Annotated in this window: 108 protein-coding genes, 4 tRNA genes and 1 pseudogene (1 of these 113 cut by a window edge); 57 read left to right on the top strand and 56 right to left on the bottom strand. The window is 55.7% G+C overall.

Annotated features, from left to right (window positions below):
* Positions 1-1,030: 1,030 nt before the first annotated feature.
* On the top strand, positions 1,031-3,661 hold the full coding sequence (locus tag ABEA08_RS21225) for a glycoside hydrolase family 3 C-terminal domain-containing protein (RefSeq protein WP_345337455.1): 2,631 nt from the start codon (positions 1,031-1,033) through the stop codon (positions 3,659-3,661).
* Positions 3,662-3,872: 211 nt separating this feature from the next.
* Here the strand turns inward: ABEA08_RS21225 and ABEA08_RS21230 are convergent, their stop codons facing one another.
* The 10 genes from ABEA08_RS21230 to ABEA08_RS21275 form a co-directional block, all read right to left on the bottom strand.
* Positions 3,873-5,552, bottom strand: a complete 1,680-nt coding sequence (locus ABEA08_RS21230; RefSeq protein WP_345337456.1) for a Na(+)/H(+) antiporter subunit D — start codon at positions 5,550-5,552, stop codon at positions 3,873-3,875.
* The gene (locus ABEA08_RS21235; protein ID WP_345337457.1) at positions 5,545-5,826 is read right to left on the bottom strand and encodes a hypothetical protein; all 282 of its coding nucleotides are present in this window, start codon (positions 5,824-5,826) and stop codon (positions 5,545-5,547) included. Before ABEA08_RS21235 ends, ABEA08_RS21230 begins: the two co-directional genes overlap by 8 nt.
* A 9-nt stretch (positions 5,827-5,835) precedes the next feature.
* On the bottom strand, positions 5,836-7,305 hold the full coding sequence (locus ABEA08_RS21240) for a monovalent cation/H+ antiporter subunit D family protein (RefSeq protein WP_345337458.1): 1,470 nt from the start codon (positions 7,303-7,305) through the stop codon (positions 5,836-5,838).
* Positions 7,302-8,777, bottom strand: a complete 1,476-nt coding sequence (locus ABEA08_RS21245) for a monovalent cation/H+ antiporter subunit D family protein (RefSeq protein ID WP_345337459.1) — start codon at positions 8,775-8,777, stop codon at positions 7,302-7,304. The genes ABEA08_RS21240 and ABEA08_RS21245 overlap by 4 nt, the downstream gene beginning before the upstream one ends.
* 3 nt (positions 8,778-8,780) lie before the next feature.
* On the bottom strand, positions 8,781-9,221 hold the full coding sequence (locus ABEA08_RS21250) for a cation:proton antiporter subunit C (protein WP_345337460.1): 441 nt from the start codon (positions 9,219-9,221) through the stop codon (positions 8,781-8,783).
* Positions 9,218-10,219, bottom strand: coding sequence for a DUF4040 domain-containing protein (locus ABEA08_RS21255; RefSeq protein ID WP_345337461.1), 1,002 nt, complete (start codon positions 10,217-10,219; stop codon positions 9,218-9,220). The genes ABEA08_RS21250 and ABEA08_RS21255 overlap by 4 nt, the downstream gene beginning before the upstream one ends.
* Positions 10,216-10,578 (bottom strand): monovalent cation/H(+) antiporter subunit G, encoded by a 363-nt coding sequence (mnhG, locus tag ABEA08_RS21260; RefSeq protein WP_345337462.1) that lies wholly within the window; start codon positions 10,576-10,578, stop codon positions 10,216-10,218. Before mnhG ends, ABEA08_RS21255 begins: the two co-directional genes overlap by 4 nt.
* Positions 10,578-10,853, bottom strand: a complete 276-nt coding sequence (locus tag ABEA08_RS21265; protein ID WP_345337463.1) for an MrpF/PhaF family protein — start codon at positions 10,851-10,853, stop codon at positions 10,578-10,580. Before ABEA08_RS21265 ends, mnhG begins: the two co-directional genes overlap by 1 nt.
* Positions 10,850-11,320: a Na+/H+ antiporter subunit E gene (locus ABEA08_RS21270; protein ID WP_345337464.1), complete on the bottom strand. Its 471-nt coding sequence runs from the start codon at positions 11,318-11,320 to the stop codon at positions 10,850-10,852. Before ABEA08_RS21270 ends, ABEA08_RS21265 begins: the two co-directional genes overlap by 4 nt.
* A 450-nt stretch (positions 11,321-11,770) precedes the next feature.
* Positions 11,771-13,459 carry an NAD-dependent malic enzyme gene (locus ABEA08_RS21275; RefSeq protein WP_345337465.1) on the bottom strand — a complete coding sequence of 563 codons (1,689 nt, stop codon included), beginning with the start codon at positions 13,457-13,459 and terminating at the stop codon, positions 11,771-11,773.
* Between the two features lie 174 nt (positions 13,460-13,633).
* On the opposite strand from ABEA08_RS21275, the gene ABEA08_RS21280 reads away from it, so the two are divergent.
* The gene (locus tag ABEA08_RS21280) at positions 13,634-13,882 is read left to right on the top strand and encodes a GlsB/YeaQ/YmgE family stress response membrane protein (RefSeq protein ID WP_345337466.1); all 249 of its coding nucleotides are present in this window, start codon (positions 13,634-13,636) and stop codon (positions 13,880-13,882) included.
* Between the two features lie 71 nt (positions 13,883-13,953).
* On the opposite strand, the gene ABEA08_RS21285 is transcribed toward ABEA08_RS21280, so the two are convergent.
* Complete coding sequence (locus ABEA08_RS21285) at positions 13,954-14,574, bottom strand: hypothetical protein (RefSeq protein WP_345337467.1); 621 nt, start codon at positions 14,572-14,574, stop codon at positions 13,954-13,956.
* A 257-nt stretch (positions 14,575-14,831) separates the two neighbouring features.
* Here ABEA08_RS21285 and ABEA08_RS21290 point away from each other — a divergent pair, with 257 nt between their 5' ends.
* From ABEA08_RS21290 to ABEA08_RS21310, 5 genes are all read left to right on the top strand, one after another.
* A complete protein-coding gene (locus ABEA08_RS21290; RefSeq protein ID WP_345337468.1) occupies positions 14,832-16,160 on the top strand; it encodes an MFS transporter in 1,329 nt (442 codons plus the stop codon).
* A gap of 85 nt (positions 16,161-16,245) precedes the next feature.
* Positions 16,246-17,382, top strand: coding sequence for an efflux RND transporter periplasmic adaptor subunit (locus ABEA08_RS21295; RefSeq protein WP_345337470.1), 1,137 nt, complete (start codon positions 16,246-16,248; stop codon positions 17,380-17,382).
* Positions 17,383-17,388: 6 nt separating this feature from the next.
* Complete coding sequence (locus tag ABEA08_RS21300; protein WP_345337471.1) at positions 17,389-20,514, top strand: efflux RND transporter permease subunit; 3,126 nt, start codon at positions 17,389-17,391, stop codon at positions 20,512-20,514.
* Positions 20,511-21,920, top strand: a complete 1,410-nt coding sequence (locus ABEA08_RS21305; protein WP_345337472.1) for an efflux transporter outer membrane subunit — start codon at positions 20,511-20,513, stop codon at positions 21,918-21,920. Before ABEA08_RS21300 ends, ABEA08_RS21305 begins: the two co-directional genes overlap by 4 nt.
* A gap of 68 nt (positions 21,921-21,988) precedes the next feature.
* Positions 21,989-22,201: an acetyltransferase gene (locus tag ABEA08_RS21310; protein WP_345337473.1), complete on the top strand. Its 213-nt coding sequence runs from the start codon at positions 21,989-21,991 to the stop codon at positions 22,199-22,201.
* Between the two features lie 135 nt (positions 22,202-22,336).
* Here ABEA08_RS21310 and ABEA08_RS21315 read toward each other — a convergent pair whose 3' ends face one another.
* Together ABEA08_RS21315 and ABEA08_RS21320 are read right to left on the bottom strand one after the other, a co-directional pair.
* Positions 22,337-22,954: a hypothetical protein gene (locus ABEA08_RS21315; protein WP_345337475.1), complete on the bottom strand. Its 618-nt coding sequence runs from the start codon at positions 22,952-22,954 to the stop codon at positions 22,337-22,339.
* On the bottom strand, positions 22,951-23,796 hold the full coding sequence (locus ABEA08_RS21320; protein ID WP_345337476.1) for a VOC family protein: 846 nt from the start codon (positions 23,794-23,796) through the stop codon (positions 22,951-22,953). The genes ABEA08_RS21315 and ABEA08_RS21320 overlap by 4 nt, the downstream gene beginning before the upstream one ends.
* Positions 23,797-24,021: 225 nt before the next feature.
* Between ABEA08_RS21320 and ABEA08_RS21325 the strand changes: the two genes are divergently transcribed.
* The 4 genes from ABEA08_RS21325 to ABEA08_RS21340 all read left to right on the top strand — a co-directional run bounded on the left by ABEA08_RS21325 (position 24,022) and on the right by ABEA08_RS21340 (position 30,335).
* Positions 24,022-25,533, top strand: coding sequence for a fumarate hydratase (locus ABEA08_RS21325; protein ID WP_345337477.1), 1,512 nt, complete (start codon positions 24,022-24,024; stop codon positions 25,531-25,533).
* A 203-nt stretch (positions 25,534-25,736) separates the two neighbouring features.
* Positions 25,737-25,907 carry a hypothetical protein gene (locus ABEA08_RS21330; protein ID WP_345337478.1) on the top strand — a complete coding sequence of 57 codons (171 nt, stop codon included), beginning with the start codon at positions 25,737-25,739 and terminating at the stop codon, positions 25,905-25,907.
* A gap of 310 nt (positions 25,908-26,217) precedes the next feature.
* Positions 26,218-28,260: a S9 family peptidase gene (locus ABEA08_RS21335; RefSeq protein WP_345337480.1), complete on the top strand. Its 2,043-nt coding sequence runs from the start codon at positions 26,218-26,220 to the stop codon at positions 28,258-28,260.
* A gap of 512 nt (positions 28,261-28,772) precedes the next feature.
* Positions 28,773-30,335, top strand: a complete 1,563-nt coding sequence (locus ABEA08_RS21340) for a BCCT family transporter (protein ID WP_345337481.1) — start codon at positions 28,773-28,775, stop codon at positions 30,333-30,335.
* A gap of 67 nt (positions 30,336-30,402) precedes the next feature.
* Here ABEA08_RS21340 and ABEA08_RS21345 read toward each other — a convergent pair whose 3' ends face one another.
* A complete protein-coding gene (locus ABEA08_RS21345) occupies positions 30,403-31,458 on the bottom strand; it encodes a helix-turn-helix transcriptional regulator (protein ID WP_345337482.1) in 1,056 nt (351 codons plus the stop codon).
* 198 nt (positions 31,459-31,656) lie between these two features.
* Between ABEA08_RS21345 and ABEA08_RS21350 the strand changes: the two are divergent.
* The 5 genes and pseudogenes from ABEA08_RS21350 to ABEA08_RS21370 all read left to right on the top strand — a co-directional run.
* A pseudogene (locus ABEA08_RS21350) lies at positions 31,657-32,066 on the top strand (FtsZ/tubulin family protein); the annotation flags it as partial.
* Positions 32,067-32,261: 195 nt separating this feature from the next.
* Positions 32,262-32,765, top strand: a complete 504-nt coding sequence (locus ABEA08_RS21355; RefSeq protein WP_345337597.1) for a hypothetical protein — start codon at positions 32,262-32,264, stop codon at positions 32,763-32,765.
* Positions 32,766-33,120: 355 nt separating this feature from the next.
* Complete coding sequence (locus ABEA08_RS21360) at positions 33,121-33,255, top strand: hypothetical protein (RefSeq protein WP_345337483.1); 135 nt, start codon at positions 33,121-33,123, stop codon at positions 33,253-33,255.
* Between the two features lie 83 nt (positions 33,256-33,338).
* Positions 33,339-34,271, top strand: a complete 933-nt coding sequence (locus ABEA08_RS21365; RefSeq protein ID WP_345337484.1) for a lipid A deacylase LpxR family protein — start codon at positions 33,339-33,341, stop codon at positions 34,269-34,271.
* 93 nt (positions 34,272-34,364) lie between these two features.
* Positions 34,365-34,892 (top strand): DUF4240 domain-containing protein, encoded by a 528-nt coding sequence (locus ABEA08_RS21370; RefSeq protein ID WP_345337485.1) that lies wholly within the window; start codon positions 34,365-34,367, stop codon positions 34,890-34,892.
* Between the two features lie 51 nt (positions 34,893-34,943).
* On the opposite strand, the gene ABEA08_RS21375 is transcribed toward ABEA08_RS21370, so the two are convergent.
* Complete coding sequence (locus ABEA08_RS21375; protein ID WP_345337486.1) at positions 34,944-35,459, bottom strand: hypothetical protein; 516 nt, start codon at positions 35,457-35,459, stop codon at positions 34,944-34,946.
* Positions 35,460-35,601: 142 nt separating this feature from the next.
* Between ABEA08_RS21375 and ABEA08_RS21380 the strand changes: the two genes are divergently transcribed.
* A complete protein-coding gene (locus ABEA08_RS21380; RefSeq protein WP_345337487.1) occupies positions 35,602-36,147 on the top strand; it encodes a YgjP-like metallopeptidase domain-containing protein in 546 nt (181 codons plus the stop codon).
* A gap of 281 nt (positions 36,148-36,428) precedes the next feature.
* On the top strand, positions 36,429-36,794 hold the full coding sequence (locus ABEA08_RS21385; RefSeq protein WP_345337488.1) for a hypothetical protein: 366 nt from the start codon (positions 36,429-36,431) through the stop codon (positions 36,792-36,794).
* Between the two features lie 40 nt (positions 36,795-36,834).
* On the opposite strand, the gene ABEA08_RS21390 is transcribed toward ABEA08_RS21385, so the two are convergent.
* Positions 36,835-37,998, bottom strand: a complete 1,164-nt coding sequence (locus ABEA08_RS21390) for an iron-containing alcohol dehydrogenase (protein WP_345337489.1) — start codon at positions 37,996-37,998, stop codon at positions 36,835-36,837.
* A 614-nt stretch (positions 37,999-38,612) separates the two neighbouring features.
* Between ABEA08_RS21390 and ABEA08_RS21395 the strand changes: the two genes are divergently transcribed.
* From ABEA08_RS21395 to ABEA08_RS21415, 5 genes are all read left to right on the top strand, one after another.
* A complete protein-coding gene (locus ABEA08_RS21395; RefSeq protein ID WP_345337490.1) occupies positions 38,613-38,780 on the top strand; it encodes a hypothetical protein in 168 nt (55 codons plus the stop codon).
* Positions 38,781-38,999: 219 nt separating this feature from the next.
* The gene (gene folE, locus ABEA08_RS21400; RefSeq protein ID WP_345337598.1) at positions 39,000-39,641 is read left to right on the top strand and encodes a GTP cyclohydrolase I FolE; all 642 of its coding nucleotides are present in this window, start codon (positions 39,000-39,002) and stop codon (positions 39,639-39,641) included.
* A 199-nt stretch (positions 39,642-39,840) separates the two neighbouring features.
* The gene (locus ABEA08_RS21405) at positions 39,841-40,206 is read left to right on the top strand and encodes a hypothetical protein (RefSeq protein ID WP_345337491.1); all 366 of its coding nucleotides are present in this window, start codon (positions 39,841-39,843) and stop codon (positions 40,204-40,206) included.
* A 273-nt stretch (positions 40,207-40,479) separates the two neighbouring features.
* The gene (locus tag ABEA08_RS21410; protein WP_345337493.1) at positions 40,480-41,019 is read left to right on the top strand and encodes a carboxymuconolactone decarboxylase family protein; all 540 of its coding nucleotides are present in this window, start codon (positions 40,480-40,482) and stop codon (positions 41,017-41,019) included.
* Positions 41,020-41,028: 9 nt separating this feature from the next.
* On the top strand, positions 41,029-41,328 hold the full coding sequence (locus tag ABEA08_RS21415) for a hypothetical protein (RefSeq protein WP_345337494.1): 300 nt from the start codon (positions 41,029-41,031) through the stop codon (positions 41,326-41,328).
* 255 nt (positions 41,329-41,583) lie between these two features.
* Here the strand turns inward: ABEA08_RS21415 and ABEA08_RS21420 are convergent, their stop codons facing one another.
* Positions 41,584-41,793: a hypothetical protein gene (locus ABEA08_RS21420; RefSeq protein ID WP_345337495.1), complete on the bottom strand. Its 210-nt coding sequence runs from the start codon at positions 41,791-41,793 to the stop codon at positions 41,584-41,586.
* Positions 41,794-41,913: 120 nt separating this feature from the next.
* Between ABEA08_RS21420 and ABEA08_RS21425 the strand changes: the two genes are divergently transcribed.
* Positions 41,914-42,582, top strand: coding sequence for an endonuclease III domain-containing protein (locus ABEA08_RS21425; protein ID WP_345337496.1), 669 nt, complete (start codon positions 41,914-41,916; stop codon positions 42,580-42,582).
* Positions 42,583-42,599: 17 nt separating this feature from the next.
* Here ABEA08_RS21425 and ilvY read toward each other — a convergent pair whose 3' ends face one another.
* Entirely contained in the window at positions 42,600-43,502 is a 903-nt protein-coding gene (ilvY, locus tag ABEA08_RS21430; RefSeq protein ID WP_345337497.1) for an HTH-type transcriptional activator IlvY, read from the bottom strand.
* Between the two features lie 244 nt (positions 43,503-43,746).
* Between ilvY and ilvC the strand changes: the two genes are divergently transcribed.
* The 8 genes from ilvC (at position 43,747) to ABEA08_RS21470 (ending at position 50,090) form a co-directional block, all read left to right on the top strand.
* Positions 43,747-45,228, top strand: a complete 1,482-nt coding sequence (gene ilvC, locus ABEA08_RS21435) for a ketol-acid reductoisomerase (protein ID WP_345337498.1) — start codon at positions 43,747-43,749, stop codon at positions 45,226-45,228.
* Between the two features lie 397 nt (positions 45,229-45,625).
* Positions 45,626-45,796 carry a hypothetical protein gene (locus ABEA08_RS21440; protein ID WP_345337499.1) on the top strand — a complete coding sequence of 57 codons (171 nt, stop codon included), beginning with the start codon at positions 45,626-45,628 and terminating at the stop codon, positions 45,794-45,796.
* Positions 45,793-46,074 carry a hypothetical protein gene (locus ABEA08_RS21445; RefSeq protein WP_345337500.1) on the top strand — a complete coding sequence of 94 codons (282 nt, stop codon included), beginning with the start codon at positions 45,793-45,795 and terminating at the stop codon, positions 46,072-46,074. Before ABEA08_RS21440 ends, ABEA08_RS21445 begins: the two co-directional genes overlap by 4 nt.
* On the top strand, positions 46,067-46,456 hold the full coding sequence (locus ABEA08_RS21450) for a GFA family protein (protein ID WP_345337501.1): 390 nt from the start codon (positions 46,067-46,069) through the stop codon (positions 46,454-46,456). The genes ABEA08_RS21445 and ABEA08_RS21450 overlap by 8 nt, the downstream gene beginning before the upstream one ends.
* A 264-nt stretch (positions 46,457-46,720) precedes the next feature.
* Positions 46,721-47,791 carry a DUF2804 domain-containing protein gene (locus ABEA08_RS21455; protein WP_345337502.1) on the top strand — a complete coding sequence of 357 codons (1,071 nt, stop codon included), beginning with the start codon at positions 46,721-46,723 and terminating at the stop codon, positions 47,789-47,791.
* 43 nt (positions 47,792-47,834) lie between these two features.
* Entirely contained in the window at positions 47,835-48,695 is an 861-nt protein-coding gene (locus ABEA08_RS21460; RefSeq protein WP_345337503.1) for a sterol desaturase family protein, read from the top strand.
* Positions 48,692-49,135 (top strand): hypothetical protein, encoded by a 444-nt coding sequence (locus tag ABEA08_RS21465; RefSeq protein ID WP_345337504.1) that lies wholly within the window; start codon positions 48,692-48,694, stop codon positions 49,133-49,135. Before ABEA08_RS21460 ends, ABEA08_RS21465 begins: the two co-directional genes overlap by 4 nt.
* A 52-nt stretch (positions 49,136-49,187) precedes the next feature.
* Complete coding sequence (locus tag ABEA08_RS21470; protein ID WP_345337505.1) at positions 49,188-50,090, top strand: hypothetical protein; 903 nt, start codon at positions 49,188-49,190, stop codon at positions 50,088-50,090.
* A 37-nt stretch (positions 50,091-50,127) separates the two neighbouring features.
* Here the strand turns inward: ABEA08_RS21470 and ABEA08_RS21475 are convergent, their stop codons facing one another.
* Positions 50,128-50,811: a CAP domain-containing protein gene (locus tag ABEA08_RS21475; protein WP_345337506.1), complete on the bottom strand. Its 684-nt coding sequence runs from the start codon at positions 50,809-50,811 to the stop codon at positions 50,128-50,130.
* 178 nt (positions 50,812-50,989) lie between these two features.
* Here ABEA08_RS21475 and hrpA point away from each other — a divergent pair, with 178 nt between their 5' ends.
* The 4 genes from hrpA to ABEA08_RS21495 all read left to right on the top strand — a co-directional run bounded on the left by hrpA (position 50,990) and on the right by ABEA08_RS21495 (position 58,182).
* The gene (gene hrpA, locus ABEA08_RS21480) at positions 50,990-54,865 is read left to right on the top strand and encodes an ATP-dependent RNA helicase HrpA (RefSeq protein ID WP_345337507.1); all 3,876 of its coding nucleotides are present in this window, start codon (positions 50,990-50,992) and stop codon (positions 54,863-54,865) included.
* 262 nt (positions 54,866-55,127) lie between these two features.
* Positions 55,128-56,606 (top strand): FAD-dependent oxidoreductase, encoded by a 1,479-nt coding sequence (locus ABEA08_RS21485; protein WP_345337508.1) that lies wholly within the window; start codon positions 55,128-55,130, stop codon positions 56,604-56,606.
* Positions 56,607-56,707: 101 nt separating this feature from the next.
* The gene (locus ABEA08_RS21490; RefSeq protein WP_345337509.1) at positions 56,708-57,184 is read left to right on the top strand and encodes an Hsp20/alpha crystallin family protein; all 477 of its coding nucleotides are present in this window, start codon (positions 56,708-56,710) and stop codon (positions 57,182-57,184) included.
* 110 nt (positions 57,185-57,294) lie between these two features.
* Positions 57,295-58,182: a L,D-transpeptidase family protein gene (locus ABEA08_RS21495; protein WP_345337510.1), complete on the top strand. Its 888-nt coding sequence runs from the start codon at positions 57,295-57,297 to the stop codon at positions 58,180-58,182.
* Between the two features lie 55 nt (positions 58,183-58,237).
* On the opposite strand, the gene ABEA08_RS21500 is transcribed toward ABEA08_RS21495, so the two are convergent.
* The 3 genes from ABEA08_RS21500 to ABEA08_RS21510 form a co-directional block, all read right to left on the bottom strand.
* Positions 58,238-58,501, bottom strand: coding sequence for an Lpp/OprI family alanine-zipper lipoprotein (locus tag ABEA08_RS21500; RefSeq protein ID WP_345337511.1), 264 nt, complete (start codon positions 58,499-58,501; stop codon positions 58,238-58,240).
* 236 nt (positions 58,502-58,737) lie between these two features.
* Entirely contained in the window at positions 58,738-59,385 is a 648-nt protein-coding gene (gene trhA / locus ABEA08_RS21505) for a PAQR family membrane homeostasis protein TrhA (protein ID WP_345337512.1), read from the bottom strand.
* A 222-nt stretch (positions 59,386-59,607) separates the two neighbouring features.
* The gene (locus tag ABEA08_RS21510; RefSeq protein ID WP_345337513.1) at positions 59,608-60,321 is read right to left on the bottom strand and encodes a metallophosphoesterase; all 714 of its coding nucleotides are present in this window, start codon (positions 60,319-60,321) and stop codon (positions 59,608-59,610) included.
* A 228-nt stretch (positions 60,322-60,549) separates the two neighbouring features.
* On the opposite strand from ABEA08_RS21510, the gene ABEA08_RS21515 reads away from it, so the two are divergent.
* Positions 60,550-61,875: an alkaline phosphatase gene (locus ABEA08_RS21515; RefSeq protein WP_345337514.1), complete on the top strand. Its 1,326-nt coding sequence runs from the start codon at positions 60,550-60,552 to the stop codon at positions 61,873-61,875.
* A 64-nt stretch (positions 61,876-61,939) separates the two neighbouring features.
* Here ABEA08_RS21515 and ABEA08_RS21520 read toward each other — a convergent pair whose 3' ends face one another.
* The 5 genes from ABEA08_RS21520 to ABEA08_RS21540 form a co-directional block, all read right to left on the bottom strand.
* Positions 61,940-62,251: a hypothetical protein gene (locus tag ABEA08_RS21520; protein WP_345337515.1), complete on the bottom strand. Its 312-nt coding sequence runs from the start codon at positions 62,249-62,251 to the stop codon at positions 61,940-61,942.
* Positions 62,252-62,308: 57 nt separating this feature from the next.
* Positions 62,309-62,965 (bottom strand): hypothetical protein, encoded by a 657-nt coding sequence (locus ABEA08_RS21525; RefSeq protein ID WP_345337516.1) that lies wholly within the window; start codon positions 62,963-62,965, stop codon positions 62,309-62,311.
* A 3-nt stretch (positions 62,966-62,968) separates the two neighbouring features.
* Positions 62,969-63,823: a hypothetical protein gene (locus ABEA08_RS21530; protein ID WP_345337517.1), complete on the bottom strand. Its 855-nt coding sequence runs from the start codon at positions 63,821-63,823 to the stop codon at positions 62,969-62,971.
* Between the two features lie 68 nt (positions 63,824-63,891).
* Positions 63,892-64,668, bottom strand: a complete 777-nt coding sequence (locus ABEA08_RS21535) for a DUF2589 domain-containing protein (RefSeq protein ID WP_345337518.1) — start codon at positions 64,666-64,668, stop codon at positions 63,892-63,894.
* A 279-nt stretch (positions 64,669-64,947) separates the two neighbouring features.
* A complete protein-coding gene (locus ABEA08_RS21540) occupies positions 64,948-65,730 on the bottom strand; it encodes a M90 family metallopeptidase (RefSeq protein ID WP_345337519.1) in 783 nt (260 codons plus the stop codon).
* A 333-nt stretch (positions 65,731-66,063) separates the two neighbouring features.
* Here ABEA08_RS21540 and nrdD point away from each other — a divergent pair, with 333 nt between their 5' ends.
* The 3 genes from nrdD to ABEA08_RS21555 all read left to right on the top strand — a co-directional run bounded on the left by nrdD (position 66,064) and on the right by ABEA08_RS21555 (position 69,508).
* Complete coding sequence (gene nrdD / locus ABEA08_RS21545; protein ID WP_345337599.1) at positions 66,064-68,190, top strand: anaerobic ribonucleoside-triphosphate reductase; 2,127 nt, start codon at positions 66,064-66,066, stop codon at positions 68,188-68,190.
* A 74-nt stretch (positions 68,191-68,264) separates the two neighbouring features.
* Positions 68,265-68,735, top strand: a complete 471-nt coding sequence (gene nrdG, locus ABEA08_RS21550) for an anaerobic ribonucleoside-triphosphate reductase-activating protein (RefSeq protein ID WP_345337520.1) — start codon at positions 68,265-68,267, stop codon at positions 68,733-68,735.
* An 86-nt stretch (positions 68,736-68,821) separates the two neighbouring features.
* Positions 68,822-69,508: an NAD-dependent epimerase/dehydratase family protein gene (locus tag ABEA08_RS21555; RefSeq protein WP_345337521.1), complete on the top strand. Its 687-nt coding sequence runs from the start codon at positions 68,822-68,824 to the stop codon at positions 69,506-69,508.
* Positions 69,509-69,645: 137 nt separating this feature from the next.
* Here the strand turns inward: ABEA08_RS21555 and ABEA08_RS21560 are convergent, their stop codons facing one another.
* The 8 genes from ABEA08_RS21560 to ABEA08_RS21595 all read right to left on the bottom strand — a co-directional run bounded on the left by ABEA08_RS21560 (position 69,646) and on the right by ABEA08_RS21595 (position 75,109).
* Positions 69,646-70,110 (bottom strand): nitrate reductase cytochrome c-type subunit, encoded by a 465-nt coding sequence (locus ABEA08_RS21560; RefSeq protein ID WP_345337522.1) that lies wholly within the window; start codon positions 70,108-70,110, stop codon positions 69,646-69,648.
* The gene (gene napA / locus ABEA08_RS21565; protein WP_345337523.1) at positions 70,107-72,587 is read right to left on the bottom strand and encodes a nitrate reductase catalytic subunit NapA; all 2,481 of its coding nucleotides are present in this window, start codon (positions 72,585-72,587) and stop codon (positions 70,107-70,109) included. The genes ABEA08_RS21560 and napA overlap by 4 nt, the downstream gene beginning before the upstream one ends.
* Before the next feature lie 11 nt (positions 72,588-72,598).
* On the bottom strand, positions 72,599-72,835 hold the full coding sequence (locus ABEA08_RS21570; RefSeq protein ID WP_345337524.1) for a chaperone NapD: 237 nt from the start codon (positions 72,833-72,835) through the stop codon (positions 72,599-72,601).
* A 185-nt stretch (positions 72,836-73,020) separates the two neighbouring features.
* A complete protein-coding gene (locus ABEA08_RS21575; RefSeq protein WP_345337525.1) occupies positions 73,021-73,347 on the bottom strand; it encodes a TusE/DsrC/DsvC family sulfur relay protein in 327 nt (108 codons plus the stop codon).
* Between the two features lie 4 nt (positions 73,348-73,351).
* Positions 73,352-73,639, bottom strand: coding sequence for a sulfurtransferase complex subunit TusB (gene tusB, locus ABEA08_RS21580; protein ID WP_345337526.1), 288 nt, complete (start codon positions 73,637-73,639; stop codon positions 73,352-73,354).
* Positions 73,636-73,992 (bottom strand): sulfurtransferase complex subunit TusC, encoded by a 357-nt coding sequence (tusC, locus tag ABEA08_RS21585; RefSeq protein WP_345337527.1) that lies wholly within the window; start codon positions 73,990-73,992, stop codon positions 73,636-73,638. Before tusC ends, tusB begins: the two co-directional genes overlap by 4 nt.
* Positions 73,993-73,996: 4 nt before the next feature.
* On the bottom strand, positions 73,997-74,386 hold the full coding sequence (tusD, locus tag ABEA08_RS21590) for a sulfurtransferase complex subunit TusD (RefSeq protein WP_345337528.1): 390 nt from the start codon (positions 74,384-74,386) through the stop codon (positions 73,997-73,999).
* A 66-nt stretch (positions 74,387-74,452) separates the two neighbouring features.
* On the bottom strand, positions 74,453-75,109 hold the full coding sequence (locus ABEA08_RS21595) for a Bax inhibitor-1/YccA family protein (protein ID WP_345337529.1): 657 nt from the start codon (positions 75,107-75,109) through the stop codon (positions 74,453-74,455).
* Positions 75,110-75,314: 205 nt separating this feature from the next.
* On the opposite strand from ABEA08_RS21595, the gene ABEA08_RS21600 reads away from it, so the two are divergent.
* The 4 genes from ABEA08_RS21600 to ABEA08_RS21615 all read left to right on the top strand — a co-directional run bounded on the left by ABEA08_RS21600 (position 75,315) and on the right by ABEA08_RS21615 (position 77,002).
* Positions 75,315-75,405: transfer RNA gene (locus ABEA08_RS21600), tRNA-Ser, on the top strand.
* Positions 75,406-75,862: 457 nt separating this feature from the next.
* Positions 75,863-75,953: transfer RNA gene (locus ABEA08_RS21605), tRNA-Ser, on the top strand.
* Positions 75,954-76,536: 583 nt separating this feature from the next.
* Positions 76,537-76,627, top strand: a tRNA-Ser gene (locus tag ABEA08_RS21610).
* A 284-nt stretch (positions 76,628-76,911) separates the two neighbouring features.
* Positions 76,912-77,002: transfer RNA gene (locus ABEA08_RS21615), tRNA-Ser, on the top strand.
* A gap of 430 nt (positions 77,003-77,432) precedes the next feature.
* Here the strand turns inward: ABEA08_RS21615 and ABEA08_RS21620 are convergent.
* Entirely contained in the window at positions 77,433-79,232 is a 1,800-nt protein-coding gene (locus ABEA08_RS21620) for an SLC13 family permease (RefSeq protein WP_345337530.1), read from the bottom strand.
* A gap of 181 nt (positions 79,233-79,413) precedes the next feature.
* On the opposite strand from ABEA08_RS21620, the gene ABEA08_RS21625 reads away from it, so the two are divergent.
* The gene (locus ABEA08_RS21625) at positions 79,414-81,234 is read left to right on the top strand and encodes an ABCB family ABC transporter ATP-binding protein/permease (RefSeq protein ID WP_345337531.1); all 1,821 of its coding nucleotides are present in this window, start codon (positions 79,414-79,416) and stop codon (positions 81,232-81,234) included.
* Here the strand turns inward: ABEA08_RS21625 and ABEA08_RS21630 are convergent.
* On the bottom strand, positions 81,196-82,089 hold the full coding sequence (locus ABEA08_RS21630) for a DNA replication terminus site-binding protein (protein WP_345337532.1): 894 nt from the start codon (positions 82,087-82,089) through the stop codon (positions 81,196-81,198). The genes ABEA08_RS21625 and ABEA08_RS21630 overlap by 39 nt on opposite strands.
* A 275-nt stretch (positions 82,090-82,364) precedes the next feature.
* Here ABEA08_RS21630 and ruvA point away from each other — a divergent pair, with 275 nt between their 5' ends.
* Positions 82,365-82,982, top strand: a complete 618-nt coding sequence (gene ruvA / locus ABEA08_RS21635) for a Holliday junction branch migration protein RuvA (RefSeq protein ID WP_345337533.1) — start codon at positions 82,365-82,367, stop codon at positions 82,980-82,982.
* Positions 82,983-82,994: 12 nt separating this feature from the next.
* Positions 82,995-84,002: a Holliday junction branch migration DNA helicase RuvB gene (gene ruvB, locus ABEA08_RS21640; RefSeq protein ID WP_345337534.1), complete on the top strand. Its 1,008-nt coding sequence runs from the start codon at positions 82,995-82,997 to the stop codon at positions 84,000-84,002.
* A gap of 304 nt (positions 84,003-84,306) precedes the next feature.
* Here ruvB and ABEA08_RS21645 read toward each other — a convergent pair whose 3' ends face one another.
* From ABEA08_RS21645 to ABEA08_RS21655, 3 genes are all read right to left on the bottom strand, one after another.
* Entirely contained in the window at positions 84,307-84,636 is a 330-nt protein-coding gene (locus ABEA08_RS21645; protein WP_345337535.1) for a DUF1294 domain-containing protein, read from the bottom strand.
* A 3-nt stretch (positions 84,637-84,639) separates the two neighbouring features.
* Positions 84,640-85,053, bottom strand: coding sequence for a lactoylglutathione lyase (gloA, locus tag ABEA08_RS21650; protein WP_345337536.1), 414 nt, complete (start codon positions 85,051-85,053; stop codon positions 84,640-84,642).
* A 384-nt stretch (positions 85,054-85,437) separates the two neighbouring features.
* Positions 85,438-85,920, bottom strand: coding sequence for a type III secretion system chaperone family protein (locus tag ABEA08_RS21655; protein WP_345337537.1), 483 nt, complete (start codon positions 85,918-85,920; stop codon positions 85,438-85,440).
* 155 nt (positions 85,921-86,075) lie between these two features.
* On the opposite strand from ABEA08_RS21655, the gene ABEA08_RS21660 reads away from it, so the two are divergent.
* Positions 86,076-86,618 (top strand): CAP domain-containing protein, encoded by a 543-nt coding sequence (locus tag ABEA08_RS21660; RefSeq protein WP_345337600.1) that lies wholly within the window; start codon positions 86,076-86,078, stop codon positions 86,616-86,618.
* 63 nt (positions 86,619-86,681) lie between these two features.
* On the opposite strand, the gene ABEA08_RS21665 is transcribed toward ABEA08_RS21660, so the two are convergent.
* Together ABEA08_RS21665 and ABEA08_RS21670 are read right to left on the bottom strand one after the other, a co-directional pair.
* Positions 86,682-88,838: a right-handed parallel beta-helix repeat-containing protein gene (locus ABEA08_RS21665; protein WP_345337538.1), complete on the bottom strand. Its 2,157-nt coding sequence runs from the start codon at positions 88,836-88,838 to the stop codon at positions 86,682-86,684.
* Positions 88,839-89,007: 169 nt separating this feature from the next.
* Positions 89,008-90,039: a Glu/Leu/Phe/Val dehydrogenase dimerization domain-containing protein gene (locus ABEA08_RS21670; protein WP_345337539.1), complete on the bottom strand. Its 1,032-nt coding sequence runs from the start codon at positions 90,037-90,039 to the stop codon at positions 89,008-89,010.
* A gap of 204 nt (positions 90,040-90,243) precedes the next feature.
* On the opposite strand from ABEA08_RS21670, the gene ABEA08_RS21675 reads away from it, so the two are divergent.
* Together ABEA08_RS21675 and ABEA08_RS21680 are read left to right on the top strand one after the other, a co-directional pair.
* On the top strand, positions 90,244-90,660 hold the full coding sequence (locus ABEA08_RS21675; RefSeq protein ID WP_345337540.1) for a DUF4826 family protein: 417 nt from the start codon (positions 90,244-90,246) through the stop codon (positions 90,658-90,660).
* 211 nt (positions 90,661-90,871) lie between these two features.
* Positions 90,872-91,180 (top strand): hypothetical protein, encoded by a 309-nt coding sequence (locus tag ABEA08_RS21680; RefSeq protein ID WP_345337541.1) that lies wholly within the window; start codon positions 90,872-90,874, stop codon positions 91,178-91,180.
* Between the two features lie 74 nt (positions 91,181-91,254).
* Here the strand turns inward: ABEA08_RS21680 and ABEA08_RS21685 are convergent, their stop codons facing one another.
* The 6 genes from ABEA08_RS21685 to rluE all read right to left on the bottom strand — a co-directional run bounded on the left by ABEA08_RS21685 (position 91,255) and on the right by rluE (position 96,804).
* A complete protein-coding gene (locus ABEA08_RS21685; RefSeq protein ID WP_345337542.1) occupies positions 91,255-92,385 on the bottom strand; it encodes a JmjC domain-containing protein in 1,131 nt (376 codons plus the stop codon).
* A gap of 114 nt (positions 92,386-92,499) precedes the next feature.
* Positions 92,500-93,867: an adenylosuccinate lyase gene (gene purB, locus ABEA08_RS21690; RefSeq protein ID WP_345337543.1), complete on the bottom strand. Its 1,368-nt coding sequence runs from the start codon at positions 93,865-93,867 to the stop codon at positions 92,500-92,502.
* 32 nt (positions 93,868-93,899) lie between these two features.
* Entirely contained in the window at positions 93,900-94,514 is a 615-nt protein-coding gene (gene hflD / locus ABEA08_RS21695) for a high frequency lysogenization protein HflD (protein ID WP_345337544.1), read from the bottom strand.
* A gap of 14 nt (positions 94,515-94,528) precedes the next feature.
* Positions 94,529-95,632, bottom strand: coding sequence for a tRNA 2-thiouridine(34) synthase MnmA (mnmA, locus tag ABEA08_RS21700; protein ID WP_345337545.1), 1,104 nt, complete (start codon positions 95,630-95,632; stop codon positions 94,529-94,531).
* Positions 95,633-95,713: 81 nt separating this feature from the next.
* On the bottom strand, positions 95,714-96,175 hold the full coding sequence (locus tag ABEA08_RS21705) for an NUDIX domain-containing protein (protein WP_345337546.1): 462 nt from the start codon (positions 96,173-96,175) through the stop codon (positions 95,714-95,716).
* A 2-nt stretch (positions 96,176-96,177) separates the two neighbouring features.
* Complete coding sequence (gene rluE, locus ABEA08_RS21710) at positions 96,178-96,804, bottom strand: 23S rRNA pseudouridine(2457) synthase RluE (RefSeq protein ID WP_345337547.1); 627 nt, start codon at positions 96,802-96,804, stop codon at positions 96,178-96,180.
* A 156-nt stretch (positions 96,805-96,960) separates the two neighbouring features.
* Here rluE and ABEA08_RS21715 point away from each other — a divergent pair, with 156 nt between their 5' ends.
* Together ABEA08_RS21715 and icd are read left to right on the top strand one after the other, a co-directional pair.
* Entirely contained in the window at positions 96,961-99,219 is a 2,259-nt protein-coding gene (locus ABEA08_RS21715) for an NADP-dependent isocitrate dehydrogenase (protein ID WP_345337548.1), read from the top strand.
* Positions 99,220-99,364: 145 nt separating this feature from the next.
* Entirely contained in the window at positions 99,365-100,618 is a 1,254-nt protein-coding gene (icd, locus tag ABEA08_RS21720; RefSeq protein WP_345337549.1) for an NADP-dependent isocitrate dehydrogenase, read from the top strand.
* A 119-nt stretch (positions 100,619-100,737) separates the two neighbouring features.
* Here the strand turns inward: icd and cspD are convergent, their stop codons facing one another.
* Positions 100,738-100,947: a cold shock domain-containing protein CspD gene (gene cspD, locus ABEA08_RS21725; RefSeq protein ID WP_345337550.1), complete on the bottom strand. Its 210-nt coding sequence runs from the start codon at positions 100,945-100,947 to the stop codon at positions 100,738-100,740.
* 199 nt (positions 100,948-101,146) lie between these two features.
* Between cspD and clpS the strand changes: the two genes are divergently transcribed.
* Positions 101,147-101,461: an ATP-dependent Clp protease adapter ClpS gene (gene clpS / locus ABEA08_RS21730; protein WP_345337551.1), complete on the top strand. Its 315-nt coding sequence runs from the start codon at positions 101,147-101,149 to the stop codon at positions 101,459-101,461.
* A gap of 28 nt (positions 101,462-101,489) precedes the next feature.
* Positions 101,490-103,775 carry an ATP-dependent Clp protease ATP-binding subunit ClpA gene (gene clpA, locus ABEA08_RS21735; protein ID WP_345337552.1) on the top strand — a complete coding sequence of 762 codons (2,286 nt, stop codon included), beginning with the start codon at positions 101,490-101,492 and terminating at the stop codon, positions 103,773-103,775.
* 105 nt (positions 103,776-103,880) lie between these two features.
* Here clpA and infA read toward each other — a convergent pair whose 3' ends face one another.
* From infA to aat, 3 genes are all read right to left on the bottom strand, one after another.
* Positions 103,881-104,099 carry a translation initiation factor IF-1 gene (gene infA / locus ABEA08_RS21740; protein WP_028115266.1) on the bottom strand — a complete coding sequence of 73 codons (219 nt, stop codon included), beginning with the start codon at positions 104,097-104,099 and terminating at the stop codon, positions 103,881-103,883.
* 73 nt (positions 104,100-104,172) lie between these two features.
* Complete coding sequence (locus tag ABEA08_RS21745) at positions 104,173-104,874, bottom strand: arginyltransferase (protein ID WP_345337553.1); 702 nt, start codon at positions 104,872-104,874, stop codon at positions 104,173-104,175.
* On the bottom strand, positions 104,867-105,577 hold the full coding sequence (aat, locus tag ABEA08_RS21750; RefSeq protein ID WP_345337554.1) for a leucyl/phenylalanyl-tRNA--protein transferase: 711 nt from the start codon (positions 105,575-105,577) through the stop codon (positions 104,867-104,869). The genes ABEA08_RS21745 and aat overlap by 8 nt, the downstream gene beginning before the upstream one ends.
* Before the next feature lie 70 nt (positions 105,578-105,647).
* On the opposite strand from aat, the gene ABEA08_RS21755 reads away from it, so the two are divergent.
* A complete protein-coding gene (locus ABEA08_RS21755; protein ID WP_345337601.1) occupies positions 105,648-106,112 on the top strand; it encodes an outer membrane lipoprotein in 465 nt (154 codons plus the stop codon).
* A 40-nt stretch (positions 106,113-106,152) separates the two neighbouring features.
* Here the strand turns inward: ABEA08_RS21755 and cydC are convergent, their stop codons facing one another.
* From cydC to ald, 4 genes are all read right to left on the bottom strand, one after another.
* Complete coding sequence (gene cydC / locus ABEA08_RS21760) at positions 106,153-107,817, bottom strand: heme ABC transporter ATP-binding protein/permease CydC (RefSeq protein WP_345337555.1); 1,665 nt, start codon at positions 107,815-107,817, stop codon at positions 106,153-106,155.
* Positions 107,810-109,498, bottom strand: coding sequence for a heme ABC transporter permease/ATP-binding protein CydD (cydD, locus tag ABEA08_RS21765; RefSeq protein ID WP_345337556.1), 1,689 nt, complete (start codon positions 109,496-109,498; stop codon positions 107,810-107,812). Before cydD ends, cydC begins: the two co-directional genes overlap by 8 nt.
* A 45-nt stretch (positions 109,499-109,543) precedes the next feature.
* Positions 109,544-110,503 (bottom strand): thioredoxin-disulfide reductase, encoded by a 960-nt coding sequence (trxB, locus tag ABEA08_RS21770; protein ID WP_345337557.1) that lies wholly within the window; start codon positions 110,501-110,503, stop codon positions 109,544-109,546.
* 104 nt (positions 110,504-110,607) lie between these two features.
* Positions 110,608-111,729, bottom strand: coding sequence for an alanine dehydrogenase (gene ald / locus ABEA08_RS21775; protein WP_345337558.1), 1,122 nt, complete (start codon positions 111,727-111,729; stop codon positions 110,608-110,610).
* Positions 111,730-111,910: 181 nt separating this feature from the next.
* On the opposite strand from ald, the gene lrp reads away from it, so the two are divergent.
* Together lrp and ABEA08_RS21785 are read left to right on the top strand one after the other, a co-directional pair.
* Positions 111,911-112,414, top strand: coding sequence for a leucine-responsive transcriptional regulator Lrp (lrp, locus tag ABEA08_RS21780; RefSeq protein WP_345337559.1), 504 nt, complete (start codon positions 111,911-111,913; stop codon positions 112,412-112,414).
* 159 nt (positions 112,415-112,573) lie between these two features.
* A protein-coding gene (locus ABEA08_RS21785; protein WP_345337560.1) for a DNA translocase FtsK crosses the window boundary here: on the top strand, positions 112,574-113,977 show its 5' portion. It continues 1,014 nt past the right edge of the window; only the first 1,404 of its 2,418 coding nucleotides appear in the window; it begins with the start codon at positions 112,574-112,576; its stop codon lies off the right edge, out of view.

Consider the following 113,977-nt stretch of genomic DNA (forward strand, 5'->3'; position numbering starts at 1 on the left):
TATCTTCAATAACGGTGAGGTGTTCAATCAGGGTCATTTGGGGGGGATCTATGATGACGGAGAGCCCGATTAGATCACAGCAGATCGCTGGTATCAACTTCCATTAACAAAGTACGATCCCGCCCTGCTTCCATAGGTAATTCAAAGCCACCTTCTTTAGAAGGGGGGCTTTACGCTGAACTGACCTGGAGAAAGCAGCACCTTGGCCGACAAATTTCCTGCTTTATAGAAGGTGATGGCATTTCTTGAGTGTTTCAGGTGCGCCAAAGGCTGCCGTAGCGACAGTTTGAGAAAAACGGGATGGAGTCCGTGTCAGTCGCTGGACAGCAGTTGATGGGCACTGGATACGACAAAGGCCCGCTTATGCTCGGTATTGGCAGCAAAGATGCGCTGCTTCCCGCCCTGTGGCCTTTCGAAATTTGTGCTCAAATTCGCTGTTGATAGTCAGCCAGTTGTCCGGGACGATACGTAACTGGGTTAACAAAGGAGGAAGGGAGCCCGGAATGTGTCCACGTTTGTCTTAGCTGGGGCGCCCATATATGTCTTTATTTCTCTTCTTTTCCTATGAGCAAACTAATTAAGAGGAAGTGGGGTTTTGATGTTCATTTTTGGCAGTTCAGCCAGCTCGATAAATGAAAATTGTCACTTGAGTTGCAACAGTATTGCGCAGGCTTTATTTAGAGTAGCTAAGTGCAATTGGAAAGGGGATGCCTGTGTGTTGAGACTATTATGCTGGTTTTATAGTAAACGTAGAGGGTGTTCGTAACTCTGTACTGAGATGAAATGGACAATGTATTTGGAACTTAATATCTATCATCTCACTTCAGTAGCCGAAGAAAGAAAATAACGGTTCGAATGGCTCTTGTGCTTTGCACCGCAAATGATGGGTCATTTTGCTGAGCATGGTTACTCCACTACAAATTGAATAATTCAAAGTGTTAAGGTCGCTCGGTAGCGCTAACACCGGACTAAACACAACCCTGTGTAGCACTAGTAAAAGCCTGGAAATAATCATCATTCAGAGGCCCAAATGAAGCGAAGCGTCAACCTGGCAATATCACTCGCACTGACTCCCACCATTGCCTGCGCAGGAATGAGCAGCGAACAGATTGCTGAGTATCCTATCCCATTTTATGACCACACACTACCCATTGAAGAGCGGCTAGATGACATCAGTGCCCGTCTCACAAACCGAGAAAAAGGCCTGATGATCACCCAGCGGAATGAGGGTGTTCCGCGCTTTGGCATGCGCTCTTTCATGCCGGGCGAAGCCCTGCACGGACTTTCTGCACCGCGTGACAACCCAGCCACGGTCTTCCCTCAGTCCATTGGACTGGCTGCGATGTGGGATCCTGAAGCGATGACACGCATGGGCGATGCGGTGTCCGACGAAGCCCGTGCTCAGTACCACAACGGTCCAGTGCTGTGGGGAGGGCGTAAAGGCCCTCTCGGCTTCTGGTCTCCGGTGGTCAACATTGCTCGCGATCCTCGTTGGGGACGCACTCAGGAAGCCTATGGCGAAGATCCGTTGATCAATGGCACCCTTGCTGCAGCTTACGTTAGAGGCCTCCAGGGCGATCACCCCAAATACCTCAAAACCGCGGCCGGGGCTAAGCACTTTGTCGCCAACAACACCGAACACGATCGATTCCACGCCAACGCCGATATCTCTGAGAAACAACTGCGTGAGTACTACTTTCCCGCCTACAAGCAGGCTGTGCAGGAGGGGGATGCCAAAATCATCATGACCGCGTACAACGCACTCAATGGTGAGCCTGCCGTGACAAACACTTGGCTTGTTAAAGACGTATTGCGGGGAGAGTGGGGCTTTGATGGCTTCGTGATCGGCGACTACGCCTCCGCGCAGATGATCACCAAAGGTTGGGCCGAGCGCGGATTTTATGGCCATGAGATCTACGACACCACGGCCGACTCTATCGCTGCTGTCCTCAATGCAGAGACCTTGGATTACACCAACGAAGGCCTGTTTCATACCCATGGCCCGGCCGTCATCGCCGAAGGTAAAGCCAAGGCGGAAAGCCTGGACAGGGCGTTTCGCAACGTGATGCGCGTGGCGCTGCGTCTTGGCATGTTTGATCCGGAGGAGTTGTCGCCATGGAAGGATATCCCGTTCGAAACCATGACCACGTTCAAACCACTGGCACTGGAGTTGGCAGAAAAGTCCATGGTTCTGCTGCAAAACGAGCCGGTCTCAGGGACACCCTTGCTGCCGCTGGATCGCTCCGCATTAAAAACCGTTGCTGTGATCGGCCCCAACGCTGATGTGCTGAACTATGGCACGTACGCGGGCACGGCGACCGATCCGGTCACCCCGTTGCAAGGGATCCGTAATCATCTCGGTGACGATGTGGAAGTGCTGTATGTGCCCTGGACCCACGCCGTCGAAGATGTCACCCGGATCCCGATGGACAATCTGACGACCCTCGACGCACAAGGGATGGGCGGCTGGCAAGCCGTCTATCACAATGACGCTAAAGCCCACGGCAAGCCCGATGCCGAAACCTTTGTGGCAGACGTCGATTTTTCCTGGACCGATGAACGCCCTCATAAAGCCCTTGTTCGCGATCGCTATGCCGCAACCTTTACGACTACAGTGGTGCCGCCACAAAGCGGGCGCTATACCTTCGCCGTTGATAACCTAGGCGGCGACGTCCAAGTGCAGATCAATGGCGCGCCATTTATCCGCGATCACGGCGAAGAGCCCGACGTAAAACGTCTCACCAAAGCCATTGACCTCGATGCTACGCAGACCTACGAGATTAAGGTGATCAACATGCGCAAAACAGACTATGAAGATCACCGACTCCGCCTTGCCTGGCAATTGCCGCAGGAAAAGAGCAATTTCGAGGGTGGCGAATTGGACGTGGCCAAGCAGGTCGATGCCGTGATCGCCGTGATGGGGATCTCAGTGGAATACGAGCGAGAGTCCATTGATCGGCCGTTTGAAGGGTTACCACAAGAGCAGGTCGAGATGCTCAATGGCGTCCTCAACGCCAACCCCAATACTGTTGTCGTCCTCCAATCCGGCTCAAGCATCGAAAGTCCATGGCTTAAAGAGAATGCACCGGCGATCTTGCAGTCTTGGTATCCAGGAGAGCAGGGGGGCGTAGCCATCGCAAACACTCTGTTTGGTGATTATAACCCCGGCGGCAAACTCCCCCTGACCTGGGTGCGTACTTGGGACGATCTCCCTCCTTTCGCAGATTATGACATCACGAAAGGTCGCTCCTACTGGTACTTCGACAAAGAGCCGCTGTGGGCCTTTGGTCACGGCCTGTCCTACACCAATTTCAAACTGGACAAGCTGAAGATCCATTCGCGCAAAGTGAATGTCGACGGCACCATCGATCTGTCTGTACGAGTGAAGAATACCGGTAAGATGGATGGCGACGAAGTTGTGCAAGTCTACGTGGCGGACATATTCGAGCGCTCAGACAAACCCAAACAGCGTTTGAAAGCGTTCGAACGCGTCACCGTACCGGCGGGCAAGTCTCAAGTCGTCGAACTCTCTATCGACGTTGCGGATTTAGCTTACTGGGATGAACACAGCCAAGACTGGTCTTTAGGCGACCGCTACGAGATCCGCGTCGGCAATGCGTCCGATAGGCTGTCTCTCACCAAAACCATTGAGGTTCGCTAACGAACTAAAAAAGGGTCCGTAATTCGGGCCCTTTTTACTTACGACGACATGCTGACTATGGATGGGAACACCAAGGAGATCCATAAAGCTCATGCACCGCCTATTCAGATCTATGCATTGATGAACATGGAGGATCCGTTCCTAATCACTTATTCGTTTTCGAAGGGTCCGATCCTGGCACGGTAAATATCCCCATCAAACGTCAATGACGTTAAACAAAGCTCAATGTCAGATAGCCGGTGAGGATCACCGCAACCCACATCACCATAGAGCTGGTCAGCCGGGTTCGCGATAAACGTGCTTCCGGCAGATGCAGCGCCAGGAAGTCCAGCATGCGATAAACCAAGGCCACACAGCTTTGCCTGAGCCGTTGGTCCCAATGAACAAATGCGACCGATCCGCGCTCCACCACGCTTGGGAATAGCCTCCGATAGAACCAGTCAAAGTCCAGACTGATGGTCAGAGTCCGCTTCATCATCGGCAGCAGAACAAAGAACGCCGCGCCGGCAAACAGCAGCAACTGGAACTGGGTTACCAGATGACTCAAGGTGTAGGGCTGATAGCTCACCGGGTAGGGCAGGATCTGATAAAACAGCTGCGGGACTAGGCCGATCCCAATACACAAGGCCGAGAACAGCGCCATCGCCCATCGCATGGTGGCGGGGGGATCCGCCGGTCGCAGCCCGGAGTCCTTTTGGAAGAACACAAACCAGGGGAATTTGATCCCTGCATGCAGGAAGACGCCGGCGGAGGCTGCCAACAGCAAAAACCACACCCAGGCCAGCCTCTCATGGGCCGCCGCGGCGGTTTCCAGCGACTTAGTGACAAAGCCCGAGGTAAAGGGCACCGATGAGATCGCCAGTGCGCCAATGGTGCCGTATAGGGTGGTGAGTGGCATCGACTGGAACAGCCCGCCGAGATCGGAGCATTTGCGCTTGCCGGTCTGATAGAGCACGCTGCCCGCCGCCATTAGCAGCAGGCCTTTATAGATGATGTGGGCAAAGGCATGCGCCGCGGCGCCATTGAGTGCCAGCTCACTGCCAATGCCTATGGCGGTGATCATAAAGCCCACCTGATTGACGATGCTGTAGGCCAAAATGCGCCGCATGTCGTTTTCCAGCAGCGCATAGATGATCCCGTAAAACACCATATAGAGGCCGATGTAGATCAGCGCCGTGGTGCCCGCAAAGCAGATCATCAGGGTAAACACCGCGGTTTTGGTGGTAAACGCCGATAGGAACACGCTGCCGCTGGGGCTGGCTTCCGGGTAGGCGTCGGCGATCCAAGCGGAAAACGGTGGTGCACCCGCGTTGACCAGGAAACCTGCCAAGATCAGGTAGCCGCTCCAGTGGGACAAGCCGATCGGGCCGAACTCTATGCTGCCGCTGGCGTACACATGGGCCACAATGCCCACCATCAGCACGACGCCACCAAACAGATGCACCATCAGATAACGGAAACTGGCCTTCCAGGCCGAGTCTGTCCCCGCCGCCCAAAGCACCAAGGTTGAGCCCAGGGTCATCACCTCCCAGAACACAAACATACTGAAGAGATCGCCGCAGAGCGCCACCCCGATCGCCGAGCCGGCGTAGATCATGGCCGCTGACAGCTCTAGGGTTTTCGCTTGATTGAGGGCGTAAAGCGCCCCCGCAAAGGCCATCAGAGCAAAGACGGTCGCAAACAGCCGCCCCAAGACGGTGATCTCAAGCGGCGCCAGTTGGTACTCCAAAAACATCACACTGCTGCTGGTGCCCAGTGGCAGTGTCCACACCAGCAACAGCACAAGCATGGGGCCAGCCAACAGCAGGACCCGTTTCCAAAGCACAGAGACAAACGGCAGCAGCAGGCCAATAATGACCAACAACAGCCCAGGTGGAAAATGCTCAATCATGGTAATAGCTGTCCTTGCGCTTCAACAGAAAACCCAATCCTTTGGCGACGATCACCATCAGCGCGCAGGCGATTAAGCCATACCAGCCATAAAATCCCGGGCTGCTGTCCAGGGTGACACCTTGCGACTCCAGGTTGCCATGGTGATGCATGAACAGCTCCGGCAGCAGAGACAGGGCCAGAACCAGCCATAGGCCGCGCCAGAGTTTGGGCCGGTTCTCGGGGCGGTACAGCCAGTGAAGCTGAGAAGAAGATTTGGTGGATTGATCAGTCATCACAGTCCCTTATGAGAGCGCCGCAACGAGGCGGATCTGCTCAGCAAGCTCAAACAATCGATTGGGGAAGGCAAACAGCAGCAAGGTCATCGCGGCGGTGATCCCCAGCGCCGTGACCATCACGGGTGGCGACTCTTTGCGGACCGCCGGCAACACATCGGCTGGCTTAAAGTAGGCGGCGTAGATCACCGGCACAAAGTAGGCCGCATTGAGCAGCGTCGATAACAGGATCACCGCTACGGCCAGTTGCTGCTCGGCTTCGATGGCGCCCATCAGCAGATACCACTTGGAGATAAAGCCCACGGCGGGGGGCAGGCCGATCATCGACAGCGATCCTATGGTGAAGGCCGCCATGGTGATCGGCATCTGATGACCGATCCCATTAAGCTGGCTGATCTCGGTTTTCTTGGTGGCGGTATAGATGGAGCCAGCGGCGAAGAACAGGGTGATCTTGCCAAAGGCATGGGCGGCGATGTGCAGGCTGGCTCCCAAGATCGAGATGGGGGCCAAGATCATCGCCCCGAGGACCACATAGGAAAGCTGGCCGATGGTGGAAAACGCTAAGCGACGTTTGAGGTTGTCTTGCTTGAGTGCCACGACCGAGGCACTGACTACGGTAAAGGCGGCAAGATAGAGCAAGATCTCGCTGCCCGGGGCCTGTTGCAGCAGCTCCAGGCCAAAGACATACACCACCACTTTAATGACACAAAACACCCCGGCCTTGACCACGGCGACCGCGTGCAACAGGGCACTGACCGGTGTGGGAGCCACCATGGCCGCAGGCAACCAGCGGTGCACCGGCATCACCGCCGCTTTGCCTATCCCAAGTAAAAACATCAGCGCCAGCACGGTGACCAGCGGGCCATCGAGGTGCTCAGCCAGGATCCCGGCACTGGCAAAATCCGTGGTGCCGGTCAGCATCCAGGTCCAGATGATCGCCGGCAGCAGTAAGCCCACCGAGGTAAACAGCAATATGCCCAGATACACCCGGCCCGCCTTCATCGCCTTCTCACTGCCCTTATGGGTCACCAGTGGGAAGGTCGACAGGGTCAAGAGTTCATAGAACACAAATAGGGTGAACAGGTTGGCGGAGAAGGCGATCCCCAGCGCAGCGGTGATCGCCAAGGCAAACAGCAGATAGAAGCGGGTTTGATCCGACTCCTTGTTGCCGCGCATATAGCCGATGGCGTAAAGGCTGGTGATCAGCCAGAGAAAACCAATGATCAGCGCAAACAGCACCCCCAGCGGCTCCAGCACAAAGCTAAGGCTCAGCCCGGGGAGCAATTCGAACCAGATGACAGAGGCGTTGTCGCCGGACATAAACCCCTGATAGAGGTGCAGCATCAACACCAGCTGGACTGAGGCGCCGATGAGGGTGACGCCATCACGCAGATCGGGATGACGACGGCACAGTGCGATCCCCGCCATCACCAGCAGCGGTAGCAGTAGGGTAAGTTGTAGGGTCAATGCGCCACTCATGATTGCACTCCAAACAGGCTTTGTGCCGCCATCTCTGCTATTCCCACGGTAAAGCGGGTATCAATGCCCAAGTACACATTGGCGAAGACTAGGATCCAGATGGGCAGCAAGAATCCCAAGGGAACCTCCTCACGCACCACTTCACCATCGGGCTGCTGGAAGTAGGCCACTTCTACAATGCGCCAGACATAGATCAGTGCCAGCATCGAGCTGAGTAGCACCAAGCCAACCACTGGCCACCAGCCTTGCTCAAGCAGCGCCACGACCAGATACCACTTACTGATAAAGCCGACGGTGAGCGGTACGCCAATTAAGCTCAGCCCAGCCACCACGATGGCCGCCATGGTCAGCGGCATCCGCTTACCCAGGCCCTTAAACTGGCTCAATTCAGCGCTGCCTATCCGGTACACCACCGCGGCCAGCGCCAGAAAGAGTGCGCCCTTGATCAAGCCGTGGTTGAACATATGCAGCAAGGTGGCCACCAGTCCCTGCTCACTGGCCAGGCTGAAACCGAGGATCATATACCCGATCTGAGCCACGCTGGAGTACGCCAACAGGCGCTTCACGTTGGTTTGGTAGATGGCGATCACTGAGCCGGCGAAGATCCCGGCCAGTCCCAGCACGAGATGGATCTTCTGCAACGGCAGATGCTCAAAGGAGAAGCTCACCCCATAGATATCAAACACAAACCTCAGCATCACATAGAGTGCTACTTTGGTGGCCGTCGCCGCCAGAAATGCCGTCACCACCGAGGGGGCATAGGCATACGCATTGGGCAACCACAGGTGTAACGGGAACACGGCCAATTTGAGACAGACACCGACGATAAAGAACGCGAAGGCGGTAAACAGGGTGCGGGTATGGGCCACTTCCGGCAGGCGCTGGGCGAGATCCTGCATATTCAGTGTGCCGGTCATCATATAGATGAGGCCGATCCCGATGAGGATAAAGGTCGCACCGATGGTGCCCATGATCAGGTATTGATACGAGGCCCACAGTGCCCGCCGATCTTTGCCGAGGCCCACCAGGGTGTAAGTGGCCAGGGAAGAGATCTCCAAAAAGACGAAGACATTGAAGGCATCGCCGGTGGCCAGGATCCCCATCAAACCGGCCATGCACAGCAGATAGGCAATATAGAAATAGAGCTGGCGATCCTTCGGCAGCTCCCGCTCGATGCTGTACTGTGCCGACCATAACACTAAGGTGCCCACACCGGACACCAGCACCAGCAGGAAGGCATTCAGTGCATCGATGCGATATTCAATGCCCCAAGGGGCCTGCCAGCCGCCAAGCTCATACACGATGGGGCCGCTGGCGATCACTTGGCTGATCAACAACAGGCTGATCCCAAATGCCAAGCCACTGACCATCACGCAGAACAGCCACAGCAGGCGCGTGGGTTTTAGCAGCAAACAGGTCGGTGCTGCCATCAAAGGAACGATCACCTGTAATACAGGAAGGTGGGCTAACACGATTTAACTGTCCTTGTTTCCAACTTTACGTTTAGGCTCATCCTCGGCGACCGGGTGAGGCTCCAATGGCACCACCTCCGCCTGTGTCACGCTGGCCGCATTATCGATGGTTTGGATCTCATCCTCCTCCACGGTGCCGTAGGCTTCGCGGATCCGCATCACCAAGGCCAAACCCACCGCTGTGGTGGCGATCCCCACTACGATGGCGGTGAGGATCAATACATGGGGTAGGGGGCTAGAGAAGGATTGATAGCCCTCGGCCAGGATGGGCGCGGTGGCCCCCTCTACATTGCCCATGCTGATATAAAGGATGAATACCGAGGTTTGGAAGATCCCAAGCCCCATCAGCTTTTTCACCAGGTTACCGTGGGAGATCACGATGTAAAATCCCAGCATCATCAGGATGATCACCACCCAATAGTTGTACTGCGCTAACAGATTCACTCCTGCCCCCCTGATTGCATTGCTCGCTCAGAAAAGGTAAAGAACAGCAAGATCATCACCGAGGTGACCGTGATCCCGACGCCCAGCTCCACCAGGAAGATCCCCAGGTGCTGGCCTGACAGGGCATTGGCAGACAGGGCGTGATAATCCAAAAAGGCGTGGCCGTTGAGTATCGACACCATGCCCACACTGCCGTACAGCAACACGCCCACGGCGGAGACAAAGCGGATCACCGGGAGCGGGAAGCGCTTTCGTGCCCGCTCAAAGCCAAACACCATGGCGTACAGAGCGATCGCGGCGGCGAAGATCACCCCCGCTTGGAAGCCGCCCCCTGGGCCGTAGTCACCGTGAAACTGGACATAGAGCGCGAACAGCATAATCGGTGGGATCAGCAGCTTGCTGATCACGCGCAGAATGAGATGATCCGGAAAGGCGCTCCGGCTGGCTGCTGGGCTACTTGGCTTGCGGATCCCCGCGCCACGGCCACCGAGCAGCGCCAGCACCCCGATCCCCGCGGTGAAGATCACCACGGTTTCGCCAAAGGTGTCGTAGCTCCGGTAGCTGGCCAGCACCGAGGTCACCATATTGGGGATCCCGATCTCCTCCATCGACTCCTCGATGTAGTGGCTGGACACTTGCTGCTGCACCGGCGTGTTGGGATCGCCAAACATCGGCATATCGATGAGGCCGTAAAATAGCAGCACGCCGGTCAAGAAGACCACCACCAGGGCGGCTTTGGGCTGGATGCTGTTGGCTTTCTCATAGCGGCTGGTCACCATCATGGCCGCGAGCATCAATAATGAGGAGATCCCCGCACCCACCGCCGCTTCGGTAAAGGCCACATCCACCGCATCCATGGTGACGAAGAACACCGCAGACACCAGACTGTAGAGGCCACACAACATGACCGAGGAGAGCAGATCCTTGGTGCGTGCTATGGTCAGCGCCAGCAGCACCAAAAAGCTGAGCAGCACCACATTAATCACAAATTCGATCATCCGTTGCTCTCCTCTTGCTCTGGGGGTGATGGGCGTGATCTCTCACTTCCCTGCGGTCCAAGCAGCGGCGCTAGGCCCCCTTTGCGTGCGGCCTTGGCCAACGCGTGGGCCGCCGTGGGGCTGGTCAACGGAATGAATATCAAGATAAAGCACAGCTTGGCGATTACCAGCCAGTGGCTCTCTGGCTGCAGGATCAACCCGATGAGCAACAAACCACTGCCCATGGTGTCGGTGATCCCAGCAGCGTGCATCCGGGTATAAAAGTCAGGAAAGCGCAGCATGCCCAGTGCCCCTATCAGGCAGCAGCCACAGCCGGCAAGGATCAAGACCGCGCTGACCAACGACAACACCTCAGCCATCATTGTTGCTCCTCCTCACGCTGCCTATGCTGTTCGAAAAAGCGCAGGATCCCCACCACTCCAATAAAGTTGATCAGGGCATAGACTAAGGCGATGTCGAGAAAATCAGGCCGGCCCATCAAGAACCCCAACACGGCGATTAACAGCACGGTTTTGGTACCAAAGACGTTCACCGCCAGGATCCGGTCATACGTCGTTGGCCCCAGGATCGCCCTCGATAGGGCCAGCCCCATCGCAACCAGTAAAGCCAATCCGGCCACTACGAATACCGTCATTGGCCCAACTCCTTAACTCGCGGGATCATCGATCCTTGTTGCAATGCGTCGATATCATCGTGGTGAAGGGCATGTACCGTCAGTGTGGTTTCATCCAGGTCCAACGACAGGGTTCCGGGCGTTAAGGTGACCGAGTTAGCCAGCACGACCCGGCTGGCATCGTCGTCCTGTTGGTGCTTCAAGATCGCGACTGCCGGAGCCAGTCCTTTTGGGCCTTTGATAATCAGCTTGATCACCTGCCAGTTAGACAGCACCAACTCCTTGAGTAGCCAGCAGATAAAACCGGGAAACTTTCGTGCGAGATGCAGAGGGTAAGACTCGTTATCCACCAGTTCCATGCGGTGGGCCAACCACGCCACAAAGGCGATAGAGGCCACGCCAAGCGTCGAGATAAATGAGGTGTAGTGACCTGAATTTAATAGCCAGATCAGGGTCAAGCAGACCAACAAAGAGAGTGTGTATCGCATCCGAATGCGTTCCGCGCCAATCCATATCAAGTCATCAACTTATAACATTAACGGTGCGCTAACACTACGCACTCCAAAGTTTGAGTGATGGGTCACAGAATGTAATGAGTTGATAACGTGGGTAAACCTTGCGGGGCGGCTTTGATTGTTGGCGGCCGTCATTGCAGTGGAATTTTTGTAATAAACTCTTAAACAGTCAGTGAGATCCCAGTGGTCTGGTGCAGTGGCACCTAAAAGAGCATTTTCGAACCAAAGTGTTCAGGGCACACCCGTTTTCAACGAAATACTGACCAGATCGTATTGGAACCGTTGCCAGAGCGATCCGGGCGGGCGGGCGGTCGAATGGAGGCGGGAGCGATAGGGACTGCCGTTGTTCAGCCGCAAACGAGATTGGACAGCAAAAAAAAACGCCGCTGGGATGGCGGCGTTGGTGTCTTTGCAAGCAGCGTGTTAGAACGCGGAGCGTTTGTAGCTGCGGTACTCTGGTTGCCAGAACGCACGGTCGATGGCGGCGCGCAGATCGTCCTGCTTAACCTTCATGGCGACACCGTCGGCCATGGCGGCTTTGCCGACCGCAAAGGCGATCTGTTTGCTCACCTCTTGGATCTCTTCCAGTGGTGGCAGCAGGGCGCCTTCGCCTTTTTGACCCAGTGGCGAGCATTCGGCCAAGGCGCGGCTGGAGGCCATCAGCATGTTATCGGTGATCCGCTCGGCGCCACAGGCCAAAGCCCCCAGACCCACACCCGGGAAGATGTAGCTGTTGTTGCATTGGGCGATAGGGAACACCTGATCGTTGAGGTGCACCGGGGTAAACGGACTGCCGGTGGCGACCAAGGCGCGGCCGTCGGACCAACGCAGGATGTTCTCCGGTGTGGCCTCGACGCGACTGGTTGGGTTGGACAGCGGGAATACGATTGGGTGTTCATGGCTGGCGGCCATTGAGCGGATCACTTCTTCGGTGAACAGCCCAGGCTGGCCGGAAACACCGATCAGCACGCTTGGCTTGCCGTTATTGATCACATCCAGCAGTGAGATATTGTTGTTCTCGACCTGCCACTTTTCGACCGCCTTGGGCGATTGCACCAAGTTGGCCTGGAAGTCGAGCAAGTTGACCATGCCTTCTTGCAATAAGCCCCAGCGATCAACCATGTAGATCCGTGCGCGGGCGGCTTTATCGCTCAGGCCCTGGCTGATCATCTCGGCGATGATCGCTTCGGCGATGCCACAACCGGCGGAGCCGGCGCCGAGGAAGGCGATGGTCTGATCTTTAAGTTGTTTGCCCTGTGCCTTACAGGCCGCGAGCAGGGAGCCGACGGTCACTGCGGCGGTGCCTTGGATATCGTCATTGAAGCAGCACATGCGATCTTTGTAGCGATTAAGCAGCGGCATGGCATTTTTTTGGGCGAAGTCCTCAAACTGGATCAGGGAGTCTGGCCAGCGGGTTTGGATCGCCTGCATCACCTGCTCGACGAAGGCGTCGTACTCTTCGCCGGTTACCCGCGGTTGGCGCAGGCCCATGTACATGGGATCATCCAGCAACTGCGCGTTGTCGGTGCCGACATCCAGCACGATGGGCAGGGTATAGGCTGGGCTGATCCCGCCACAGGCGGTGTACAGCGACAGCTTTCCAATCGGAATGCCCATGCCACCAATGCCTTGATCGCCCAGGCCGAGGATCCGCTCACCGTCGGTGACGACGATGACTTTAGCATGATGGTTGACCGTGTTGGCCAGCAGATCATCGATGCGATCACGATCGGCGTAAGAGATGAACAGGCCACGGGAGCGTCGGTAGATATTGGAGAACTGCTGACAGGCTGCACCCACGGTCGGGGTGTAGATGATCGGCATCATCTCGGTGATATGCTGTTGTACCAAACTGTAAAACAGGGTCTCGTTGGTGTCCTGAATGTTGCGCAGGTAGACGTGGCGATCCATGTCATTGGTGAACGAGGCGTACTGTTGGTAGGCGCGGGCGACCTGCTCTTCGATGGTCTCAACTGCGGCGGGCAGCAGGCCGTGCAGGTTGAATGCGTTGCGCTCTTCGTCGGTGAAGGCGGAGCCTTTATTCAGAAGTGGCGCTTCTAGCAGAACAGGGCCTGCATAGTGGATATAAAGTGGGCGTTTGTTGTCGTCCATGAAAGACCTTCTACGACAATGAATTATAGGGGGGACGTTTTGGCTCAAAAGTGTATCACAAGGTTAGCTGGATCACGCGGTTAGATCTGCCTTGAATGTCTTTCAATTGACCTGAGCAGGCGAGGGATAAGCGTCTAGGCTTTAGGTTTGAAATCGTTGTGTTGGGAGGCTGTTATGGGTTGGTTGAGTTGGATCCTATTGGGTTTGGTCGTGGGTGTGTTGGCAAAGTGGATCATGCCGGGCAAGGATGGTGGCGGGCTGATCATGACCATAGTGCTTGGGATCGCCGGGGCCTTTGTCGGTGGCTATCTGGGTCAGTTGGCCGGGTTTGGTGGTGTGTCTGGTTTTAATGTTGGCTCGCTGGTGTTGGCGGTGCTTGGCGCTCTGCTGCTGTTGTTTCTCTACAGCAAACTCAAGCGCTGAAGCCATACCTATCATCAGCATTGGTCTATTTATTGAGGGCTTGCCGTAGTCATAACGCCTTGGCGAGGGTTTTAGAAGTCGACCCGACCCAGTTCATCGACTGCGCCACGTCTGCGAGGCAACAGCTCGAACGGTTGTTGCTGTTCCAGCGGTAGCGCGTCCCCCGTGCGCAGGTAATCGGTGCGATAACGCAGCTGCCAGACGATGTCTCGATCGTCGAGGTAGTCGATCTCTTTGGTGTCGGAGAACTGCTCGCCGCTGCGGCGCAGGGTGTGGCGCACGGTGATGGGACGATTGTTTTCGTTATCTTTGTGTTCGAGCACCATGACCCAGGCATCGGGGTTGAGGATCTGCAGTCCGGCTATTTGGGTTTGGTAGTGTTTCATCCGTCCGTCACGCACGTAAGCGACCTGGCCCGGCTCGCTGAGTGTTCTTATCATCAGGGTTTCGACCTGCATTTGCGGATCAAGAAAGCGGCGTTTGTGGATCAAGGTGCGTTGATCGGCGGTGCTTTCGATCGCCAGCGCGAGGGGAAGCTCGGTGAGCTTACCGGTGCGGGTATCGACAAACTCCATGGTACCGAGCCAATTTCCCTGCAGCGTGAGCAGGGTGTCTGCTTCATTAAGCAAGATCTTGGCATGGGCGATCGGCAGCAACAGCATCAGTGGCAACCACAGGCGCAGCGGGAACATGATGAACTCCACGACAGAGGAACTGCACTAAGCATAGAGGGTTTATTGCGGCTTGCTATGAGCGGCTGCCAGTCATGGAGAGACGGATGTTGAGCCGCTCCCAATACGGGTGAAGACCGGCGATGCGTGCGGGGATGCTGCTCTCTGACATCGTCCCTTTATCGGCTGCGCTGTCGCTGCGTGTTTTAACCGGCTCGACATATTCCGAGTTGATAAATGGTGTACTCTTGGTTTTTTCCAAGTAATTCAGGTTATTTATGGTAGAGCCGGCTTCTCAGTCCCGCACCAGCCAACGTGAGATCTTCGGCTGGGCGATGTTCGACGTGGCCAACTCCGCGTATACCACGGTGGTGATCACCATTGTGTTCAGTGCTTTTTTCGTCAATCACCTGGTGCCTGAGGGGTCGGACTGGGGCAACAGCTATTGGGGGATCGCGATGATCCTGTCGAATCTGGCGGCAATGATCTTGGCGCCATTTTTAGGCACGCTGTGCGATCTGACGGGGCGCAAGAAGCGTTTTTTGATCGGCAACATGTTGCTCTGTGCACTAGCGACGGGCCTGCTCTATTTCGTTGGTCCCGGCGGGATCTATTGGGCGATCGGTTTGATCGTGATCAGCAACACCACCTGGATGCTGTCCGAGGTCTTTTGTGCTTCGTTTCTGACCGATCTGGCGACGCCGGAGAATATGGGGTTGTTGTCGGGGATAGGCTGGGGGGTGGGATACTTAGGTGGCTTGCTCAGCCTGGTGTTGGTGCTGTTTGGCGTGATCACCGCATCGCCGGAGCGTGATCTCGCGTTGTATATCCATCAAAATCAACAGGCGATGCTGGTGGTGGCGGCATTCTTTGTGGTGGTGTCGATCCCGACCATGCTGTGGCTGCGGGACCGGCCGGTGCGTGAGCCCATCGATACCCATTGGCGTAGCGTCTGGCATCACACTTGGCTGCGCTTGACTCACTGTTGGCAGTTAAGCCAGCAATTGCCGGTTCTGCTGCACTTCTTTTTGGTGTTCACCCTGTACAGCGCCGGCATGGCGATTGTGATCAAGTTTTTCGGGATCTACGTCGATTCTGAATTGAACTTGAGCGCCGGGGAGAAAACCGGTGTCTTTTTGGCGTTGCAGTTGTCGGCCTTTGTCGGCGCTGTCAGCTTTGGTTTGTTAGAAACGCGGATCGGCTCTAAAGCCACGATATTTTTGACCCTGATGTGGTGGATCATGGGGGTATTGTCGATCTACTTTCTCGCGCCACTGGCCCAACTGTTTGGCGTCGAAGAGAGCCGCCTGTTTATGGTTTCGGCGGTGGTTGCCGGCGCGGGGTTGGGCTCGACCCAGAGTGCCAGTCGAACCATTGTTGGCTTGCTGACGCCACAGGGCTTCAGTGCCATGATGTTTGGCTTTTGGGGACTGTTTGGTCGGATCGCGGCGATCATCGGCAGTGCGTCGTTTGCGGTGGTGGCGGACTTAGTGTCGGTGCAGCAGGCGCTGCTGGTGATCCTAGCCTTCTTTGTGGCTGGGGCAATGTTGGTTTTGCTGCTCCCTATCAGTCAAGGGATCCGCCAAGCAAGGGAATTTTCAAACTAATCGTTGGTAAAAACCTGCTAAGGAGATAACTTTTGCTAAGTTTTTCACTACCGCACATTTTTGCGGCATGGAAAACGAGGGCAATATGGTCAGTGTTTATCGAGTGTGGTGGTGTACTGCGTTATTGATGGGGGCGATCGGGTGTAGTGAGCAGCAGGCGCCATCCACGGAAGCGCCTCCGGTCGATGTGGGCGCCATGACTGTGCAAGCGCAGCCGGTGACACTAACCACAACCCTTGCGGGTCGCACGAAAGCCAGTTTGGAAGCGGAGGTTCGGCCGCAGATCAGCGGGATTGTACTAGAACAGGATTTTGAGGAGGGCGCGTTGGTCGAAAAGGGCCAGCAGCTCTATTTAATTGATCCCGCCCCGTACGAAGCGCAACTGCAGCAGGCCAATGCCGAGTTATCGCAAAGCCGAGCGAACCTGAAAGCTGCGAAAGCCCGGGCCGAACGCTATCAGGTGTTGGTTGATTCTCGGGCGGTGTCAAAGCAAGATTATGATGACGCCCAAGCGCAATATCAGCAGGCGTTGGCGTCGGTAGAGACAGCGAAGGCTTCGGTTGATACAGCGAAAATCAACCTCGGCTACACTCGGGTGTATGCGCCCATTGCCGGCCTCGCGGGACGCTCTTCTGTAACTCCAGGCGCTTTGGTGAGTGCCAGTCAGTCACAGGCATTGGTAACGGTTCAGCAATTTGACCCCATGTACGTGGATGTCTCCGAATCCAGTCGTGAACTTAATGCCCTGCGCAGAGCTTGGGCGTCAGGCGATGTGATCCGGCAAGAAGGGGAAGCCGCTCAGGTTCACCTGTCGTTTGATGACGGTTCAGCGTACGAACATCTGGGTGAGTTTAAGTTTGCGGACATCAATGTGGATGTTAGTACCGGCACTTTCACGATACGGACCACCTTTCCGAATCCAGACAGCATTCTCCTTCCTGGCATGTTCGTGCGGGCCACGCTGGTTCAGGGAGTCCTGCCTAACGGTGTGTTGATCCCGGCTCGTGGGGTGAGTCGCAATGCCAAAGGCGAAGCGACCGTCGTTATCGTCTCCGCGGAAAATACGGCTGAGAGTCGAGCGGTCGTCGCGGAACAGATGATAGGGCAAGCGTGGCTGGTGACGGATGGGTTGGCAAATGGTGATAGGGTCGTGCTTGAGGGGCTGCAGTACCTTCGGCCAGGCGTGGCGATTGGCACAGTGAACGAACTGGCACCGGAGTAGCGCATCATGGCCCAATTTTTTATTGATAGACCAGTATTCGCTTGGGTACTGGGCATTTTACTGATGCTTGCCGGCGCTTTAGCATTGATACAGTTACCCGTAGCCCAATACCCGGATATTGCACCGCCTTCGATTGAGGTGCGAGCGACTTATCCTGGGGCTTCGGCCAAAACGGCTGAGGAAACGGTGACTCAGGTCATTGAGCAGCAACTCACCGGACTGGACAACCTGTTATATATCGCATCCACTTCTGATGCGTTTGGTGGCGTCACCATTACCTTAACTTTTCTCGCCGGAACCGATCCCGATATCGCTCAGGTCCAGGTACAAAATAAGGTCTCGGCTGCGACCGCGCAGTTGCCGGATTCGGTTCAGCGTCAGGGGGTCACCGTCAATAAGGCCAGTGCTGGCTTTTTAATGGTATTGGCCCTTATCTCTGAAGATGCGGGGATGGATTTTAACGATCTATCCGATTACATCGCGTCAAACTTGCAGGATCCGCTCAGTCGGGTGAATGGCGTCGGCTCAGTGCAACTGTTTGGGGCTGAATATGCGATGCGGGTCTGGCTCGATCCGAATAAAATGGAAGGCTATGGTTTGGTGCCGGGCGATATTAATACCGCGATTGCCGCGCAAAATACGCAGGTATCGGCAGGCCAGTTAGGCGCTGCCCCCTTAACCGGGGGACAGCAACTCAATGCCACCATTACCGCCCAGTCTCTGTTGACCAGTACCGACGAATTCGAACAGATCCTGCTGAAGGTGAATTCGGACGGCTCTCAGGTACGACTCAAAGACGTGGCTCGGGTTGAATTAGGGGCGACCAGCTACAGCGCACTCTCTCGTTATAACGGTTATCCGGCTTCTGGCTTGGCTATCAGTCTGGCAACGGGCGCGAATGCCCTAGATACGATGACAGCAGTGCAAGCCAAACTCGATGAGCTACGACCCTTCTTCCCGGCGGGGGTTGCTTTGGCAACACCCTACGATACAACTCCTTTTGTTCGGATCTCAGTCGAAAACGTTATCCATACCCTGATTGAAGCCGTGGCGCTGGTGTTTTTGGTTATGTTCCTGTTTTTGCAGAGCTTTCGTGCAACTTTGATCCCCACCTTAGCGATCCCTGTGGTGGTTCTGGGGACTGCTGCGGTCTTGTTGGTGTTGGGTTACTCCATCAATACCTTGACCATGTTTGCCATGGTGTTGGCGATTGGCTTGCTGGTGGATGATGCGATTGTCGTGGTGGAGGGGGTTGAGCGGGTCATGGAAGATGAAAATCTTCCGCCTCGGGAAGCGACCATTCGCTCGATGCAGCAATTGTCCGGGGCGCTCGTGGGGATCGGTATGGTGCTATCGGCGGTGTTTATTCCCATGGCGTTTTTTGGTGGCACCACGGGGATCATCTATCGCCAGTTTGCCATCACAATTGTCACGGCGGTTGCATTGTCTGTGTTGGTGGCATTGATATTGACGCCAACGTTGTGCATCCAGTTGATGAAGCCAGGTCATACGGCCGAAAGTACAACGACCGGTTTCTTTGGCTGGTTTAATCGAACGTTCCATCGTGCCACTGAAGGCTATGTCAACACGGTGGCTTTCTTCGCCAAACGAATGTGGATGGTGGGGATCATTTTCGCGCTGATCGTTTCTGTCGCCGGCTATGGCCTAACGCGGTTACCCGGTTCGTTTCTGCCCGATGAAGATCAGGGCGTCATGATGGCCATGACTCTGCTGCCTGCGGGGGCAACACAGGAACAGACGGTCGAGGTACTGGAGAAAATTGAGACGTATGTGCTAGAGAACGAGATGGACTACGTCGATTCCGTGTTTGCCGTTGCTGGATTCTCGTTCGCTGGAGCGGGCTCGAATGCGGGCATGATGTTTTTCGATATGCGGCCTTGGGATGAGCGAACGTCAGCGGATGGTCACGTCAAAGCGGTGATGGGGCGGATCCAGAATTATATGTTCAGCATTAAAGAGGCAATGGCGTTTGCCTTTGTTCCGCCAGCGATTATTGAGCTTGGTACTGCATCCGGATTTGATATGCACCTGCAGGATCGCAGTGCACAGGGACATGCCGCCTTGACGGAGGCACGAAACATGTTGCTCGGCATGGCGGCACAAAATCCAATGTTGCAAGGGGTAAGGCCCAATGGTCTGGAGGACACCCCGCAGTATGTGATTGATATTGATAACCTTAAAGCGGAGGCACTCGGGGTCAGTATTGCGGATATCAATACCACGTTATCGACCGCGTTTGGCTCTAGCTACGTCAATGACTTTATCGATCGCGGGCGAGTGAAGCAGGTCTATGTACAGGCGGATGCACCCTTTCGTATGGTTCCTGGCGATCTGAACGATTGGTATGTACGCAACAGCAGTGGCGATATGGTGCCCATCAAAGCGTTTAGCACAACGCACTGGGATTATGGTTCGCCCCGGTTGGAACGCTATAACGGCATTGCGTCGATGCAGATCCAGGGGGAGCCAAGCGCAGGGGTTAGCACTGGTGCGGCGATGACAGCGATGGAGGAGATCGTCGAGCAGTTGCCTGGTGGCGTGTCGTTGGAATGGACCGGCTTGTCTTATGAAGAGCGGATCTCCGGCAACCAAGCCCCCATCTTGTATGCCTTATCGATTTTGATCGTATTTCTTTGTTTGGCTGCATTGTATGAAAGTTGGAGCGTGCCTTTCTCGGTGATCTTGGTGGTGCCGTTAGGCGTCATGGGGGCGGTGATCGCGACAGGGATCCGTGGACTGGAGAATGATGTGTACTTCCAGGTTGGCCTGTTAACTACCGTGGGTTTGTCGTCGAAGAACGCCATCATGATCGTGGAGTATGCCAAACAGTACTATGACGACGGCCAGACCGTGCTAGAGGCGACATTGCATGCGGCGCGGGTGCGCTTACGTCCAATCCTGATGACCTCGTTAGCGTTTGGTTTTGGGGTGCTTCCGTTGGCCATATCCAGTGGTGCCGGCTCTGGAGCGCAAAATGCGGTGGGTACCGGTGTGGTCGGTGGGGTATTGACCGCCACCTTTATCGGAATTTTCTTTATCCCGCTGTTTTTCTTGTTCGTGATATCGACCTTCAGTGGTCGCAAACCTTCGAAGCAGGAGAGCAGTCAATGAAACTGATATGGATTGTTTGTTCGGCTCTGATGCTGACGGGTTGTATGAATTTGGCTCCGGATTATGAGCGCCCACAAATGCCGGTGGCTGAAATGTGGCCAGAAGACAGCAAAGCACAACTGGATGGCAACAGTGGCGTTGAAGATTGGCGCAATTTTATTGTAGAGCCGAAGCTGCAACGCCTGATTGAGCTCGGGTTAGAGCACAATCGAGATATGCAGGTTGCGGTGCAAAATTTGCGCCGAACTCAGGCGCTCTTTGGGATCCAGCGTTCTGAACGGTTTCCCAATGTGGATATCAGTGCAGGCTCGGTTAATCAACGATTACCGGAAGCGTTTACCGGCGGGCCACCGACCGTCAGTCGTCAATACAGTGTTGATCTGGGGATCTTTAGCTATGAGCTCGATTTTTGGGGGCGGATCAGCAGTCTTGAGCGTCAGGCTCTGAATGCGTATTTGGCGACGGAGCAGGGGCGACGCAATACGCAGATCGCGCTGATCAGTCAGATCGCGTCGACCTATTTAACGCTGTCGGCCAATAAAGCCTTGTTGGCGTTGGCAGAAGAGACCTTAGCCAGTCAGGAAGCGTCACTCGTGTTGACCCAGCAGAGCTTTGATAATGGTGTGGTGTCGGGGCTGGACGTGGCCCAAGCACAGGTGACTGTTGCGACGTCACGGGTTGATTTGGCGAGTTTTTCCAATCTGGTGGCATCAGATCAACATGCGTTGGCGGTCTTGGTTGGCACTAGCATCGACGATGCATTAATGCCAGAGGCGGGTGAGTCCGACGTCTTGGCACCGGTGCGCGTGGGTATGCCGTCTCTGCTGCTGTCGCAGCGGCCTGACATTGTTCAGGCTGAACATAATCTGATGGGGGCGAACGCCAATATTGGTGCCGCGCGAGCGGCGTATTTTCCTAGTATCAGCTTGACCGCTACGGCGGGATTATTGAGTGCCGATCTGGACGATCTGTTCGATGGAGATGCCCGCAGTTGGAACTTCTCTCCCAGTATTAGCTTACCCATTTTTAACTGGGGTCAGTTAAAGGGGAATGTCGAGGTGGCTAAAGCGGACGCAGCGATCGCATTGGCGCAATATGAGCAATCAATACAGTTGGCGTTTCAGGAAGTGGCGGATTCATTGTCGGCGCGACACTATCTTGCTCTGCAAAGAGAGGCGCAACAGCAACTGGTGGATGCGACCGGAGACAGCTTTGAACTCTCGGAGCTGCGGTTTCGACAGGGGGTGGACAGCTTCTTCTCGGTATTGGATTCACAACGCAGCCATTACACGGCGCAGCAGGGCTTAATTACCCTCGATCTGAGTCAGCAGGCCAATCTGTTGGCGCTGTTTCGGGCGCTCGGCGGCGGTTGGGTCGGCAATGAATTGAGTCCATACTCGCCTTAGTGGCGATTTATCCATCAAGTCAGATGTTTCCTACACTGAAAGGGAAGTGCGAATAGGAGTGATACGAGATGCTACTGCGAGAAAAGAGCTCTGGGGATCTGGTGGAGGTGATCGACAGTAACTCATTACTTAATCCGTTTGTCGATCAGGTCAAGGTGCAGTTTCAGTGTGGCCAGGATCTGGCCGATCCTGAGATGTGTGACAAAAAGGGATTAACCTTCCCTTCGGGCGAAGGATTACCGGAATGTTGGCTAAACGGCCATTATCGCACCAAAGCGTAAATGGTTGCGAGTGAACAAAGCCCCGCAGGATCCTGCGGGGCTTTGTTTTGCTGCTTTGGCCTTGCGTTGAGCTAGCGTTGGGTAACGCTGCTTGCAGCGTCCCTAATCGCGTTCGGCGCCGCGTTGACAACGGCGCTAGCGATGCCTTTGGCTGGGCATCGCGGCTGGAATGGGGCGTTGACGTGGCTGCGGCATTGGCCGGACTGCCGGTCGGTGCACCGGCATAGTGGCAGGTTGTGCCGGACGGGTGCGAATGACGTCTCGGCGTTGCCGAGGCTCGACACTGGGCCGGATGTTCGGCTGCTGTACGGGTTGGTTGACCGGTCGGTTCGACGGCCGTTGTATGGGTTGCGTCGGCGCGGACGGGATCTGCTCCGGTGAAATAAAGCCAGGTCGTGCCGTGGGCTTGCCGGGATTGGCGGGCAGCTGTGCTGGCAGTGTCGGTGTAGGCTGACCTGGCAATTGCACAGGGCGCTGCGTCCCTGGCTGGCCTGCGACCGGCAAATGGACCGGAGGGCGCTCGATAGGCGGCATCGGTTTGATCGGCGGTTTGGGCGGCCGGATTGGCGGATAGGGGCGCCAGTAGATGGGGCGATAATACCAGCGATGGTAGTACCAAGGATCGTACCAGAGGGAGCCCTGATAGTAGCTTGAGTAGTAGCTGGTTGTGTAGGCCGTGCGTGGGCTGTTGCTGCAGCCGCTGAGCAGGGCGAGTGCGAGCACCACGCTGGTGACGGTAAACATGGGTTTCATTGGGTGGCCTCCTCGCGGTCGGTTGGGCCGATCAAGCCAAAGATGGCACCGACGGGATCGATCATAAACAGGATCTCTTGGTCATTTTGCGGCTCGAGCAGCCATGTTGCTCCGGCTTCTATAGCTGTTTGGGCGGTTGCCATCGGCTCGGTGACATAGATGGCAGACACCCAGAGTGCGGGCGCGCCTTGGTCATTGGATTCGCTGGCGGAGATGCTGGCGCGGCTAATCCCTTCTGAGCTGAGGAGCCACTCAGGCGCTTGTTCGCTGAGCTCTATTTGGAGCAGATCCCGATAGTATTCGCCAGATCGTTTGGGATCTGGGCTAAACAACATGTGCCAGGCAAAGTGGCCTGCTTGCGGCTGGTAGTCGAGGGGATCGCCCGCTTGACTGGCAAGCAGGCCAAATACCGCGCCGTTTGGATCTTGGGCGATCGCTTGCACTCCTCGTTGCCCCATGTTCCGCGGTGGCATCAACCATCGACTGGCGAGGGGTAACCGACTGGCCTCGCTGAGATCGGCGCGGGAGAAGTGTGGAACCCACATTGCGCCGACACGTTCGCTGTTGTTTTCCTGGCGCATGACGATCCCAGCAATGGCTTGGTTATCGTGGTAAAACAGCCAGTACGGCTCGCTGTCGAGGGCGGCGATCTGCCAACCAAACACAGTTTGGTAGAAGCGGGCGCTGGCTTGTGGGTCGGAGCTGAACAGATCATGCCAGGTGGCTTTGCCTGGTTGGGCGTGATCAGCTTCTGCATAGGCCAGTGGCGGGAAGTCGGCCTGGCTGGGCAGACTGATGGCCAACAACATGATCGCCATCATCTGGCTGATCTTTTGTAACATATTCGGGATCTCCGGATCTCTGTCTCTCTGCAGTGTAACATGGTTGAACTTTGAGCTGAGTTAGCGCTTTGTATCAATTGGTTAGCCATAAATAGGTCAGTTGTGATTGTGCTCACGTGCGGTGGTGGTTCGAGGTTGGGCGGGGTATGATGTGGAATCCGGAAAATGACCGGATAGCAACCGGTTAACCTGCATAGCGGGGGTCGGAGCCCCCTGGAGTAAGCAATGGCTGTCATTCAAAAAGAGCACTTCATCAGCTCCGTCGCTGATGCACTGCAATACATTTCGTATTACCACCCCAAGGATTTTATCGAGGCATTGGCTAATGCGTATGAGCGTGAGCTCAACCCTGCGGCGAAAGACGCGATGGCGCAGATCCTGATCAATTCGCGCATGAGTGCGCAAGGGCACCGACCGCTGTGCCAGGATACTGGGATCGTGACCTGTTTCGTGAAGATCGGTATGCAGGTGCAGTGGGACAGCGACTTGACCGTGCAGCAGATGGTGGATGAAGGTGTGCGGCGGGCTTATACCGATCCCGATAATCCATTGCGTGCGTCTATCGTGGCCGATCCTGCCGGTGCGCGGATCAACACCAAAGACAATACCCCTTCCGTGGTGCATATCGATATGGTTGCAGGCGATGGCGTTGACGTGATGATCGCGGCGAAGGGCGGCGGCTCGGAAAATAAGTCGAAGATGGTGATGCTGAATCCGTCCGATAACGTGGCGGATTGGGTTGAGAAGACGTTGCCGACCATGGGCGCCGGTTGGTGTCCACCCGGTATGCTTGGGATCGGGATCGGCGGCACGGCGGAGAAAGCCGCGGTGATGGCGAAAGAGTCCTTAATGGAGCATATCGACATCCATGAGCTGCAAGCGAAAGGCGCCGAAACCGCCGAAGAGCAACTGCGGCTGGAGATCTTTGAGCGTGCCAACAATCTGGGGATCGGCGCGCAAGGGCTGGGCGGGATCACCACAGTGCTGGATGTGAAGATCAAGTCGGCTCCGACCCATGCGGCTTCAAAGCCAGTGGTGATGATCCCCAACTGCGCGGCGACGCGTCATGTTCATTTTCATTTGGATGGTACTGGTGCGGCGCAGTTGCCGGTTCCGAGTTTGTCTGATTGGCCTGAAGTCACCCAAGAGGTGGGGGATAAGGTCAAGCGGGTTGATCTTAATTCGATCACCGCTGAAGAGCAGCGTAGCTGGCAGGCGGGCGATGTTCTGCTGTTAAACGGTAAGATCTTAACCGGACGGGATGCTGCGCATAAGCGCATTAAAGATCTGCTTGATTCCGGTGAGGGACTGCCAGAGGGTGTCGATTTTAACGGGCGCTTTATCTACTACGTGGGTCCAGTGGATGCCGTTGGTGACGAGGTTGTCGGGCCGGCAGGGCCAACCACGGCCACCCGAATGGATAAGTTTACCGAGCAGATGCTAGCGGAAACGGGCTTGATGGGCATGATCGGCAAGGCTGAGCGAGGCCCGGCTACCGTCGATAGTATTGCCAAACACCAATCGGTGTATTTGATGGCGGTTGGTGGTGCGGCTTACTTGGTTGCTAAGGCGATCAAACACTCTCGTGTGGTGGCGTTTGATGATCTGGGCATGGAAGCGATCTACGAGTTTGATGTTGAGGATATGCCGGTGACGGTGGCAGTGGATGCCGAAGGCAACAATGTGCATGAAACCGGACCCGCTTACTGGCGAGGCCAGATCGCTCAACACGGTTAATATGACTTGATGATCTGGGCGCCCATTTTTTTGAAAAGTGGGCGTTTTTGCTTTGGGCGGCGAAAAAGCGGGTCTGAGCGGGGTGCCTATTTTAGCTCAACAGGCTTGACCATAACAGGGCCAGCGTGGAGCCACCTACGGTGGTCATGGTTACTAAACTGCCGATGACGATCTCTGCGAGACCACGTTCTTTGAGCATGGTGATGGCCGCAAAAGCCGAGCCTGCGAGCAAAGACAATATTGTGCTGATGGCAATTATGGCGAGGGCCACAGGCGTCACCTTTGAACTTGATTATCAAGAGACAGACTTTACCTCGCTCTCATTTAAAGGCCAGAGCCAACGTAAGAAAATGTCGGATAGAAGGCACTTTTAAGTAGATAAAAGGAAGAATTATTACTAAAAGGTCCAAGGTGAGACGAGTAAGTGCGACAAAGTGGCTCAGGTTGGCGGCGTTGTTGCATTGTTTGTGTGATCCTTTTATCGATTTTTTCCACTCATGCCGCCTTGTCGCGACAGTTCTATGCATGGGTGGTGACATCTCTCGGTGTTTTGTTAAGTGTGACTTTCCAGACTATGAGTGATGATTTTAACGCGGCCGATTGAACTGGTTGCCAGAGTGTGAAACGGTTGAGTGCACGGATGCGGTGCATCGCTATCCGATTATCTTTAAAGGAAAAATAACGATGAAAAAATGGATTGCAGCGCTACCGTTGGCGCTACCTCTGGCCTGTGGCTGGGCCAGCGAACCGTTTCAGGTTCAACATTTGACTCAGTTTAATTCCCTGCACTCTGTGGCGTTGTCCGCCGACGGCGCAGAGGCGATCTACGCGCTGAAAGCGGTGTCTGATGATGGGCGACGCTCAGATCTGTTTCGGATCAGCACGGCGGATCCCAGTCAGTTCGAGCAACTGACCAATCATTCTGGTACGGAGCACAGTGTGAGCTACTCCGCCGATGGAGCGGGGATCTACTTTCTGTCTGATCGCTCGGGCTCCAGCCAACTCTGGTATTTGTCGTTATCCGGGGGGGAAGCTCGACAGATCTCCGATCTGCCACTCCCGATCGATGATTACAAACTTGATCCGACCGGAGCGCACCTGGTGATGCAGATCCGCATTGATCCTGCCTGTGTTGATCTGGCTTGTGGGGCACAGATGGCGGAGCAAGCCAAGGCGCGGTTGGCGCAAGGAAAGCACTACACCGAGCTGATGGTGCGCCACTGGGACACATGGGGCGACGGGCTGCGTAATCATCTGTTTGCTGCTCGCTTTGAGCAAGGTGGTTTATCTGAGCCGGTCGATCTGACCGCGGGATTGGACACCGAGGCTCCTCCCAAGCCTTTCTCTGGGATGGAAGAGGTGGCCTTCAGTGCGGACGGGAAACGGGTGGTGTTTACCGCCAAGGCTCCCGGTGCGGATCAAGCTTGGCAGACCAATTACGATCTGTGGCAGGTACCTGTGACGGGCGGCGAGCCGGTGAATCTTACGGCGGATAATCCTGCTTGGGATGCCCATCCGGTGTTCTCTGCCGATGGCCGTTATCTGGCGTGGTTGGCCATGACCATCCCGGGTTATGAGGCGGATCGTTTCCGGATCATGTTGAAGGATCTGCACACAAGTGAGGTGAAAGAGGTAGCGCCGGGGTGGGATCGTAGCCCCCATCATCTTGCGTTTGGTGCAAGCAGCCAGGTGCTTTACGTCACGGCACAGGATCTGGGACAAGTCGGGATCTTTGAGCTGGATACCCGCTTTGGCGATGTCCGCTCGCTGGTAAAAGAGGGCAGCCATGCGTTGCAGGCGACGGCAGGAGGTAAGATCCTTTATACCCGCAACGACTTGTCTAACCCGACCGATCTGTATGTGATGGATGACAATGGTCGCAATGCGCGGCAATTGACGCAGATTAATGCGGAGCACATGGCCCGGATCGATCTGGGTGAGTTTGAGCAGTTCAGTTTCAAGGGGTGGAATAACGAAACTGTGCATGGTTACTGGATCAAACCTGTGGGTTATGAGACGGGTAAACAGTATCCGGTCGCGTTTCTGGTGCACGGCGGTCCGCAAGGCAGTTTTGGAAACCGTTGGCATGGCCGCTGGAATGCGCAGTTATGGGCTGGGGCAGGGTTTGGTGTGGTGATGATCGATTTCCATGGCTCGACCGGATATGGCCAAGCGTTTACCCATTCCATTTCCAAGGATTGGGGCGGAAAGCCGCTGGAGGATCTGCAAAAGGGCCTCGCTGCCGTGGGTGAACAACAACCCTGGCTGGATGTGCGTAACGCTTGCGCTGCGGGCGGCTCCTATGGTGGTTACATGATGAATTGGATCGCCGGTAACTGGAACGAGGGTTTCAAGTGTCTGGTTAATCATGCGGGTCTGTTTGATATGCGCAGCTTCTATATGGTCACCGAAGAGCTTTGGTTCCCTGAGTATGAGTTTGGTGGGCCCTATTGGGAGCAAACAGACCGGTACGAACGGTTTAACCCGGTTAACCACATTGATAAGTGGCAAACGCCGATGTTGGTGTTACATGGTGCCAAAGATTATCGGGTGCCATTGGAGCAGGGTTTGGCCGCTTTTACGGTGCTCAAACGCAATAACATTCCGGCAGAACTCGTTGTTTGGGAGGAGGAGAATCATTGGATCTTAAACCCTGACAATCTTGAGCAGTGGTATGAGCATGTGCTGGGATGGATGGCACGCTGGACTGAGAAAGTACAGCATTAAGGTGAGAGCGACGCTGTTTTCGTCCAATTATCCAGCAAGGGGGTGTGCATTGGTCACGTTATGGTGTTTGGTGTGATCGTATCGCCGAACCTGCCTTGAGTTCGCTCAGGTGCTGCCCTATAGTTGCGGCATATGCTGTTTGTTCCTTTCGTTTATCGACAAGGAGCTGAATGTTGGATGAGTCGGCTTGCTCGTCCTTACCGTTTATCCCGCGAGCAATTTCTTGCGTCGCAATGGCATAGTTGTTAGCACCCTGTAACCCGACAGGGTGTCGTCACAGCCCCCATAGGGGCTGTGCGCTGATAACAATCATTCTGCCCCAGGCAGTAACAAGCCCCCCTTCGTGTTGGTCTAACAACATGACTCGCGGATAACGCAAATTCTAAATGCTGTCGCGTTTCTCTCTTCTTTGGTTCTGCCCCTTTGGCTGGAACTGAACCTCTTCTGCCATGAATGGCCCCCATACAGATGCACGTAGGATCCCTTGGATCCCCGTGTCACGGAGTAACTCTATGAGTCACACAACAGGTACGTCTGCGGACGCCGAAGAAACACTGATCCCAGCGAGCCGCTGGTACCAACACATCGATCTGCAGGTGTTGTTGCTCAGTGGTGGATGTTTGGTGCTGTTTGCTGTCGCAGCGCTCTACGACATAAACGCTGTTAGCACTTGGGTTAATGGTGCTTTTGCGTTTTCAGCGACCTATTTCGGTGCCTACTGGCAGCTGTTGCTGTTAGCGACGTTTTTCATTGGCCTGTTCATTGCTTCCAGTCGTTCTGGTGCGGTTGTCCTCGGCGCCACCGTGCAGCCCGAGATGTCCACGTTTAAGTGGGTTTCGGTGGTGATGTGTACCTTGCTTGCCGGCGGTGGGGTGTTCTGGGCAGCCGCTGAGCCAATGGCTCACTTTGTCTCGCCCCCCCCTTTGTATGATGCCCCATCTGGTTCGGTGGAAGCGGGCTACAATGCGTTGTCCCAGAGCTTTATGCATTGGGGCTTTTTGGCGTGGGCGATTTTGGGCAGCCTGACTGCCATCGTGTTTTCCCATCTTCATTACGACAAAGGCTTGCCACTTAAACCGCGCACCTTGCTGTACCCTATCTTTGGTCAGCGCGTGATGACCGGCTGGTTCGGTGCCATCGTTGATGCTTGCTGTGTTCTGGCTGTGGTGGCTGGAACGGTCGGTCCTATCGGGTTTCTTGCCCTGCAAATGGGCTTCGGTTTAGAAAAGCTGTTCGGTATGAGCAACAGCTTTAGCCTACAGATGGTGGTTTTGGTGGGCTTGGTGATGATCTACACCGGCTCGGCCATCAGTGGGGTGACCCGTGGGATCCAGCTGCTGAGCCGATTTAATATCATCCTGGCGGCTTTCTTGATGCTGTATATGCTGCTGCTGGGTCCAACCAGCTTTATCGTCAACGGCTATATCCAGGGGATGGGAACCTACATTGACCAGTTCATTCCTATGGCCACCTATCGCGGTGATGAGGCGTGGCTCAGTTGGTGGACCGTGTTTTTCTGGGGCTGGTTCCTAGGCTATGGCCCGTTGATGGCGATGTTTGTTGCTCGGATCTCTCGCGGCCGAACCATCCGTCAGATGGTGCTGCTGATCTCCGTTGTTGCACCGGTGATCACCTGTTTCTGGTTCACCATCGTCGGTGGTAGCGGCGTGGCGTTTGAGCTGGCTGAGCCCGGGGTGATCTCCGAACCCTTTACCGGCATGAATCTGCCTGCGGCGTTGCTGGCTATCACCGAACAGTTGCCGCTGGGTTGGATGGTTTCCGTGCTGTTTTTGGTCTTGACCACCATCTTCGTGGCGACCACCGGTGACTCGATGACCTACACCATCTCGATGGTGATGACTGGTAACGACCATCCCCATATGGCTGTCCGGGTGTTCTGGGCGATTATCATGGGTCTGATGGCTGCGATCCTGATCTCCATTGGTGAAGGGGGCGTTGGCGCACTGCAGTCCTTTATCGTGGTTGCGGCGGTGCCGGTCTCTTTGGTGTTGTTGCCGTCACTGTGGAATGCCCCGGCGATCGCTCGACAGATGGCGAAGGATCAGGGCGTGTAACGGCCCGAATCTTTTGCTCGTCCTAAGCGCCGCATTGCGGCGCTTTTTTGTGCGCGGTGACCGTCGATCAACCGATCACCCGGCGCAGCGTGGGCGCTTGTGTGGCTGAACTTGTCGGCAGCGCTTGAGCGACCGTGGGTTGCTGATAGCTGCGCACGGCAGCTTGCAGTCGTTCGAGCAGGGTTTGACGCAGGGACAGCGGCTGGATCACCCGGGCCGCGGCGCCGAAGCTCATGATCCAGCGGATCAGATCCTCATTGATGGCGACACTGGCGTATAGCTCGACGCGATCGTCATGGCATTCGAGCCGTTGCTCCTCGGTCAATTTTGTATCGAGCAGGGCAATGCCGATCTTGGGCTCAAAGTGCAAGATGATCGCTTCTGAAGGCGTTGGACTGGGCTGCAGTTGGTGCGCGGCAAGCCATGCATCCAGATCAAATCCATGGGGCGGTTGCGCGGGGATCAGGGTATCCCGAGCGGATTCGATATGATGCAGCCGGATCGCCTGGCATTCTTGTTGATGCTCAAAGCGGCCGATCAGAAAGGCCTCGGTTTCGCTAAAGACCACGCCACAGGGGTGGATACGACGATCGTATCGGTGAAATTCATTGGCTTTGTGATACCCGATCTCCACAACCGTATCGTTGTACAGTGCTTGGTATAGGGTCTCCATAACCAGAGGTTTGGCCTGTGCGGGCAGACACAGTACGGTCTTTCGAACAAAGCGGATCTTGCTCTGCCAGGCCGCCCGGCTCTGATTGTGAGGTTGAGTTAAGGTTTGTTGTGCGTGGCGAAAGTAGGGCTCGAGTTTCTTTCGGCTGGACGGCGGCAGCGCAGTCAGCAGGTGCTGCTCTAACTGGGCAAAAGCGAGGGCATTATCGCCATCCATATCGGGCAGTTTGCGCCGGGCGGTGGGTTCGACGCTCCAACCTGCCGGGTTTTCATCGTCGCAGATCAGGGGATAGCTGTCGGTGAGATCCTTCAGATCACGCTGTACCGTGCGCAAACTGGTGTTAAACCCTTCGATCATCAGCTTACGCAGCAGATCTGTGGTGCTGATCTTGCGCGGATGCGGGGGTAACATCTCCAGTATGGCCATCTTCCTTGATACGATTTTGCTCATAGAAATCTATTTTCCCCGTTTTCTTTCAAAACTTTAGCAGCAGAAGAGGATGCCGTCACTGAATGGGCTGCTTTGTTGCAGTTTAATTTAGGCGACGGGCACGACAGGTTCTGTCGCGCCCCCTGCCCATGCTGACGATCCGTTCGTTAATGGAGAGTAGGGATGGAGCAGATCAGACCACAAAGCCGGATCATGGTGATGGGCGTCGGCGGTTGTGGCGGTAATGCTGTCAGTTACCTAGGGCCGGACGATCTGCCCGAGATGGTGACGACAGTCGCGTTGAATACCGATGTCGCTGCACTGGCGGACTGTCATGCTGGCGAGTGTCTGGCGCTTGGCCCACAAACGACGCGGGGCTATGGTGCGGGATCGGATCCCGAGGTGGGACGAGACGCGTGTATTGAATCCGAGGAGGCGTTGCAGGTGCTGCTGCAGCAGGCCGACATCTTGTTTTTGGTGGCGGGGTTGGGAGGCGGGACTGGCACGGGGCCAGTCCAGAGTTGGCGAGGATGGCACGTCAGCATCAGCTTCCGTGTATTGCTGTTGCCACATTGCCGTTTGAGTTTGAGGGGGAGATCCGCCGTGAATACGCTCAAGCCGGGGTGGAGGCGCTGAATGACGCGGCGGATGCGTTGATCCTGCTGCCCAACGAGCAATTGGCGCAGGCGTTGGATGCCGACATCGATCTGGACAGTGCGTTTAACGCCAGCAATGAGATCTTGCGCTCTGTGGTGGTGGCGTTATCCAGGATGTTGACCCAAACCGGCAATATCAATGTGGATTTTAACGATTTTTGCCGCGTCATGGCGCGACCCGGCCGGGCGGTGTTTGGCGTGGGCCGTTGTGATGAGGAGAGTCAGTTGCCCGAGGCGCTGGAAGCGGCGATCAATAATCCCTTATTGGCACAGACGACTTTGAGTACTGCCCAAGGTCTGATCGTGAACTTAGTGACTCAGGATAAGGTGTCGTTGCAGGCATTCACTCAACTGGGCGAGCTGGTACGATCTCAGGTCAAGTTCCGGCCGTTGATCGTGATGGGCCAGTCGGTCGATCCTGCATTGGCGACACGGTTTGAGATCTTGGTACTCGCGACCGGGATGGAAACCCCGACCGAAGGGCAGATGGCGTCTCAGGGTGCGAATGCCAACGGCTGCGGAGCCGGTGTTAACGCGTTAGATCCAGATAAGGTGATCAACGTACCCGAGTTCCTGGGGCTGACACGCCCGCCGCGACATAATGGCGGCTTGACCTTGACGGATATGGAGATCCCTACGTTCGAACGGCGTCAGCTTGGCAAAAAGCGATAGGTGTTGGTTCGCCGGCTGTATCGCCAAGGGGCTGCTGACACTCGAGTCGATAAAGCCATGCTTGAGTCAGTTGTTGGCTGGCTTGACTGAGCAGATGGTATAAAACAACCAGTGTGAATAGGGTGGAGATCAGTGTCATGATTTGATGTCCTTATTGTTGTTTTATCAGTAGCTTATCTGAACGCAACCTGAACGGCCAGCGTTACTTCGCGTCAAGGAGATGGTCGAGTCTGTTGTTGTATGTGCTGGCGGGGGAGATCCGCAGGCCGCGGGAGCTCTCTAGCGACAATCATCCGAGCACCGCTCGATCTGACACGCATCGCTTGGCCCTTCGGTGGCATCGAGGGGAGTCGGTGTGGCTGAGAACCGGCTGCTGGCTGCCTATTGGGTACCTGGCCTCGCTCTGTACTGCGCTAGCTTGAGTGAGGCCAATGACGAATGGAACGGCGCGATGGTGGCTGGGCGCCTGAATTTGCTGAATATGATCTGACGAATACGATTCCCTTTTGCGCTTTTACTATGGCTCTGATAACTCTGTAGGCAAGGCAGAGGTGCGCCACAAGGAATACGAAAATGCGACCGGGTTGTCTGGCTATGCTGTTGTTGATAAGCACTCACGCGAGCGCGGGGAGCTGGCAATGGACCATGGATAATGATGTGGTATTGCAAACCGACGGCGATTACACCAATGGCCTGATGGTGGACTACATCAGCGAGCGCGTGCCAAGTTGGCTTGAGGCTGAGCACATGCAGCAATGGTTTAAGTCGGACAGCCGCTATTGGCATTGGCAGTTGGCACAAAAGATGTGGACGCCGTCGGATCTCAAGCCCGATTCTCAGCAGGCGATAGAGCGACCTTATGCCGGTACCTTGATCTCGACCATTACGCTTGGGATGGCGACTGCGGAGATCGATAATCGTTTGCAGGGATCGATCGGCGTTGTCGGGCCGGCTTCCGGTGCAGAGTGGGTGCAAACACGGAGTCATAAGTGGTTTGGATCGACCGCCCCCAGTGGTTGGGACGATCAGATAGAGAATACGCTGCTGCTTCAGCTCCAGTGGGAGCAAAATCGACGGCTATGGTCGAGCACAGGGGCACGGCGTTGGCATTGGTATGGCCACGCACGGATCCATGGTGGCAATTACCGCAGTGAGACGGCATTGGCTTCGACCTTGATGTGGGGCCAGAATGGCGGGGACCAGGTTCAGGGCAGTCACTGGCAACAGGCGTCGGCGCCGCCGTCGGGACCTTGGGGCTGGGCTGTGTTCGCGGGGATAGAGGGGCGGTATCGATTCAACGACATCACGCTACAGGGACGGCGTCCAGACACGGCGCCGGATGTTGGCGTCGAGCACTGGCAGTCGGCTTATGTGATTGGCCTATTCGGTCACTACGGCGCCTTTTTCGGCCACTTTATGGTGGTGACCGAGAGTCGGGAGTATTGCAATGCAACGGAAGCCTGGACGCAATATGGCCGTTTGAGTGTGGGCTTTCGATTCGAGTGATTGTGGTTTGGCGGGGCGGTATTCGTGCTTTCGTGGGCATGTTAGGTTTAGCGAATATCGGCAGGATCTTGGCATCAAGGTGGTGAGCGGCACGTGGAGTCAAATCAATTTTGGTATGTGGTTGAGCAAGCGAGTCGAGGCGGTGATGGCAGGATGGCAGACAAAGCCGTCTTGCTGGCGCGTGCTCTGTCGCAGCTACCGGATCGTTCCCTCTTGGGTTTTTCACACCAGTTTGAGTTGCACCATGGCGCGGCGTACACCTGGCGCCTCTGGGGGGCGGCCTACCTGCTATGCGACGGCTGTTCCGAGGAGGAGTTCGCCAACTTTCGTGCGAGCTTGATCTCGTGCGGCCCAGCGCTTTATCAAGCGGCATTGGACGATCCCAACGTGTTGTCGGAGGTCGGTTGGCTGCGAAGTGAGCTCTGCTCCTCCTTGTACCACAGTGCGGTGACCGATGCGCTGGAGCAACGGTTCGGTCGCGTGCCAGCCAGCGAGTTCCCTTGTCCGCTGGAGCCATCGGGTCAGGCCTGGGAGGAGGAGACGTTGCCTCAACTCTATCCTCGGCTTAAGCCGTTAGCGGGCTCGACTCGTCGGCCCTGGTGGCAGAGGTGGCTGCGATAAGGCTTAGGGCAGCGACAAGCCAGGGTGTTGATCCGAACCGAGGTTTTGGCACTACTGTCGTAGCCTTGTGATGATCACCTTGGAAGTTGTTTCGTGAGAGGGGATGACGTGTTCTGCCTGAATATAGAGCGCGCCAGCGCCTTGATAGGATTCATAGGTCAGCCGGATCTTGATGTCGCTATCGATGTAGTTCGTTGGGGTAATGGTAAAACCGATCTGAGCGTAGTGGCTGGGGGCGAGGGAGCTGAAAGCGGCAACTCGGTATAAGTTACTGGTTTCTTTTCTAATGAAATTCTTTTTCCCACTGGCGTTAACACCAAACAGCTCGATGGCGGCGGCCTGATTTTGGAAGCCCTCATACAGCGTATCTAAGGTTCGGATCTCCGTGTCATTGATCAGATAACAATTGGAAAATCCCTGTTGATGGCTGAGGTTAGCCTCAATGATCGTACCGTCATTCACTGGTATGCAGTTGTCTTGGCTCGCGTTCAGCTCTGGTGACTTGGCCGATGAGTGGCATGCCACCAGCAAAGGCAGCGTAAATAATAGAGGCAGAGCGTTATGCATGATTCATCCTTGAAGTCTTACGTAACAAAGTAAACGAATACAACGGACTCGATCAAAAGCGTAGCACAGCGAAGTCACGACTGGTTTTGGCCGGGTTTAATCGTTACAGTGGCGCGCAAACCGCGAGCCTGAGAGCAACTTCATGTCTGAGCCATTAAAATATTTGTCCCATTACCCGCAACATGTGCAAGCACAGGTTCGCACCCTGATCGAACGCGGTGGCCTAAAAACCTATCTGTTGGATAAATACCCGACGCCGCATTCGATTGGCAATGACAAAGCATTGCGTGAGCACGTCATGCAGTTTAAAAATCGCTATTTGAAGAAGTCGGCGCCGCTCAGCAAGGTGATCTTTGACAATCGCATCCATGTGGTCAATCACGCGCTAGGGTTACATAGCTATGTTTCTCGAGTGCAGGGCAATCGGCTTAAAAGTAAGCATGAGATCCGGATCAGCTCCGTCTTTAAGGCAACCCCTCAGGCATTTCTGGATATGATCAGCGTGCATGAGCTGGCGCACCTGAAGGAGAAAGAGCATAACAAGGCTTTTTATCAGCTGTGTCAGTACATGTTGCCCAGCTATCATCAATTGGAATTCGATCTGCGTTTGTTCTTGCTGCAAACGGAGCTTGAGGGGGCCTTGTATGAACCGACAGGCGAAACTGCGGGTGATGGCTGCGTTGTATAGAGGGCGAACCGGCAGAGGCGAGGGCAAGGCTTTTGTCTTGCTGGCTTTACTGTGTTGGAGAAGGGGGCCAATTGACCGTGCTGGGGTGAACATGCCTGAGCGGGCAAAGAGACCATAAACGTATTGACTTGTATGACTATTATCGCTAGGTTGCGGCAAAAGTGAGCAGCAGTAGAGCGGACACAATGGATGTGAGGACGCAAAACCAGGAAGCTTTTAGGTTATATCAAGCTGACAATGGCTTGTGGTGTTGTCCCGTCTGTGGTTCGCCAGAGTTGCCGTTGCCAGCGTATCAAGCCGACGGTACGCCGTCGTTTGCCAAGTGCCGTTGCTGTGACTTTGCGTTTGGCTCTGATGATGATCCTGCATTGAGTCGCGAAGCGGTGGTGGGCATTCAGTTGAATTGGGAGCGATGGCGACAGCGATGGCTATTGGCCAAGGAAAAGACGCCAGAGCAGTTGGAGTCTTTGTGCTGTCAATTGGCGCGGATAGGGATCCAGCTTGATGATAGACGCGACAACAAATATAGGCTGATCCGCCGTGCGCACTCGATGCAGCGTTGGCGTTATCGTCATTCCGTCTGGCTTATCCCCGTTATTGCGCTGATCTTGGCCGTCATCTTGGGGATCGTCGGTATCACCGAGTAGCCCGAAGCGCACAAGCCAAGAGGCTTGCGCGCTTGTGACATTATGCTGCGGCGCAGATCGATTGGCCGTAGAAAGACGCCTGATAGATCGCTTTAACGTCGGCAACGGTCGGTTGACCAGGGTTGGTCAGGGTACAAGGATCGGCAAAGGCGTTGGCGCTCATTCGCTCCAGTACCTCTTCAAACTTGTTCGGGCAAAACGCCACTTCGTCGCATTGCTGGAAGGTGGCCGGGATCCCCATCTTGGCATTCAGCTCTCGGATAGCTTGGGCAATGTCTTTGATGCCGAGCGCGTCTTCCAGTTTTTGATACTTATCGGAGAATTGACGGTTAAAGTCGATGATGTACGGCATTAGGATGGCATTCGCCAGGCCATGGGTGACTCCGAATTCTCCCCCGATCTTATGCGCCAAAGAGTGCACTAAGCCCAGCGAGGCATTGGTGAAGGCCATACCGGCGAGCGCTGAAGCGTTATGCATCTCGGTGCGGGCAGCGAGATCGTCTCCCTGAGCATAGGCTTGCGGCAGGTTGTTCAATACCAACTTGATCGCTTCGGTCGCATAGGGATCGGTAAAGCTGGTGGCGGCCGTTGAAGCAAGCGCCTCGATCGCATGGCACATCACATCCATGCCGGTGTGGGCAGTGATATGTGCTGGCATCTTGGCTGGGATCGCCGGGTCCAAGATCGCAATGTCCGGCACCATGTCAGCCGCGACGATGGGGTATTTGATGTGGTTTTCAACATCGGTGATCACGGAGAAGGCGGTGATCTCAGATGCGGTGCCGCTGGTGGATGGGATGGCGATAAATTTCGCTTTGTTGCGCAGAGGCGGCATAGAGCCGACTTCGATGATCTCTTCAAATTTCAGCTCTGGATGTTCGTAAAAACACCACATAACCTTTGCCGCGTCCAGCGCGGATCCTCCACCGATCGCCACGATCCAATCCGGGCCAAACTCTTGCATCGCTTTGGCACCGCGAAAGACGGTTTCAACAGAAGGGTTCGGCTCTACGCCATCGATCACGATGGATTCAATGCCTGCTTGTTGTAAGAGTTCAGCGGCTTGATCCAAAAAACCAAAGCGTTTCATAGAGCTACCGCCGGTTACGATGGCGGCTTTTTTCCCTTTCAGTTGGGCCAGTTGGGTTAGAGCGCCTTCGCCGTAGTAGATATTACGAGGAATGGAAAACGACATCATCGACATGACACTGTTCCTTGAAGTAATGAGTAAATCGAGACTGGGTTTAGTATTCACGGGATAAGAACGTGGAGCCGTGATCAGCTTCATCTATTTGTTTTGTCGTTAAATTACGTCATAAAACAGTGAGTAAAGCCGCAATATCAGCCCAGCAGCGAGAAAGGCTCGTACTCAGTACGCGGTAAAACTGAGGAGAGGGTGCTCTTCGGTGACTGTGGTTGTCAGATATCGGGCGACGGACGAGGCAGAAAGAGTGGGGTGAGGGCGGCTCATTGCGCTAAGTGACTGCTTGCGGTTATTGGCAACATATGTTTGCGGCGTTTTCTCTATAAAAATTTGTATTTTGTACCACGGTCATTCCATTTGTTTGACGCTGCTCGAACCAAATTATCCTGTTATCACTTCGGTCGTGTAACGATCTTTAACTATTCATGTGCACAATTTATTACCTAAAGGTTTCGGTACGCGTCACGGAATCTCATACATGAGTGGATGTTGACTTGTGTCAAGAGAATTAGTTACCTAAAATTTGTTAGTGATATGTGAAGACCTTTCAGCGGTCAGTCATCTGTGGGTAGTTACGGGTAGTCATGACATTACAGCCTCACGGGAGGGGTTGCATGAATGTAAAAGATGTTATCGCCATCATCATTACGATCGCGGTCGGATTGGGTGTTTTTGTGACGGTGAAGGCCGAAGGGCTGACGAATTGGCCTTTTGTGGTGGTTGGGATAGCGGTGATCGGCCTCGTAATGCTTGGTGCATTAGGTCGCGAGGAACAAAAGTAGCTTTGTCGATGAGATAGAGTTTATGCCACGCTGAACGCGTGGCATTTTTGTGTGTACGACGAAGTAGCGCCCGCTCACGGCTGGAAAAGTTGAACGGGTCAGAACGCGGTACCTTCGCTTGCTTACATGGCTGAACAGCAAGCCAGTCTATTTTTTCTGCTTGTAATGAGTATGTTAACTACACTGAGCTTGATACCATTAATTTCAAGAGGGATCGGCATGATATCTGACTATGCATCAACGGTTCGTAGTGCGCTCGAAGCAGCAGGATTGGAGACGCCGTTGCGCGAGAACGGGTTAGATCGAGATCAAAAGCGGCACAAGATCGAGGGATGTATGGCTGAGATCATGGATACCTTAGGTTTGGACCGTCGCGATGACAGTTTGATGCAGACGCCCGCTCGGATCGCAAAGATGTATGTTGATGAGATATTTTGTGGTTTGGATTATGCGAAATTTCCAAAACTCACCGTGATTGATAATAAAATGGGTGTTGATGAAATGATCACCGTGTCTGACGTCGCGGTGATCAGCACCTGCGAGCATCATTTTATTACGATCGATGGGACCGCGAAGGTCGCCTATATACCGGATGATAAGATCATTGGCTTGTCGAAAATAAATCGCATCGTGCGCTTTTTTTCCCAGCGGCCTCAGGTGCAGGAACGTTTGACTCGACAATTGCTCATTTCGTTGCAAACTCTGTTGGGTACGGAAAACGTGGCTGTGTCGATTAATGCGATCCATTACTGCGTCAAGTCTCGCGGGGTAATGGATGCAAACTCGCACACCACAACAACGGCGCTGGGTGGAACCTTTAAGGCGGATCCGAGAACCCGCTCCGAATTTCTTTCCTTGTAGTGGCTATTTATAATGCGGCGCGTTGTTGGATGGTTGCAACTGTGTGAGCTTGTTGTGGCGGCGTTTTGATATAAACGCTTTGTTGACCATCTTCTTGCTTTTTATATAGCTCTCATTGTAATTTGCATGTGTATTTATCATGCTTGCTTGATCGCAGCTAATTACTTTGTAGCTTATATACGAATAAGAAGGTCATGTTATGAAAAAGGCCCTAGTTGCTATTACATTGTTCCCAATGTTGTCCGCCTGTGCTTTGCATGGCCCCTATATCAGTACGGCAACAGAGCCGCAACAGTGCCAGGTTGGTGAGCGTCAATTCTTAGGGGATCCAGCTAGGTTAACCTTGCACGATACGGTCAGTGATTCCGTTCTGCCCGCCAAGTATCAGATTAAACAAGGGGCGGACAAAGACGCGCTTGGAGTCTGGGCGTGGCGCGAAGGCGATAGCCATTATGAGCTTAAGGTGAACGGTTATCGCTCTCACCTATCTGAATATCGCCAGATCGAGGGAGAGATCTTCAGTGAGGGCGCTCGGCAAAAAGCGGTGTGCTTAAAGGCGATGTGATCTTGGTTGAATGCCACAAAAAGCCGAACTCTCTGAGTTCGGCTTTTTGCTTTTGGTCATGGCGCTGTCCCAACGTGACAAGGCCGCAGGGCCTAACGACGCGGTAAGGTGGCCCATTGGGAGCGAAGTGGCGAAGGGCGGGATATGCTGGCTCCAGCAGTTTGGCGAGGGCTTGCTAACCTTGTGAGAGTGGGATCAGGCGGAGGGATCGGTCAAGCAGCCGCCCGATGCGATCTAGCGATAGCCCAGTGTCTCTCTTCAAGGACTTAGAATATGACTCAATTCCCTCTGTTTACGTTGGATAACGCGCCGAGTGGCAGCCAAGCGTTATTGGCGCAGTCGCTAACCGATTACGGTATGGTGCCAAACCTGCATGCGGTGATGGCCTTATCGCCGCCGGTTCTTGAAGCGTACCAACAGCTGCATCGATTGTTTATGGCCAGCAGCTTTACCGATGCTGAAAAGACCGTGATCTGGCAAACGGCGAATCGTTTCCATGAGTGCCACTACTGCCAGCCAGCCCACACGGCCATCGCCTACCAGATGGGGATTGAAGAAGCGGTGATCCTCGCGTTGAAACATAATGCGCCGTTGCCCGATCCCAAGCTGCAAGTTTTGCACGACCTCACTCTGGCGATCATCGGCCAGCGCGGTCACGTCAGTGAGGCGCAATTGACCAGCTTTTATGCGGCGGGTTTCGGGGCACAACAACTGCTTGAGTTATTACTAGGAGTGACTCAGAAGGTGCTCAGCAATTACACCAATCATGTGGCGAAAACGCCATTGGATGAGCCGTTTAAAGCCTTTGTTTAAGGGGGCAGGATGTCAGGCAGATACACGGTCGGCGGTCAGGAACACGGGATCTCGAGCGAATTAATACGAGAGCAGAGTGGCGCCCTAGGGGAGGCAGGGACGGCCTTATCCAATGCGATCGCACAGTATCAGGGGTTGCGCGGAGTCAAAGGGCCGCGCAAAGAGCAGTTGCTGGATGAGATCGCCGAGTGCTGTTGGCATCTGCAGATGCAAAGGGAGTTCGTCGGCTTTGCGCAGGGCAACTGGGAGTATATAAAAGCCCATTATGATTTGCCTGATGGCATCGAGCAGCGAATGGGGCGGCGATAGGGTCTTACCCGGTGCGCTGAAACTGCTATTGGGTTGCGTGCGGGCGCCATTATTGGAGAGGCAACGCTCTCCCATCACAATACCGCAAAGGGTTAACCCCAATGGCTCCCTTGTCTCGTACATAGTCAGCCTTTGTCGTGACTGCGGGTCGATTGGTGTTCGGTGATGTCTTAACCGAAACCGTGTTGCGATGGTCGTCGTCGACACCGGCTTGTCTTTGCTCAACCGCAAGGAAAGTGGCGGCGCCAATCCTTGCTATGCCGCCGTTGGGGCGAGCGGTCGCGAGTAGGTGATAAGCACGCTTTCGGCATAGCTTTTGGGATCGTTACGGGCGAAATTGAGCTGTTCAAAGATGGACTCTTCGATGTCACTCAGCTCGCGCAGCGCCGGTGGTTCAAACAAAGCGCAGCCTGGGAGACACAGTGCTGTGAGCATGAGGGCGTACGAAGCGGCACGATAGACCATTTTCTCTCCTAGCGCAGTGGAGTTATAAGCCTAGTCGGCATCGCAACGTTTGCTTGTTGGTGTCCATCCGTTCAGGCTAAGCGCAGGATCGAACGCCATTGGGGAGTCTAAAGTGCAGCTATGTTGAACATAAACCCGGCCTATCCCTCGGCTAATGCGTTGGTTGAGGATGTATTTCGGCGCCTTAAAGCCCATTTTGGTTGCTTCGAGTGGTGGTTGAATGCACCCGCGTACGAGGTGATGTTGGGGGCTGTGCTGGTGCAGAACACCAACTGGAGAAACGCCGACAAGGCGCTGATCAATCTTGCTGAGCATCGAGATCCGGCGGCGATAGCACGGCTGCCTTTGGCGGCACTGGCGGCGTTGATCCGCCCTAGCGGCTATTACAACCAGAAAGCGGCCAAACTTAAGGCGCTAACCCGTTGGTATGCCCGCTACGGCTATGAACTGGCTCGCGTCCAACGGGTTGACCTCACGGTGCTGCGGCAGGAGTTGTTGGCGATTAAGGGGATCGGTCCGGAGACGGCGGATGCGATCTTGGTGTACGCCATCGGCAAACCCTCGTTTGTGATCGATGCCTACGCGCGGCGCCTGTTCAGCCGCAACGGACTGACGGTGCCGAAGGACTATCACCGATTTCAGGCGCTCATCGAAGCGGCGATCCCGCGTGACAATGCGGTATATGCCTACTACCACGGCCTGATCGTTGAGCATGGACAGGCGTACTGTCGGCCCACGCCGCGCTGCGATGCATGTCCTTTGCGGTCAACCTGCCTTGGGCCGGAATGAACGCGCACAGACAACGGCTAACTCCCGCTGTCGAAGATCTCGGGACTGACAACGTCGAGAAAGGCCTGGATCAGCGGCTCGTGCTGTCGATTGCGTTGGCACGCTATCCCCAATCCAAAGGGGGGGATCTCTTCCGGGCCGGTGAGGGGTTGTAGGCGCGACTTCACCGGGCTGTTATCGATCACCACATGAGGTGCGATCCCCACGCCACAGCCTAAAGCCACCATACTGACCAGCGCTTCGTGACCGGAAACGGTGGCGTAGATCTTGGGCTTACCCAACTGCTTCCGTCGATACCAGGTTTCGATCCGGCGGCGGGTTTGGCCGTGCTCGGGCATGATCAGCGGGATCTGGCGCCAATCGATCGGACAATGGCTCAATTGCTGCTGGATGGCGCAGGGGATCGTCGGGCCGACCACCGCCACCGAGATCTGGGCAAGCGGCTTGATGTAGTACTGCATCGCGTGATCGCCGTCGCTGGCGGCGATGGCCAGATCGACATCGCCAAATTTGAGCTGATCGAGCGCCGCAGCGGCATCACCGGTGGAGAGGATCAGCTCCACGGCCGGATGGTGTCGACGGAACTGATCCAACATTGCCGGCAGATGGCTGTAGGCCGCGGTGACCGAGCAGTAGAGTCTCAGTTGGCCGCTGAGCTCTGCGGTGCGATCGTTTAAGGCGTGTTTTAGCTCCTGCCATTGCAACAATTGCTGCGCGGCGTAATCACGAAAGCGTTCACCGGCGGGGGTCAGCCTGACTGAACGGTTGTCCCGTTGCAGCAGCGTTGTGCCCAGCTCCTGCTCAATCCGTTGGATGCTGCGGCTGAGTGTGGATGGACTGACGTGGTTGGCCTGCGCGGTTTTGCCGAAGTGCAGGTGCGTCGCGAGGTGATGGAAAAGTTGGAGCGAGCGGATATCCATTGCCGATGTTTTGATCCTACGCAATATGGCCAACGGGCCATGAATCGATACTGAAGTGCCGATCCTTTAGAGCGGCAGAGGAGCGCAGATCCCCAGCCGGGGCGTGCGCCGTTGTTGTTGCGTTTTTTGCAACGTGACGTTGTGAATGTATCACTTTTGGCAATGCTGATCTTGCGTTATTGTCACTAACCATAGGCAATGCCGACTGATTACACAGTTTAAGATCACAGACACGGAGTTCAACATGGCTAACTATTTCAACACTTTAAGCTTGCGCGAGAAATTGGCGCAATTGGGTCAATGCCGCTTTATGCAGCGTGAAGAATTCAGCACGGGTTGCGACTATATCAAAGGCTGGAAAGTGGTGATCGTCGGCTGTGGTGCGCAGGGATTGAACCAAGGCTTGAACATGCGTGATTCCGGTCTGGACGTGTCCTACGCTCTGCGTGAAGCCGCCATTAAAGAGAAGCGTCAGTCCTATATCAATGCCACGGAAAATGGCTTCGCAGTCGACACCTACGAAAAGCTGATCCCTCAGGCGGATCTGGTCTTGAACCTGACCCCAGACAAACAGCACACCTCAGCCGTTAGCGCGGTGATGCCATTGATGAAGCAGGGCGCCACCCTGTCTTACTCGCACGGTTTTAATATCGTGGAAGAGGGCATGCAGATCCGCGACGACATCACCGTCATCATGGTTGCGCCTAAGTGTCCGGGCACCGAAGTGCGCGAAGAGTACAAGCGTGGCTTCGGCGTACCAACGCTGATCGCCGTGCACCCAGAAAACGATCCGCAAGGGTTTGGTTGGGATGTGGCTAAAGCCTACGCTTCCGCGACCGGCGGCGACCGTGCCGGCGTTTTGGCCTCCTCTTTCATTGCCGAAGTGAAGTCCGACTTGATGGGCGAGCAGACCATCCTTTGCGGCATGCTGCAGACCGGTGCCATCCTGGCCCATGAGCGCATGGTCGAGCAGGGTGTGGATGCGGGCTACGCCGCTAAGCTGATCCAGTACGGTTGGGAAACCGTGACCGAAGGGCTTAAGCACGGCGGGATCACCAACATGATGGATCGCCTGTCCAACCCGGCCAAGATCAAAGCCTTCGACATGGCCGAAGAGCTGAAAGTGACCCTGCGTCCGCTGTTTGAAAAGCACATGGACGATATTATTGAGGGCGAATTCTCTCGCACCATGATGGCCGATTGGGCCAACGATGATGCCAACCTGCTGAAGTGGCGCGAAGAAACGGCGGAGACCTCGTTCGAACAGGCCCCTGCCAGTGATGAGGCCATCACCGAGCAAGAGTTTTATGACCGAGGGATCTACCTGGTCGCGATGATCAAAGCCGGCGTTGAGTTGGCGTTTGAAACCATGGTGGCTGCAGGCATCATCGAAGAGTCCGCTTACTACGAGTCACTGCACGAAACGCCACTGATCGCCAACTGCATTGCGCGTAAGAAACTGTACGAGATGAACGTGGTGATCTCCGATACCGCCGAGTATGGTAACTATCTGTTCAGTCACGCGGCAGTGCCACTGTTGAAAGCGCATGCCAGTGCACTGACGCTGGAAGAGATGGGTAAGGGCCTGTCCGATCCCGCTAATGGCGTGGATAACGTTCGCTTGATCGAAGTAAACGACGCCATTCGCAACCACCCGGTTGAGGTGGTCGGCAAGAAGCTGCGCGGATACATGACCGACATGAAGAAGATCGTTGAGTCTGCCTAGTCTGACTGAATGCGTTCACAACAACGGCGGGGCTTAGGCTCCGCCGTTTTTCGTTGGCAGAGCCGAGAATGCCTTGAGCAACCCCTCCTCTGGCGGGCCGTTTTCACAACAGGCGCGGCGTATGCTTATGATGCACGGCGTTCAAAACAAGCAAATAGCGCGATGGCCTTGCCCTCGGTCTCGTTGGTAACAGCCATTCGTTCCACTTCAACAATGGCCAATAAAATCATGATCTGGGGTTTTGTTACCGTTGGCTCGGCTCTGCTTCGCCGCACAATGTTACAAAGCAAAAAATCGCTCACGATCCACGGCGAGTTGCATTAGGTTAATGTTGTTCACGGTAGTGAGTACGTCGATGTGGGGTCGGCATGCGGGAAGCCGCGCAAGGAGGCGAATGATGGCGACACAGGGACGTTTTTTATTGATCACAGCCGGGTGGTGTACGGTGCTGGTTGCATTGTTGCATCTGGGCTGCATCGTCTTTGGCGGCGATTGGTATCGGGCGTTGGGGGCGGGTGAGCAGATGGCGCAGATGGCTGAGCGAGGGAATTCTATCCGACCGTTGTGACCTCTGCGATCACAGCGGTTCTCGCGGTGTGGGCGGCGTATGCGTTTTCCGGCGCGGGTGTGCTGCCCCGTTTGCCGTTGCGGCGTATGGTGCTGAGCTTGGTTGTGTTCGTGTTGGTGTGCCGTGGGGTGGCGTTTTATTGGTTGATGCCGCTGTTTCCCGGTAACAGCATGACGTTTTGGTTGGTGAGCTCGGCGCTGTGTTTGCTGCTCGGATCACTCTATGCGCTGGGTCTCGTGCGGCGCTGGACCCATCTAGGGGCGAAGGCGCATGCATAACGGCAGTTGTCTGTGCGGGGCGATACGGTTTGAGGTGACGGCAGCGCTGGGCAGCGCTGATGTGTGCCACTGCCAACAGTGCCGCAAGTGGACGGGACATTTCCTGCCTAGCGTTGAGGTTGCGCGGGGGAGCTTGGTGATCGACGGTGCTGATCAACTGAGTTGGTATGCCTCGTCAGACAAGGTGCGCCGCGGGTTTTGTGGCCAGTGCGGCTCGTCGCTGTTTTTCGACCCGCTTGATCAGAGCAAGCATGACTGGGTCGCCATTGCGTTGGGCGCGTTTGATACCCCATTGACTCAGTGTGTGGCGCGGCATATCTTTGTCTCAGAGAAGGGGGATTACTACGAGATAGACGATGGCTTGCCGCAAAATGCGCGCTAAGGCTGCAGTGGCAATGTCCCGCAATCCGTGTGCCTCAATGACACCGGCACGAGGCGTCGCGGTTGGCCTAATGATGACCGCGTTGACGCTGGCTGCTCTCTTCGCTCTCGTCAAACCGGCTTGGCCGGAAGTCGGATTTTTATCTTGGTAATTGGTTGTTTGTTAAGTTTGTTTCTCTGTTAACTCGCATTCGGATGGACTGTATTTTTGCGTGGGTTAGGCGTAGAGTCTTTGTTCAAAAGGATGTGATGTTTGAGGGCAGGAATGCACCAAATTACGCTAGGGCATAGCAATCGACCGGACGATGTTCCAACCGTGCTGGATAACTTGATGAGGCCGGATGGTCAGCCGAGAACGGGCCACTTTGATGGCAGTGTGCGTTGTTTGGGCCTGGATGACTTTCGCTATTTCGATGCCATGGATCGGCCCGCTTCGACCTGGGCCCGACGCTTTCACTTCAAGCAGTTTCAGTTTATTAGCTTGACGTCACCGGAATGGATCATCGGTGTGGCCATCGCCAATATTGGCTATGTGATCAGCGCTTTTTGCTACCGCTATCAGCTCAAAACCGGTGAGATCAAAGAAACGTCTTGGCTCAAGCCGTTTGGCGTGGGGTGTGAAAGTACGCCCTCGCCCTATGACGGCAGGGCGTCGATCACCGGTGGTTCAGGCCAACTCTTGTTTAACATCGTTGAAGGCCAATGGCAGTTCACGCTGGATGCACTCGGGATCCAGGCGGATCTCGCACTTCAGAGTTCGCCGCTGAGCCTGCCGCTGGCGGTGTGCACGCCAACCGGATACAACGGTTGGACCTACACCCAGAAACACAATGCGTTGGCGCTGTCCGGCTCGCTGTCTATCGATGGCGCCAAGCAGCCGGTTGCATCCATGCTGGCGGGGTACGATTTCTCCGCTGGCTATATGCGACGAGAAACCAGTTGGCGCTGGGCCAGCATCAATGCGCAACTGCCCGACGGTGCGCGGCTGGGTTTGAATCTGGCCGCGGGGGTGAACGAAACCGGTACGACCGAAAACGCGCTGTGGATCGATGGCGAACGCTATCTGCTCGGGCCGGTGCACTTTCGGTTTGAGCGGCACCGACCCGGCGGCGCTGCGTCGGGAAGGGTATGGCGGATCGTGTCCGATGATGGTCGGGTTGATCTGCATTTTACGCCGAAGGACAAACGGGCGGAGAAGCGCAACTTGCTGCTGCTAAAAAGTAACTTCCGCCAATACATCGGGCACTTCAATGGCACCCTCATGGATGGGCAGGGGCGAAAGCACCGCTTGGATCGGGTGCTCGGGCTGACGGAAGATCATTACGCAAAGTGGTGAGCTGGGCGCCAACGTCAATGGACAGGAAGGACAAGGATAATTCATGGATTTTTCAGCGGTGATCGCGCATCCGGAGTATCTGCTGATGGTGCTCGCCCCCTTTTTTGGGGTGTGTATGTTGGTGGAGTGGTTCTACGGCGATAGGCTGCGCAAACTGCCGGAGAGTGCACGCTATAAGTTGCCGGAAGTGGCCTGTAATTTTGGCCTAATGGGGCTGCATCAGGCGGCCGATATTCTTACTGGCTTACTGATCGCCAAGCTCTATCTGGCGCTGTTTGGTTGGCGCCTGTTTGAGATCGAGATGGGCCTGTGGAGTTTTCTGCTGCTGATGGTGTTGCAGGATCTCTGTTATTACGGCTTTCACCGTGCCAGCCATCGGGTGCGCTGGATGTGGGCGGCGCATGTGGCTCATCACAGCTCAGAACGGATGAATTTCAGTACCGCCGCGCGGCAAAGTCTGATGTATCCGCTGGCGGGCATGTGGGTATTTTGGCTGCCGCTGGTGTTGATCGGGTTTGATCCCAACTGGGTGGTGTTTGTCGTCTTGCTTAATCTGGCGTTGCAGTTTTTTGTTCATACCCAAGCCATCCGCTCTCTTGGGCCGTTGGAGTGGATCATCAATACTCCGTCCCATCACCGGGTTCATCATGGCCGCAACCCGCAGTATATCGACAAGAATTACGCGGGTATTTTGATCATCTGGGATCGCCTGTTCGGTACGTTTGAGCCGGAAGTGGCCACCGTGGAATATGGTATTACCAAACCGGTCAACAGCTTTAATCCGTTGACCGTCACCTTCAGTGAGTGGCGCGATATGTTCGCCGAAGCCAGTGCACCAGGGCTGACCGTTAAGCAGCGTTGGCGGATCTTGTTTGCGCCCCCAAAAACCAACGAGCAAGCGTGAGAGCGGCTGGGATCGGCGTCGTGCTGCTGGGTCTGAGCGCCTGTACGCCCTCGTTGCCCGATGCGTTGGCAAGGGAGCAGCGCGCGGCGATCCATTTGGTGTCAGAGATCGAGGTCAAACCGCATGAGCGCCTTCGGCTCTCAATGCTGATCGGCGACGAGACTGTGGTTTTTTCCTGGCCCAACACACACCGAGGTAATGTTTCAGGCAGCGTTACAGTGCAGTACCCAGAGGGGGAGCTCGATCGGATCTACGACTATCGGGATTATTACTTTGTCCGTGATGTCGCCGTTGAACCGGCCCAAAAGCGCGCCTATGTGGTAGTGGAGGGAGGCTCGTTTTTCTCTCTCGGTGGCGCGGTGCAACAGCATGTGTATGTTTGGGACATTGAGGGTCGACGCTCGCTGGGGCGGTATCGTTTGCCAACGCATGGGAATTGACCGCCGTCTTTGCGAGCGGCAACAGGATGTCTGGGACGTGTGAGGGGCGGGAATGAAATTAGAACGGGCGCTGAGCCGGATCGCGACGATCCATCAGCAACATTCGCTCAAGTGTGCCTTGGCCATGGGGACGCTGAAGCGGCGATTTGACTGGCCGCAAGTGGAATGGCAGCGATTGGAGCAACTGGTCGATGCGCAGGAGCCGGTGTTTGAGGGCGCTATCTTAACCAGCAATGCAGTGCCCTACGCTGCGGTCGGTAAGCGGCGCCATTGGATCTTGGCGCATGGGGTGTATCCGTACGCGTACTACACGATGCTGGACTGGTTTAATACGGCGTCCGCCGAGTCGATCTTTGATCATTATCTGGAGCTATGTACCCGGCAAAACCGCTATCTGTCCCATGATGTGTCCATTTTGCTGGCGTTTCAGGCCGCGTGGCCGCTGCTGTCATCGTCGACGGAGCGATTGCGTTTCATTGAGCGTTTCTGCGAATTTGTGACCTGCACGTTTTATGACGAGCATCGTCCGGCCGAACCATTGCCGCCGGGTTTTGTGGCGGTGTCTGATCTGTCGCCGCAAAGGGGGCTCGATACGGTGCTGCGTCGGCCGGGCTTCTGGGGACACAATGTGATCCTGTTGTCTTGGCTGCTCCGGCCGGAGTCGCGGCTTAACGACAGGGTCAAGCGGGTGTTGCTGACTCATCTGCATAGCCAGTGTCATTGGCAGTTTGATGATCCACTGGACTGCCCGGATGTTCAGCCGCAAGCGACGTCTGCAGCGGATGAAGCGGCGCTCGAGTTTGCTTGTCGGCGCTTGCTGCTGGGACGCGCAGACAACCTGCATCAAATTACCTTGGCGGAGGCGATCGTCCATTTGTACTCCCAGCCTTGGGTGACACGTGAACAGCAGCTCGGATTGCTGGACGTTGCGCTGCATTTCTCAGGGCAGGGCTAGGCCGGGGCACTCGTCTTGTGGACCGAGTCGGCGCCGCTTAATGATCATGGAACTGCCCGGCGTAGGATTGGGCTGACATAAAGCCGAAGCTGGGGTGCGGTGCGTAGACAATGCCGACGTACTGGTAGCGCCCGTCCATAATGAGTTTCCGATGGCCGCGATCGGCGACGCCATCATCGATGATCAGCCCCATGACGACGTGACGGGCCGCGTTGACGTCCGAGTTGCCATAGAATAGGTTCTCTCCGGCGATCAGCGACCAGCGACCGTAACGGGCGATCCGTTGCTCCGGCGTGGAGCCGTCTCGGCCAATGTGCCCGGTCAGGTTATATTTCCCTTGCTCTGCGGCGTGCTCGCGGGCGGCCAACGTCAGGCCGTATGAGGGCGTCAAGGGCCTGACGGGCTCGGCGCTGCGCATCGCTTCTATCGCTTCGAGCAGGGCTTCGACCCCTTCATGTGTGGTGATCACCTGAATGTGCCCGGGTTGTTTGTTAAACCAAGGCGGATCCCAGATCTTGCCTTCACGGTAGTATTGGAGCATCGGCTCCAAGACCTCATCTGCGTAGCGATAGGGATCGCTGCGGGCGAAGTTGAGCTCAGTGAGGATCCCATGCTCGATGGCGCTGAGGGTGAGGGTGTTGGCGTGGATTGGGGGAGCGAGCAGTAGGGACGTGAGCAACAAAGAACGGACAACGTAACCGAACATTGATACTGACCTCATTGGTTAATCGCAAAGAGTAAGGATAGTTGGTGGCCTAGTATTTGTGATGGCGATGCGTTTCGGTGGATAAACCGATTAATTTTAAGCCGAAAGTTTCGCTTGGTCGGTGACAGTACTTAACCTTATCCATCAGCCCTGCTAGGATCCGGCGGTTAACCGTCATTGTCAGGATCTCGCCTTGAGCAACAGCAACCCCTTTGCCCCGCAGCAACTTGCCTTTTGTATGGCGGCCGATGCCGCTACCATCCGCCGTCGCCTGTCTGGCATGAAGAGGATCAAAGACGCCGATAAGAAAGCCAAGTTGACTGAGGAGTTGACGGCTTTGGCTGAGCGCAGCCAGCAAAAGGTGGCAGAGCGAACCATCAATCTGCCCAAGGTGACCTATCCGGATCTGCCGGTGTCTGAGCGACGCGATGAGATCGCGGAAGCGATCAAGCACAATCAAGTGGTGATCGTCGCCGGTGAGACGGGCTCGGGTAAAACCACCCAGCTGCCCAAGATCTGCATGGAGCTGGGGCGGGGCACTCGAGGCCTGATCGGCCACACTCAGCCGCGCCGCCTGGCCGCCCGGGCGGTGGCGCAGCGCGTTGCCGACGAGCTGAACTCTGAGTTGGGTCAGCACATCGGCTTTAAAGTGCGTTTTGCCGATCAGACCTCGAAAGAGAGCTACGTCAAGCTGATGACCGATGGCATTTTGCTGGCGGAGATCCAGAACGATCGTTGGCTCGACCAATACGACACCATCATCATCGATGAAGCGCACGAGCGTAGCCTGAACATCGATTTCATCCTGGGTTATCTCAAGCAGCTGCTGCCCAAGCGGCCTGATCTGAAAGTGGTGATCACCTCGGCCACCATCGATGTACAGCGCTTCTCTGCCCACTTTGGCGATGCGCCGGTGATCGAGGTGTCTGGCCGGACGTACCCGGTAGAACAACGTTATTTGCCGCTGGCACGGGAGACCGGGCCGGATCTTGAGGTGATCGAAGGGATCTTTGCCGCAGTGGATGAGCTGTGTGCGGAGGGACCCGGCGATATCCTGATCTTTATGAACGGTGAGCGAGAAATTCGCGATGCGGCCGACGCGCTGCGCCGACGCAATCTGCGCGATACCGAAATTTTGCCGCTCTATGCACGACTGTCCCACGCCGAGCAGATCAAGATCTTCTCCGGCCATGCGGGACGGCGTATCGTGCTTGCCACCAACGTGGCGGAAACCTCGCTGACCGTACCGGGGATCAAGTATGTGATCGATCCCGGTACCGCGCGGATCAGTCGCTACAGCTACCGCACTAAGGTACAGCGCCTGCCAATTGAGCCGGTGTCTCAGGCGTCGGCCAACCAACGTGCCGGTCGCTGTGGCCGGGTGTCGGAAGGCATTTGTATCCGTCTCTACAGTGAGGAGGATTACCTGGGTCGTCCGGCGTTTACCGATCCGGAAATTCTGCGCACCAACCTCGGCTCGGTGATCCTGCAGATGCTGGCGCTGGGCCTGGGTGACATTGCCGCGTTCCCGTTCATTCAGCCGCCGGACAGCCGTCACATCAACGATGGCATGAACCTGTTGCAGGAGTTGGGGGCGATCAGTCTGGAGCGTGGCGGTCTGCCGAAGATGACGCCGTCCGGCCGCAAGCTGGCGCGATTGCCGATCGATCCGCGCTTGGCGCGCATGGTGATGGCGGCACAGCCCAACGGCTGTGTGCATGAGGTGATGGTGATCGTGGCGGCCTTGTCCATTCAGGATCCGCGCGAGCGTCCAGTGGACAAGCAGCAGGCGGCGGATGAGAAACACAACCGCTTTGCCGACAAGGACTCGGACTTCCTAGCCTATCTCAATCTGTGGGATTACCTGCGCGAGCAGCAAAAAGCCTTGTCCAGCAGCCAGTACCGCCGTCTGTGTAAGAGCGATTTCCTCGCTTACATGCGGGTGCGTGAGTGGCAGGACTTGTACTCCCAGTTGCGCCAGAGTCTGTCGGATCTGGATATCAGCATCACCATCGGCGAGCGTGCCGGGTATGATCAGATCCACCAATCGTTGCTGGCGGGCTTGCTGTCGCATATCGGCATGAAAGACGCGGATGGCAGCTTTAAAGGGGCGCGGAACTCCAAGTTCTACGTGTTCCCCGGCTCTAAGTTGGCGAAGAAGCCGCCCAAGTGGCTGATGGCGGCGGAGCTGACCGAAACCAGTCGCTTGTTTGCCCGCACGGTGGCCAAGATCAACCCAGAGTGGGTGGAGCCGCTGGCACAACATCTGGTGAAAAAAAGTCACAGTGAGCCACATTGGGAGCAAAAGCCCGGCTCGGTGTTGGCGTTTGAGCAGGTGAGCCTGTATGGCGTGGTGATCGTGCCCCGGCGCAAGGTGCAGTATGGGCCGATCGATCCGATCGAGTCCCGCACCATTTTCCTGCGCGAAGCGCTGGTCAATGGTGAGCTGGGTCTGCGCGAGACGTTTCTCCAGCGCAACATGGCGTTGCTCGATGAGGTGGAAGAGCTGGAGCATAAGTCCCGTCGCCGTGACATTCTGGTGGACGAGCAGACGTTGTTTGCTTTTTACGATGAGCGGGTTGGTAGCGGGATCTACACCCGTCAGCTGTTTCAGGGCTGGTGGAGCAAGGCGCGCCGTCAGGACGCGGATCTGCTCGACTTTGATAAAGCGGAGCTGATGAAGCGGGACGCGTCCCATATTGGCGAAGCGGATTTTCCCGATCACTGGACACAGCAGGGGATCACTCTGCCGTTGTCTTATCGCTTTGAGCCGGCCGAAGCCGACGATGGGGTTTCGCTGCATCTGCCGCTGGCTTTGCTCAACCAGTTTGAGCCGGCCGGATTTGACTACCTGGTGCCGGGTCTGCGCCAGGATCTGGCGGTGGCGCTGATCAAGAGCTTGCCCAAGCCGCTGCGTCGTAACTTTGTGCCAGCACCTAACTATGCCCAAGCGGCGTTGGCCAACATTACGCCGTTTGAGATGCCGCTGCTGGACGCCTTATGTAAGCAGTTCTTGCGGATGTCCGGGACGCAACTCAAGCCGGAGGATTTCGATCTGTCCCAACTGAGTCCGCACTTGAGGTTTAACTTCAAGGTGGAAGATGACAACGGCAAGCTGTTGGCGCAGGGACGGGATCTGCTGGCGCTTAAGCAGCAACTCAAAGGCAAGGTGAAACAGGTGATCGCCAAGGTGGCGGATAAGGGCATTGAGCAGTCCGGTCTGACCGAGTGGACCTTGGGCGATCTGCCCAAACAGTATGAGCAGAAACGTGGCGCTTACGCCGTCAAGGCGTTCCCGGCGCTGGTGGATGAGGGCGACACCGTGGCGGTGAAGCTGTTTGACAGCGAGGAGAAGGCGGCGGTGGCGCATCGAGCCGGACTGCGCAAGATGCTGCTGATCAATGTGCCCAACCCGGTGAAATATTTGCAGCAGAAGTTGCCGAACAAGTCGAAGCTGGCGATGTATTTCAACCCGTTTGGCCGGGTCGATCTGCTGATCGCCGATTGCATCGATGCGGGGATCGATCAGATCTTGGCGACCCATAATTTGGGGGTCTCCAATGAGCAGAGCTTTACGTTAGCCAAAGAGCGGGTGCGGGCGGATCTGGGCGACACTGTGGTGGCGATCGGCACCAAGGTGGAAGCGGTGCTGACCGCTTGGGGCGCGATCCGGAAGAAGCTCAAAGGCAAGATCACCTTGGATATGGCGTTCGCGATGTCGGATGTTCAGGTTCATCTCGAACGCTTGGTTTACAAAGGGTTTGTCGCTGACACCGGCTGGGACCGACTGGACGATCTGGTGCGTTACCTCAAAGCGGTTGAGCGCCGTTTGGAGAAACTGCCGACCGATCCTCAGCGCGATAAGTTGCAACTGATGAAGATCCAAAAGGTGGAGCAGGCTTATACCGAGGCGTGCAACAAGCTGCCAAAAGATCAGGCACATCCGGACGCTTTGGTGGCCGTTCGCTGGATGCTGGAAGAGTATCGGGTGTCTTGCTTTGCGCAGAATCTGGGCACTAAGTACCCGATCTCGGATAAGCGGATCCTGAACGCGCTCAAGGAGCTCTAGCGTCAGATCGGCACCGCGATGGCTTCTGAGTTATGAACAACCCCGCCGGTATTTCGGCGGGGTTGTTGTTTATGCAGCGCATGTTCGCTTGAGCTGGCCAAGCGTTGGCTGTGTTCTCCCCGGATCGCAGTGGGTGAGGGCGTGGCTGGCTTCGAATTGACAGCAGCTTAGTTAGGGAGTTGATTGAGTTTGGTTTTCAAGTTGCGCGTGGCCGATTACAATGGTGTTCGAGCCTTAGTTTGCCATGGATGATTGCCGTAACATGACGCCTGCTTTTCCTGCTCTGCACATAGAACCACAAACCATGCCGACCATCGGGATCGTGGGGGCGGGGGTGGCCGGTGTCACCATCGCCCAGCGCCTTGCTCGTTCCGGCCAATGCCAGTTAGTGCTGTTGGACAAGAGTGACAGCATGGTGAATGGTCCGCCTATCTGCCATCTGCATGCCGGCGGGAATCTGTATCGCGATCTGCCCGAGCAAGAGTGTCTGGCCCTACTGGAACAATCGATCGCGACGCTACGTTTCTATCCTCACTGCGCCAATATCCGGCCGACGGTGATCGCCGTGCCTAAGGAGGATCCAGGCTCCGTGGCGACGCTGTTGCCGAGGCTGCGCACACTGCAACAACGCTATGCCGAGTTGGTGCAGCAAGATCCCGCCAACCGGGTGCTTGGGTGCCCCCAGTCCTACTTTAAGGTGTACCGTCGGGAGGATATTGAGGCGTTACAGGGGCGCAGTTACGCCGCCCAACCTGAGGCGTTGGATGACTGGATGATCCCTGTGGCTCAGCATCTTGATCTTGATCGGGTGCAGTGGCCGCTCATTTTGGTGCAGGAGTATGGCCTGAGTGTGTTTCGGCTGGCGGCCAATGCCACGTTAGCCTTGCAGCGCGCGAAGCATTGCCGCTTGATGTTGTCGACGCAAGTCACGCAGATCCGCGAGCAGGGCGGTGGCTGGCGACTTGGGTATGAGCAGCCTGGCGGCGGACGCGGCAGTGTTCAGGTGGACTATCTGATCAATGCCTGTGGTTACCGCAGTGGCACCTTAGATGATCTGGCAGGATTGCGACGGGAGCGCATGGTCGAGTTTAAGGCGGCGTACGTTACCCGCTGGCAAGAGCAGACCGCACATTGGCCTGAGCTTATCTTTCATGGCCAGCGCGGCACGCCGCAAGGGATGGCGCAGTTTACCCCCTACGCCGATGGGTATGTGCAACTCCATGGCATGACCGACGAGATCACCCTGTTCGACCAAGGGTTAGCCAGCAGTTGTGACACCAGTGCCCAGCCTCGTTTGGCTGGAGATCTGCAACGCAAATTGGAGCAGGGTTGGTCCGATGCCATGATCGAGCAGCGTACCAACCGGGCGATCCAGCACATCGCGCGATTTCTTCCGGGCTTTGCTCTGGCCGAGATCGGTGGCAAGCCCTTGTTCGGTGCGCAGCAGATCCCGGGAGTCGATCCTGAGCTTAGGGCGGCCGATGTGTCGTTTGTCGGGCATAACTATGCGCGTTCAGAGATCGTCAAAGCCAGCTCCGCGTTGGCGGTGGCTGACGCCATTGAGCAGCAACTGAACCGATTGGGCTGGCTGCCGCCCGAGGCCACGGCAGGAGAGGCGTTGTCAGAGAATGATCCGCTGGCGGTGGAGTCGTTGGCTTGCACCCTGGCTCAGGAACGAGATTACCCGAGTGCCTTAGCGAAACAAACCGGCTTGGCAGAGCCACGGATCTACGGCCTCTGAATGCATCGGAAAGATTGATTGAGATCAAGGGTTCGACTTGAGGTTTGCTGCCGCCTGATCCCTATCTACAGAAGAGGTGGACGATGGATTGGCGGTGGGTTATGCGTCGCGGATCCCTCAGTCTGTTTGATCCTGGTAGCGCCTTGGATCAATGGCACAATCCGTTTGGCCGTTTGCTCGACGATCTGGAGCAGCCATGGCCGTTTGGGGCAACTCGAGCGGGCCGCTCCGATCTGATGGTTCCGGCGGTCGATATGAAAGAGCGGAAGGATCAGCTGGAGATCAGCGCTGATCTGCCGGGTTTAGCCGAAGCCGATATTGAGCTGCAGTGTTACGGCGATCGCTTGTTGTTAACCGTCAAACGCGAGCGGGAAACGCAGACCGAGAAGGAGGAAGGCTATCATCTGGTCGAGCGCCAGTATGGCACGTACCAACGTATGATCGCCTTGCCCTTTGTCGTGACCGAGACGGATCCTATTCGTGCCAGCTATCGGGATGGGGTGTTGAGGGTGACGATCTACAAACCGGCTGACGCTCAGGCCAAGCAAAAGGTCATTAAGATCAATGTAGATCATTGATCCGTTCTGCTAAAGGGCTCACGCTTCTTGTGGGCGCTTTTGGGTTCTCTCCTGCATTACCCCCATCGGGCTGTTAGAATGAAGCTTCGTTTTAGCCGGAGATCCCTTTAGTGCGCACTCTGTTGTTTTTCATTCTTTCTCTGTCGCTGCCGTTGCAGGCGGCGATCTATACGGCGCCGCAATCCGATAGCCGCTTGATCGGTTTTGCGATGGAGCACCGGGTCGAAAAGGGCCAGTCATTGGATGCGATCGCACAGCAATACAATATGGGGTTGTTGGCCTTGATCGCGGCGAATCCGGAGGTGGATCCTTTGTTGCCGACGCCAGGCACTGTGGTGCAGCTGCCGTCCCAGATGCTGTTACCCGATGTTGAGCGCAAAGGGATCGTGATTAATTTGGCTGAGTTACGGCTGTATTACTTTGATAACGCGCGCGGCCGGGTGCATGTCTATCCGATCGGGATCGGGGTGATCGGCCGTGAGACGCCGCTGGGCACGACGCGTGTCAGCCAAAAACGCAAGAACCCAACTTGGACGCCGACGGAGACGACGCGTCGTAATTGGTTTGCCGAGAATGGAACACAAATGCCCCGCGTGTTTCAGCCAGGGCCGGATAACCCTTTAGGTCATAGAGCCTTACGGCTGGGTTTTGGCAATGGCGAGTATTTGATCCACGGAACCAATCAGGATTTCGGGATCGGCATGCGCGTGAGTGCGGGATGCATTCGACTTCGGCCCGATGATATCGAACACCTGTTCGATATGGTGCGGGTCGGTGAGCCCGTCACCATTGTTAATGAGGTGGTGAAGATCGCGGAGGAAACCGACGGCTGGTATATCGAGGTGCATGAGCCGCTATCTGCAGACGTTGAGCTGTCCCGTGAGCAAAAGTCGCTGGATATTGATCCTCGGGTTCGGGCACAACTGGAAAAGCTGCAACCTGCGCGTTTGCAGCAGGTGTTGGCTGCACAGTCCGGTTTGCCACAAAGGATCAAATAGCGCGCATTAAAAAGGCTCGCCATTTGGCGAGCCTCGGTGACGGCAGAAACTCAGATCACTTTTTACGGTAACCGGAAGCCATGTTGTCGATGCGAGCGTTCGCACGAGCGGCTTCTTCTTGAGCTTCCATCGCTGCAGATTTTGCTGCTTTGATATCGGCGTTCATTTCAGCGTGATCAGAGCGCAGAGCACCAACCTGATCGGCCAGAGAGTCAACCTTGTTTGACAGAGATTGAACCTGAGATTCCAGTTCTGCAGTATTTGCACAACCAAACAGCAGGCCACTCATGGCCAAACCGACCAACAATTTCGCTTTCATATCCTCTCCTTAATATTGGTGCGGCAACGACAGCGAGTCTTTTTCGACCTCGCATTGACTGTGTTGCGCCGTCAAGTATGGCATAAAAATTCGCCGTCTCAAGGTTGGCATACCTGATAAGTCTTTGCCAATAAAAACTTTTACATTTGTGTGCCAATTATGAGGGTTTTATGAGCAAAGGGTTATTTACTTGCGCTTTTCGATGAGAACCCTTACCCGTGTGGTGATTCTGTGTGCTACGCCGGGTTGGGGATCACATAGAGCGCGACGGCGATGCAATGACAAGTGGCGCCGCCCAAAACAAACAGGTGCCAGATAGCGTGGGTATAGGGGTATTGTTTGGCAGCATAAAATAGCGTGCCGAGGCTGTAGCTGAGGCCCCCGGCCAGCAGCAGGATAAAGCCGGGCAAAGGTAAGGCTTGATAGATCTGCCAGATGATCACTAGGCTGGCCCAGCCCATGGCAAGATAGGTGAACAGAGCGAGTCTTTTGAATCGGTTGATAAAGAAGGCTTTAAAGATCACGCCGGCGAACGCTAACCCCCAGATGACCAGTAGGAGTGACCAGGCTTGTGCGCTGTTTAATGCGATGAGCAGAAAGGGCGTGTAGCTGCCAGCGATCAATAGATAGATGGCACAGTGATCCAGGCGCTTGAAGATGGCCTTGGCCCCGGCGTGTTGCAGGCTGTGGTATAGCGTTGAGCTGAGGAACATCAGGATCATGCTGGCGCCGTAGACGCTGATGGCAAGGATCCCGGCACTATTGAGCACGCTGATCCCTTTGGTGAGCATCAGAGTGAGGCCAACGATCGCTGCGGCAACCCCTAATCCATGTGAAACGGCATTGGCGATCTCTTCGCCGGTTGAATATGGCCTGGCAGTCATGGTGCGTCCTTACGGGGTGTTTTTTTGCTCATCTTACCAGTATTGTTTCAGCGTACAAGTGTTCGCTGGTTATGATTGTCTGGATCCTTCGATATGATGGGACTGACTGATGTCGGCAAGCCGCGTCCGATCTTTGTTAGTCAGGTTGATGCAAGCCTGTGGACGTTCCTAGGAGCGGTGCGCGCACTTAGCCTATGGGGCATGAGTGGTGATTAAGGAAGATCAGCGCAAGATCTCCAACACTTGCTCGGCACTGAGCAAAGAGAGGTGACCTCGCTGATAGCCCGCTCCGGTATCCAACCACACTCGGTTGCCGTGGCTTCGGATCATGCTTTGCGGGGTGTGACCAAATACGACAGCGTCGATACCTTGGATAGGGGCCGGGTATTTGCCTTGGCTCATGTGATTGAGCGTGTCGCGTGACCATTGGCAGATAGCGGTGTCACGTCGGTCGAGTCCAGCGTGCGCTTGCGCCGCTAAAGCGCGCCAGTCGTTGCCGGGACAATCCGCATGAATGAGACCGATCCGCGCGTTCAACTGGGGTAATTCAACCTCCAGGATCAATGGCATGGGGTGTAGCCAGTGCAATGCCAGATTGGCCGCATGGTCTTGCAGCTCTGGGGTTAGCGACTGATACCAATCCCCTCCCGCATCATGCCAAAGCGCCTGTTGTTCGGCGTCGCCTTCAATGGCGTCGAGCATCATACGTTCATGGTTGCCTTGTATGGCGTGGAACCAAGGCTGGCTCACCAAGGACAAACATCCCAAGCTGTCCGGCCCGCGATCGATCAGATCGCCCACACAGAACAGCTGATCGCCCTGGAGCGGATCAAATTGGCACTGTTTGAGTGCGATCTGAAGTTTGGCAAACTCGCCGTGCAGATCGCCCACAAAAAAGGCGCGCCCGGGACATTGAAGGATCTGGATCTGGCTCATGCAGTTAAGGCTATACCATTTGTTGTCGGTTGGTGGGGATCTTTCCCCTGTTGCGCTGCCGGCGTGCTTGGCCGGCGCGGCTCTGTGCTGCGTTGAGTTGTCTATCGGTAAAGATCTATCAGGCGCTTTGTGTTGTCTTTGCCCGTGCAGTAGTCTTGCCTTACTCTAAGGCGGTTGTGTTCTTAGCCGTTTGAATTGGAATGAATTTAAGACGCAATGATGACAACGATGAACAAATGGACAGTGCTGGCGTGCAGTGCGGTGTTAGCGGGTTGTACCACGACACAGGTACAGCAAGATGTAGCGGTTAAAAATGTCATTTTTATGATTGGTGACGGTATGGGACCGGCCTTTGTGACGGCGCATCGTTATGACGTTGCAGGCCAGCCCGGCAATGCTGTTGTTCCGACTATCTTTGATGAGTTGATGGTCGGCGCTGCGGCCACCTATCCGAATGATGATACTTGGGTGACGGATTCGGCGGCGTCAGCGACGGCGTTGGCGTCCGGCGTGAAAAGCTATAACGGTGCCATCGGCGTGGATGGCGATAAACTGCCGGTGCGGACCATGTTGGAGCAAGCCCGAGAAGCGGGTTTGAGTACAGGGGTGGTTGCCACGTCTCAGGTCAATCACGCCACACCGGCGGGATTTGTCGCGAACGTGGCGAGCCGGCGGATGTACGATGTGATCGCCGAGCAATACGTCAATAAGCGGATCGCGGATAAGACCATGTTGGATCTGATGATCGGCGGTGGACAGACGTATTTTTCCCGTGAAAAGGGCGGATTGGCCGATCAGTTAAAGGAGCTGGGTTTTGAGCAGGCATGGGACATGGCGCAGATGCAGCAGCTGCAGTCTTTGCCAGCGATGGCGCTGATGGCGGAGAAGGGGATGCCATATGCGATCGATACGGAGCATCCTGATCGATTAAAGCTGATGACTGATAAGGCGCTGGAGCTGCTATCTACTAAGGAAGAAGGTTTTTTCTTAATGGTAGAGGGTAGCCTGATCGATTGGTGTGGTCATGGCAATGACATTCGCTGTGCGCTCGGTGAAATGCATGATTTTGCAGGTGCGATTGAAAGCGCAAAGGCCTTCGTCGATCAAAACCCGGATACCTTGTTGGTGATCACCGCTGATCACTCTACCGGTGGTCTAACGCTCGGCGCTGGTGGTGAATATCAGTGGTTACCGACGGTGGTGAACCAGGTTGAGCGAACCGCAAGCTTTATTGCCGAAGCGATGGTTGAAGCCAAGACGCAGCCGGTAGAGGCGATCTGGTCGCAGTACGCCAAGCTTGAGCTCAGTGAGGCGGACTATGCTGAGCTGGAAGCGGCTCGAAGCGTACAGTTGGAAGGAGAAAGTAAATATGCCCTATCCGACGCCATTTCAAAGCAGGTGGCCAAATACTCCTATACAGGTTGGACGACCAGTGGCCATACTGGGGTGGATGTGAATGTGATGGCCTATGGTGCCGGAGCCGAAGCGTTTATCGGTTACCAGAACAACACGGATATTGCTAAGAAGATCATGGGTCTGATGCAAGGCGACTGAGCAGTGCTTTAATCGTTCAGGAACAAACGGCCACCGGTAACGGTGGCCGTTTTGCGTTGAAGGTTCATAGTGGCTGAGTCGTGCTCTGGCGCGGCAGTGGCTCGACATTGAGTTGATCAGTTGCGGTGAGAATGAAGTCGTAGCACGTGATCCCGTCACACGCGTCGCAGTAGCCTCGGGCGCTGAGCAGGCAGCGATCCAAGCCGATGGCGCTGAGACTGCCGCGCAGTTGTTCCAGCTCAATAGGCTGATGGCAGCCACTGCACTGAGCGTTGAAACCATTGAAGTTTAGTCCGTTTTCAAAGGTATAGGGTAGTTGGTAATTAAGAGGCGGGCATTGCATCCATTCAAGCTGCTCTGGGCTTGGATGTGACATCAAATCTACCAGTCAGATTGAAACGCCCAACTATAGTTCAGTTTTTTCGGTTTGGCCTCAGTGTTTATTGGACGGCGGCAGTTTGTTTTGCGCCGAGCGTGAGACCAGATCTGGGCTAGTCGGCGCCGCGCTCTGGTGCACACTGAGCTCTTTCTCAAACAAGCGGTTCATGACGCGATCGAGCAAGAACATTCTATCGGCGGAGAACAGTGAGGTCGCCAGGTAGACCGTGGTGGGACGGATCGATTGATGCTGACTGAGAGCGGTCCACGCCTGTTGCAGCCAGAGTGTTCGCGGCGTCGTGGGCGGGGTAGGGACGGCATCCACCAACACTGCCGCAGTGACCGCTTCGCATAGTTTGTCTTCAAAGTGTTGTAGCTTGTCCTCTGCTGCGCCCTGACGATGACGCAAGATCTGCTCTGCCCGCTGCAGAGCGTCGGCAGCGGCAGCGCTGCAGGCGCGGCGGATGGCGCTGCGCGAACGCTTACCTTCATCGTCTTGTGCCAGATCACCCGCTTTGAGGATCTGAGCGCGCAGGGCCGAGAGCTCTGCGCCTTCGGGCAGGCGCAGCTCACTCATCAGTTTTTCGGTGGCTTCCAGCCAGTCGATGGCCTTGACGGTAAAGCCATAGTCACCGGCTTTATAGCGATCGATCAGGGGCGCCAGTGTCTTCAGGTACTCAGTGATCTTTTCCAACTGGATGCATAAAATCATGGTTTACTCAGGCAGTAGTTTCCATTTGACGTCGCCGTCGTCGTTTTCCTCAGTCGACCATTCCAAGCCTTCTTCGGTGAGCACCATGCGCAGGCGGGTCATTGAGTTGGGGCTGCCGGCGTTTTTGATCGCTTCGGTATCGACTCGGACATCCAACCCAGCAGGAGTCGTGGCGGTGAGCAGACAGTTTTGCTCGGTACGGCTTCGAATATCTTGGATCAGTTTGGTGATGGCGTCGCTGACCATGGTGTTCTCTATCAACGCGGAGTGACCACTGCCGTTGCTTTTGCTGTCGTGGTTTTTGTCCACCAGCGTGACCAAAAGTTCTTTGAGCAGACTGCGCAGCAGTTCTTCGGTGGAGTGGCCGACCTCGTCTTGGATCATCACATCTGAGGCCGCTTCGGCCGCAGCGGTGCGCTTCATCAGGTTGATCAGCAACTGCAGGCGTGAGGCTTGTAACTTTTCAAAGTCGTCGAGCCAGGTTGGGGTGATCAGTTCAATGAGTTTTAGCGCCAGACCGGCGATGTCAGGTTCGAGTTCGTGATGGCCCTGTGCGAGCAACTGCTTCATCGCCTGCACCGACTCGGTTAGGTGTTGGCGGGACTGGGCGGCGATATCAGATGGCGCATGCCATTTGGCGTTCACCGCAGGGACGACCCTATCGACCAGGATGGGCAGATCGATGGCGATCCGGTCGATCCGCAGACGAGGTACCGTTAAGCCATTGAGGTGTTCATGATTGCGATAGAAGCGGGCGATCCGCATTACTTCTGAGTCCGCAACCCGGCGCGCGTGGGCGACACCGGAGACCAGCGCACCTAACACATCGTTCAGTTGGGGAGTGGGTTCATCGGCCATCGTTCAAGTCCTTGTGTTAAACAGAGCCATTGAAGCGGAGGCTCCAATGGCTCTGTATTTTTTCGTCATCAGGCTTTGGCTTCGAAGCTGTCGCCTTGGCTTGGTGCTGCTGTTAGCTTATAGGTATTTGGCGCAATGGGCGGCGTCGCGGTTGGATCGGCTGGGACGAGTGTCATGTCTCCGATATCGGTGCCGTTGACATGGAGCTTCCAGTTGGACGCGATGCCATTCGCGCTACTGAGCACCACACTTTGGTTGGCACTGTCGTAGCTCAGGATCGTGCCGGATACAGAAAGCACCTGGCCGCCTTTCTCTTCAATGGTATTTTCAAGAATGGTCAGCAGGCGTTCGGTACCGGCTGGGGTGTCGGCATTGCGCGCCTTGACGTTGACGCGCATGTCGAAGGTGCGTTTCTCCTGCTCCGTGCTGCTGCTTTGGCGCTGGTAAGAGGTTTTTGACTTAACGGATGCGCGAGCAAACCACCAGCTTCCGCCCGCGCTGGCATCGACTTGCTGTTTGAAGTTCGACGACATGTTGTTTTCTTTGGTGGAGGTGATCTTGGCGTTAAACTCGATCTCGGCCTGATCCACCGTGATATAGGGGATCGGCAGCATGGTCAGGAAGGGGACCGTCAAGGTAAATTGCTGATCGCGCCCCTCTTCATCGCGCCGATTGTAGGAGAAATCGACATTAACGATCGAGCCGTCCTCTTTAAAGCCCACTTCTTTAATGAAGTTGGCGGTGGTGATTGCTGATTTCGCTTGGGATTCGACCACTGCGTTGAGCGGCCCACCGATAAGGTTGCCAAAATCCAAACTGGCAAGTTCGCGTCCATCGACAGCCATAATTGACTCCTGTCATTCACTGTAGGGTGTTTACCGGCCGTTTTGTCGTGCGACAAAGCGGCGTGAGAGCAAGCGCTGCCACTGGGTTGCTGGCAGGCTCCGATGTCACTTGCAGTCACAGCGTTTGGCCGAGTGCCAATAGCGCTTGGCCAAGCACGGTGTGAGTGCGTGTTAAGTAAAGCCTTATTTGAATCTAACAGTGGGGCTTAGGGCGTAAACCTGTCGCAAATTACAGCGCCAGCCAGCGGTTAGCTTGGCGGTTTGAGTGACGGGGTGTTGTTACGTTGCGGTGGGGGCACGCTGGATCGGATCTTGACGAAAATACAGTGCCAATTGCTGGTACCAATCGGGCAAAGCGTCGCGCAGCGGTCGGGGCCGGGTAAAGAAGGCCTCGCAACTGACGGCAAAGAATTCGTCATCGCTCTCCAGTCCGTACGGATCCATGGGCAAGCCTTGCAGGCATAGGTTGTTTTGCTCCGCGTGTTCGACTTGTTGCTGAAACAGGCTGAAGGCTTGCGTCAATTGATGCTGCCAGTTGGCCAACTGTGCGAATGCCATCGGTGGGCAGCCATTGATCTCACCACTGGCCATATCGAGTTTGTGGGCCAGCTCGTGGATCACCAGATTAAACCCAGTCCAATCTCCGCTGTGTTGAAGATCTGGCATAGAGAGCAAGACGGGCCCCTGCTCCCAGGCCTCGCCAGCGAGCCACTCCACGTCGTCATGAACTACACCATTGCTGTCCATTGCACCGGGTAGGGAGGGAAATTCATCGCGGTAGAGGCGGACTTCATAGAAGGTGGCATAGTGCGCCAGGCTAAGGTGCAGTACGGGCAAAGCGGCCATGAGGCTGACTAGGATGCAGGTTGTTGCTTCTAAGCCGTTATCGTCGCCGATGGTGGAAAAGCGTTTTGACGCCATAAATTGTTGGCCTAACGCGATCAAGCGCTCTTGCTCAGCGGCGCTTAATCCAGCCAAGATCGGCAGTCGCTGCAATTGGCAGGCCCATTCGGGGCGGGGCTGGGTTGAGGCCGGATCTGCACGCCGTTTAAACCAGTTCAACATTTTTTCACAGCGGCCATTGTGAGGGGCGGTAGGGAAAGAAAATGGTAGATCAAGATTGATTTCTCCGTAGGGTGATCGGCGACAAGTATCGGTGGTTTTAGGGTGCAGAGGAAGGGGCTTTTCGCTATAGTGCGCCGCCTTCCGATGTCGCCGTTTGTGTCATCGACGTTCTCTGTTCGTAATCTAAGCCAACGCACTGTTTATTGATCTTGATCACTTCCTAATTGGGTTTGGAACGGGTCTAATGGTGCACCATATGTAGTGTCGGCTAAACTTTTAGCAACTACATGTGGTGTTTTGGTCTCTAATCAATCATAGGAGTGAAGAATGATGCCAGTTGTGATCAAGCGAGACGGATGCCGTTCGCCTTTCGACAGCGAACGTATTATGCATGCCGTTTTGCGCGCGGCCGCCGCCGCGGGTTGTAGCGATGTTCGCTACGCTCAGCAGGTTGCCGATACGGTCACACAGGAACTGGCTCAGGCTGGTGAAGTGGCGATCCATCGCATTCAAGACGCGGTGGAGAATGTGTTGATGGAGGGGCCGTTCAAAGAGGTGGCTCGCTCCTACATCGAGTACCGTCATGATCGCGATATCTCCCGTGAACGCGCCAGCCACTTGAACCAAGAGATCCGTGGCTTGGTCGAGCAAAGCAACTCGGCGCTGTTGAATGAGAACGCCAATAAAGACGCCAAGGTGATCCCGACTCAGCGTGATCTGTTGGCGGGGATCGTGGCCAAGCATTATGCTTGCCGCCACATTCTGCCTCGTGACGTAGTTGAAGCCCACGAACGTGGTGAGATCCACTATCACGATCTCGATTACGCACCGTTCTTCCCGATGTTCAACTGCATGTTGATCGATCTGAAAGGGATGTTGACCGGCGGCTTTAAGATGGGCAATGCCGAGATCGACACGCCTCGCTCTATCTCAACGGCCACCGCGGTGACGGCGCAGATCATTGCCCAGGTTGCCAGCCATATCTACGGCGGTACCACCATCAACCGTATCGACGAGGTGCTGGCCCCCTATGTGAAGACCAGCTACGACAAGCACCTGCAAGTGGCGCAGGAATGGCAGATCCCGCAGCCGGAAGCCTATGCCGAAGCGCGCACGGAGAAGGAGTGTTACGACGCATTCCAATCGTTGGAGTATGAGGTGAACACCTTGCACACCGCCAATGGTCAGACGCCGTTTGTGACCTTTGGTTTTGGTTTGGGCAGCAGCTGGGAAGCGCGCTTGATCCAACAGTCGATCTTGCGCAACCGGATCGCCGGTTTGGGTAAGAACAAGAAGACGGCGGTTTTCCCGAAACTGGTGTTTGCCATCAAGAGTGGCCATAACCATCAGCCCGGCGATGCCAATTACGACATTAAGCAGTTGGCGCTGGAATGTGCCACCAAGCGGATGTACCCGGATATCCTCAACTACGACAAAGTCGTGGAAGTGACCGGCTCGTTTAAAAACCCGATGGGTTGTCGCTCCTTCCTTAGCGCCTTTGAGAAAGAGGGGCAGTTAGAGCATGAAGGCCGTAACAATCTGGGTGTGGTTTCATTGAACTTGCCACGGGTCGCCATCGAAGCGAAAGGCGATGAGCAGGCGTTTTATCGTTTGCTGGATGAGCGCTTGGTGCTGGCGCGTCGTGCCTTGATGACACGGATCGAACGTTTGCAGGGCGTGAAGGCGCGGGTCGCCCCCATCCTGTATATGGAAGGGGCTTGTGGCGTGCGTTTGCAGGCGGACGATGAGATCACCGAGATCTTCAAAAACGGCCGGGCTTCGATCTCATTGGGCTATATCGGTCTGCACGAAACCATCAATGCCTTGTTCGGTCAGGGTGACGAGCAGGCGCACGTGTTTGATTCGGCTGAGCTTCGAGAAAAAGCGCTGGCGGTGGTGAAGTACCTAAAGAAAGCGGTGGAACAATGGACGGCGGAAACCGGTTACGGTTTCAGTTTGTACAGTACCCCGAGCGAAAACCTGTGTACCCGCTTTTGTAAGATCGACACCAAGTCGTTTGGTTTGGTCGACGGGGTAACGGACAAGGGATACTACACCAACAGCTTCCACTTGGATGTGGAGAAGAAGGTGAACCCGTATGACAAGATCGACTTTGAGATGCCGTATCCGGCGATCACCTCCGGTGGCTTCATCAGTTATGGTGAATACCCGAACATGCAACACAATGTCGAGGCGCTAGAGAACGTCTGGGATTACGCGTACAGTCGCGTGCCCTACTATGGCACCAATACGCCGATCGATGAGTGCTACGATTGTGGTCACACCGGTGAGTTTGAATGTACCAGCAAGGGTTTTGTCTGTCCTAACTGCGGTAACTCGGATCCCGCCAAGGTGTCAGTCACGCGTCGCGTTTGTGGTTATCTGGGTAGCCCGGATGCACGCCCCTTCAATGAGGGCAAACAGGAAGAGGTTAAGCGTCGGGTTAAACACCTGTAACCCGGCACAGTATCTCTGACGTTCTCTTGAGCCCTGATCATCGATCAGGGCTCAGTGTTTAGTGAGGAAAGCGTATGAATTATCACGCCTATTACCCGGTTGATGTGATCAATGGGCCCGGCACGCGCTGCACCCTGTTTGTCGCCGGGTGTGAACACGCGTGTCGTGGCTGTTATAACCAATCAACCTGGCGATTGGACTCAGGGGAGCCGTTTACCGAAGCGATGGCGGATCGGATCATTGCCGATCTGAATAATCCGCGGATCAAACGTCGCGGTTTGTCGCTGTCGGGCGGGGATCCGCTGCATCCGGCTAATCTCACAGAGGTTCTGCGTCTGGTGAAACGCGTCAGAGCTGAAGCGCCGGGCAAAGATCTCTGGGCCTGGACCGGTTACACCTTGGCGACGCTGACGGCGCAGCAACGTGAAGTGGTCGATCTGCTCGATGTGGTGATCGACGGTAAGTTCGAGTTGGCGAAAAAAGATGCCACGCTGCAATGGCGCGGTAGCAGCAATCAGATGATCCACTGGATAAAGCCACAATAATCTGAAAATGAAGGCTATTTATCTTGTCCATGGGCCCGTCGCTGACTAAGCTTACCGGTCTTGATAAGTTAGTAGAGTTCGCCCAGATGAGAGCCGTACTCGTTGCCGGAGCGACAGGCGCCACCGGCAGCGCCTTAGTCAACCAGTTGTTGGCTGATGACCATTACGATGTGGTGCATTTGTTGTCCCGCCGTACCACCCATTGGCGAGATCACGAGAAGGTGATCGAGCACATTCTGCCTTTGTCGCGGATCGTCGATCTGACCGTTCGCTCACCGATCGCCGAGATCTATTGTTGCCTGGGTACCACCCTGAAGAAAGCCGGCTCGCAAGCGGCGTTTCGCGCGGTCGATCTCGACGCAGTCGTTGCGCTGGGGCGCTGGGGTAAGAACCACGGGGTTGAAACCATGCACGCTATCAGCTCCATCGGGGCTGATCCCACCAGTCGCAGCTTTTATTTGCGTACCAAAGGCGAGATGGAGCAGGCCTTGTCTGCTTTTGGACTACCCGGACTGTATCTGTATCGCCCGTCGGTGTTGGTCGGGGAGCGCGGTGAGCGGCGCGTGAGGGAAGGGATCGGCGCGCGCGTCTTAACGGCCTTCGATTGGCTACCGGGCAGCGACAGTTGGTCGCCGATCCCTGTGAAGCAATTGGCGAGTTTGATGCATACCCTCGGCAGAGAGAATCGTCCGGGTCGACATAGGATCGGCTCAGGCCAGATCCAGCGCCATGAGCGGTCAGAGCGTGATATAACGGCCACGTCCAACGGTTAAGGGGTTCATTGCTGCTTCTCCTATTAGCGTCTTTGCGGCTTAATCACACGTGATTAAGCCTCGACAGCTTGAAGGGGAAGCTCTTGGCCTTGTGACGGTATCGCGCCTGAGTTTCCCATGAAACTCAGGCGCGTTTGTTATTGAGGATAGCCGGGCGCGTGAAATTGATTGCCGACGATGCTGCTAGACTCGACATTCTCTGCTTGGGCAACATGGCAGGAGTTACAAAAGTAGAAACCGCCCTTGAGTTCACTGTCGTCAGCAAAGTGGGAATAGTGTGTACTGGGCGCGTCGATCTTGGCATCGAGGCCGTGACAGTTTTGACACATATTACGTTTCATGGTGATCGGGTAGTCGGGTTTATGGGGGATCAACGGCGGTTGATGCTGATAAGTGCGCGCTATCATGGTGCCTTTGCCTGGGTAGCTGGCCAAGGCCGGCGCTGGAGCTTGCTCTGTTACCGGGGTCTTGCCACGTAACGAGTGAATATTGGCGGGGGCTGCCGAACTATTGGTATTAGCGGCGGGCTCGCTACAGCCCACGAGCGTGATCACCAGTGCAGCAAGCATTGCGCTCAGTTGGTTTTGAATTCTGGCTTTCATCCGACCTTCCTCACGTTAACCGCGCACTTTTTAAAATCGGTCTCCTTCGATAGCGGATCAGTGGCGTCGATCAGCAGTTTGTTGACGAGCTGACTGGCATCGAAAAAGGCCATAAATACCAGACCCTCCGGACATCGATTCCTGCCTTTGGTCGCGACTCGAGAGCGAACCTCACCGCGTCGACTGGTCACGATGATCTCATCGCCATGGGTTAAACCGCGTGCTTTGGCATCGTTCGCGTGCATGTAGACCTTGGCATTGGGGTAAGCTTGCTTGAGCTCTGGCACGCGGCCGGTCATGGTCGCCGTGTGCCAGTGTTCGAGCACTCGGCCCGTGGTCAGCCACAGATCGTATTCCTCGTCGGGGCTTTCAACTGGTGGCTCATACGGGTTGGCGATGATCAGGGCTTTGCCGTCTCCCTTGCCATAGAAGTCGACCGCAGCGCTTGCGTAGGGATCGTCGCTGTTGGTGTAACGCCAGCGTGTCTCCTTGCCATCGACGACGGGCCAGCGTTTGCCGCGATTGGTGTGATAGTTATCGAAATCGTCGAGATCGTGCGCATGTCCGCGGCCAAAACGCGCGTACTCCTCAAACAAGCCTTTTTGCACGTAATAGCCAAAGTGATCGGACTCATCATTGAGTGGCGATAGGCACTGCTCGCGCGGGAACCGGTCGACTTGTTCGTTAGCAAACAACACCTCATAAAGCGTTTTCCCTTGGTATTGGGGGGCTTTCGCTAGCAATTCTGGCGGCCAGACCTCATCCGCGGTGAAACGCTTACAAAACTCCATGACCTGCCAGAGATCCGAGCGGCTGCCGCCTGGGGCTGTGACCATCTGGTGCCAGAAGTGGGTGCGCCGCTCGGCATTGCCGGTACCGCCCTCTTTTTCTACCCACATGGCGGTGGGCAGCACCAGATCGGCCACCATGGCCGTGACCGTAGGGTAGGGATCGGAAACGACGATGAAATTGTCGGGATTAAGGTAGCCGGGCAGGGCTTCCTCGTTGGTATTGGGACCGGCTTGCATGTTGTTGTTGCACTGTACCCAATAGACGTTGGTTTCCCCGTCTTTGAGCATCCGGTTTTGCAGCACCGCATGGGGCCCTGGTTTGGGGTTGATGGTACCTTCGGGTAGCTGCCAGATCTCTTCCGCCAATGCCCGATGCTTGTCATTGGCGACTAGCATGTCGGCGGGCAGACGGTGAGCAAAGGTACCGACCTCGCGCGCCGTGCCGCAGGCCGAAGGTTGGCCCGTGAGTGAGAAGGGCGAGTTGCCAGGCTGGCAGATCTTGCCGGTGAGCAGGTGCAGATTGTAGATGGCGTTATTAGCCCAGACCCCACGCACGTGTTGATTAATGCCCATACACCACAGGCTCATCACCTTGGTATCGGGATCGGCGTAGGCTTTAGCCAGCGATTCGAGCTGAGCTTTGGGGACGCCGGACATTTGGTGGGCTTTTTCTAGGGTGTATTCGCTCATCAGCGTCGCATAGGCCTCGAAGTCGATAGGACTCATGCTGCCATCGCCGGGGTTGGCTGCCGCCTTCTCCAGTGGGTGATCCGGGCGCAGGCCGTAGCCGATGTCTTCCGCTGCCTTGGTGAAGTTGCAATGCTCTTTGATGAAGTCCTGATCCACCGCGTCGTGTTCGATGAGGTAGTTAGCGATGTAATTGAGGATCACCAGATCGGACTGAGGCTTCATCACCATAGCGTTATCGGCCATGTCGAAGCTTCGATGTTCGAAGGTGGAAAGGACATGAAATTCGGTTTGAGGGTGACTGAGTTTTCGATCCGCCATGCGTTGCCACAATACGGGATGCATTTCAGCGGCGTTCGAGCCCCATAAGACGAATACATCCGCATGTTCGAAGTCGTCGTAGCAGCCCATAGGTTCATCGATGCCAAAGGCGCGCAAAAAACCGACCACGGCCGAGGCCATGCAGTGGCGGGCATTGGGCTCGATGTTATTGGAGCGAAAGCCCGCCTTCATCATCTTAACCGCGGCATAGCCTTCCCAAATGGTCCATTGCCCCGAGCCAAACATGCCTACGCCATTGGGCCCTTTGTCCTTGAGTGCCTTTTTCCATTTGCTGGCCATCACATCGAACGCCGTGTCCCAGCTGACTGGCGTCAGATCGCCTTGTTTGTGAAACTTCCCATCTTTCATTCGCAGCAGCGGCTGCTGAAGACGGTCGTCTCCATACATGATCTTAGGCAGGAAATAGCCCTTTACACAGGTACGGCCTTGGTTGACTGGCGACTTTGGATCGGCTTGGGTAGCGACGACTCGATTTCCTTGCGTACCCACTAACACCGAGCAACCCACGCCACAAAATCGACAAGGCGCTTTTTGCCAGAGGATCCTACTGGGGGCTTGGGCCGCTTTGGCGAGGTGAGCCGGCAGGCTAATGCCCGCGACAGAAGCGGCAGCGAGAGCAGCTTGGGCTTTGATGAATTGGCGACGATCAATACTCACGAATACGACTCCTAGCAAGCAGGCTCTATATGATGGCTGACCAATGAAACAGAGATCACCCCAGGGATGGTGTGCATCGCTTCCATTCGAGATAACACATTCTGCTCTCCCTCGAGCGTGACCACCAGTTGGTGGTCGTCACTAAGGCCATGAACTTCGGCACCTTCGAGCTGATTGATATATTGAAGTACGGTGTCTCGCCGGCTGGGGGTGAGCTCAAGTATAAGGCTAGCAACGTGATAATCCATAAACATTCCCTATTTGCAGTCAGGCTAAGTCTAGAAAAAAAAACGATGTTTGCTTGTTCGATGATTGATATCGATCTCCGAATGCTCAGGTCTTGAGGCGAACTGGCGACGCCGAGGCCGCAGGTTCGGTAAATTGAGCCTAAAAAAGCCGAACGTGGGTTCGGCTTGTGGGGAGGTGGGACTGACTACAGGCAGCGAGCGGGTTTTGGTAGCCCGGCGATCTTGGTGGCTTGCTTGGCCGGCCCTTTGGGGAAGAGCTTAAACAGGTATTTACTATTGCCTTTCTCTTCACCAAAGCGTTGCGCCATCGCCTTGACCAGAACCCGGATCGCCGGGCTGGTGTTGAATTCGAGATAGAATTCGCGCACGAAATTGACCACTTCCCAATGGGCATCGGTCAGGGTAATCCCCTCGGCTTTGGCCAGTATCGGGCCCATTTCCGCTTGCCATTGATTGCTGTCTAACAGGTAACCCTGTTTGTCGGTTGGGATCTCTATACCATTAAAAATCATGTTGCTACCAAGTGACTTGATTCTGATGTTGGCAACTCAGTGCCACGAAACCGGCATAGTCTATCAGTTTTGCCGGGCTATTGGCGCACAGCGCAAGACCTCGCGCGGTGAGATCGTCGGACAAAACGTAGAGTTCAAAGTCGGCTAATGTTTCGGTAAACCGTGGCTGGCACGCCATCACGACGGCATCCTGAAGCAATAGCAGGGTGTCGTTGGGCCGCAGCAGCGCCAAGGTATCTTTGAGGCCTTGCGGACTGAGTGCGGGTTGGCTAAGGGTATTGAGTACGGTCAAAACGTCAGTACCTGTTTGCTTTGAAAGAGTTGCTGCCGTAGTTGCTCTGGCTCGAGGGGCTGCGCCGGGATGATCAGATCCGTCAGTTCAATGTCGCGCTGCTGCATGGACTCGGCACATATGTAGATCTGCTCGACATCGTACATGGGCAGCGCGCGATACGTGGCGATGTGATCTTTGCTGTCGATCACCCCCGGTTGCTGGTTTTTGAGCAATTGGTAGATCCCATCTGCAATGAAGAAAACCGCGGTTTCAACCTCATAGCTGGCGGCGAGTAAGGTGAGGTCGAGGGCCTCGCGACCCTTGCTGTTGCCGTGCGGTACGGTGCGATAGACGATAGCGAGTTGTGTCATGGATTTACCCGAATTGAAGCACACGATCCGCTTCGGCGGACGCACTGATGAATTCACCGAGCCCACCGAGAACAAAGGACGCGGCTAAGTTGGTGCTGTCACGCTCTGAGTCCTCAGCGGCTTCCGCATCAATGACACCGCGGCGCAATCCGGCGGAGACGCAGCTGATCAACTCGATGCCTTGTTGATGCAACAACTGCCATTGCTGTGCAATATCAAATTCATCGCTGGCAGGGCAGAGTAGGCGAGAGGCGTTATGTACGCCGTCCTGATAAAAGAACACCTGGCGGACTTGGTGTCCCGCGGTCAGTGCAGCCTGAGCGAATCGCAAGGCGGTGTAGGCGTGCTGGCTACCGTAAGCGGGGCCATTAACGAAAAGTACAAATTTATTCATAACAATAAAAAGGCCCTCTGCTTTTATCTTAAGCTGAGGGCCTGATTGTAATCGAAAATACGATGTTTAGTCGTTAGACATTCCGAGCAGGCTCAGCAAGCTCAAGAAGATGTTGTAGATCGAAACGAACAGGGTGACGGTGGCCATCACGTAGTTGCGTTCGCCGCCATGGATGATAGCACTGGTCTGCATCAGGATGGCACCGGACGAGAACAGGATGAATACGGCGCTGAGCGCCATGGACAGAGCTGGAATGTTCAAAAACAGATTGGCAATGAACATTGCCAGGATCACCCAGAAGCCGGCCTGCATCATGCCGCCCATAAAGGACATATCTTTACCGGTCATCAGCACATAGGCAGAGAGACCAAAGAAGACCAGTGCTGTGCCACCAAAGGCGGTAAGAACCACATCGCCCATTCCAGCACCTAAATAGGCGCTTAGGATAGGACCGAGGGTGTAACCTAAGAAACCGGTGAATGCGAACACCAGTGGGATCGCCGCGGCGCTATTGGCATTCTTATGGATCAGGAACATCAAGCCATAGAAACCCACCAGGGTGATGATCAACCCAGGGTGAGGCAGATTAAAGGTCATTGCGATACCGGCCATTGCGGCTGCAAAGGTCAGTGTCATCGCCAGTAAGATGTAGGTGTTACGCAGTACCTTGTTCACGGCAACGCCGCTGTGGGCACTCGCCGTCTCGAAGTGACGGGTTTCCATAGTTCAAAGCTCCTTGTTGTTAGGCGCGTTTTAGAAAGACAAGGTTTAGACTACCTCAAATGAGATAGGTTGCATTAGAAAATCGTGATTATGCGAACAGATTGGGTACAGCTTAGCAAAGTTGAATAAAATCCATTCGGTTGATAAGCCTTTCATTAAATAGGGCTTTACACCAAATATGGGTTTCTCTATTATCCAATCCGTCGGAGGGATGGCAGAGTGGTCGAATGCACCGGTCTTGAAAACCGGCAGGGGTTTATAGCCCCTCTAGGGTTCAAATCCCTATCCCTCCGCCAACTTTGACGAAGCCCGCATCATTGCAAAATGATGCGGGCTTTTTCGATCTTTAAGTCAAAGAGAAAGAGGGATGGGGATGCAGAGCCCTAGCCAGGGTTCGCAAGGCGCGCAGCGACTGACGCCGGAGGCACGACGGCGAGTGAGCTTGCGAGCGGTCCAATCCCCGCTCCGCCAACCTTGACGAAGCCCGCATCATTGTCTGGACCACCAGAAGACGGATGCGGGCTTTTTTCGCTCTTCAAGTCGAAGAGAGCGAGGGATGGGGCTAGGCCAGGTAATGCTAGGCGGTGACGCTCAGCTTGGGGTAAATCTGTTTATGCGTGCAGCATTGCTGACGATATTTTCATCGGGCGTTCGTTCACAGATGCGAAAGTGAGCAAAAGTCGCCGATTCGTTATTCAAACGGTTTTTCAGGTGTTTACACCAGAAGTCAGGGACAGTATTGTACGCAGCAACGGAGGGATGGCAGAGTGGTCGAATGCACCGGTCTTGAAAACCGGCAGGGGTTTATAGCCCCTCTAGGGTTCAAATCCCTATCCCTCCGCCATATTTGATGAAGCCCGCATCATTCAAAATGATGCGGGCTTTTTCGATCTTTAAGTCAAAGAGAAGGTGAGATGGGGATGTAGAGCCCTAGTCTGGGCTTGCTAGGTGCGCAGCGATTGACGCCGGAGGCACACGGCGAGTGAGCTTGCAAACGGTCCGATCCCCCCTTCCGCCAACTTTGACGAAGCCTGCATCATTGTCTGCACCATTAGAAGACGGATGCGGGCTTTTTCGATCTTCAAGTCAACGAAAAACAGGGATGGAGGTGCAGCGTTCACGTCTGGAGTGGCCGAGGCCTTGCTAAGCCAACGTTGAGTAGAGGGTGATTGTTTTCGACGGTTGAGCGACTTGTGGCTTTTCTATCGTCCCGCTCCCTGACCTTCCTGAATGGGGGCTTTCCCCAGATCGGCCATTGGTATGTCGGCCAACGGTGTCAGGCCGACGTGTCTTACAGGGAAGAGTTCACGCCTTGGTTGATATTGCATCAGAACAACAAAAAGAACCTGTGATCGCTCTATTCCTCGCCAATCACCAGAGATAGGGGTTTACAGCAGCGAACGCGGACACTATTATCCCAATCCGTCGGAGGGATGGCAGAGTGGTCGAATGCACCGGTCTTGAAAACCGGCAGGGGTTTATAGCCCCTCTAGGGTTCAAATCCCTATCCCTCCGCCATATAAGACGAAGCCCGCATCATTGCAGAATGATGCGGGCTTTTTCGATCTCTCAGTCAAAGAGTACGAGGGAAGGGGATGCAGAGCCCTAGCCAGAGCTTGCTAGGTGGTGACAGCAAGATGCTCAGCTTTGGGTAAATCTGGTTATGCGTGCGCATTGTTGAAGATGTTTTCATCGGTTGTTTGTTCATGGATGTGAAAGTGAGCAAAAGTCGGCTATTCGTTATTCAAACGGCTTTTCAGGTATTTACACCGGAAACTGTGGGCAGTATTGTACCCAGCAACGGAGGGATGGCAGAGTGGTCGAATGCACCGGTCTTGAAAACCGGCAGGGGTTTATAGCCCCTCTAGGGTTCAAATCCCTATCCCTCCGCCATATAAGACGAAGCCCGCATCATTGCAGAGTGATGCGGGCTTTTTCAATCTTTCAGTCACAGAGAAGGAGGGATGGGGGTGTAGAGCCCTAGCCAGGGTTCGCAAGGAGCGCAGCGACTGACGCCGGAGGCACGACGGCGAGTGAGCTTGCGAACGGTCCAATCCCCCCTCCGCCATATAAGACGAAGCCCGCATCATTGCAAAGTGATGCGGGCTTTTTCGATCTCTAAGTCAAAGAGAAGGTGAGATGGGGATGTAGAGCCTTAGTCTGGGCTTGGTAGGCGCGCAGCGACTGACGCCGGAGGCACGACGGCGAGTGAGCTTGTGAACGGTCCAATCCCCCCTCCGCCATATAAGACGAAGCCCGCATCATTGTCTGTACCACCACAAGACGGATGCGGGCTTTTTCGATCTTGGTGCGCAGCAGGGCGTTACAGCGGCCAGCGCCATAGCAGCATGGGCACGGCGAGAGCGATGATCAGCAGTTCTAATGGCAATCCTAGGCGCCAGTAATCACCAAATCGGAGGCCGGCAGGTCCGAGGATCAGGGTATTATTCTGGTGCCCTATGGGCGTGAGAAACGCGCATGATGCACCGATGGCGACCGCCATCAGGAAGCTGTCTGCATTCAATCCAAGCTGTTGAGCCCCACTGAGGGCGATCGGGCACATGATGGCGGCGGTCGCGGCATTATTCATAAAATCAGATAGGGTCATGGTGATCACCATGATCCCGGCGATCAGCAGGGCAGGTGGCGCTTGGCTGAGGTGGCTGAACACCAGATCCGCCAAGAGATCGGCGGTGCCTGTGGCGCTCATGGCGGCGGCGACCGGAAACAGTGCGGCGATCAGGACGATGGTAGAACCTTCGATGGCACTGTAGATCTCTCGGAGAGGGACGATCCCTATCACGGCATAGAGCACGACGGCAGCGGCAAAGGCGACGGCGGCAGAGAGCCAACCCAGCACCATGGAGCTGATAGCCAGTAGCATAATGAGCGAGGCCAGCCATGCCTTGCTGCGCTCGGGAATATGGATGGCACGCGGTGCTAAAGGGGCAAGGCCATAGCGCTGGGCGAATGCGGCCATAGACTCGCTTGGGCCTTGCAGCAGTACGAGATCCCCCGCTTGAAACACGGTTGAGCGCAGTCGGCGATTGGTCGGTTGGCCCTGACGGGACAGTGCGAGAAGCAGTAAGCCAAATCGGCGATAGACGCCGATCTGTTTCGCGGTGCGTCCGGCCATTAATGCCCCGGGCATGATCACCCATTCATGGGTGCGGATCTCTTTATCCAGCGGGCTGGCGTCCGCTTGCTGCTCGCTATCGTCCGTTTTCTCTTCCGGTTTGGCGGTTTCCAGTAGCAGACCCAGTTGCGACAAGGTCGTGGCGATGGTTTCAGGATCCGACTCCAACATGATGACGTCTTCGGCCTTTAACAAGCGCTCGGGCGCGGGTGCGAACACGGCGACGTGATTACGCATCATGCCGATGATCTGACTGTCACTGGACTCGAGCGCTTGCTCCAGATCCGACAATCGCTGACCGATCAGCTTGTGCTCGGGCGGGATCCGCGCTTCGAATCGGTAGGCGCCGGTGCGAAATTGATCGAACGAGCTGGTGGCGCGAGCGGGGATCAACCAACGGCTCAACAGCAGCACCAGGCTGATCCCTGCCAAAGCAACGACCAGTCCGACCGCACTGAAGTCGAACAGGGCGAAGCCGTTGCCGAGGTGATCGGCGCGAAAGCCGGAGACGATCAGGTTGGGTGGGGTACCGATTAGGGTGGTCATGCCACCGAGAATCGTGGCAAAGGAGAGTGGCATCAGCAATCGGGCCGCGGGAAGCTCGTGCTGTTGTGCCAGTTTGAGCGCGATCGGGATCATCATTGCCATGGCGCCGACGTTATTGATGAAAGCGGACATGACGGCGCCAAGCAACATCAACAGCAGCAGGTGCCAACCCACGCTCGCTTGCGCAGGCAATAGGGTGTGGATCAGGCTATCGATCACGCCGGTGCGTTGCAGGCCATAACTGAGGATGAGCACGCACGCGACCGTGATCACCGCAGGGTGGGCGAAGCCCATAAAGGCATCGGCCATGGGTACCAAGCCAAGCAGTACGGCGCCGAGCAGTGCCGACATGGCGATGAGATCGTGGCGCCAGCGACTGAAGAGAAAAGCCGCCAAGGTTGATGCAGCGAGGAGCATTAACAGCAGTTGCGGATGACTCATGTGCGATCCCGTGATTTGCCTCTGCTCACTATAGAGTGTGTCGGTGAGCTCAGTCGGTTTCTTGTTCGTCCTTGGCGGGGCCAATGGCGAGAATTCGCGCCGTGATGTACCGCGCACATTGCAGCTAAGCGACTGAAATATGTTACGTTGCTTGCATGGTTTCTTTAGTGGTTGCGATGGAATGCGCGGTCGAACTCATACCCAAGTTAAATTTTCCGATGTGAACTGGCGAACATTAACCGGCTTGATCCCTTACCTGCTCGAGTTTCGTGGCCGGGTCGTGCTGGCGTTGCTGTGCCTGATCGGTGCGAAGATCGCCAGTGTCGGTCTGCCCTTTATCCTCAAGGCCTTGGTGGATGGGATGGATCTGGCGCGGGGAGAGGCGTTGGCGGCTTTGCCGTTGGGACTGCTATTGGCCTATGGCGCCGTGCGTTTTGCCAATGTGCTGTTTGGCGAGCTGCGCGATACCTTATTTGGCCGGGTAACCGAGCGGGCCATGCGTCGCGTGGGGTTGAAGGTGTTTGAGCACCTGCATGCGCTGGATCTGAACTTTCATTTAAATCGACAAACCGGTGGCATGTCACGGGACATCGAGCGTGGCAATGCTGGGATCAGCTTCCTGATGCGCTTTATGGTGTTCAACATCGGGCCGACGCTGTTGGAAGTGGTGTTGGTGATGGGGTTGTTGTGGTGGAACTACCATCTGGGTTTCGCCGCTATCGTTGCGGTCGCGGTGATCTGTTATATCGCCTTCTCGGTGTTCGCCACTGAGTGGCGCACCCACTATCTGCGCGCAATGAATGTCGCCGAATCCCAGGCCAGTACGCGCGCGATCGACAGCCTGCTGAACTTTGAAACCGTCAAATATTTTACCAATGAAGCGGAGGAAGCCCGGCGCTATGATCTGGGGTTGGCTGAGTGGGAGCAGGCACGACGCAAGAATCGCTTGTCTCTGTTTGCGCTTAACGGCGGCCAGGCGTTGATCATCGCGTTGGCGATGACGGCGGCGATGACCATGGCGGCCGCCGATGTGATGGCGCAGCGCATGACATTGGGGGATTTTGTCTTGATCAACGCCTTTATGATCCAGGTCTTTATGCCTCTTAACTTCCTGGGTTTTGTGTATCGAGAGATGAAAGGCTCGATGGCCAACATCGAGAAGATGTTCAAACTGCTAGCGGTGAAGCCGGCGATCCAGGACAGCGAGGATGCTCAGGCTCTGCAGGCGCCCGCCGGCGTGATCGAGTTTCATCAGGTCGCGTTTCGTTATCAGGCCGAACGGCCGATCTTGGCGCAGATCAGCTTTCGGGTTCAGGCCAAGCAGAAGGTGGCGATCGTCGGGGGCAGCGGCGCGGGCAAATCAACCCTGTTTAAGCTGTTGCTGCGCTTTTACGATGTGGAAGCGGGGGCGATCACCATCGACGGCCAGGATCTGCGCGACGTGACCCAAACCTCATTGCGCCGCGCCATTGGTGTGGTGCCTCAGGATACGGTGCTGTTCAACACCAGTTTGTTGGAAAATGTCCGCTACGGTGACGTGACTGCCAGTGATGACGCCGTCTTAGAGGCGATCCGGCTGGCGCACCTGGACGACTTTATCGCTCAGTTGCCCGAAGGTGTGCACACCGAGGTCGGTGAGCGGGGATTGAAGCTGTCCGGGGGCGAAAAGCAGCGGGTGGCCATTGCGCGCGCCATTCTTAAACGGCCACCCATTATGGTGTTTGATGAGGCGACCTCCTCATTGGACAGTCGCTCGGAGCGCAGCATCTTGCAGGCGCTGGCAGAGATCGCGCAGGAGCAAACCACCTTGGTGATCGCGCATCGCTTGTCGACCGTGGTGGATGCGGATCAGATCTTGGTGCTCGATCAGGGCCAGATCGTCGAGCAGGGCGATCATCACACATTGTTAGCGCTGGGAGGACGCTATGCCGAGCTTTGGGCGCTGCAGCAACGTCAGCAGCGTTCAGTCGATCCGGTAGAGATGGAGCCGAGCGATCAATAGCTCGCCTTTGGCTTGTGGATAGGCGGTTTGTTGCCAGTCCGGTAGATCCACCACTTGAACCGGTTGTGGCTGGGTCAGCACCAAAGGCAGGTTGGCGGGTGTTTGCCGTCGACTGCCATCCTCAAATTGCATAAAAGCCGTTGGACGCAATCCGCCGGGCCGGTCGATCCTCAGCTGAGCCTGTGCCGGCAGGCTGGCGATACGCTCGCGCTCCCGCGCGACGTTGTCTTGCCAGGCCGCCATGTCCATGATGCTCTGGCCTGGGTTGGTCATGGCGTTATCCAGTTTTTGCAGCAGTTCATCACGCTGGATCTTGGCAACAATGCGTTTAGCGACCCAACCAAAGCGGATCCGTCGTACCTGTGAGGGGAGGGAGACCGGCGTCCGGTAAAAATGCATGGTGAACAGGTTTGGTGAAAGCTGATGCAGCAATTCGAAGCGCAGATCCTGCACATTGGCGGCGTGCTCAGTGAGCCGGTGAAGTTGCTGCTTAAACTCGGTTAAGTGTTGCGTCAGTGCGGCGATCTCTTGGCCCAACGCGTTGGCCGTGGCAAAGCGCAGGACACCGGGATAGCGCCGCACCCTTTGGCTTTGCTGATCATCCGCCTTGCGGTGGAGATCGTTGAGCGCGGCGACACAGGCCTGATGGGCTGCGCTGCCGGAGAGGGTCTCGACGGGGATCGTGTCGATCCGATCCAACGGGCGGGTTTGCAGCCAACAGGGTAAGGCGTATTGCACGCTTTGGCTTGGGCCTAAGGCGCTCAGTGTTTGGCTGAGCGTGCGCCGTTGGTGGCTGCAGCGTTCGAACTGCTGGCGCAGCGCGACCATGGCGCCGTTATCGTCGGTGAGGTTCATGTTGGAACTGGTTTACCTTGATGCCTACATACCTTGGGCAGTGTACCTTAAACACCGCGAGGCCGCCATGGCTGTCGCTGACCAGGTTGTCATTGGCCGCTTGGGCGCTGGCTGGTGGACTGTGATGGCATTGAGGTTGGGATGAGATCGTCGGCCGGGTAAAATTTGTGGGGCCGATGGGATGACGGCGGGCGCGAAACCCGATAGGATCGCCGTTAATACTGTAAATATCGACAGTGGTCTGAGTCAGCACGGTCAACATCGGGAGAGAGCAGGTGATTGGACGCCTTCGTGGAATACTGATAGAGAAAATTGCACCGGAAGTGGTGCTGGAGTGCGGTGGCGTCGGCTACGAGGTGCAGTTACCGATGACCAGCTTCTATCAGTTGCCGGAGCCTGGGAGTGAGGCGCTGATCTTCACCCATTTCGTGGTACGTGAAGATGCGCAGCTCTTGTATGGCTTTGCCTCTAAGGCGGAGCGTGCGCTGTTTCGAGAGTTGATCAAGACCAATGGGGTGGGCCCGAAGATGGCGTTGGCCATTTTATCCGGCATGTCGGCCGAGCAGTTCGTCGATGCGGTGCAGGCGGAAAACGTGGCAGGGTTAACCAAGATCCCAGGCGTGGGCAAAAAGACCGCTGAACGTTTGGTGGTGGAGATGCGCGATCGCCTCAAGAACTTTGGTGGCACCTTGTTGACGCCCTACGCGGATAGACTGGCGGGCAACGCGCCGCTGGAGAGCACCTTGGTGGTGGATCCGCAAGACGATGCCATCGCCGCTCTGATCTCCTTGGGTTATAAGGCACCGATGGCGGCGAAGGTCGTAGCCAAGGTGGCAGCGCCGGGCGCTTCGTCCGAGCAGCTGATCAAAGACGCACTCAAAGCGATGCTGTAAGGGTTAAGAGCGATGATTGAAGCGGATCGTTTAGTGGCGGCGCCGGTAGAGAGTCGGGAGGAGGCGGTGATCGATCGGGCCATGCGGCCGAAGATGCTCACCGATTATACCGGCCAGGATGACACCAAGGCGCAATTGGAGATCTTCATTCAAGCTGCGCGCCAGCGGCAGGAGGCGTTGGATCATGTCTTGATCTTTGGCCCTCCGGGCTTGGGTAAGACCACCTTGGCCAATATCCTGGCCAATGAGATGGGGGTCAACATTAAGTCGACCTCCGGTCCTGTGCTGGAAAAGGCGGGCGATCTGGCGGCGATGCTGACCAATCTTGAGCCCAATGATGTGTTGTTCATCGATGAGATCCACCGTCTTAGCCCTGTGGTTGAGGAGGTGCTGTATCCGGCGATGGAGGATTATCAGCTGGATATTATGATCGGCGAGGGGCCGGCGGCCCGCTCGATTAAGCTGGATCTGCCCCCCTTCACCTTAGTGGGTGCCACCACCCGTGCCGGTGCTTTGACCTCGCCATTGCGCGCCCGCTTTGGCATTCCGCTGCGGTTGGAGTTTTATAATGTGCGCGATCTGACCTCGATCGTGGCGCGCAGCGCCGAGGTTCTGGGGGTGGACATGGCCGCTGAGGGGGCGGTGGAGATCGCCCGGCGCAGCCGAGGCACGCCAAGGATCGCTAACCGATTGTTGCGCCGGGTGCGGGACTTCGCCGAGGTGAAGTTCGATGGCAGCATCACCGCTGAGGTGGCCGCCAAGGCGCTCGACTTGTTGGATGTCGATAAGGAAGGGTTCGATTATCTGGATCGCAAGATGCTGACGACCATCATCGATAAGTTCGCTGGCGGTCCGGTGGGACTGGAAAACCTTGCTGCGGCGATCGGTGAAGAACGAGAAACCATTGAGGATGTGCTGGAGCCGTTTTTGATCCAGCAAGGGTTCCTGCAGCGCACGCCGCGTGGACGCTTGGCGACCGATAGGGCCTACGCCCATTTTGGGTTCAGTCGGGAGCCATAGATCCGCCTCGGCCCGCTTACAACGCCGCTCATTCGAGCGGCGTTGTTGTGTCTGGCGATCGGATCGTGCCCCCGCGGTGTTAACAAAACCGCTGGGTGATGGGATCTTTTGCGCGCTCGTCGGTGCTGGCTTTGGCTTTAGCAGGGCACGGCGAGACGGGGACGGTTCGGCGGGGGAAGCCGGTTTGCCTAGGCTCATCTGTCGCAGCGTCTGCGGCGGAGACAGCATGGGTGTTTGCTACGATAGCCGTTGACGCGCGGAAACCGGGGTCGCGCACGGGAACGACGCGGTTAAACGGCGTACTTTACATATACTGCTTCCAGTAATACCACGCGGTGAGGGTACCCAGATGCAAAGCGACAATGCAGTAGGTTTTGATGAGATAGCTGGTTTTACGTGATTTGTGGCGAAACAGACGGATCCCCAGAAACGCGCCGGGCCAGCCGCCAGCCATCTCGAAACCGTGCATCACGACCTCCGGAACTCGCCGCGCCCGGCGAATAGCCAGACGCTTATCCAGACCAAACAGCAGCAGGGTCAACAGGCTCATGGCGATGTAAAGCGGGGCCAGCTGAATGGGCCCTCGCAGGATCAGTCCCAGTGCCAGACAAAGGACCAGAATGGCAGCGATCACGACTTAACTTCCTACGCCTTCGGTGGCCTGGCTGCGTTGGATCAGTTCGATCTTATAGCCATCGGGATCTTCAACAAAGGCGATGTGGGTGCTGCCGCCCAGCACAGGACCGGGTTCGCGGGTGATGTTGGCACCGGCGGCGCGGATCTTGTCACAAGCGCTGTAGATATCATCAAAGCCTAAAGCGATGTGGCCAAACGCGTTGCCTTGCTCGTATTGCTCGACGCCCCAGTTATAGGTCAGTTCGATCACAGCGTGGCCTTGGCTCTCATCGCCGTAGCCGACGAAGGCCAGGGTGTATTTGTACTCTTCGTTAACGGACTGGCGCAGCAGTTTCATGCCGAGGACATGGGTATAGAAGTGAATGGCGCGATCCAGATCGCCGACACGTAGCATGGTGTGCAGAACTTGAGACATGTGCTCTCTCTTTCGGTGTGAGTCATGCCGGTAGGCTAGGTGGCCGCGCATGACGAAGTGCGTAAACGTGTTTTGATACTAGCAATAAATTGCTTTTGAGCAGAAGGCGAAGCGCACGCTTCTGATAATCGATTGATTCGATTGATGGTTACGGAAATACCGTTGTGATCCGGATCACGACTGGTTAAATGTTATCGGTACTCTGACTGAGATTTGCTTACTCTGGGTGCGGGGGGAAATACCAATAACAATAGGGAGAGTTCAGCAGTGAATACTGATCTGAAATTTGCACTGGCCGCCACGGTGGCCATTTTGAGCTTTATCGTTGCCGCGAGCGCAATGATCTTTGCTTAACGAAACGCCGGCGATTGCCGGCGTTTTTGATTAATGCATGATGGCGCCTGGCGACCGTGGCTCTGGCTCGAGCCCATCTTCATCGCCTAGGTAGATGATATCCAGTGCCTGGATCTCCGTGGCGGCCTGACCCATCTGATCGATACAATCCTGCATAAAGAAGCTGAATTGATCGGCGCTGATCCCAGGATTAAGTGCCAGGTTATGACACAACAAGATCCGCGGTAGGGTGTCGTCTACCATCTCGACGAAGATCTTCAGCGTTGGGTAATGGGTATTGAGCCGACTCATCTCGGCAAAGGCCTTCATCAGTCCGGTCGGGCGCAACTCGATGGAGGCGGACAGGTAGACAAAATCCCCTTCGATCTCTACCTTGGCGTCGTAGATCCCGGTATTTTCCTGCAGCACCGGAATGTGCAGTCCTTGGCATGTGCCGCATAGGTAATACTCGATCTGCAAGTGTTCCAGCCAGGACTTCAAGGTGTCATGATCTGGGATCGGCAAGGACGGCATGGGTACACTTCTCTCTAGCTCAAACTTCGGCGCCTAGGATAGCGCTCCGGCGATCCAATTGCATCTATGCTGCGCCCATAGAGCAGGGGAGTGTGCAATATTAACGCAATGGAGGCGTATTAATGGTGTGGTTAAGGGTGATTGCTGTGACTTGGATGGTCTTTGTTTCAGCGTCGATAGAGGCTGCGACAGGACGCGAAGCGGGGGCGATCCCTTTGGAGTGCGGCTTACATGCTAAGGCGCGTGAGTTGGCGGCCTTGATCATCCGCGATCCTGAGCAGTTGCACGTTAGGTTGCGCTGTGACGGGGTGCTGGCCAAAGTGGCGCAGGAGAAAGCTCAGGCGATGGCTGAGCGGGGCCATGTCAGTCACATTGGCGGCGGTGGGGCCAATTCTCGGGTTCTAAGCGCAGGTTATCCGTTGGATAAGCGCTATGGCTCCGGCATGGCGAATCAGGTCGAGGCGGTGGCCGGCGGATTTAACTCAGCGCAGCGTGTCTGGAACGCGTTGAAAGACTCGCCCCGCCACCGCGCTCACCTTTTGGGCGAGAAACCGCTCTACCGTATGCAAGATGAGATCGGCGTCGGTTATGTCTACGATGTGGAGACGCCACACGACAGTTACTGGGTGGTGTACATTGCCCGCAAAGAGGACGGCAGTGACGAGCCTTTGGTGCTGATCAGCAAAAATGACCTGTAGAGTGTTAAGGGGTTGATGTGAAAAAGCGGCCGTGAAGGCCGCTTTTGCGTTATAGACTGTGGCTCACTTGATGCGGCGGTGCATCGGCGGTTCGTGCGGCCATGGGCGTTGTTGCATCAGGACGTTGCAACGTCGCAGTTGGAATTCGCCATCGTCATTCAAGCGCTGAATAAACCAGATATCGTAGTTCTCCGATAACTGCCAGTGACTGACCAGTCGGCGGCCCAGTTGCAGGGTGTTGGCCAGCCCCTGATCGCCAGCGAATTTCAGCCGGATCGGATCCAACTCTAATTTGGCTAGGATCGTATCCGGGGTTTCGTATGAGTCCATCTCGCACAGCTGTGGCAGACGTTTGTGGATGGCCAGGGCTTCCTCGTCACTGTACAGAGTGATGTCGGCACGCGGTTGCGGCAGAACCTTGTCACGCTGAAGTTCGGCAGGTAGCAGACGCTCGGCCCACTGGGGCTCTAGGCCAGCGGTTTTCAGTGCGGGCTCATGGCCGGTTAATTCGTCTTTGGTCAATCCGGCCAGATTACCGTCACCCCAGATCATGTAGTCTTGCCGACTCTGGTTGTAGACATAGTCGTTGAGCGTATCAAACAGGATATTGTCTTTAACGTAATAGCCTTTACTGCCTTCGTCAAAGAACACGCCCCGGTTCGCGACGCCATGGTGGGTAATACCCAGGTGGATGTCGTGGATGACGTTGTTAAAGATCAGGGTGCCGGGCTGGTACCCCAAGGTGTACAGGCCGCCCCCGTCATTCACTTGCTGTACCATGTGGGAGATGTGGTTGTGGTTGACCCGATAACGCTCGATGCTGGTGGGGGTATCGTCCCAGCGCCAGCCGATGCTGATCCCGTTGTAGGCTAGGTTGCGCAGCGTGTTGTGCTCGATATCGATGTCGTTGGCGAATTTGCCGGAGATCCCGATCCCGCTCCAGAAGGTGGTGGTGGAGTCGTGGATGTAGTTGTTGGCGATGCGGATATGACTGGGCTGCTCCGGTGACGAGGACATCAACCCCACTTCAATGTTGTTGCCGCCAATATCGGTAAACTCGTTGCCCTCAACTTGGCTATGGTGTGCGCCTTCGCCGATGTAGAGACCATTGGTGGCCAACATCTTAAACTCCGACGCCTCGAAGCTGATTTGAGTGGCATATTCGACGCTCACCGCATTGTCCTGCACCTCGCGTAGCAGCCCTTGTGGCGGTGTGCCGTTTGGCATGTAGGCCACGGCGCTTTGGCCGCCTTCAAAGCCATGAGCGGGGTACTGATAATCGGTATGGGCAAACCTTAGGTTGCGAAAGTGCAGGTTCTGTACCGGGCGTTCGGCGTTGCCCTTGATGTTGATCAAGTGACGCAGGCGCGGGATCACGGTTTCACTTTGGCTCAGATCCATCCCCGGCTGTGGCCAGTACTGGATGGTTCGTTGCGCTTGATCGTAAAACCACTCGCCGGGCTGATCGAGGAAGCTTGGGTGGTTTTCAACAAAATAGGCGCTATGGGTGCGGAGTCGGTTAAAGCTCGGCGCCGGGGCATGGGGTGGCTTGAGTACCAGACGGTTTGCGTCCGGCTCGAAAGACTCTATCTCTTTATGGGTGCTGGCCCAGACTTTGTAGCCGCGCAGGCGAACGCCACTGAGATCGTCCAGATCTTTCAGGCCGTCTCCGTTTTCCAGGGTGATCTCGTAGTGGCTCCAGTCTCTGGCAACCTTGCTGTCGAGGACGTCATAGATGGGGCGCTCGGCATCGGCATTGGGCCAGCGTGCCAGGATCTGGCGTTGATCATTGATCCACAAAGCATGCAATTGCTCGTGCGCTGCAGGGCCGATCGCCTCGGGCAGGGTCATTTGCCAGAGGGGAGAATTCGCTACCGGATGCCAACCTTGAACAGACCAGCCGCCACTGAGCTCGGCAATGCCTTGCTGTGGTCCCTGGTAGGTGACGATTTGCTCGGCGCTGCCGGCGTCTTCGGGGCCAAAATGCAGCGGTTCATTGAGGGCGTAACGGCCTTCGGCCAGATGCACGGTGATCTCGGTTTCGCCGGCATTGAGCAGGGCTCGTACCCGGCGCTGCGCTTCAGGCAGGCTGGCAAGCGGTGTTTGTGCGTCGCCTGTGGCGTGATCACTGCCATAAGGATCTAGGTAGAGCTCTGCGCTGTAAGCGGGCAGGGCACACAAGCCCATGCAGAGCGCAAGTAATGTGCGGGGTGGGAACATCTATTATCTCGTTCTTGTTATGGAGGTATTAACCAGGCATGCGCTTTAGCATGACAGGTTCATACGGTAACAGAGTCTGGATGGGTACACGGGAAAGTGAATGTGCGGAAGGTGGTGAATGTCATTTCTGATGGATAAGGCAGGGCACCACTTATGTGGTGCCGGCTGTTTAGCGTTGGGCTGAAATGATCTTTCTGGCCATTTCGTCGGCAACAACTCCGGTGGGTTTGCCTGAACGATCGGCTTCATTGAAGATGGTGAGCAGTGTGTCGTAGATCTTGCGCACTTTCGCCTCTGCGCTGTCAGCATTATAGTCTCGCTCGAAGGAGACGTTGATGATCCCGCCAGCGTTGATCACATAATCCGGGGCATACAGTATGCCTTTGTCTCGTAAGATCTCGCCATGGCGCGGCTCTGCCAGCTGATTGTTGGCGCAACCGGCGACTATGGTGGCTTTAAGTTGGGGCAGGGTGTGGTCGTTGAGGGTGGCACCTAATGCGCAAGGCGCGTAAACGTCGACGTCCTGGCAGTAGATCGCATCCAGACCGACGATCTCAGCGTCGAGCTCAGTGGTGGCTCGATCGAGTTGCTCGGCACTGAGATCGCACACCACCAATTTGGCGCCGGCCCGATGCAGATGCTCACACAGGGAATAGCCGACGTGACCCAATCCCTGAACGGCGACTCTGATCCCCGCCAGCGAGTCTTTATTCAGTTGGTGTTTGACGGCGGCCTTGATCCCCAAGTAAGTGCCGAGTGCGGTATAGGGCGAGGGATCGCCGCTTTTGCCCTCTAGTCCCGCCATGTATGGGGTTTCCTGATGAGCGATCATGATGTCACTGGTGTTGATCCCCACATCTTCGGCGGAGTAGTAGCGTCCGCCTAGTGAATGCACGGCTCGGCCAAAGGCGCGAAACAGCGCTTCTGACTTCTCAGAGCTTGGATCACCAATGATCACCGATTTGCCACCGCCAAATTCGAGTCCTGCTAGGGCATTTTTGTAGGTCATTCCCCGAGAAAGGCGAAGTACATCGGTCAGTGCTTCTTCATCATTGTCGTAGGGCCACATTCGGCATCCGCCGACGGCGGGTCCCATCGTGGTATCGTGCACGGCGATGATGGCCTTTAATCCGGAGGCTTTGTCATGGACAAACATCACCTGTTCATGTTCGTCGAATGAGGGGTGAGAAAATATCGCCACCTTATGTACTCCATGTTGAGTTGTCGTCGATTGATCCGACATGTTGCTTATCATTATGCACGCACCTTAACAGTGGCACCGGAGTTGACCCAGATCACATTCGATTGAGAAGGTGAGCGGACTGGAACGTCAGCTTGACATTGACGTTAACGTCAGGGAGAGTGGCGCTCAAGGCGTGTGATCGCAGATCAGTAAGGAACAGTGATGGAACAGGGAACCCAAGAACAAGAACAAGCATGGGTACGCGAGCATTTCCAAAAAGCGAATCGCTTTATGGCAGAGAAAGGGATCTTGCCGGGCAAGGTCGTCCTAAAGGAGAGCCGGATCTTGCCGCCGCTGATCGCGGTTTGGAAAATAGAAGCACAGGGCCCCCGTAAACAAAAGTACTGGGTGATCAGCGGCGATCTGCCCACCGATATGTCGGCGGAAAGCGCCGCAAAGAACGCTCGGGATGCGGTGCGCTACTTCTCGTTAAATTGGCAACTGAAAGCAGAAAATATGCTGCGCAGTGCCGACAATACCCAGCATCAGCTGGCGCAGATCATGGTGAGCAAAGCCAACGGATTGGCCCAGTTGCATGGTGAAGACCGACTGTGGGGCGAGATGGCCGTGGTGATCTGACCGTACGGTTCGTTTTTATCTGATGGAAGCCGCTCTTGGGAGCGGCTTTGTGTGTGATGTCGCTTGCTACTGGGCGTACGTTTACCGGGGAGGCAACCATTTTTAGCGCCTTTTGCATGGGTTAGGCTTTTGGCTTGGTGACCGGCTGGCAAGCCCGTGGTGACCAACTAAGCTATTCAATCTCTCCAATGAGAAACTGGATCTTACGGCGTTGACCAACAAGATTGGTGTGGCGACGGTGGGTATCACCCAAAACGCCTATAAGGCAGATCCTGCAGACTTCAGTTTAGGCTCCGGCTCGTTACCTCAGTGTTCGGTTACAGCCAGCTTTGAACTGGATGTGATGGGCAGCACGGGTGATGACTATGTCTGCTACTTCGTGCGTTCGCTTGATCTCACTGGCTTTAGCTCGGCGGTAACCTCTACCATCAACGCGACGGCCAAAGATGATGAAAGCAACATGGCTACGCCATCGACGAACATTCAACTGCAAACGGTGCTGTTTACGCCAGCGCCTTAACAGAGTTTGATGGAAAAAGCCGCGCGGGCAGTGATGTCCGAGTGGCTTTGTTTGTATGGGAGCGGAGTGAAAGTTCAGTCGAGGTACCAGTAGCCGATGTTCAGCCACTCGAGCAATTGATCAGCAGCCTGAACATCATCGATTAGAGTGGTAAGCCGGGGCAGCTCGATGCGCTCTTGGTTGGCTAGGAGCAGCGCTTCGTTGGCAAGACTGGCGGGGAGAGTCCAATCTTGACCATCGAGGAACAGCCGATTTTGGGCGTCATTTTCGACTTGCAACACCTTCAGTCCTCCGATCCGCTGTAGTGTTGCTTCGGCATCGTGCGCCTTGTGGAGCTCGGCAATGGTTAACGGCGTTTCCGGCGGCCACAACGCCAGCTCAAAGCGATTTTGGCTGAGCAGGGTGCCGAGTAGGGTGGGCCAGACGTCGGGATCGGCCACCATGTCGTTGACCAATCGTGCCATACCAGCCTGATGATGTTTGCTAACGCTGGCGGGATTGTCGGGCTCGCCGTCGCTGGTAAAGCGGGCTTGGCCCAGATCTTGGTCAATCAGGCTATCGGCCAAAGCGGAGATCAACTCCTGCTGACTGGGGGCACGAAAACCCACGGAGTAGGACAGCGAGGGGGAAAGAGTCTGACCGCTGTGGGGATACCCGGGAGGGATATAGAGAATATCTCCTGGATTCATCACCTCGTCGATGATGGGGGTAAAATCTTCCACCAGTGACATGCCTGAACTGCCCGTGCGAGGTGCATATTGACCGCGCGCGCCCACCTGCCAGCGGCGCTGGCCCTTGCCCTGAATGATGAACACGTCGTAGTTGTCGATGTGCGGCCCTACGCCGCCACCGGGCACGGAAAAAGAGGCCATCACATCGTCAAAACGCCAATTCGGCAGGAAACGGAAAGCCTGAGCCAGTGCCTGAGCTTCCGGTAAATAATGGTTGATGGCCTGTACCAGCAGTTGCCAATTTTCACTGCCCAGGCTGTCGTACTCTTCGCGTGGACCGGTTTCGCCGCGCCAACTGTCGCCGTCACGGATGACGATGCGGCTGGCGACGCCTTCTTCCAGCGCCAGACCGGCCAGTTCGTCGGGCTTAATCGGATCGGTGAAGTCGGTCAAGGCTTGTCGAAACAGAACGGGTTTGCGCTGCCAACAGCGCATGAGAAACGCGTCAATGTCGAGCTCGAGTCGGTAGGCCATGGGAGTTTCCTTCTTCCTTGTCATATTCGTTTGCCTTGCCGGGCGCAGCAAAAACAAAAACGCCGCCCGGACTGGAGTAGTCTGGGCGGCGTCTTATTGCATTAAGGTCGTGCCTTACAGTGACTCAACAAACTCAACGGCGCGGCCGATGTAGTTGGCTGGGGTCATCAGTTTCAGCTCGGCTTTGACGCTGTCTGGCATCTCCAGGCCATCGATGAAGTCGGCCATGATCTGCTGGTTGACGCGTTTGCCGCGGGTCAACTCTTTGAGCTTCTCGTACGGCTTTTCGATGCCGTAGCGACGCATCACGGTTTGGATCGGCTCGGCCAACAGCTCCCAGTTGCTGTCCAACTCGTTCAGCAGGCTCTGCTCGTTCACTTCCAGTTTGGAAATGCCCTTCATGGTCGCTTGATACGCGATCATGGAGTAGCCCACACCAACACCCAGGTTACGAATAACGGTGGAGTCGGTTAGATCGCGTTGCCAGCGGGAGATCGGCAGCTTGGCCGCTAGGTGCTGGAACAGGGCGTTCGCCAGACCCAGGTTGCCTTCGGAGTTTTCGAAGTCGATTGGGTTGACCTTGTGCGGCATGGTGGAGGAGCCGATCTCACCGGCAATGGTCTTTTGCTTGAAGTGACCCAGAGCGATGTAGCCCCATACATCACGATCGAAGTCGATCAGGATGGTGTTGAAGCGCGCCATGGCGTCGAACAACTCGGCGATGTAGTCGTGCGGTTCGATCTGGGTGGTCCATGGGTTCCAGGTCAGGCCTAAGCTGGTGACGAAGCGCTCGGACAGCTGGTGCCAGTCCACATCAGGGTAGGCGGACAAGTGGGCGTTGTAGTTACCGACGGCGCCGTTGATCTTACCCAGTAGCTGAACCTCGGAGATCTGCTTCACCTGACGCTGCAGACGAATGGCCACGTTGGCCATCTCTTTGCCCATGGTGGTGGGGGAGGCTGGCTGACCGTGGGTACGGGCCATCATCGGAATGCGAGCGTAACGCTTGGCCAGATCGAACATGGCGTCCACCAGCTGGTTCAGCTGAGGCAGGATCACCTGCTCACGGGCGTTGTGCAGCATCAGCGCATGGGACAGGTTGTTGATGTCCTCGGAGGTACAGGCGAAGTGAACAAACTCACCTACGGCCGCCAGCTCGGCGTTATCGGCAATACGTTCCTTGAGGAAGTACTCCACTGCCTTTACGTCGTGGTTGGTGGTGCGCTCGATCTCCTTTACGCGGGCCGCGTCGGCTTCGCTGAAGTTGTCGTTGATGGCATCCAGATGGGCCATTGCCGCTTCGCTAAAGCAAGGGACTTCGGCGATCTCTGGGCAGGTGGCCAGCAGTTTCAGCCAGGAAATTTCTACCTGAACGCGGTATTTAACCAAACCGAATTCACTGAAGATGCTGCGCAGTTCAACGGTGCGGCTGCCGTAGCGACCATCTACCGGAGAGATGGCGGTCAGGGCGGAAAGTTCCATGATGACTCCTTGAGAAGTGGGGTTGGTCATTTTTAGTTTTTTATGGCTTGCGCTGCAGTCTGAACCACGGCCTTGCGGGACAGCACTAAGTGGCGGCGTTTGCCACCGAGCTGGCGCCACAACACCGCTGCGCGGACGGCGGCAAGCAGTAGGGTACGAATTTTGTACTGATTCTGGGTTTGCTGCAGCTGCATCGGCGTGCCGACCACTTGGATCCGGGCGCCGAGCGGGCTGATCACGTCGGAATAGACCGAGGCCAGATTGGACAATACCTGCTCATCGGTGACATCAAAGTGGGCGGTCTGGCGCTTCACCTGGGTTAAGCGTTCGGCCAAGGTGTTCATCGCGGCCGGTTTCTTCGCCAGCTTGCGCTCCAGCGCAAGGACACCAACGAGGTAGCGGGTCAGATCAACGTCTTTACGCTGACTGTCGCCGAGTTGGTCGACGATCACCTGATAGCCTTCACTCAGATCGGAATCGGCAAACACCTCTTCTGGGGATTGGGGATCGGTCACTAAGATCGATTGCACGCTCCCTTTGAGCATGTCTGTGTCACTTTGGCCGTGACGAGCAATTTCACGCACTTGATGCACGGCTTGGCAGATCCCTGCGAAAGCCATAATGCGCAGACGGTCTTGTTGACTCATTAACAGTCCTGTTGTTAGCGGATAACGCTTTCGATGACGCCGCCACCGAGGCAGATCTCATCGTGATAGAAGACGGCGGATTGGCCCGGAGTCACCGAGCTGACCGGTTGATGGAAACGCACTTCCAACTCGCCATTGGCGGTTGGCGTCACGGTACATGGCACGTCCTGTTGGCGGTAGCGGGTTTTGACGGTGAGCTCGGTCGTTTGTTGCGGCCCTTGGCGATCAACGAAGTGCAGCTGAGAGACCATCATGCCGTTGGAGAACAGGCGTGGGTGATCCGCGCCTTGGCCGACGATCAGAACATTGCGCTCCACGTCTTTGTCGACCACATACCAAGGCTGATCACCGGCGTCCTTCATGCCTCCGATCCGCAGGCCCTTACGCTGACCTAGGGTGTGGTACATCAGACCGTCGTGCTGGCCGATCACTTCGCCCTCTGGCGTTTCGATGTTGCCGGGCTGGGCGGGCAGATATTTGGCCAGGAAGTCCTTGAACTTACGCTCACCGATAAAGCAGATCCCGGTGCTGTCTTTCTTACCTGCAGTGATCAGTCCTTGCTCTTCGGCGATACGACGAACCTCAGGTTTTTCCAGCTCACCGACAGGGAACAGCGTTTGAGCGACCTGATCTTCCCCTAAGGTGTAGAGGAAGTAGCTTTGATCTTTGTTGTTGTCGAGCCCGCGCAGCATCTCAACGCGACCATCTTGGTTGTCGCGGCGGCGCACATAGTGTCCGGTGGCGATGTAGTCGGCATCCAGCGCTTCGGCGGCAAACTCGAGGAAGGCTTTGAACTTGATCTCTTTGTTGCACAGGATATCCGGGTTAGGCGTGCGGCCCGCTTTGTACTCGGCCAGAAAATACTCGAAGACATTGTCCCAGTACTCGGCCGCGAAGTTGACGCTGTGCAGTTCGATGCCCAACTTATCGCATACCGCTTGGGCGTCCGCGAGATCCGTCGCTGCTGCGCAGTACTCATCGGAGTCATCCTCTTCCCAGTTCTTCATGAACAGGCCTTCCACCTGATAACCCTGCTGGAGCAGGAGGTAGGCGGATACGGAAGAGTCGACACCGCCGGACATGCCGACGATTACCTTTTTATTGCGGTTTTCAGACATAAGAAATGGGCTTCGCTGTCAAACATAAGAGAAATTTGGGCCAGCATTCTAACATGGAGTGCACCACTGTCGCTATGTTGGTCAAGCGCGTATGAGTCGGTTGTGCAAAGCCTGTTCGATTGGGCTGATCTGGCCTCGTATAACATCATGAATTGACTGGAGTACCAGCGGCCCCCGCAGGGGCAGTTGCCGCGTTTGGATCTGCGCTAGGCTGAGCCAGTGGCAGGCATCGATCTGTGGATCTTGTGGCTGAGTCGGATGGATACCCGTGGTTTGGCAGGCGAAGGTAAAGCGGATGAAAGGGGTTTGATCGGCGGCGATGAATTGATAGACATTCACGAAGCCATCTGGGGTGAGATCCAGGCCGGTTTCCTCCTGGATCTCGCGCTGACAAGCACTCAGCAAGGTTTCATTGGGCTCTAGGTGGCCAGCGGGTTGATTGAAGACCCGCTGGCCGTCGATCCGCTCTTCCACCAGCAGAAACTGGCTTTGGTAATGGATCACGCAAGCGACGGTGACATGAGGCAGAAACCGTCGTGTCATGGTTAGAGTTCCCGGTATTGGCCCAACTCGAGGCCGTCGAGGGTCCAGTTGCCGATCCGGTAGCGGATCAGCCGTAGGGTGGGGTGGCCGATATGCGCGGTCATGCGGCGCACTTGTCGGTTGCGTCCTTCTGTCAGGGTGATCTCAAGCCAGCTCGTGGGAATGTTCTTACGTTCACGGATCGGTGGGACGCGCTGCCACAACCAGCTCGGCGCCTCGACCTTACGGATCTTAGCGGGCAAGGTGGGGCCATCTTTTAGCGTCACGCCGGCACACAGCTGTCGAATGGCTTCGTTGCTGGGCTCACCCTCGATCTGTGCATAGTAGGTTTTGCTGGTCTTTTTGCCAGGTTGGGTGAGTTTGGCTTGCAGTTGTCCATCGTTGGTCAATAAGACCAACCCTTCGGAGTCCCGATCAAGCCGGCCCGCAGGGTAGATCCCACTGATAGGAACAAAGTCCGCTAAGGTTTGCCGACCTTGACCATCGGTAAATTGAGTGAGGACGTCGAACGGCTTATTGACCAACACGACTTTCTTCGGTCCGGCCTGGGGTTTTGGGGTGGCTCGACCACTGTGTTTATGATGGCTTGGTCTGGTCTGACCACTACCTGATCTATTTCTCTGATGCATAACGTTATTTTATCCCGAGCTGGTCCAAGAGGACTAGCTCATTATGGCATTTCGCTCAGAGTGTGATTGATCTATCATGAGCGCCGCGAAATTCTAACAAAAACAAAACACGAAAGTTTGCATCAACGGGAACAGGTAAAAAGGACACGCATTGTTATGTCGAAGATCATCTACACCCACACGGACGAAGCTCCAGCACTGGCCACCCATTCACTGTTGCCTATCGTCAACGCGTTTACTACCGCGGCGCAGATCCAAGTCGAGACACGGGATATCTCTCTGGCCGGGCGGATCATCGCGAACTTCCCTGAAGGGCTGACCGAAGCCCAGCGGATCGAGGATGCCTTGGCCGAGTTGGGCGAATTGGCGAAGACGCCGGACGCCAACATCATTAAGCTGCCCAATATCTCCGCATCGATCCCCCAGTTGAATGCGGCCATCGCCGAGTTACAGGCACACGGCTATGATTTGCCAAATTTCCCGGAAGAGCCGAGAAACGCGCAAGAGCAGGCAGTGAAAGCGCGTTACTCTAAGGTGTTGGGCTCAGCGGTAAACCCGGTCTTACGCGAAGGCAATTCTGATCGTCGCGTGGCACAAGCGGTAAAACAGTATGCGCAGGCAAATCCACACAGCATGGGCGCTTGGTCACGGGACTCCAAGTCTCACGTTGCCCATATGACGGATGGCGATTTTTACGGCAGTGAGCGATCCTATCTGTCCTCCGCCGTCGATGACGTCAAAATCGAGTTTGTGGCGGCGGATGGTACGGTCACGGAACTGAAAGCCTCAACGCCTTTGCAGGCCGGTGAGCTGATCGATGCGTCTTGCATGAGCAGTGCCGCGTTGAAAGCCTTTTTTGCCGAGCAGATCGCGGACGCGAAAGCGCAGGGGGTGCTGTTTTCCTTGCACCTGAAAGCCACCATGATGAAGGTCTCCGATCCCATCATGTTCGGCTACTGTGTTGAAACCTTTTTTGCCGATGTCTTCGCCAAGCACGGTGAGAGGTTTGCCGAGTTGGGCGTGGATCCGAGCAACGGCTTAGGCGATGTCTATGCCAAGATCGCGACACTGCCAGCGGCGCAAAAGGCCGAGATAGAAGCGGACTTGCAAGCGGCCTACGACAATGGCCCGGCACTGGCGATGGTCAATTCTCACAAAGGGATCACCAACCTGCACGTGCCCAGCGATGTGATCATCGATGCCTCCATGCCGGCGATGATCCGCGCGTCCGGTCAGATGTGGAACTGGAACGATGAGCAACAGGACACCAAGGCGGTGATCCCCGATCGCTGCTATGCCGGTGTGTTCGACGAAACCATCAAGTTCTGCCAAGTGCATGGCGCGTTCGATCCGGTCACCATGGGTAACGTGTCTAACGTGGGGTTGATGGCGCAAAAAGCGCAGGAGTATGGCTCGCACGACAAGACCTTTAAGATCGCTGAGGCTGGTACCGTTCGCGTGGTCAATCAGGCGGGTGACGTGGTGATGTCGCATGCGGTTGCAGCGGGTGATATCTGGCGCATGTGCCAAACCAAGGATGCACCGATCAAGGATTGGGTCAAGCTGGCGGTTAATCGCGCCAAAGCCACCGGCAACCCTGCGATATTCTGGCTCGATGAGAGCCGTGCCCATGACGCGAACCTGATCGCCAAGGTGGATCTGTACCTCAAAGATCACGATACCAATGGCATCATCATCAAGGTGCTATCGCCGGTCGAAGCGGTCCGCTATACCCTAGATCGGGTGCATGCGGGTCAGGATACCATTTCTGTGACCGGTAACGTGTTGCGTGACTATCTGACCGATCTTTTCCCTATCTTAGAGCTGGGTACCTCGGCGAAGATGCTGTCGATCGTGCCGTTATTGGCCGGTGGCGGTCTGTTTGAGACCGGGGCAGGCGGATCGGCACCCAAGCACGTCGAGCAGTTCGTCAATGAAAACCACTTGCGCTGGGATTCCTTAGGAGAGTTCTTGGCTATCGCGGTGTCGCTGGAGGATCTGGCCGCGAAGACGGGCAATCAGCAAGCTAAGGTGCTCGCCAGTGCGATGAACGTGGCCAACAGTAAATTCCTCGAGAACAATAAGTCGCCCTCTCGTAAGACCGGTGAGTTGGACAATCGGGGAAGCCATTTCTATCTGGCGATGTATTGGGCCCAGGTGCTGGCGGCGCAGACGGATGAGCCGCAGTTGCAGGCGTTGTTTGCCCCGTTGGCTGAAGCCTTGACCGAGAATGAAGCGGCGATCGTGGCCGAGCTGAACGCGGTACAAGGCCAGCCGGTAGAGATCGGTGGCTATTATCATGCCGATCCGGCCCTGATCAGCCAGGCGATGCGGCCAAGCGCTACATTTAATCATGTGCTTGAAGCCTTTCTCGCGTCGACGCTTGAGGTGATCCGGATCACTGAGTCTGCGTGATCCCACTCTTGAGATAGGATGAAGAAACCGCTGACTAGTCAGCGGTTTTTTGTCGCTAGCGAGGAGATTAAAAGCTAGGTACTCTAAAGGAGTCTCAGTGTGAGATAAGGATCCGAACGCGCGATCAGGACACAAGGAGTGCTCAATGGAATCAAAGATCCAACGGCCCACTGAAGGGCAAGTCATCGCTGTCTCTGAAAACGGCAGCTTGCAAGTCCCCAACCATCCCATCATCCCCTATATCGAAGGCGACGGCATCGGTATTGATGTGACTCCGCCCATGCGCAAGGTGCTCGACGCGGCGATTGAGAAGGCCTATGGCGGTGCGCGTCAGTTGCAGTGGATGGAGATCTACTGTGGTGAGAAGTCAACTCAGATCTATGGCGCGGACACCTGGTTGCCGCAAGAAACCCTTGATGCCGTGAAGGAATATAAAGTGGCGATCAAAGGGCCGCTGACCACGCCAGTGGGTGGCGGGATCCGTTCGCTGAACGTTGCGTTGCGTCAGGAACTCGATCTTTATGTGTGCTTGCGACCGGTGAGGTATTACCAAGGCACTCCGAGCCCGTTGAAGCAACCCGAGTTAACGGACATGGTGATCTTCCGGGAAAACAGCGAGGACATCTATGCTGGCGTTGAGTGGCAAGCGGGCACGGCAGAAGCGGATAAGGTGATCCGGTTTCTGACCGAGCAGATGGGCGCCACCAAGATCCGGTTTGAACAGGACTGCGGGATCGGCATCAAACCCATCTCCAAGCAAGGTACCGAACGTTTGGTGCGGGCGGCGCTGCAATACACTATCGATAACGATCGTGACTCGCTGACCTTGGTGCACAAGGGCAATATCATGAAGTTCACCGAAGGCGCGTTTAAGGACTTCGGTTATGCCTTGGCACAGTGTGAGTTTGGGGCAGAGCCGATCGACGGTGGCCCTTGGTGCGAGATGACCAACCCCAAAACCGGGAAGAAGATCGTGATCAAAGATGTGATCGCCGATGCATTCCTACAGCAGATCCTGTTGCGCCCGGCTGAGTATGACGTGATCGCCACCATGAACCTTAACGGGGACTACATCTCGGATGCGCTTGCCGCACAAGTCGGCGGGATCGGTATTGCGCCAGGGGCCAACATTGGCGATGGGGTTGCGCTGTTTGAGGCTACGCACGGCACCGCACCGAAATACGCCGGTCAGGACAAAGTGAATCCAGGTTCATTGATCTTGTCCGGCGAGATGATGCTGCGCCATCTAGGCTGGTTGGAAGCGGCCGATCTGATCGTGCAGGGCATGGAGTCGGCGATCGCAGCAAAAACGGTGACCTATGACTTCGAGCGCTTAATGGAGGGGGCGACGTTGTTGAGTTGCTCTGAGTTTGCCGACGCCATTATTGAGCATATGTGATGGCTAGAGTCGACGGCGATCCACAGCGGGGTTCGTCGGCTTGGCATGATGTAAAGATTGTGTGATCGAGCAAATAAAAAAGCAGACCAAGTGGTCTGCTTTTTTCTGGTCGATCGAAGCTACTTGTTCGCCGGTTGAATGTTGGATGCGTGCATGCCTTTCGGGCCTTTTTCCATACTAAACTGGACTTCCTGGCCTGCCTTTAGCGTCCGATACCCATCCATATCAATGGTTGAATAGTGCGCGAAGACATCTTCGCCACCCCCCTCAGGGCAGATGAATCCAAAACCTTTCGCATTATTAAACCACTTTACCGTTCCTTGAGCCATAACTCGACTTCCTTCTACTGAGTCCTTCCCATGTATCTTGTAATCGTTCCCTCGAGCCCCTATAACGTCAGATGAGAGGGAGGAAACGTGCAGCGTTCTTGCGCTGTACATTACCAATTAACAAAAGGATAACGCGGTAGTCAAGATTTAATTGCAACCGAGTTCAATCCATTACTTAGAGAGTGGCTAAGCTTTTGCTATGAGCAAGCAATTTGAAACGGAACAGGTCGTTGAGCGTGAGCAGCTAGAGCAGAAGGTCGAACCGCCGCGCCTGTATAAGGTGATCCTGAACAACGACGACTACACACCGATGGAGTTTGTCGTGGAAGTTTTAACCCGTTTTTTCAATTTAGATGAAGAAAAAGCGACAGAAGTGATGCTGACAGTCCATTATAAAGGGAAAGGTGTGTGTGGCGTATTCACGCTGGACATTGCTGAAACCAAAGCGGCTCAGGTAAACCGGTATGCCCGTGAAAATCAGCACCCGTTGCTGTGCTCCACTGAGCAGGCCTGATTGACGACTGTGGGGGAGAGGTAGCTATATGCTGAACAAAGACCTTGAAGTAACGCTGAATAATGCTTTTCAACAGGCAAGGCGTAACCGCCATGAATTTATGACGGTAGAGCATTTGCTACTGGCCCTGTTAGAGAACCCTTCTGCCAAAGAAGCACTGTTAGCGTGTGGCGCACGATTGGAATCCCTGCGCAATGAGGTCGAGGTCTTCATAGAGCAGACCACACCGCTTATCCCTGAAGATGATGGTGATCGCGAGACGCAACCGACGCTGGGCTTTCAACGGGTCCTGCAGCGAGCGGTGTTCCACGTTCAGAGCAGCGGTCGCAATGAAGTGTCGGGTGCCAATGTTTTGGTGGCGATTTTTTCTGAGCAGGAGTCTCAGGCGGTGTATCTGCTGCGTAAGTCCGATGTGACTCGGCTGGATGTGGTGAACTTTATTGCGCATGGTGTGGTTAAGCGAGATCAGAGTGAGCCGGATGTTGGCAGTGACGCCGAGTCCAATGACAGCCCTGGATTGGCGGTCGAGAAAGAGGATGAAGGCGGCAGTGATAAGCTGGAAAACTTTGCCAGCAACCTTAACAAGCAAGCCGCGGCGGGCCAGATCGATCCCTTGATCGGGCGCCAGCAGGAGGTTGAGCGAACCATCCAGGTCCTTTGTCGTCGACGCAAGAACAACCCTTTGCTGGTGGGCGAAGCCGGCGTGGGGAAAACCGCGATAGCCGAGGGGCTGGCGTACCGGATCACCCAGGACGATGTGCCAGATGTGATGGCAGACTGCACCATCTATAGCTTGGATATGGGTGCGCTCTTGGCGGGCACCAAATACCGAGGTGATTTTGAAAAGCGTTTCAAGTCGGTGCTGCGCCAGTTGCAGAAAGATCCCAACGCCATTTTGTTTATTGATGAGATCCATACCATCATCGGTGCAGGTGCGGCATCTGGCGGTATGATGGATGCCTCAAATCTGCTCAAGCCTCTCCTGTCCAGTGGTAAGTTGCGCTGCGTTGGCTCGACCACATATCAGGAGTATCAGGGGATCTTTGAAAAAGACCGGGCACTGGCACGTCGATTCCAAAAGATCGATGTGGTTGAGCCAAGCGTCGCCGAAACCACCCAGATCCTAATGGGGCTGAAGAGCCGCTACGAAGAGCACCATCAGGTGCGTTATACCCAATCGGCATTGAGTGCTGCATCGACCCTATCGGATAAGCACATCAATGAGCGTCAGTTGCCTGATAAGGCCATTGACGTCATCGATGAAGCGGGTGCGCGAATGGCGATGATGCCCACCTCAAAGCGTAAGAAGACCATCTCCGTTGCCGATATCGAGGAGATCGTCGCTAAGATCGCCCGGATCCCGGCGAAATCGGTATCCGCGACCGATAAAGAGGTGCTGGAAAACCTGGATCGCAATCTTAAGATGGTGGTGTTTGGGCAAGATCCGGCCATTGATGCACTGACGGCTGCGATCCGCCTGGCTCGCAGTGGCCTGGGTACCGAAGGCAAGCCGGTCGGCAATTTCCTGTTTGCGGGGCCGACCGGGGTTGGCAAGACCGAAGTCACGCAACAGCTAGCACGGCAAATGGGCGTCGAGTTGATCCGCTTTGATATGTCTGAGTATATGGAGCGCCATAGTGTTAGCCGCTTGGTTGGCGCGCCTCCGGGTTACGTCGGTTACGATCAAGGTGGTTTGCTGACCGATGCTGTGCTCAAGCATCCGCATTCTGTGGTGTTGATGGATGAGATCGAGAAGGCCCACCCGGATGTCTATAACTTGCTGTTGCAAGTGATGGATCACGGTACCTTAACCGACAACAATGGTCGTAAAGCGGATTTTCGCAATGTCATTCTAGTGATGACGACCAATGCCGGGGTACAGGAAACCATTCGGAAGTCGATCGGCTTCAAGCAGCAAGATCATAGCCATGATGCGATGAGTGAGATCAACCGGGTGTTTACGCCTGAATTCCGTAACCGGTTGGATGGCATTGTCTGGTTTAATCATCTGGATATGCAGGTGATCGCCAAGGTGGTTGATAAGTTCCTGGTCGAGCTACAAGCCCAACTGGACTCTCGCAGTGTGCACCTTGAGGTGACGGCCGAGGCAAGGGTTTGGTTGGCTGAGAAGGGCTATGATCGCAATATGGGCGCGCGTCCGATGGCGCGTGTGGTGCAGGAGCAGATCAAGAAGCCGATGGCGAACGAGATCTTGTTTGGTCAACTGCAGAAGGGCGGTACCGCTGTCATCGATATCAAAGACGGCGAGTTGACGTTTGATTATCGCAGTGACAAGACCCCGGTTACGAGCTAAAGGGGAGAGGGTGAGCCGTTGTGATGGCGGCTCACGCTTGGCCTTGTGCCAGAGACACAAAAAAACCCGGCAGAAGCCGGGTTTTTTTGTGTGGGACGACCGAAATTAGCGGGCGCGGAACACAATACGACCTTTAGTCAGATCGTATGGAGTCAGCGCAACGGTCACTTGGTCACCGGTCAGAATACGGATGTAGTGTTTACGCATCTTACCGGAAATGTGGGCGGTAACCACATGTCCGTTTTCCAGTTCCACTCGGAACATGGTGTTAGGCAGAGTCTCAAGGACGGTGCCTTGCATCTCGATACTGTCTTCTTTTGCCATCGAGCAAATCATCCCATTATGTAATAAAAAAATCGCGCGTATCATGCCCCAAAAGCGCTGCGCTGTAAAGCATTCAACGCGGGCAGGGCACCCAGCCTTGCTCGCTAAATTGTTCTGCTGGTTGAAAATGCCGCTTATAGGCCATCTTAGGGCACTGGTCTATTTGGTATCCCAAGTATAGGTGCTGACGATTTAATTGTTGGGCCAATGCAATTTGCGCCAACACGGCCCGTGTTCCCAGTGATCGCGCAGCCAGATCGGGGTGGAAAAAGGTGTAAGTGGCGGAAAGGGAGTCGCTCAAGAGATCTGTAACGGCGACCAGCACCAATTCGTCGTCGAGCCAGGCCTCTAGAAACAGGATCTCCAACCAGGGGCAGAGCAGGAACCGATCGAATTGCTCGTCTGAGGGCGGGAACATACTGCCCTCACGATGACGCTCGCTGATGTAGTGGTGGTAAAGTGTGCGGTGATAGCTCTGTGGTCGCAGGGTCGCCCGCCATTGCAGATCTTGGTTCTTATTGATGATCCGTCTTTGCGACGCTGAGGCTTTAAATCGACCGACCGGCACACGCAGTGGCACACAGGCATCGCACTGTTGGCAGTGCGGGCGGTAGATCTGATCGCCAGAGCGGCGAAAACCCAGCGCCAACAGTTGGCCAAATTGGTTGACGTCGACGGGATCGCAATTGACCAGCAGTTGCTCTTGTTGATCGGGTAGGTAGCTGCAGGGGAATGTAGCGCTGATCCCCAATTTGAGATGACGAATGTCAGACATCAAATCGTCCCTCGGTTTGCCAATGGGCCCAATCAACGCGTTTATCTCTCAGTTCGGCGAGTTGATGGAGAAAGGTGTCGCGGCTGATACTTTTGGCACCGAGGGACAGCAGGTGAGGGTTGATGATCTGCGCGTCGATCATCTCGACACCCAGTCGTTGGCACTCAATGGCCAGCGCCCAAAACGCGGCCTTAGAGGCGTCCGTGCGGATGTGGAACATGGACTCACCACAAAATACCCCGCCGACAGAGACACCATACAGGCCGCCTATCAGGGTGTTTTGCTCCCACACCTCGATGGAGTGTGCCAAGTTGAGTCGGTGTAGGTTGAGGTAGGCCTGGCGCATTGGTGGGCAGATCCAGGTGCTGTTGTCGCTTGCTCTGGGCCCGGCACAGTGGGCAATGACCTGTTCAAATGCCTGGTTGACCGTGTAGTGCCAGCCTAGGCGGCGGGCACGCTTGCGGGTCGAGCGTGACGGGGTGATCCCATCCGGGGCAAATACCGCTCGCGGATCGGGACTCCACCAAAGGATAGGATCGCCGTCGTTAAACCAAGGGAAGATCCCATGGCGGTAGGCTTGCAATAAACGCGAGGGGGAAAGATCCCCGCCAATCGCCAACAAACCATTGGGCTCCTCCAGCGCTTGGCCGGGGGAGGGGAATGCAGCGTCTTGGTGATCTAGGTACTGTACGGCGTTGAGCATGGTACTCTAACAATTCAAGTAACGAACCGATCCGTGATTGGATCATTAACCCTGAGAGGATGACATGGCGATGAAACCTTTGTCGATACTCTTGCTGGCCATGATGTTATGTGGGCCTGCTGTCGCTAAGTATAACCGCAATCAGGCGGTCCCTGTGGAGCAGGTGGTCTACGCAGATGTCGAGTCCGTGCGTGAGATCACCCGAGAAGAGTTGGTTGAGGATAGAAACCGGGGTTGGAAGGTGTTTGGCGGTGCCGTGCTCGGTGGTGTGATAGGGCATCAGTTTGGCAGTGGCTCGGGTCAGGATGTGGCGACCGTGCTGGGGACGTTGGCCGGGGCGGGGATCGCCAATAACCGTTCCCCCGCCTATCGAACTCAGTCTTATCAGTTGATTGAGATGATGGTGATGTCGGAGCAGGGCGAGCGGGTGATGGTGGTGCAGGACTTTGACCCGGGCATGCGATTTCGTGCCGGTGATAAGGTTCGCCTTGTTTATCTCCAAGGTGGGCAGGTGCGAGTCGATAAGGCCTATTGAGTGATGGACGGAGTGGCCAGCTAGCCACTCCGTCGTGGATCTAGTCAGCGATCAAGCGGCCCTGCTCCATTGTCAGTACGCGATCCATTTGGGCTAGGGCAGCCGGTTTATGGGTGATATACAACAAGGTTCGCTCAGGCCGATGCGTCAACAGACAGTCAATGATCTCCTGCTCGGTGGCGTCGTCCAAACCCTCTGTCGGTTCATCCAGCAGCAAGAGATTGGCCGGATGCAACAGGGCGCGAGCGATCCCGATCCGGCGGCGTTCTCCGCCTGATAGCTGCCGGCCACCTTCCCCCAGCCACTGGGTGAGGCCTTGGCCCTGCAGCAGCGATCCAAGCTGTACCTGTTGCAGTACCGTTTTGAGCTGCTGCTCGCTGGCGTGGGGACAAGCTAAGCGGAGATTGTTGGCTAGGGAGTCATTAAAGATATGGACGCGTTGGCTCACTAGGCAGATCTGTTGACGCAGCGCGCTTTGCTGATAGCTTGCGATAGGCTGGCCGTTGAGGAGGATCTCTCCTTGCTGCGCTTGCGCCTCACGACAGATGAGTTGCAATAGGGTGGATTTGCCGCAGCCGGTTTTGCCGATCAAGGCTACCTTCTCGCCAGGGCTGAGTTGTAGTGAGAGCTGATCCACTGCGGGATCCAGCGCCCCCGGATAGCGATACTGCAGCGCCGATAAGGTGAGTCGGCCCTGCTCCTGCTGCACTGAACGCTCGCCAAAGCGGAGGCTCTGTGTATGGTGCAGGATGGGGTTGAGGCGACGGGCAGCGGCCAAGGTATGGCTTAGATGCTGGAATGCGGTAGCGACCGGATTAAGCGCCTCAAAACTGGCCAGGGTGGCAAACACGACGAGGGCCAACAATGGGCCTGGCGGACCCGTCACTGACAACTCTTGGTAGGCCAGGGCTAGCATCAGCAACAACAGCCAGCCGTTGAGGCAAACTAATAGACCTTGTGAGATCCCGGTCAGGCTGGCCATGCGCCGTTGCGCCTGGATCAGTCTCTGCTCGGTTGCCATCGCTCGCTGGCGGTGGCTGGACTCCGCGCCGTAGATCATCAGCTCAGTCTGGCTGTCGAGGTAGGATACCAGCTCCAATCGATATTGGTGTTGCTGCTGACTCAACTGCTCACCGGGGCGGCGGCCGAGGAAATAGAACAGCGGTGGCAGCAACAGCAGTAAGCACAGCAAAACGGCCCCCAACAGCAGGCCGAGTGCTGGCGAGACCCAATACATCAGTGCTGAGACGGCCAGGATCGCCACGGTGCCCGCGACGACCGGCGTGATCAGCCGTAGATAGAGGTGATCAAGCGCATCCACATCCGCAACCATACGGTTGAGCACGTCCGCATCGCGCAGTCCGGCTAACGTGTCCGGCGACAGTGGCCCCAGGCGCCGGAAGAACCAGCTGCGTAACGTCGTGAGGAGACGAAAGGTCGCGTCATGGCTGACAACGCGCTCTGCCCAGCGCGCGGCGGTACGGAGCATTGAGAGGCCCCGCACCCCACCTGCGGGCAGCATATAGTTAAAATCCGCGCTACGGCTGATCACCAAGCCGGCTACCGCACTGGCGGCGATAAACCAGCCAGACAAGGAGAGCAGCCCGATGCTGGCGAGTAGGGTCAGCAGGGATAACAAGGTGCCTGCGGCGAGGCGTTGCCAGTGTTGCCGAAACAGTCGAAGAAACGGGCGCAGTTCATGCATGGTGGTTGGCTCCGGCCGAGGGGAGTTGCAGCCATAGATCGGCACTGTGCAACTGCTGCTGACGGTGGCTGATCAGGACAGTGGTTCGTCCTTGACGGAACTGCTCTAACGATTGTTGGATCAAGCGTTCACTGTCTTGATCTAGGCTGGCGCTGGGCTCGTCAAGTAGCAGCACGGGTGCCGGTTTGAGTAAGGCTCTGGCCAGAGCCAGGCGTTGCGCTTGGCCGACGGACAGGCCACCAGCGCGGTCGCTAATGGGGTAGTCAAGCCCACCGGGCAGGCGCTGAACAAACTCATCGGCGTGGGCAAGTTGGATAGCGGTTTGCAGTTGACTGCGATCCGCTAACGGGGCCGCGAGTCGAAGGTTGTCTGCGATGGAGCCGTACTGCAGCTGCGGATTTTGGCCGAGCCAGGTGAGATTTGCGTGCAAGTGTTGGCGATCCAGCTCTCTGATCTCAGTCCCATTCGCGGTCAGGGAGCCTCGGTAGGGCAGCAGGCCCATGATGGCGTTCATGATCGAGGTTTTACCGCTGCCGGTTGGTCCGGCCAATGCCAGAGTCTGCCCGGCGGGCAGGGTGAAGGAGACCGGTGAGCACAGCGGGGTGCCATCCAAGGCGGTCACCACCAGATCTTTGGCGGCAAGGCTGACGTCAGCCCCATTCAGAGTCTGTTGACCTTGAGCGGGCACCGGGGTTTCCATCAGCTTACGCAGATCGTCGGCAGCGCCGACAGCTTCGGCTTTGGCGTGATAATAGGTACCCAGATCGCGAAACGGTTGAAAGAAGTCCGGCGCGAGGATCAGTACCAGCAAGCCACTAAAGAGGCTGATCCCATAGCCATAGTGGCCAAAGTTCAGTTCGCCTAGGTAGCTAAAGCCAAAGTAGACCGCGATCACGGCAATGGAGATCGAGGCAAAGAACTCGAGCACGGCCGAGGACAGAAAGGCCATCTTGAGCACTTCCATGGTGCGCTGGCGGAACTGCTCTGAGGCGTGATCCATCTTGTCTGCTTCACGTTCGAGTTGGTCGAACAGTCGTATGGTTGATAAGCCCTTGAGTCGGTCGAGGAAGTGACCAGAGAGCCGGGCGAGCGCGAGAAAGTTACGTTTGTTGGCGTCCGCTGCCCCCATGCCGACCAGCGCCATGAACAAGATCGTTAACGGCGCGGTAACGATGAAGATCAATGCCGACGCCCAGTTGAGCGGCAGAACCACCAGCAAGATCGTCAGTGGGATCATCGCAACCAATCGCATCTGCACAAGGTACTTGGCGTAAAATTCTTGCACCTTCTCGACCTGCTCTAACAACAAACTGCTCCAGGCTCCGGTCGCTTGGCGCTGGACAAATGCTGGGCCCAGTTGATGGATCTGCTCGAGCAAGCCCTGACGCAGGTGTTGGCGTACCGCGGCACCGGCCTGAAAGCCGGAGTACTCCTTGCCCCAAAGCAGGGCGGCACGAAGCGGGAAGAGCAGCGCGAGCAGGGCGAGGTGTGGGTGGAAGTCACTGAGATCGGCATGCTCGATGATCAAGCCATGCAGGAGTTCGGCCAGAAGCCAGGCTTGGCCGATCAGCAGGAGTGCATTGGCGTAGCCCAGTATGAGTGTCAGATTGATCCAGCGTTTGCCGGCATGCGCTCCTTGGCGGAGCCAATCCAGGCTGAGGCGTTCGGTATTTTTATCCATACAACAAAAAGGGGCCGTGTGGGGCCCCTTAACAGATCCTATTGCTTATTGTTCCGCCAGGGCGTCGAGGAAGCGCTCAGCATCAAGCGCGGCCATGCAGCCGGTACCGGCTGAAGTGATGGCTTGACGGTAGATATGGTCCATCACATCGCCGGCAGCAAAGACGCCGGGGATCGAGGTTTGGGTGGCGTTGCCTTCCAGTCCACTGTTGACCTTGATGTAGCCATTATTCATTACCAGTTGATCTTTGAAGATCTCGGTATTGGGGCTGTGCCCAATGGCGATAAACACGCCGTCGACGTTCAACTGCTCGGTGGCGTCGCTTTGCGTGTGCTTGATGCGGGCGCCGGTAACGCCCATAGCATCGCCCAAAACCTCATCCAGGACGCGGTCGGTATGCAGAATGATGTTGCCATTTTCGACCTTGTCCATCAGGCGTTTGACTAGGATCTTTTCCGCCCGGAAGCTATCGCGACGGTGGATCAGGTGCACCTCTGAGGCGATATTGGCGAGGTACAACGCTTCTTCCACCGCGGTATTGCCGCCACCGACCACGGCGACCGGTTTGTTGCGGTAGAAAAAGCCATCACAGGTGGCGCAGGCTGACACCCCTTTGCCCTTAAAGGCTTCTTCCGACTCCAGTCCAAGGTACATTGCACTGGCACCGGTTGCGATGATCAGGGCATCGCAGGTGTATTCACGGCTGTCCCCTTTGAGACGAAACGGGCGGTTTGCCAAATCGACTTCATTGATGTGATCAAACAGGATCTCGGTCTCGAAGCGCTCCGCATGCTGATGCATTCGCTCCATTAACGCTGGCCCCGTTAGATCGGCGGCATCGCCGGGCCAATTTTCCACTTCCGTGGTGGTGGTGAGCTGTCCGCCTTGCTGCATCCCGGTGACCAATACTGGGTTGAGGTTGGCTCGGGCGGCGTAGACTGCGGCGGTGTATCCGGCAGGGCCTGATCCCAAGATCAACAGTTGGCTATGTTTGACTGCGCTCATCTGTTACTCCGAGTTATAAGTTCGCGTTGCGGCGATTGTATGTAAAAGGCATACCAAAAGAAACGGGAGCTGCCGCTCCCGTTTGTTCTGATCTATCGATTGCCTCAGTCTGCTTTTATCAGTTGATAAGGGTCGTGATATTTGTAGCCTAATGCCTCGGCCACTTCGGGACAGGTGATCTTGCCGTCGAGCACGTTCAGTCCTTTCATCAAGTGCGGATCATCCAGTAGGGCACGGGCAACCCCCTTATCGGCCAGGTTGATGATAAAGGGCAGGGTGGCATTGTTGAGGGCGAAGGTAGAGGTTCTTGGCACGGCCCCTGGCATGTTGGCGACACAGTAATGGACAACGTCGTCAACCAGGTAGACCGGATCTTGGTGGGTGGTGGCTTTGGACGTTTCGACGCAGCCACCTTGGTCAATGGCGACATCCACAATGGCAGCCCCGGATTTCATTTGCCGGATATGCTCTCGTGTGACCAACTTCGGCGCGGCAGCCCCAGGGATCAGCACCCCGCCGATCACCAGATCGGCATTGATCACGTGTTGCTCCAACGCTTCGGCGGTTGAATAGATCACCTTGGCGCGGTTCTCGAACTGATGATTCAACTCACGCAAGACGTTTACGTTGCGATCCAGGATAGTGACGTCGGCGCCCATGCCAACCGCCATCAATGCGGCGTTACGTCCCACCATGCCGCCGCCGATCACCACGACCTTGGCCGGCTCAACGCCCGGTACACCGCCGAGCAGCATGCCGCGGCCTTGATGGGATTTTTCCAGTGCTTGGGCACCCGCCTGGATCGACATGCGTCCTGCGACTTCGGACATCGGAGCAAGTAGAGGTAGACCTCCGTGTTGATCGGTGACCGTTTCATAAGCGATACAAGTAGCGCCACTTTGAACTAATTCGACAGTTTGTTCTGGGTCGGGCGCGAGGTGAAGGTAGGTAAACAGCAGTTGTTGCGGGCGTAACATTGCGCGTTCGACCGCTTGGGGTTCCTTTACCTTGACGATCATCTCGGCGTGTTTGAACACGGCTTGGGCGTCAGGGAGGATCTCCGCGCCGGCATCGATGTAATCCTGATCAGTACAGCCTATTCCCAGTCCTGCTTGCGTTTCTACGAACACTTGATGGCCGCGCAGGGCCAACTCACGAACACTGGCGGGCACCATACCCACCCGGTATTCGTGGTTTTTGATCTCCTTGGGTACACCGATAATCATTGTTATGTCCGCCTCCAATCTGCGTTATTAACGATTTGCTGACCTGTGAAAACATTTGTGATGTTTTACTTGGCCTTAGCATCAAAAGTAGTATATTCTGCGACTGGGAGCATTTCCCTCACTTTATTTGGGTGCAAATGGATGAAAATCCCGCTAGAGACGGGAATTAAAGGAAGTTAATATGGCATATAACAAGAAAAAGCCGTTAAAAGAACTGGATAGGATCGACCGTAACATCTTGAATGAACTGCAGCGAGATGGCCGTATCTCCAACGTTGAGCTGTCCAAGCGAGTCGGTCTCAGTCCTACTCCGTGCTTGGAGCGGGTGAAGCGTTTGGAGCGTCAAGGCTTTATCCTCGGCTACACCGCTCAGGTGAACCCGCACTATCTGGGAGCATCACTGCTGGTTTATGTCGAGATCTCTTTGAATCGTGATTCGCCAGATGTGTTTGATGAATTCAACAAGGCTGTAATGGGACTGGAAGACGTTCAGGAATGCCATCTGGTCTCTGGTGATTTTGATTATCTGTTAAAAACCCGAGTCAGCGATATGACGGCCTACCGTCGCTTGCTGTCGGAAACGCTGTTGAAGCTCCCTTCGGTCAAAGACACCCGAACCTATGTTGTCATGGAAGAAGTAAAGCAGACCAGCCGGGTTCAAATCGCCTCGACCGCACTCGCTTAAACCTTAAATCGGTTGAGCGAAAAAAACGAAAAGTGCCCAGTGTGGCACTTTTTTGTTGCTTCAATGAACGACCGCAAGCCGTAACCATGCATCTGTCCAGTGGGTTTGCTAAGGTAGCGTCACTTATCCTATTTTTGAGAATTGAGGGCGCCATTGTTCATGACCAAGCTTGAACCGTTGAGTGGTTGGCAACGATTGTTGGAAGGCGGGTTGATCCTGACGACGCTGGCGGCATTGTTCACCTTGTTCTCATTGGCGACTTACCATCCGGCAGATCCTGGCTGGAGCACTGTGGCCTGGGACGGCGATGTGCGCAATGCCATGGGGTTGGTCGGGGCGTGGATCGCCGATGTCTTGTTGTTTGTGTTTGGGATCACGGCATTTGTGATCCCCTTTGTGGTCGCCATTGTCGGTTGGCTAGCGTTCCATCAGGCCTACCAGCTCACCGAGATCGATTACTTTTCTGTGGGCCTGCGCTTGATCGGCTTTTTGCTGACGGTATTGAGTTTTGCCACGTTGGCGTCACTTAATGCCGATGATATCCATTATTTCTCTGCCGGTGGCGTTTTAGGTGATGTGATCGCCTCGGCCATGCTCCCTGTCTTTAATCTGATCGGCACGACTCTTATTCTGCTGTGTTTTATCGCCGCGGGTTTTACCTTGATGACCGGATTAAGCTGGCTGACCATCGCCGAGTGGGTGGGCGCCGGAGTGATCGCATTGGTGCTGGCCCTGGCCCGATTGCCACAGCGGCTAAGTGAAGCGCGGGAAGACAGCGAGGATACCCGTGGCTTTATGGAGGTGTTCGAGCGATTCAAGGCACCCAAACCGCAGCAAAACGAGCCAACCAGTGATGACGTCGCTTTGGCACCGCGCGGCAATGATGCCTCACAGCAGCATGAGCCCGCCCCGCCAGCAACGTCGGAGCGGGTCGAACCATCGGTTGGCGCGGTCGAGCCGGTGCTGACGCCGCCTTGGCAGGCCGACGATATCGAGCAAAATACGCTCGAGCCTTATCTCGAACAAGCGGTCAATCAGGCGCGCCAACGTCAGGGCAAGGCTCCGATCGTCCCAGCTGCTGCCGTGACCCCCATGCCAACCTTGGAGCTGCTTGATCGTCCCAACAAATCGGAGGACCCCATCAGTCGTGAAGAGCTGGATGGGATAGGCCGGTTGGTCGAGGCCAAACTGAAGGATTTTAATATCGACGCGACGGTCGTGGATGTGCATCCAGGGCCGGTGATCACGCGATTCGAACTTGATCTCGCTCCTGGGGTCAAAGTCTCCAAGATCACGAACTTAGCCAAAGATCTGGCACGGGCGCTGTCCGCCGTGAGTGTGCGCGTGGTTGAGGTGATCCCGGGGAAATCGGTGATCGGACTTGAGTTGCCGAATAAACATCGCGAGATCGTGTATCTGCGCGATGTGTTTGCATCACCCAACTTTGCCGCTTCTGCGTCGAATCTCACCATGGTGTTGGGACAGGATATCTCCGGGCAAGCCGTGGTGGTGGATCTCGCCAAAATGCCCCATTTGCTGGTCGCCGGTACCACGGGCTCGGGC

The organism is Ferrimonas pelagia (assembly GCF_039543565.1).
Classification (GTDB): Bacteria; Pseudomonadota; Gammaproteobacteria; order Enterobacterales; family Shewanellaceae; genus Ferrimonas; species Ferrimonas pelagia.

Excerpts from the sequence above, each read along its gene's own strand:
- ABEA08_RS21455 (WP_345337502.1), top strand. The coding sequence starts at position 46,721 with ATGCACCAAATTACGCTAGGGCATAGCAATCGACCGGACGATGTTCCA.
- ABEA08_RS21300 (WP_345337471.1), top strand. The coding sequence starts at position 17,389 with ATGGCCCAATTTTTTATTGATAGACCAGTATTCGCTTGGGTACTGGGC.
- trxB (WP_345337557.1), bottom strand. The coding sequence starts at position 110,503 with ATGAGCGCAGTCAAACATAGCCAACTGTTGATCTTGGGATCAGGCCCT.
- ABEA08_RS21240 (WP_345337458.1), bottom strand. The coding sequence starts at position 7,305 with ATGAGTGGCGCATTGACCCTACAACTTACCCTACTGCTACCGCTGCTG.
- ABEA08_RS21620 (WP_345337530.1), bottom strand. The coding sequence starts at position 79,232 with ATGAGTCATCCGCAACTGCTGTTAATGCTCCTCGCTGCATCAACCTTG.
- ABEA08_RS21485 (WP_345337508.1), top strand. The coding sequence starts at position 55,128 with ATGACGCCTGCTTTTCCTGCTCTGCACATAGAACCACAAACCATGCCG.
- ABEA08_RS21415 (WP_345337494.1), top strand. The coding sequence starts at position 41,029 with ATGTCAGGCAGATACACGGTCGGCGGTCAGGAACACGGGATCTCGAGC.
- nrdD (WP_345337599.1), top strand. The coding sequence starts at position 66,064 with ATGCCAGTTGTGATCAAGCGAGACGGATGCCGTTCGCCTTTCGACAGC.
- trhA (WP_345337512.1), bottom strand. The coding sequence starts at position 59,385 with ATGACTGCCAGGCCATATTCAACCGGCGAAGAGATCGCCAATGCCGTT.
- ABEA08_RS21440 (WP_345337499.1), top strand. The coding sequence starts at position 45,626 with ATGGCGACACAGGGACGTTTTTTATTGATCACAGCCGGGTGGTGTACG.
- ABEA08_RS21225 (WP_345337455.1), top strand. The coding sequence starts at position 1,031 with ATGAAGCGAAGCGTCAACCTGGCAATATCACTCGCACTGACTCCCACC.
- ABEA08_RS21715 (WP_345337548.1), top strand. The coding sequence starts at position 96,961 with ATGTCGAAGATCATCTACACCCACACGGACGAAGCTCCAGCACTGGCC.
- ABEA08_RS21655 (WP_345337537.1), bottom strand. The coding sequence starts at position 85,920 with ATGCCGTCCTTGCCGATCCCAGATCATGACACCTTGAAGTCCTGGCTG.
- ABEA08_RS21340 (WP_345337481.1), top strand. The coding sequence starts at position 28,773 with ATGAGTCACACAACAGGTACGTCTGCGGACGCCGAAGAAACACTGATC.
- clpS (WP_345337551.1), top strand. The coding sequence starts at position 101,147 with ATGAGCAAGCAATTTGAAACGGAACAGGTCGTTGAGCGTGAGCAGCTA.
- ABEA08_RS21280 (WP_345337466.1), top strand. The coding sequence starts at position 13,634 with ATGGGTTGGTTGAGTTGGATCCTATTGGGTTTGGTCGTGGGTGTGTTG.
- clpA (WP_345337552.1), top strand. The coding sequence starts at position 101,490 with ATGCTGAACAAAGACCTTGAAGTAACGCTGAATAATGCTTTTCAACAG.
- ABEA08_RS21395 (WP_345337490.1), top strand. The coding sequence starts at position 38,613 with ATGAATGTAAAAGATGTTATCGCCATCATCATTACGATCGCGGTCGGA.
- ABEA08_RS21450 (WP_345337501.1), top strand. The coding sequence starts at position 46,067 with ATGCATAACGGCAGTTGTCTGTGCGGGGCGATACGGTTTGAGGTGACG.
- ABEA08_RS21365 (WP_345337484.1), top strand. The coding sequence starts at position 33,339 with ATGCGACCGGGTTGTCTGGCTATGCTGTTGTTGATAAGCACTCACGCG.
- ABEA08_RS21560 (WP_345337522.1), bottom strand. The coding sequence starts at position 70,110 with ATGAAAGCCAGAATTCAAAACCAACTGAGCGCAATGCTTGCTGCACTG.
- ABEA08_RS21355 (WP_345337597.1), top strand. The coding sequence starts at position 32,262 with ATGGCGCGACCCGGCCGGGCGGTGTTTGGCGTGGGCCGTTGTGATGAG.
- ABEA08_RS21520 (WP_345337515.1), bottom strand. The coding sequence starts at position 62,251 with ATGTCACATCCAAGCCCAGAGCAGCTTGAATGGATGCAATGCCCGCCT.
- ABEA08_RS21375 (WP_345337486.1), bottom strand. The coding sequence starts at position 35,459 with ATGCATAACGCTCTGCCTCTATTATTTACGCTGCCTTTGCTGGTGGCA.
- ruvB (WP_345337534.1), top strand. The coding sequence starts at position 82,995 with ATGATTGAAGCGGATCGTTTAGTGGCGGCGCCGGTAGAGAGTCGGGAG.
- ABEA08_RS21500 (WP_345337511.1), bottom strand. The coding sequence starts at position 58,501 with ATGAAAGCGAAATTGTTGGTCGGTTTGGCCATGAGTGGCCTGCTGTTT.
- gloA (WP_345337536.1), bottom strand. The coding sequence starts at position 85,053 with ATGTCTCAAGTTCTGCACACCATGCTACGTGTCGGCGATCTGGATCGC.
- ABEA08_RS21460 (WP_345337503.1), top strand. The coding sequence starts at position 47,835 with ATGGATTTTTCAGCGGTGATCGCGCATCCGGAGTATCTGCTGATGGTG.
- ABEA08_RS21660 (WP_345337600.1), top strand. The coding sequence starts at position 86,076 with ATGGTCTTTGTTTCAGCGTCGATAGAGGCTGCGACAGGACGCGAAGCG.
- ABEA08_RS21380 (WP_345337487.1), top strand. The coding sequence starts at position 35,602 with ATGTCTGAGCCATTAAAATATTTGTCCCATTACCCGCAACATGTGCAA.
- cspD (WP_345337550.1), bottom strand. The coding sequence starts at position 100,947 with ATGGCTCAAGGAACGGTAAAGTGGTTTAATAATGCGAAAGGTTTTGGA.
- lrp (WP_345337559.1), top strand. The coding sequence starts at position 111,911 with ATGGCATATAACAAGAAAAAGCCGTTAAAAGAACTGGATAGGATCGAC.
- ABEA08_RS21330 (WP_345337478.1), top strand. The coding sequence starts at position 25,737 with ATGGCCGCAAAAGCCGAGCCTGCGAGCAAAGACAATATTGTGCTGATG.
- ABEA08_RS21510 (WP_345337513.1), bottom strand. The coding sequence starts at position 60,321 with ATGAGCCAGATCCAGATCCTTCAATGTCCCGGGCGCGCCTTTTTTGTG.
- nrdG (WP_345337520.1), top strand. The coding sequence starts at position 68,265 with ATGAATTATCACGCCTATTACCCGGTTGATGTGATCAATGGGCCCGGC.
- ABEA08_RS21705 (WP_345337546.1), bottom strand. The coding sequence starts at position 96,175 with ATGACACGACGGTTTCTGCCTCATGTCACCGTCGCTTGCGTGATCCAT.
- ABEA08_RS21470 (WP_345337505.1), top strand. The coding sequence starts at position 49,188 with ATGAAATTAGAACGGGCGCTGAGCCGGATCGCGACGATCCATCAGCAA.
- ABEA08_RS21295 (WP_345337470.1), top strand. The coding sequence starts at position 16,246 with ATGGTCAGTGTTTATCGAGTGTGGTGGTGTACTGCGTTATTGATGGGG.
- ABEA08_RS21410 (WP_345337493.1), top strand. The coding sequence starts at position 40,480 with ATGACTCAATTCCCTCTGTTTACGTTGGATAACGCGCCGAGTGGCAGC.
- ABEA08_RS21230 (WP_345337456.1), bottom strand. The coding sequence starts at position 5,552 with ATGATTGAGCATTTTCCACCTGGGCTGTTGTTGGTCATTATTGGCCTG.
- ABEA08_RS21405 (WP_345337491.1), top strand. The coding sequence starts at position 39,841 with ATGAAAAAGGCCCTAGTTGCTATTACATTGTTCCCAATGTTGTCCGCC.
- aat (WP_345337554.1), bottom strand. The coding sequence starts at position 105,577 with ATGCTCAACGCCGTACAGTACCTAGATCACCAAGACGCTGCATTCCCC.
- hflD (WP_345337544.1), bottom strand. The coding sequence starts at position 94,514 with ATGAGTCAACAAGACCGTCTGCGCATTATGGCTTTCGCAGGGATCTGC.
- ald (WP_345337558.1), bottom strand. The coding sequence starts at position 111,729 with ATGATTATCGGTGTACCCAAGGAGATCAAAAACCACGAATACCGGGTG.
- ABEA08_RS21475 (WP_345337506.1), bottom strand. The coding sequence starts at position 50,811 with ATGAGGTCAGTATCAATGTTCGGTTACGTTGTCCGTTCTTTGTTGCTC.
- ABEA08_RS21290 (WP_345337468.1), top strand. The coding sequence starts at position 14,832 with ATGGTAGAGCCGGCTTCTCAGTCCCGCACCAGCCAACGTGAGATCTTC.
- ilvY (WP_345337497.1), bottom strand. The coding sequence starts at position 43,502 with ATGGATATCCGCTCGCTCCAACTTTTCCATCACCTCGCGACGCACCTG.
- ABEA08_RS21595 (WP_345337529.1), bottom strand. The coding sequence starts at position 75,109 with ATGGAAACCCGTCACTTCGAGACGGCGAGTGCCCACAGCGGCGTTGCC.
- ABEA08_RS21575 (WP_345337525.1), bottom strand. The coding sequence starts at position 73,347 with ATGATTTTTAATGGTATAGAGATCCCAACCGACAAACAGGGTTACCTG.
- rluE (WP_345337547.1), bottom strand. The coding sequence starts at position 96,804 with ATGCATCAGAGAAATAGATCAGGTAGTGGTCAGACCAGACCAAGCCAT.
- ABEA08_RS21490 (WP_345337509.1), top strand. The coding sequence starts at position 56,708 with ATGCGTCGCGGATCCCTCAGTCTGTTTGATCCTGGTAGCGCCTTGGAT.
- ABEA08_RS21320 (WP_345337476.1), bottom strand. The coding sequence starts at position 23,796 with ATGTTACAAAAGATCAGCCAGATGATGGCGATCATGTTGTTGGCCATC.
- ABEA08_RS21675 (WP_345337540.1), top strand. The coding sequence starts at position 90,244 with ATGGAACAGGGAACCCAAGAACAAGAACAAGCATGGGTACGCGAGCAT.
- ABEA08_RS21625 (WP_345337531.1), top strand. The coding sequence starts at position 79,414 with ATGCGCGGTCGAACTCATACCCAAGTTAAATTTTCCGATGTGAACTGG.
- ABEA08_RS21345 (WP_345337482.1), bottom strand. The coding sequence starts at position 31,458 with ATGAGCAAAATCGTATCAAGGAAGATGGCCATACTGGAGATGTTACCC.
- ABEA08_RS21570 (WP_345337524.1), bottom strand. The coding sequence starts at position 72,835 with ATGGATTATCACGTTGCTAGCCTTATACTTGAGCTCACCCCCAGCCGG.
- ABEA08_RS21530 (WP_345337517.1), bottom strand. The coding sequence starts at position 63,823 with ATGGCCGATGAACCCACTCCCCAACTGAACGATGTGTTAGGTGCGCTG.
- ABEA08_RS21255 (WP_345337461.1), bottom strand. The coding sequence starts at position 10,219 with ATGATCGAATTTGTGATTAATGTGGTGCTGCTCAGCTTTTTGGTGCTG.
- ABEA08_RS21235 (WP_345337457.1), bottom strand. The coding sequence starts at position 5,826 with ATGACTGATCAATCCACCAAATCTTCTTCTCAGCTTCACTGGCTGTAC.
- ABEA08_RS21685 (WP_345337542.1), bottom strand. The coding sequence starts at position 92,385 with ATGGCCTACCGACTCGAGCTCGACATTGACGCGTTTCTCATGCGCTGT.
- ABEA08_RS21555 (WP_345337521.1), top strand. The coding sequence starts at position 68,822 with ATGAGAGCCGTACTCGTTGCCGGAGCGACAGGCGCCACCGGCAGCGCC.
- ABEA08_RS21285 (WP_345337467.1), bottom strand. The coding sequence starts at position 14,574 with ATGTTCCCGCTGCGCCTGTGGTTGCCACTGATGCTGTTGCTGCCGATC.
- purB (WP_345337543.1), bottom strand. The coding sequence starts at position 93,867 with ATGGAACTTTCCGCCCTGACCGCCATCTCTCCGGTAGATGGTCGCTAC.
- ABEA08_RS21390 (WP_345337489.1), bottom strand. The coding sequence starts at position 37,998 with ATGTCGATGATGTCGTTTTCCATTCCTCGTAATATCTACTACGGCGAA.
- ABEA08_RS21665 (WP_345337538.1), bottom strand. The coding sequence starts at position 88,838 with ATGTTCCCACCCCGCACATTACTTGCGCTCTGCATGGGCTTGTGTGCC.
- ABEA08_RS21305 (WP_345337472.1), top strand. The coding sequence starts at position 20,511 with ATGAAACTGATATGGATTGTTTGTTCGGCTCTGATGCTGACGGGTTGT.
- mnhG (WP_345337462.1), bottom strand. The coding sequence starts at position 10,578 with ATGGCTGAGGTGTTGTCGTTGGTCAGCGCGGTCTTGATCCTTGCCGGC.
- mnmA (WP_345337545.1), bottom strand. The coding sequence starts at position 95,632 with ATGTCTGAAAACCGCAATAAAAAGGTAATCGTCGGCATGTCCGGCGGT.
- tusC (WP_345337527.1), bottom strand. The coding sequence starts at position 73,992 with ATGACACAACTCGCTATCGTCTATCGCACCGTACCGCACGGCAACAGC.
- ABEA08_RS21630 (WP_345337532.1), bottom strand. The coding sequence starts at position 82,089 with ATGAACCTCACCGACGATAACGGCGCCATGGTCGCGCTGCGCCAGCAG.
- cydD (WP_345337556.1), bottom strand. The coding sequence starts at position 109,498 with ATGGATAAAAATACCGAACGCCTCAGCCTGGATTGGCTCCGCCAAGGA.
- ABEA08_RS21310 (WP_345337473.1), top strand. The coding sequence starts at position 21,989 with ATGCTACTGCGAGAAAAGAGCTCTGGGGATCTGGTGGAGGTGATCGAC.
- ABEA08_RS21270 (WP_345337464.1), bottom strand. The coding sequence starts at position 11,320 with ATGCGATACACACTCTCTTTGTTGGTCTGCTTGACCCTGATCTGGCTA.
- ABEA08_RS21325 (WP_345337477.1), top strand. The coding sequence starts at position 24,022 with ATGGCTGTCATTCAAAAAGAGCACTTCATCAGCTCCGTCGCTGATGCA.
- cydC (WP_345337555.1), bottom strand. The coding sequence starts at position 107,817 with ATGCATGAACTGCGCCCGTTTCTTCGACTGTTTCGGCAACACTGGCAA.
- ABEA08_RS21755 (WP_345337601.1), top strand. The coding sequence starts at position 105,648 with ATGAAACCTTTGTCGATACTCTTGCTGGCCATGATGTTATGTGGGCCT.
- ABEA08_RS21420 (WP_345337495.1), bottom strand. The coding sequence starts at position 41,793 with ATGGTCTATCGTGCCGCTTCGTACGCCCTCATGCTCACAGCACTGTGT.
- infA (WP_028115266.1), bottom strand. The coding sequence starts at position 104,099 with ATGGCAAAAGAAGACAGTATCGAGATGCAAGGCACCGTCCTTGAGACT.
- ABEA08_RS21315 (WP_345337475.1), bottom strand. The coding sequence starts at position 22,954 with ATGAAACCCATGTTTACCGTCACCAGCGTGGTGCTCGCACTCGCCCTG.
- ABEA08_RS21425 (WP_345337496.1), top strand. The coding sequence starts at position 41,914 with ATGTTGAACATAAACCCGGCCTATCCCTCGGCTAATGCGTTGGTTGAG.
- ABEA08_RS21275 (WP_345337465.1), bottom strand. The coding sequence starts at position 13,459 with ATGGACGACAACAAACGCCCACTTTATATCCACTATGCAGGCCCTGTT.
- ABEA08_RS21525 (WP_345337516.1), bottom strand. The coding sequence starts at position 62,965 with ATGATTTTATGCATCCAGTTGGAAAAGATCACTGAGTACCTGAAGACA.
- icd (WP_345337549.1), top strand. The coding sequence starts at position 99,365 with ATGGAATCAAAGATCCAACGGCCCACTGAAGGGCAAGTCATCGCTGTC.
- ABEA08_RS21335 (WP_345337480.1), top strand. The coding sequence starts at position 26,218 with ATGAAAAAATGGATTGCAGCGCTACCGTTGGCGCTACCTCTGGCCTGT.
- ilvC (WP_345337498.1), top strand. The coding sequence starts at position 43,747 with ATGGCTAACTATTTCAACACTTTAAGCTTGCGCGAGAAATTGGCGCAA.
- ABEA08_RS21265 (WP_345337463.1), bottom strand. The coding sequence starts at position 10,853 with ATGACGGTATTCGTAGTGGCCGGATTGGCTTTACTGGTTGCGATGGGG.
- ABEA08_RS21515 (WP_345337514.1), top strand. The coding sequence starts at position 60,550 with ATGAACAAATGGACAGTGCTGGCGTGCAGTGCGGTGTTAGCGGGTTGT.
- tusD (WP_345337528.1), bottom strand. The coding sequence starts at position 74,386 with ATGAATAAATTTGTACTTTTCGTTAATGGCCCCGCTTACGGTAGCCAG.
- folE (WP_345337598.1), top strand. The coding sequence starts at position 39,000 with ATGATATCTGACTATGCATCAACGGTTCGTAGTGCGCTCGAAGCAGCA.
- ABEA08_RS21535 (WP_345337518.1), bottom strand. The coding sequence starts at position 64,668 with ATGGCTGTCGATGGACGCGAACTTGCCAGTTTGGATTTTGGCAACCTT.
- ABEA08_RS21745 (WP_345337553.1), bottom strand. The coding sequence starts at position 104,874 with ATGTCTGACATTCGTCATCTCAAATTGGGGATCAGCGCTACATTCCCC.